Source organism: Kaistella sp. SH40-3, from assembly GCF_030686865.1.
Classification (GTDB): Bacteria; Bacteroidota; Bacteroidia; order Flavobacteriales; family Weeksellaceae; genus Kaistella.
Genome location: NZ_JAQYUS010000004.1, coordinates 115,344 through 230,686, shown reverse-complemented (window position 1 = coordinate 230,686; position 115,343 = coordinate 115,344). Strand labels below are relative to the sequence as shown.

The following is a 115,343-nucleotide window of genomic DNA, read 5'->3' as shown; positions in this document are numbered from 1 at the left end:
ATCTATATCGACGGTGCTTCCAAATGTTTTGCTGCTACGGGAATTCGTGTTGGCTGGAGTTTCGGACCATCTGTAATTATCGAAAAGATGAAAGCACTGCTTGGGCATATCGGTGCTTGGGCTCCAAAACCAGAGCAGGAAGCAGTTGCGGTTTTATTGAATCATCCAGAAAAAGTAGATGAATTCGTCAATCATTTTAAAGGAGAAATCGCTGCCAGTTTGACTGTTCTTCATAACGGAATTCAGGAACTTAAAAATAAAGGATTCGCCGTAGAAAGCATTCAACCGATGGGAGCACTTTATTTAACCGTAGAACTGAATTACGTAGGCAAAACAAAACCAGACGGAAAGGTAATTGTCGATTCTTCAGATCTTGTTTTCTATTTAATTGAAGAAGCAGGAATTGCTTTAGTTCCATTTTCAGCATTTGGAAATTCTCGCGAAATGCCTTGGTTCCGAGCTTCTGCAGGTGGAGTTTCTTTAGATGAAATAAAAAATATGTTGCCAAGACTTGAATCAGCGTTAAGCAAACTGTCTTAATTCATTATTAAAGAAAATGAAAATTATCGCCGTTATTCCTGCTCGATATCAAGCCAGTCGGTTTCCCGGAAAACTGATGCAGATTTTGGGTGAAAAAACCGTCATTGCTACAACTTATCAAAATGTGGTTGAAACCAAATTGTTCCATGATGTTTTCGTTGCAACTGATTCTGAAATTATTTTTAATGAAATCCAGAATATCGGTGGAAATGCTGTAATGACGGGCGAACATGAAACAGGAAGTGACCGAATTGCAGAGGCAGTAGAAAATATCGATTGCGATATTGTAGTGAATGTTCAGGGCGACGAGCCATTTCTGAAATCCGAACCTCTGACTAAATTAATCTCAGTTTTTAATACTGATCACAATCAGGAAATTTCCTTGGCATCTTTAAAAATTAAATTAAATGAAATTGAGGAAATAGAAAACCCCAATAACGTAAAGGTAATTACTGATAATCAGGATTTTGCATTGTATTTTAGCCGCTCGGTAATTCCATATCCGCGTGAGACTTCGGTAAAAGCAGAATATTTTAAACACATTGGCGTTTATGCTTTTAGAAAAAATGCCTTGCTGAATTTTGCAAAATTAAAAATGCAGCCTTTAGAAATTGCAGAAAAAATTGAATGCATTCGATATCTGGAATACGGCATGAAAATCAAAATGATCGAAACAGATTTCGTAGGCGTTGGAATCGATGTGCCTGAAGATTTAGAAAAAGCACGGCTGATTTTAAAAAATAGTGAGAATTCTTAAAAGATATCTCAAAATTTAATAGGTGTAGCATTCTTAAAATTGGTTAAATAATCAATACCATAATTAAAGTCATTCGCTTTTCATTTCAAAAAGTATATATTTGAAAACTGTTCATATAGAACAGTATTTTTGGTAACAGATAATCTTATAAAAACGCTTTCGGAGCGTAATTTTATTATATGAAAAAAATATTTTTAGTTTTATTATTAGCAATAGGATCTATAATTTCAGCGCAGACGGCGAAGGAAATTATCGACAAAAACATTGAATTATCGGGTGGATTAACCAATTGGAAATTACTCAACTCCGTTTTATTACAAGGTAAAGTTACTTTAGGAATCAATGATGAATATCCGATTAAGATTTACCAGCAAAGACCAAATCTTACCAAAACAGCCATTACCATTGGTAAAAAAGAAACAGCGGTAGAAGGTTATGATGGTACAAAAGGGTACGCAATGAATTACGCCGCGAATAAGATTCAGGAATATCCGAATTATATTGCAGAAAGTTTTGATAACGATTTTATCGACTGGGAAAACAAGGGTTTTGAAGCGAAATATCTTGGCAAAGAAAAAGTAGATGAAATCTACTGCCATAAAGTGGAGTTGACAAAAAATGTGAATAAAACAATTTATTATTTTGACACCAAAACTTACATGCTTTTGAAAGAAATTAAAAAAGATGAAACTTTGGGATATTCAGACTATAGAATGGTTGGAAATTTGATGATGCCTTACAGAATCGAATCTACGTCGCCAAAGAAAGACAGTGACTATGTTATGATTTTGAACAAAATCGAAACCAATAAAGTCTTCCCAGCGAATACTTTTAAATTTTAAAATTCATGAAAAAATTATTAGTTCTATTATTAGCTTCAGGTGTGTTTTTACACAGTTGCAAAAACCAAAAAAACGAAATTTCACAATCTAAAACGACTGAAAATAACATGAATAAAACAATTTACGATTATAAGGTAGAAAGTTTAGATGGAAAAGAAATTAACTTTGCTGATTTTAAAGGCAAGAAAATTTTGGTAGTAAACACTGCTTCCGAATGTGGTTTTACGCCCCAGTATGCGGATTTAGAAAAGTTGTCTAAAGATTATCCAGATAAATTAGTGGTGGTTGGTTTTCCTGCCAATAATTTTGGCGGACAAGAACCAGGAACAAATACCGAAATCGGTGCTTTTTGCGAGAAAAATTTTGGAGTAACTTTTCCAATGGCTGCTAAAGTTTCCGTGAAAGGAGATGATAAAGCACCCATTTTTCAATATTTAACGGAGAAGGATTTAAACGGAGTAAAAAACACAGCGATTCTGTGGAACTTTACCAAGTTTTTAATTGATGAAAACGGACATTTAATCGATTCCTACATCAGTACAACCAAACCGACAAGCGAGTCTATTACGAAATATTTAAAATAATTAGGACTAAAAATAGAGTACTTACTATTATAAAAATCGCCATTTACTATAAAAAGTTTATTGATTTAAGTCGATAAACTTTTTTTGTTTTAAACTGGAAAAAGTGATTTTATTATCTGTTTTAAAATATTGTAATTGTTTAGGTTGGAATATTAAAATGGATTTTATTACTTAATTAATTGAAGAAAACGGAATCAAGTATTATCGATAAATTCTATAATAAATTTTATAAAAAAAATCAATCAATCGTTTGATTGTTTTGTCTTTTTATTTACATTTGCACCCTAAAAAAATCTTCTACCTATGATTACCAAAGAAGAACACATTTTATTACATGCTGAAAAACTATTTGCTGAAAAGGGTTTTGAAGGAAGTTCAACCAGAGAAATTTCGGAAAAAGCAAAAGTAAATGTGTCTATGATATCTTATTATTTCGGCTCAAAAGAAAAACTTTTTGTAAAAATATTTGAGGTAAGAATGAATGAAAGTTTAAAATTTAGCGAAGATGTTTTGGCTAACCAAAATTTAAATGAGTGGGAAAAACTGGTGATTATTATTAATCGTTATGCAGATCGCGTAAAAAATTTAAAAACTTTTTATCGCATTTTACAACGGGAACAATTGAATAGTAAAAATCCAGTAATCGCGGAGTTTTTAAAAAAATCTAAAAAAGGATTTCTGGCCATTTACACTGAACTATTTGAGAAAGGATTTGAGAAAAAAATATTTCATAAAAAACCAAGGATAGAATTTGTGCATTCTACAGTTTCCGGGACTATTTTCACGGCGCTCAATACGCTTCCTATTTACAAAGAGTTTTTTCAGGCAGATGAAAATTATGAAGATCTATATTTCGATGAAATTAAAATACATGTTCAAAACATATTAAAACACCTTCTGGGTTATGAAGAAAATATATAGTTCAATAGTAGTGCTTGGTTTTTCCGCGATAGGAATAACAGCGCAAGCGCAGGCAAAAATATTGCTTACACTAGATGAAGCAGTACGTTTAGGAATTCAGAATTCTAAAAATCTAAAGATCGACCAGGCAAAAATAGAAGAAGCAACGGCTAATTATCTGGAGGCGAAAAACAACAGACTTCCGAGTTTGAAGGTTTCTGGAAGTGCACTTGCTTTGGGCAATGCAAATGTTGACCTTAAGGTTTTGAAACCTTCTGAAAATGGAGGGAGCGCAGCACCAAAAGCAAATTCTGCATTTTACGGAAATGTTTCCGCTTCGTTACCGCTTTACACAGGTGGTAAAATTAAGTACGGAATTCAGTCTGCAGAATACCTCATTGAAGCCTCTAAATTAAGTACTGAAAACGACAAATTGGCTATTGCTTATACCATTTCTCAAGCGTATAATAATTTGTTTAAGGCTAGCCAACAGATTAAAGTTTTAGAAGATAATCTAACGGCTTCTCAAAAAAGAGATGAATCTTTTCAGAAATTAGAGAACAATGGAATAATCGCAAGAAACGATAAGTTAAAAGCGAATCTACAAACTTCAAATATTGAACTTCAACTTTTAGAAGCGAACAATAATTTTAATATCGCCAATATCAATATGGATATATTATTGGGATTGCCAGATGCGACTGAAATAGAAATTGATCCCAATTACATTTCAGAACTTACAGAAAATCAGCCAGTTTCTTTTTATTTAAATCAAGCTGTTTCTCAGCGAAAAGATGTTCAGGCCTTGGATTATCAAAGAAGAGCGGCGGAACTTGGCACCAAAGCAGCAAAAGCAGAAAGTTTACCGACTATTGCTTTAACTGGTGGATATGTCGCAGCAGAAATTCCGAAAATTCTGACCATTACAAATGCTGCAAATATTGGCTTGGGAATTCAATATAACATTGATAATCTGTGGAAAAAGAACTCTTCATTAATGCGTGCTACCGCCACAGAAAAACAACTTTCTGCAAGCAATGAACTGTTAACAGATCAAATTAAATTAGAAATCAACAGAGATTATCAGAATTCTGAATTTGCAAAAAGAAAAATTACCGTTTACGAAAAAGCGGCTGCCCAAGCGAATGAGAATTTCCGTGTAACTAAAAATAAATTCGATAACGGTTTAGCAACCATCACCGAACTTTTAGATGCGGATACTGCGCAGATTTCAGCCAACGTAAATGTGGTGAATGCAAAAGCAGACGCAGCCTTAGCCTATCGAAAACTATTACAGACCACTGGAACTTTGACTTTGAATTAATAGAATTTATACTGAGAATTAAACTTAAATATTTTTTAAATAAATGGAAGATAACAATACACAACCAGAACTTTTCCCAGAAATCAAAAAGAAAAAATCACTTACTTTTCCGATTATCTTGGCTGTTGTTTTAATCGTCGGTGGAATCATCGGGTATAGAACTTATTCTTATGGTTTAGGACACGAAGTGACCGATGATGCGCAGATTGCCTCCAACATGAGTCCTGTAATTTCTAAAATTTCAGGTTATGTGTCTGAAGTGAAAGTCAGCGATAATCAGTTTGTAAAACAAGGAGATACGTTAATTGTCATTGACAATCGTGATCAGAAAATGATTCTTGAGCAAGCGATTGCTGCTTTGGGAACTGCAAAAAGTAATGTGCAAAATGCAATTGCTGCAACGCATGCTGCTTCACAAAATATTAATTCTACAAATGCCGCCATTACGACTGCAACTGCCCAGATTGAAGCAGCAAAAGTAAATGTCTGGAAAACGACTCAGGATTTAAATCGATATGCAAATTTGGTAAAAGATCATACCATTACCCAACAGCAATATGAAACTGTTTTAGCAGCAAAACAATCTGCTGACCGACAGTTACAGGTTTTGATTGATCAAAAAAATCAAGTTTCTCAGCAAACCGGAATCGTAACCTCACAAACTGCAGCAAGTTCTGAACAGATTGGTGTAGCAAATTCAATAGCGAAACAAAGAGAAGTAGATGTTGAAAATGCAAAACTCAATCTTTCTTATACTGTAATTGTTGCTTCAGAAGATGGCTTCGTTGCTAAAGTTCCTATTCAAAAAGGGCAGTTTGTACAAGCTGGAGCGCAACTTTTCAGTTTGGTGAGAGATAATAATGTTTGGGTGATTGCCAACTTTAAAGAAACTCAACTTTCAAAAATGGTAGAAGGACAAACCGTTGATATTGAAATCGATGCTTTTCCTAAAGAAAAATTTGAGGGTAAAGTGACTTCATTTTCGCCAGCAACAGGATCTTCATTCTCTATACTTCCTCCAGATAATGCGAGTGGGAACTTTGTGAAAGTGGTGCAGAGACTTCCGGTAAGAATAGATTTTGTAAATCTTAAACCACAAATTGCTAAAAAACTTCGTGCGGGAATGAACGTGAAAACGACCGTAAATTTAAAATAATTGTAAAGAAGAAATTGGGCAAATGTTACATTTAGTCCCAATCGATTTGATATTAAATATCCAGCAATAAAAATGCAAGATGATTTAGTTGAATACGGCGCACGACGCGTCATCATAACCATAACCGCCATTCTGTGTGCACTTCTGGAGATTGTAGATTCTACAATAGTAAACGTGGCTTTGAATGATATGAAAGGAAACCTAGGTGCAACACTTTCTGAAGTGGGTTGGGTAATTACGGCCTATGCAATCGGTAATGTAATTATTGTTCCTATGACCAGTTGGCTTTCTGCGCAATTTGGAAGACGAAATTATTTCGCCGCTTCAATTATTATTTTTACCATCTTCTCATTTCTCTGTGGTAATGCAACCAGCATTTGGGAATTGGTATTTTTCAGATTAATGCAGGGAATCGGTGGGGGAGCGTTACTCGTAACTTCGCAAACCATTATTACAGAATCGTATCCGCTTGCAAAACGAAGTATGGCGCAGGCAATTTATGGTTTAGGAGTAATTATCGGTCCAACTTTAGGTCCACCTTTAGGAGGTTACATTGTTGATAATTTCACTTGGCCGTATATTTTTTATATTAATATTCCTATTGGATTTGCTGCTACTTTAATGACTTTACAATTTGTTCGAAGTCCGAAATTTGCAGAGAAAAGAAAAGCAAAAGATGTCGACTGGTTGGGAATTGGACTATTGGCAGCCTTTGTTGGCTCCCTACAATACATATTAGAGAAAGGTCATGAGGATGACTGGTTCGACAGCAAAGTAATTATCACCCTAACTGCAGTTGCAATAATCGGATTTATTCTTTTCCTTTGGCGAGAACTTACTTTCAGATATCCAATTGTGGAATTAAGAGTTTTGAAAAACGGGAATTTAAGAATTGGTACCATCATGTCCTTTATTCTCGGATTCGGTTTATATGGTTCTACCTTTATTGTACCACTTTATACCCAAAGTGTCATGGGATGGACTGCGCTGGAATCCGGCGCACTGATGATTCCCGCAGCATTAACCACTGCAGTCATGATGCCAATTATAGGGCGGTTACTGACGCGTGGAGTAAAACAGCAAATTCTGGTTTCGCTCGGTTTACTGCTTTTCTTTGTCTATAGTTTTTGGGGCTACAATATTATTACCCCAGACACGGGGAAAGATGCATTCTTCTGGATGTTGATTGTAAGGGGAGCCGGACTTGGTCTGCTATTTATTCCAATTACATCACTGGCATTAAGTACTTTAAAAGGTCAGGAAATTGGTCAGGGTGCTTCATTCACGGGAATGATGCGTCAGTTAGGAGGTTCTTTTGGAATTGCAGCGATTACTACTTTTATCTCTAATCAAACATCTATTCACAGAGCGGCTTTAGTAAGCCACTTGGATGCAAATGATTTCGATGTTCAACAAAGAATTGCAGGGATGAAAGCGATGTTTCAAGCCAAAGGATTCACTCCCGATGTCGCCTTACAATCTGCTTATAAATTACTGGATTTATCCGTATTGAAACAAGCAACAGTTCTTTCTTATATGGATGTGTTCCTTTATTTAGGACTTCTGTTTTTGGTTTGTATTCCTTTTGTATTATTCGTGAAGGAGCGAAAAGGAAAAGGCAAAGCAAACATCGATTTGGGCGATCTGCATTAATGAACATCAATCTGGTATAGTTCCCTTTATTTTTCAAAAAAGGCAAGGGAACTTCCGATCCAGATGGCATCTTTTTTATTAAAGTCTACGTTAGCCATTGCGACCTTAGTCATTCTCGCTAAATTATCCATTAACAAAGGATTTTCTTCGTTTTCTTTCCAAAGGTAAAGCATACGGATTTCTGATTTAGAAAATTCACCGTTAATGTCTTCAAACAATGGTTCGTAGAAAACCTTTCTTTGCATAATGAAGTTTTCTTTGTCTGAAATAGCCTCAATATCTGATGGAGTAGGATCAAGATTTACGCCACTTCCCGCGAATGAAAATAATGGTTTTAATACAAAATTTTCTAATTTTTCAGAAGCTGGAAATTCAGAGAGAAAATAACTTTTTGGAACATAAGCATGTTCTAATTTTGGCAAGATATATTTGGATACTTTGAAAAACCAATTCGGGTGCGTAACCCAAGTAACATCAACTTCTTCGCGAAAATCAAATTCTGTTTTCAGATTGGGAATATGATCCAGTTCATCAAAAATAACCCGGTTGTATATTCGGTGAATAGGAATTAATCTTCCATCATTTTCATAGAAAAGTTTCTTGCCTTTTTTCTTTACTTTGGTTAAACAAACTGTTTTAATTCCCAAATACTTTTCTGTTAAAGCAAAATCAATACTGGTTTTTTGTTTCTCCGGAAAAATTTCCATCAAGACTACATTCTCTGGATTTTCATCTGCAACAATTACTTCTTTTAAATATTGAATATATTCAGGTTTCGGAAGTGAAGTTCTTAAATCCTTTAAAAAAGGAAAGAGCTCAGAAACTACTTCTTCATATTCTTCCTGAAAAGCATAAAGCGTGGGGAATGCTTGAAGTTCAATTAATTGAGGTTCGATTTCTCCTGTTTCCTGGTTTTTACAAATCCCAAAATCAATGGCTAAAAAATGAGGTTTGTGATGATCATTCGGAACCCTACAATTATCAGGCACCGCTTGATCTAATTCCTCGGGAGACATTTTTTTGATCTGAGAAATAATGCTGTTACAAGCATCATCGATTTTATTTTTAAAGTCTTTCGTTAAAAAAATAGGACTTTCTGAAACCCGGAAAAGCGCTTCTGTTCCTGCTCTTTTTGCAAGTTCATCTTTTAAAGCATTGTATTTTTCGGTCGTATATTCCTGGTTGAATTGTTGTCTGTATTTTGGTATCATGAAATTCTTTTTTTTAAATCAATCGTAAAAATCTTCTTTTGAAAAGAGATATATCTTAATTATCTTAGAATAGTTTTATTGCAAGTCGATTGAATTTTCAATAAAAAACTAACTAATGAATAGTTAGCATTTTTAGTGTTGTTGAGAATTTCTTTTGATTCATTAAAAAGATAAGAAATCAATTACGCCATCATCAAACTCTTCATGACTTGTTCTGTTGCATATTGTAAAAACCTCGGTAAAATCTGAGATTGTGTTAATACTATTTTATCTGGATCATCCATTCTATCAACGGTTTCAAGGTATTTCTCTACGCCGTAATTTTCAATCATCGCTAATCGATTTTTATCAATTTTTAGATTTTCGAGCATTCCTTTTGAATCAGCTTCCGGGTGAAATTGTGTTCCAAAGATTTCGTCTGAAAAGCGAATCGCCATCACCGCGCGCTCCAAATGAATATGCGGACGAACTTTTTCTAAAGCCACGACTTTCATTCCCATTTCATTCAGCCTTTCATAATTAGGTTCAATAAATTGATATGCTCTGGAATCAACTGCATAGAAAGGTTCCGGTAGATTCTTTAATAAAAAATCATCTTTGCCTTCTGCAGTTTTATGTATAGGCATTACTCCAAAAGAGTAGGATTTTCTTTTACAGATATTTCCTAAGTTCCAGTGAATAGAGGCGACTTGAAATGAATGACAAATTAAAAAAGCAAATTTTTTCTGCTCAGAATGTTTGTTATGTTCCCAAAGACCATCTAAAAAATCATCGAATCTTTGTTCCCAAGCATAACCTTCTTTATGAGGAGTTCCCGGACCGCCAGAAGAAATGAATATATCAAATTCCTGAAAATCAGGCATCTCATCTTTAAATCTTACATCAAACACCGTGATGGAAACATCTTCATCTGAATGTTCCTTAAATGTTTGTGAAATCTCTTTAATATTGCGCATACCCTGATTAACATGGTTGTTATTCATATCAAGCAAGGCAATTTTTATGTTTTTCATTCTAATTTATTACGGGTCAAATTTACAATAATTTGATTTATTCGTAAGTAATTCCAAATTCGGTTTCAGCAATCATGTAATCGACCACTGCTTTAAGATCACCAGTTTCTTCATATATTTTTAACTGTCGATCGGCGCCGGTTCCATTTTTCATGATTTCCCAGGCGTATTCAACTTCTTTTCTGCAATCTAAATCATCAACAACATCGTCGATAAACTCTAATAATTCCTTTAATAAATCTACAAAAGGTACACTGGTTTCTTTTCCAAAATCTATTAAATGAGAGTGAATACCATCTTTAGAGGCACGCCATTTATTTTCATTTAACATTAATCTTCTATAACTTCTGAAACTCATATTTTGCTGATGAAGTTTATAAATTTTAGCAACCAAACATTGCATAATAGCAGCCAGACAAACGGTTTCATCGGTTCTTAAAGGCATATCGCAAATACGAAATTCAATAGTAGGATAGAAGGGATGCACGCGAAGATCCCACCAAATTTTCTTGGCATTATCAATGGTTCCCGTTTTAATCATTAAATCAATATACGCATCAAACTCAGCGACCGAATTAAAATAACTCGGAATACCCGTTCTCGGAAATTTCGCAAATATTTCGTGACGATAAGATTTGAATCCTGTTTTACTACCGACCCAAAACGGAGAATTGGTCGAAAGTGCATAAATATGCGGAAGAAAATAACGCATGACATTCTGAATCCGAATTCCTTCTTCCCGATTCGGAATACCGATATGAACATGAAGTCCAAAAATTAAATTAGACCGCGCAACATCTCCCAAATCACTCACGATTTTATCGTAACGGTCATCTTTTGTAATCTGATTATTTTTCCAGTGAGAGAAAGGATGCGTGCCACCACCTGAAACCCGGAGATTATTTTCATGGGCAACTTTAATTAATCTTTTTCGCAGATCAGTTAATTCTGCTCTGATTCCTGAAATATTCTGGCAAATACCCGTTTCCATTTCAATAACGGATTCGTGCATTTCGTGCTTTAAATTTTCTTTTAAAGTTGCTTTTCCTCCTTCAATTATTTTAGAAACATGAGAAACTAAATCGCGGCTTTCTGCATCAATAATTTGATATTCTTCTTCAACGCCTATTGTGAACCTATGCATCTTGTGTTTTTTTTAGAATTATAATATTTTCAAAATTTAAATAGTGCAATCAATATGTGCAATTGCACTATTTATCCTTTGAATAAGAGTTTATTTAATAGAATCTTTCACAAATTTCCCCCAAGAAATATTTGGTTTTCCAGGAACATATTCTTTTGCTTTTTCAATAGCAAGTTTTGCGGAGTGTTCTACAATCCACGCAAAGTTTTCTTCACCTACCGAATTTCGATCCGCATCAGGTGCAGGATTACAGAAATCGATGGCATACGGAATTCCGTCTTTTACCGCAAATTCTACGGTATTAAAATCATAACCTAGCGCTTCATTCATTTTAATAGTATAGTCGTGAATCGTTTTCAATAATTGTTCACGTGCTTTTCCTTCTGTTTTGTGAGTCGTGGCATATCTTAGATGGTGTTCATTTCTTGGTTCATATGGCATAATATGAACGTACTTTTTACCTAAACAATAAACACGATAGTAATCCTCAAAGAAAATTTCTTCCTGAAGCATCATCACCAACTGTCCTGTTTCTCCCAGTTTGGTCCACATATCTTCGGCATCCTCAACGCGGTAAACATTTCGCCAACCTCCACCATCATGTGGTTTCATATAAGCCGGGAAACCGATGTAATTGAAAATATAATCCCAGTCATGCGGGAATTTTAAATTTCTAAAAGAAGTTTCTGTCGTGTTGGTCGGTCGGTCGTTTGAAGGAAGTAAAACCGTTTTAGGAAGTGGAATTCCCAATTGTAGCATCAATGCATTATTAAAAAACTTTTCATCTGCGCTCCACCAAAATGGATTGTTAATAACATAAGTTCCGCTTAATGCAGCATTTTTTAAATAGGCACGGTAAAAAGGGACATCTTGCGAAATACGGTCGATAATCACGGCGTAACCATAATCACCACCTTGTTCCAGTTTATCAATCATTACGGGCTCAGCAATGATTTCTCCTTTACCCAGTTCATTTACTTTATCGATAAAAGCCCACGGAAAAGTATCTTCCATACCGAATAAAATTCCTACTTTCTTTGCCATAATATTTTTATTTTTTTTAATTAATGTTGGTTATAATAAATTTTGTAATTATTAAAATTAAGAAAAAAATCGACTAATAAAGATTGGGAAAACCATTCGCCAAAGTGGCCAGTCATGGTTGATCCATTTTTGTTCATCATACCAGTGATTGATTCCTTTTGAACCTAATATTCCCGCCATTTCCCGCGTTTGATCCAAACAGATATCCTGATCAGAAGTACTTAAAACAATGTGCATATGTTTGAATTTAAATGCTTCATCATTTTTCACAAACTCTCTCGGACAATTGAAATAAACCTGATCGTTGCTAAATCCATCCATAAAATTTCTGATTGAAAAAGCACCGGAAAGACAGAATAAGTGAGATACCACATCTGGAAAACGGAAGGCGAAATTAGAAGCGTGATAACCTCCAAAACTTGCTCCGGCAACCGCCACACGATGTACAGAATGTAAACTTTGAATATAAGGGATAAACTCCTGAATCAGGAATTGTACATACAGTTCATAATTGCTAATTCTTTCTGCTGGTGAAATATTCTTATCATAAAAACTAACATTATCAATGGTTTCTATATTATACAATTTAACTTTTCCTGAATCGACAAAATGACTGATACTTTCGTTCAGTTTAAAATCGTTATTTTGGGTATATTGTCCTTGCGAAGTAGGAAACATAATAATCGGATGACCGTAATGTCCTGTAACTTCTAGTTTTAAACTTATTCCTAAAATATGTGAATAATAATCGGTATGCTCAATTCTCGCCATAATTAATTGTAGATTTTAGAGGATGAAATTTTCATGAATGGTCTTTCGTTGAGTTAGGAAGTAGGTTTACTTTTGGGTGGCATGATGCTGATGTGATGGTCATATATTTTTAAAGCGGCTTCCTCTAAAAGTTCTTGAATTCTATCGCCATCATTCGATTGATAGACCAATCCTACATGGTAATCCATCTGTAAAAATTTATAAACTTCAGGTTGTTCGAATTCCTTAAAATCAGGGTGTTTATCTCTGGATAAACAAATGATTAATCCACCAAAAAGTTCTTTTGGTTTTGCTAATTGGTAAGGCGTATTTTTGAGCCAGGCATTTTCGATTCTTGCCCATTCCCGCCAAAGATTAATCCCAGTTGAAGCTTCGACCAAATCGGGAATATGTGCACCGCCAACTCGGGAAGAGGTCTCCAGGAAATACCATTTTCCGTCTTCTTTTCCGCGAATGAATTCAGTGTGTGTTGCGCCATTTTTTAAACCGAAACTTTTTAAAACTTTTTGATTTACAATTTGTAATGCTTTAAATTCAGGAGCGTTTTTTCCTAAGGTTTTAGACCGAAAAATTCCACCATCATGGGAAACTTCCATTGGTGGAGAAAGATATTGTGATGCCGAAACGAAAACGATTTCACTGTTATAAACTAAACTATCAACGTGGAAAACATCGCCTGGTTTAAAACTTTCTAAAAGGAAATGGTGTCTCTTTTCTCCTAAATTAGAAATTGCAGTTATCAGTTCGTCTTTCGATTTAATTTTAATAATTCCCGTTGCAGATGCTTCCGACCGAGGTTTCAAAACCCAAGGTGGCGATACCATTTCTACAAATTCGTCGATGGTTTCATCATTAAAAATAGAGCAGAATTCGGGAACATCAATTTCAGAATCTTTGGCCATTTGCCGCATGGCCAGTTTATCGCGAAAGTAACGTTGCGTTGTTTGTCCCATTCCTGGAATCCGAAAAGATTCGCGGATTAGAGCCGCTTTTTCCACATCATAATCATCTAATGCAATAACGACATCAATCTTTGTACTTTTCATTAAATGAGAAAATCCCTGAACCAAATGGTCCAGATTCCAGACGGATGGTTCAATTTCTGACATATAGTAAACCTCATCGATTGCATGCCAGGGCCAGTTTTTTTCTTTCGTGCTTTCAGATGCAATCAGGATGATTTTATTGCCGAGCTTTTTCATCTCATCCATAAAATCATAGCCTTTATAATAGCAGGAAATACAAACGATTGTTTTCTCCTTCATATAATGAAATTTAATAATTATTGAATTATCAAAAATATAAACACTTTTTTATTAAGTAATTAATACCAATTATTAACTAATGTTCAATATTTGAGAATCCTATTTCAATTATACAGAGAAAATTTCTAATATGCTAATTATTTGTTAATATTTTTGTAAAAAGTCAAGCAATAACTGCATACCATAACCAGTTGCTCCTTTTTCTTTCATATACCGCACATTTCCAAACGCAACTCCCGCAATATCAAGATGTGCCCAGTTCGGATGTTCCATAATAAATTGCTCCAGAAATTTACCAGCAACGATACAATCTCCGAAAGGTTTAGATGATATATTTTTGAAATCTGCAACATCTGATTTGAAGTCGTCTTTCCAAATATCCCAAAGTGGAAGATTCCATAATCTTTGGTTGGTTTCATCTGCAGATTGTTCTAAAGATTTTTTCAAATCATTGTTGTTTGAAAAATATGCTGCACAAGTAGAACCGAACATTCTCACGGCACTTCCTGTTAAAGTTGCCAGATCGATTAAAGCATCGGTTTTATAATTTTTTGCGAGATAGGAGAGTCCGTCGGCAAGAGTCATTCTTCCTTCAGCATCGGTGTCTAGAACTTCGATTGTTTTCCCATTATAAGCGGTAACAACATCGCTTGGAATGTAAGAAGTATTTGAAACCGCATTATCAGTAATCGGTAAAATCACCACTAAATTTACGGTAAGTTGTAAAGTCGCTGCAGCAATTAAAGTTCCCATTATCGCAGTTGCACCGCCCATGTCTGATTTCATATAATGAAGGTTTTCTGAACCTTTAATTGAAATTCCACCCGTATCGAAAAGGACGCATTTTCCCACCAATCCTACCGTTTTTGCATTTGGGTGTTCAGAATGATATTCTAAAATGGTGAATGCTGCTTCTTGCGAACTTCCCTGATTTACAGAAAGGAAAGCGCCTAATCCTAATTCCTCCGATTTTTTGCGATCGAACACCGTTTGTTTTAAATTATATTTCTCTGAAATCTCATTTAAAAATCCAGAAATATGCGGAACTTTTTTGAAATTTTGAGGTTTGTTGAGCCATTCCATGCAGGCAAATTGTCCTTCGCAAATCGCGAAAGTTTTGAGTTGTAATTCTTTTAAATCTTCCTCTGAAAAAGAATTAATTTGTAACTGAAAACCAGGTTTAAATAGAGGATGTTCGCTTTTGAACGGATATTCATAAGTTCCTAAAAACAAACCTTTTACTAAACTTTCAATATGATCAGTATTAAAGTTTTCGGTATTGATAAAAGTGCTTTCTGATTTTATTTTTTTTCTACAATCGTAAGAGAATTTTTCCGCACTTGACTGAATACTGAAATTTTTGGGATTTGCTCCTAAGCCGATTAAAAAATGAACGGTGCCATTTTCTAGGAGGATAAAAGTTTCGTCTTTCTTTGCCGAAAATAAACCGTCGAAATTTTGGCTGAAGTTTGCTTTTTCTGTTTGCCAGTTTTCTTCGGTAAAAAAAGTAAACTTTTGAGTTGTTTCGATTGATGAGGTATTGGTAAGATTGATTTTCATTTTAGGTTTGTAAGAATTATTAATTTGAATTCATTTAAAATTAAGGTTTTTTAAAGTTCCAAGGAATTTAATTTAGATTATTTTTAATAAAAAAGCCGGAAGAGTAATTCTCCCGACTTTGACCGAAGCCGATATTTGAAGCAAATCAAATTTATTTTTTGATTACTTTATGACTGGAAGTTTTTCCGTCTTGAGTAATCTTCATAATATAAATTCCGGTTGGCAAATTTTGAACGTTGACTGCGTTTTCAGATTGATTGCCATCTTTAACAATTTTTCCATCTATGGAAATTAATTGATAATTATAGTCACCTTTTGCATTAATATTCAAAATATCTTTCACTGGATTTGGATAAATATTGATTGTATCTGCGTTTGTGTTTACTAACGTTGTTACTGTTCCTGCAGCTTTAATGTTTAAGGTGTAATCTTCAACCTGTCCATAAGAGAACGTTTCGCAGGAAGTTGGAATTCCATTGTATTTCATAGAAACTCTCATTCTGGTATTTCCGTTAAGAGCAGTTGCAGGAATTGTAATTGATCCTGAAACTGGAGTTGTTTTAGAAGCGGCTTTCGTGAAAACAGTTTCTCCTGCATCAGCAAAATCTCCATCTTGATTATAATCAATGAAAACGGCGTAACCTTCATTGTAGGAAGTGGAAGTCCATTTCGGAGTAATGGTAATCGTGTAAGCACTTCCTTTATTTACATTGGTAGAAAGTGAAGTAAAGTTCTCGTAACCTGCAGTTCCTGTAGAAGTATTGCTTATAGTTCCGAATACTACTTTATTGATTTTTTCATCAGAAGTAGAATTTCCTTTTGATGTGCAATAAGCAACTGGTGGAGTGGTGGTCGTACCTGTTTTTACGGATAAAACATTGCTTGAAGCAGAGGTATTTCCAGCCGCATCTTTTGCTTTTACAGAGAAAGTATACGTTGTAGAAGCGGTTAAGCCAGTAATTGCAGCAGATGTGCTCGCGGTATTTCCCAACAAAGTAGCGCCACTGTAGACATCATAACCTGTTACAGCTACATTATCGGTAGAGGCGGTCCAGCTTAAATTGGTTGTTACAGCAGTTGTATCACTTGCAGTTAGATTTGTTGGAGCGGAAGGTGCTGTTGTGTCACCACCACCTGTTCCAGTAGAATAAGCAGTTCCTAATCCTACTGCATATAAAGCGTTTTGAGTGGCAATTGCTTCAGGTGAATCTGCGCCATATAAATCTTTTGCTGATTGAATTGCATAAGTTAATACGTTAGCATAAGTGGAATTGGATGAAAGATAAGAAGTCTCCATTCTATAAATAATTTTCGCAGATTTCGCAAAACCTATTCCTGTAACTGAATACGCGTTTCCTTTATCATTCGTTCCGGTTTTTCCCTGGGTTAAAATATAGAAGAAATGATTTAAAACTCCGCTGTTGTAGTGTACTCCGCATTGGTCATTTGCTGAAGTTGGCGTACAACTGCTGGTTGCAGCTTTCCAATTGGTTCCAAGATAAGTATCTGGTTGAGGGCTTAAGCCCGACTTCGGATTGCTCATCGATCTTAAATAATAGGGCGACACCTTTGTGATATCTTCTCCAATTAAGAAATTCTGTTTTGTAGGTGCAAAAGCATTTTCTACGACCGATCCCCAAATATCAGAAAGGCCTTCATTGATCGCTCCAGATTCTCTACTGTAAACTAAGTTGGCAGAATATTCGCAAATCCCGTGTCCTAATTCATGAGCAGTAACATCCAGAGAAGTTAATGGTGCAAAAGTAGAAGCACCGTCTCCATAAACCATTTCAGATCCTGACCAGTAAGCGTTTTCATAGGCAGAACTATAATGAACGTAACTCTTTAAAACAGCGCCGGCGTTATTATAACTGTTTCTATTAAAAGTACTTTTAAAATAATCATAGGTACTGGAAACGCCCCAATGTGCATCTAAAGCAGCATTGTCAAAGGCGGTATTGTTAAATTCGGCAGCAGTCCAGTTATTGTCTGCATCTGTAAAATCAGTGGTTTTAAGAGCGGTTCCTTTTTTAAGGTTGTATGTAAAAACGCCACTTCCGCGAGATGAATCGCGCAGAGTGTAGCTTGATCCAACCAAAGTAGTAGAAATTACTTGAGATCCACTGTATCTTGTGGCGGCATTTCCGTTAACTAAAGCTAGTTTACTTAATGGGCTATTAGAATTTTCCGTTGAGTCGTGATGATGACCGCCAGAAATATCTCCATAAAAATTAGTGGCATGTTTGATAATTGCGTCGGTTAATAAAATTTTACCATCGAGTGCATCAACATACACATATTCTCTGCTTAAAGGCTGTGTTGCATAAATATCAAACTTGTAGGCTAATAACAATTTGAAGGAACCATCGTTCTGCTCTATAGGAACTAAAACAAGTTCACCTTGTGGTTTTTTATAAGAGTTTTCTTTAACGTATTCCGCATCGTCCCACATGTATTTTTGAGCATTAGTATGTTTTATGGCAGTATTTAATGCAGTTCCAGCATTTAGCGAAGGTTTGATTGTTACATCACTAATCGGAAAAATATCTCCTGATAAACTTTGCATTTTTCCATCTTGGGAATGTAGCGTGTAAACCACATACTGAACTTTAATTCCATCATAAAAGAGTTGGAATTTTTCGTCGGATAAAGAACTTAAGGGATCTAGTTCAGTTTTGATACTTTGCAAAGTTGCCCGAGAATCTAGTTGTAGACTTTGTTTCAGAATGCTTTCGGTGTTTATTCCTTTTAAACTTAAACCGCTGTTAAAAGTGATCAAATCGACTCTGCCATTGCTGTTAATGTTTCTTTTGCTCACAAAATCTTGGGCTGAAATCTGACCCGCAACTAGGAACATTATTAATCCTGCAGAAAATACATGTTTTTTCATATGGTAATATTTTTTTATAATTTACCAAATGTAGAAAAAAATAGCAATACAAAAATTAAATCAATAAAATATTTATGAAAACCTATTAATAGTCGTTCTTTTAGAGTATATTCATAATTAAAACATATTTTATTGATGTTTTTTGTAAATTATTTAAATTGAAGAAAAACCAATGTTACACTATTAGTATTAAGGTTTGCTAATCATTTTTAATGTATTATTGAAATAATTGTAATCCTATTTTTAATAATAATTCAAACAAACATTTAATTATGAAATGAGATCCAAAAATTGCTGTTCATCAAGAATTTCTATCGTTCCAATGTCTTGGGCTTTTTTAAGTTTGCTGCCAGCCTTTTCACCAACCACTAAATAGTTGAGGTTTTTAGAAACTGCAGAAATATTTTTTCCACCATGTTTTTCAACCATTTCTTCGGCGGCTTCCCGGGTAAAAAGAGAAAGTTTTCCGGTAAAGAGAAAAGTCTTATTTTCTAAAACCGTGCTTATAACTTCATTCGTATTTTCTCCTTTTTCCAATTGAACGCCGTAAGATTTCAAACGTTCAATCATCAATAAGTTTTCTGGATCTTTAAAGAAATTGACAATACTTTCAGCGATTTTTCCACCGATGTCTTCAACCTGAATTAATTCTTCTGCAGTAGCATTTTTCAAATCATCAATCGAGTTGAAATTTTTCGCTATTTTTTTAGCAACCGTTTCTCCTACGTGTTTTATACCAATTCCAAACAATACTTTTTCGAAGGGAATTTGTTTTGATTTTTCAACGCCATCGATAATATTCTGTGCTGATTTTTCTGCCATTCTTTCTAATGGAAGGATTTGCTCTTTTGTTAAAGTATAGAAATCTGCAGGATTTTCAATCAATTTTTCACGATATAACTGTTCAATCGTTTCAGCGCCTAAACCTTCGATGTCAAGGGCTTTTCGGGAAACATAATGAATCATTCGTCCTACAACCTGCGGCGGACAATGCAAATCATTCGGGCAAAAATGAATCGCCTGATCCTCAATCCTGACTAATTCAGTTCCACACTCCGGACAGTTCGTGATGTATTCAATTTCCTTAGAATCCGATTTTCTTTTCTCTTCATTAATGCCAACAATTTTTGGAATAATCTCACCCCCTTTTTCTACATATACAAAATCATTTTCGTGCAAACCGAGTTTTTTAATGATGTCTTCATTGTGTAAACTTGCTCTTTTAACGATTGTTCCGGCAAGTAAAACAGGTTTCAAATTAGCAACAGGCGTAATCGCTCCGGTTCTTCCAACTTGATAAGTCACGGTCAATAATTCGGTTTCTACCTTTTCGGCTTTGAATTTATACGCCATTGCCCAACGCGGAGATTTCGCTGTATAACCCAATTGTGCCTGTTGTTTTATAGAATTTACTTTCAAAACAATTCCATCGATTTCAAAAGGAAGTTCATGTCGATGCTCGTCCCAATACATAATAAAGGCTTTTATCTCGTCTAAGTTTTTACATAATTTTGCCTGATCCGAAACTTTGAAACCCCATTTTCTGGAGTTCTGCAATAATTCCCAATGGGTGTCTGCCGGAATTTCAGAAGAAATAAATTGATAAAGTACGGCCGAAAGTTTTCGCTTACTTACTTCGCCGGAATCCTGCATTTTTAAACTTCCCGAAGCCGTATTTCTTGGATTCATGAACAAGTCCAATCCTTCTTCTTCACGTCGTGCATTTATTTTGTCAAAGTTTTTGCGGGTTAAATAAATTTCACCCCGCATAAAAAACTGATTTGGAAAATCTCCTTTTAAAGTTAAAGGAATATCTGAAATCGTTTTTACATTCGCTGTGATTTCGTCGCCTTGAAAACCGTCACCACGAGTGACGGCTTGTTTCAGTTTTCCGTTTTCATATAAAATAGAAATCGAAGCGCCATCGTATTTTAGTTCGGCGACAAATTCTACCGGATCTTCAATGGTTTTTATGATGCGTTTTTCCCAGTCTTCCAGATCATCGAAATCGTAAGAATTATCCAGAGAATACATTCGGAATTGATGTTGAATCGTCGGGAAGTTTTTTGTTATTTCGCCTCCAACACGCAAAGTAGGAGAGTTCGGATCTGAAAATTCGGGATAATTTTTTTCGAGTTCCTGAAGTTCTTTTAATTTTAAATCGAATTCAAAATCTGAAATGGTGGCTTCGTCTAAAATATAATAATTGTAATTATGTTGGTGAAGTTCTGAACGCAGATCTTCTATTTTTTGCTGAATATCTTGGGACATTTTGAGTAGAGGTTTCTACAAAAATACTAAAACCTTCCAGACTTTACGGCAAAAAATTTCCTGGAAGATTGAATTGAAATTATTAAATATTGTTAAAACAACATCTTAAAGATTTTGCAGATCGAACGGTTTTTTGTGATATGAACTTTGTCAAAGTTTTAGATCTTTGACAAAGTTTTCTTTGTGTTGAAAATCTATTCGGATTCACAATCTAATTATTATAAATGTGTTGCGCCCCGGATAGAAATGGAAATCCTTTTTTTTTTTTTCACTCAAAGACTTTTCAAAAAGAAAGAATCTAAAAAAAAGATTGTAATGGATAGCCGGAAATGTGCGCCCAAAATAATAAATTGTTGATAATGCTTTTCTTACTGCAGTTAGTGATTAAGAATCTCATTTATCTTTTTGGTGAGTTTTTCTGCATTCGGTAACATTTCTTTTTCTAAAACCAAATTAATCGGAACGGCGGGTAAATTGAGTGAACCCATGGCTTCAACTGGAGCATCTAAAAACCGGAAACATTCTTTGGAAATACGATGAGCAAAGGCTTCAGCAAAAGAGTTTTGAATTTGTTCTTCGGTTAAAACCAAACATTTACCATGCAATTTCGCACGTTCGAAAACCAATTTTTCATCCAGAGGAATCAAGGTTCTCAAATCAATAATTTCAACTCGACCTGTGAAATTTTTAGCGGCTTCTTTTGCCCAGTAAACGCCCATTCCATAAGTAACGATGAGCATAGTTCTGCCTTTTTCGGTTTCAGTTTTGTCGGCTTCTAAAATGATATTTCCTTTACCAAAAGGTAAGATATAATCTTCAGCCGGCTCTATGGTTTTTGCATCTTCAGTTCCCGGAACTTTGCTCCAGTACAAACCTTTATGCTCCAACATAACGACAGGATTTGGATCATAGAAAGCGGCTTTTAATAATCCTTTAAAATCTGCTGCGTTGCTTGGATAAGCGATTTTTATACCTTTAATATTGGCTAAAATACTTTCGACACTTCCGCTGTGATATGGTCCGCCACCGCCGTAAGCACCGATTGGTACACGAATAATATTACTCACCGGAAATTTTCCGTTGCTTAAATAATTGGATTTAGAAACCTCGGTAATCAACTGATTGATTCCCGGATAAATATAATCGGCGAACTGAACTTCGACAATTGGTTTTAATCCAACTGCACTCATTCCAACGGTTGAACCAATAATATAGGCTTCCTGAATGGGCGTATTGAAAACTCTTTTATTCCCGAATTTTTTTCCTAAAGTCACCGTTTCTCTGAAGACACCACCAATTCTTTCACCAACGTCTTGTCCATAAAGTAAGGCTTCCGGATGTTTCCACATGATTTCCTGAATGGCATGAATCGCGGCATCAACCATCACTATTTTTTCCGGATTTTCTCCTTCTCTTTGTCCAACTTCTTCCGTAATTGGAGAAGGAGCGAAGACGTGATCTTCTACCGTTTCAGGTTTTGGATCTTCAGCATCGATGGCTTTTTGAAATGCCTGTTCAACTTCTAGTCTGGCTTTCTTTTCTATTTGTTTTAAAAGGTCTTCGTCAACACCTTCTTCCAGTAGTCGTTTTCTCAAAAGAACGCCTGGATCTTTGGCTCTGTGTTTTTCTAAATCTTCTTCGTCTCTATAAAATTCTCGTCGAACTCCGGAAGTATGATGACCAATAAGAACTGTGCTTGCGCAAACTAGCATTGGTTTTCTTTCTGCACGGACAAAATCAACGGCTTTTTTCATGCATTCGAAACTGGCTTCGAAATCGGTTCCGTCAACTTTCATTCTGTTTAGACCAACAAAACCTGCGGCGAAATCGTAAGCATCAGAAGTTCTGGCTTCTTCTTTAGTTACAGAAATTCCCCACTCATTATCCTGAACTAAAAAAATGATGGGTAATTGATGAAGTGCAGCAAACTGAAATGCTTCTGAAACTTCGCCTTCTGTAATTGAGTTATCTCCGAAACTGCAAACTACCACAGGGTTATTTTCGAATTCCTTTAATTTAAATTCTTGGATATATTTGATTCCCTGCGCAACTCCGGTGGTTGGAATTGCCTGCATTCCCGTTGCGGAACTTTGGTGAATTATTTTCGGTAAACTTTCTTCCCGGCTTGATGGATGCGAGTAATAAGAACGTCCACCGGAAAAAGGATCATCTGCTTTCGCCAATAACTGAAGCATTAACTGATAAGGTTCGAAACCCATTCCCAACAGTAAACTTTCATCGCGATAATATGGTGAGACCCAATCTTCTTTGGTCAACTGATAAGCGGTGGCGAGTTGAATCGCTTCGTGGCCGCGGGAAGTAGAGTGAACGTATTTACAAATATTTCGGTTTTCTTCATAAACATCTGCAGTTGCTTTTGCAATCATCATGTGACCAAATGCTTTGAGCAAGATCTCTTGAGAAACGGTTCTTTTATTAATAATTTCCATATTTAACAAAGATAAAAATTTTAATGAAAGTTTGGAAATGTCAAATTTTTCCAATTCTTCCAATTTAATGTATTTAAAAGTGAAGTAATAATCTATTGAAATGATACAATTTTCTTTCAGAATAAAAAATAAATCCCAAAACTAAAATGGTTTTGGGATTTATTTTTTTTATTCATTATCTGTTTCTGTATTATAAGAAATCGTATCGTACAAATCTTTTCGGCGATCGCTCATTGTCCGTACGGCGCCGTAATGGTGAAGTTCTTTCAGTAAATTGAGATCGACATCTACGATTAAAGTCATCTCCGTATTTGGTGTTGCTTCCCCTTTAATTGCATTTGATGGGAAGGCAAAATCAGATGGTGTGAAAACCGCGGCTTGTCCGTATTGAATATCCATGTTATTTACTCCAGGTAAATTCCCGACACAACCTGCGATGGCTACATAACATTCATTTTCAATCGCTCTTGCAGAGGCACAATTTCGAACGCGCATATAAGCATTTTGAGTATCTGTCAAATAAGGGACAAATAAAATCTTCATTCCTTGATCGGCTAAAATACGTGGTAATTCTGGGAATTCTACATCATAACAAATCACCAAACCAACTTTTCCGCAATCGGTATCAATCACTTTTATTTGATCGCCACCTTTCATTCCGTAGAATTTTTTCTCATTCGGCGTGATGTGAATTTTTCTGTGTTCATCGATTTTTCCGTCACGATGAAGGAGATAACTGACATTATACAATTCTTCGTTTTCCACCAAAGGCATACTTCCGCCGATGATGTTGATGTTATAACCGATTGCCAATTGAGAGAGTTTATTCTTAATTTCTTCGGTCAGTTCAGCCAGTTTAAACATACTGTCTCTTTCACTTAAATCATTGAAAGGAGCGAGGAGAGGAGTATTGAAAAACTCTGGGAACATAATGAAATCTGATTTATAATCGGCCATTACATTCACGAAAAATTCAACCTGTTCAAAGAATGCATCGATGTCTTTGAAATGACGCATTTGCCATTGCACCAAGCCTAAACGAATTACAGCATCCTGCATCGTATTTGGTTTTTTGCTGTAATAAATATTATTCCATTGCAACAAAACCGCGTTTTCTGCTGATTGTAAATCTTCGGGTAAATAGTTTTTTAAAACCCGAACTGGCAGAAAATTATTGGCTAATTGAAAACTTAAAACAGGATCGTAAATTTCTTTTTTTCGAACTTGCTGAATATATTGTCTCGGTGAAAGTTCATGACTGTGCAAATGATAATTCGGAATACGACCACCAACGATAATCGATTTCAAATTGAGTTTCTCACACAATTCTTTTCGAGCATCATATAATCTTCTCGCCAAACGCAATTCTCTAAATTCAGGATCTACAAAAACTTCAATTCCGTACAATACATTTCCGGTGTCAGAGTGGGTGTTGAAGGTGTAATTACCTGTGATTTCTTTATAAGTATGATCATCGCCATACAATTCATATTGCACGATGAGAGACAGACAAACGGCTGCAATCTTATCATCAACAGTGATACAGATTTGACCATCAGGAAAAATTTTGATCAGTTTTTTAATGCTTGCTTTTGACCAAATACTTTCCGACATTGCAGGATATGCTTTTTGCATCGTCTCTTTGAGTTCGTCGTAATCATCTAATTTTAAAGGTCTAATATCTATTTGCATCTACATTTTATTTTTTTTATTAATACTATTTAAACGAGAATTCCAGAACAATGATTGTCGGAACTTCCGGTTGCTGAGGACATAACATTATTTTCATTCTTCATTCTTAAAACTCCCATAAAGGCAAAAATCAATGCTTCTTTAAAATCAATTAATTCCTTTTCTGGAATAATAATTTCTGTTTGAGTTTTACTTTTTATCCTTTCAACTAGATAAGAATTATAAGTTCCGCCACCAGTAAATAAAACTTTTTTTATTTGATAATGATTAAAAATGTCGGCGATTTGAATTGCAGCATGTTCTGTAAAAGTGGCTATAATCGTTGCTGGATTTTCATTTTTAAATTCTGGTAAAATATGTTTCGAAACCCATTCCATTCCTAATGATTTTGGCGGATTTTGATGATAATATTCAATTGAATTTAAGGCTGATAAAATGGTATCATTAATTATTCCATTTCTTGCAAAATCACCGTTTTCGTCGTATTCTTTTCCTAATTGTTTGGCAAAATGATTAAGGACAATATTCACTGGACAAATATCAAAAGCAATTCTTTTTCCATTTTCTTTAAAGGAAATATTAGAAAATCCACCGATATTTAAACACGCATCAAATTCAGAAAAAAGTAGCTCATCGCCTATGGGAACTAAAGGTGCGCCGTTTCCGCCCATTAAAACATCCTGACTTCTAAAGTCATAAATCACGGGAATGTGAGTGAGCAATTTAATTGCACGACCATCTCCAATTTGAACCGTAAACTTTTTCTGTGGTTGATGAAAAACGGTGTGTCCGTGAGAAGCGATAAAAGTGATGTTTTCTAAAGAATATTTCTCGATGAATTCCTGTGCTTTTTGACCCAAATAAAATCCGTATTCAGAATTGAGTTCGAAGAGTTCTTCCGCAGATAAATGAATAGCATTTCGAAGTTTGTTTTCCCAAGTTTCGGAATAGGGAAAAGTGGAGGCATGTAGAATCTTAAAGTTCCATTTTCCGACTTCATTTTTTTCAAAAAATGCATGACAAATATCCAATCCATCGAGACTGGTGCCAGACATTAAACCCAAAGCGTGGAAATTCATAAGATAAAAGTTTCTTAAATGTATGAATTATTGTTGAAAAATAAGAGCGTTTGTCAGAAAGAATAGATCGAATTATCTGGATTTTTCCGGAATTTTCTGAGCATTGATATCACCTGAATTATTGTAGAACGTATATTCAGAGAAGTCATCTTTGGCGGTCATTCCATTAGCGCCAACTAGAGTAGAACCATCTTTATCAGTAACATAAACGGTGTCTTTTGTGTAAATAACTTTGTTTACCTGATCCCAATAAACAGACTGCATCGCAAACATTTGATTCTCATTGCTGATTATTTTCACGTTTCCTTTGGCTTCGTAGAATTTCTTTTTCTCGTTGAACTTTGCGTATTTCGCTGAGATTTTTCCAGGAGCATCGGGTTTCTTTTTATCATAAAAAAGAATGTTGATTCCTTTTCTGGCAACGATATAAGGCGAATCGATATATTCGTATTTCTCGATCAGTGGAGCAGTAGCACGCAATTTAATCATGCCCGAATCCCGCTGTAAAATATTGGCGTTGTTAATGATCTGCGACGGGAAATTGGTATTTCTGTTTTTATTAATTTTAGCAAGATCTTCATCACAGGAAACTAAAGCAAAAAATATAGCACAACTCAAAAAGCCGGCTATATTTTTATAGAATATTTCTTTGATGAAATTCATTTTTTAATCATAAAGTCGTTTGTTAAACCACTTGTCTGCAAAATTAATTCCTATTTTCAAGTTAACAAAGTTTTGACGAATCAAATTATTATCCAGTGTTCCTCTTTTTCCTAGTTCAATACCAACATCGATTCCACTCATTCTGCTTGCACTTTTGTTTTCAAAAGGCAACGTCATTCCACCCGTAATCGCAAATTGATTAACATTTGTTCCGTTAAATGATAAGTTTCCTTTTTCGTAATATGCACCATATCGGTAGGTTACACGAGAAAAGTAATTTCTAAAGTTATTGTAGTTTGGCAAATACCATCCTCCGGCAGAAATTTTATAAGCGTCGTTATTTACAAAAGGTTTTCCTAAGAATTGAATCGTTTCTCCTTTTTTATAATCCAACTGCGTTCCTACAAACCATTTCGCATCTTTACCGTAACCTGCCCCCAAAGAGAACTCCATTGGAATCAAGTTTTTATCTTCGCTGTATTTTTCGTCGATAATACTTTCATTATTCTTGGTTTCTCCAGCCGTGTAGAAATAAGTGCTGTTAATATATCGGGTTTCCATTTGACCGGTATTCCCGAAGGTATAAGTTGCACCTAAAGTTAACTTTCTATCTTTTTGTAATTTTTTCTGATAAGCAGTTCCCAAAGTAAAATTGAAAGTTTTTACTTTATTTTTGGTTTCATAACCGTTGATTAATTCAGCATCAGAAAAAGTCAATTCATTAATATCGTACAAGTTTCCAAAGTAGAAATTAGATCGTAGACCTAAGGCAAATTCTGGTGTAAACTGATAAGATATACCAGCTTGTACGGTATTTACATTTCCGTCTCCGCGGTTCAGGCTCGCTTGAGTATTACCACCTTCCACAACCTCTTTTGTCAAAACACTGTATTTTTTTGAACTGTAAGGTTGGTAACCCAGTCCAAATTTAACCTTGTTTGAAAGTGGGAAAGCAATCGAAATATTAGATAAATAAGAGGAATGCTTAGTTACACTCATATTATCGTAATTCGATTTAAAGAAATTGTTTTCGTTACTTACCTCAACTTTTACAGTTGTCAACTCTAAATTCTTATTGGCTGCCGGGTTATTGAAATTAAAATTGTTGTTAAAGTCCCAGATGTATGCAGTAGAAACGCCACCCATTGAACTGATATCAGTTGTATTATCGTACTTAACATCACCGATTCCAAAGGCAGCATATGGAGAATTACCAATTGTTTGTGCGTTCAGGAAAAAACCTGCGGCAATCATTGGTAATACAAAAAATCTTTTCATTCTCTATTTTTAAAAATAATGCGCAAATATCTTAAATAATACTGAACTATGAAAGTAACTTTGGTTAAAGTTTGTTAAGCTTATCAAACGAATATTTTTCGTCAAATTTTATTAAAATTATATTTAAAACTGTTTATCTGTATTAAATAATTTATAAAATTAGTGTTCTGCCGTTTATTTAATAATCATTATTTTTTCAATAGAAATTCAACTGCATCATCGCTCAAAAATATTTATCTTTGAAACATGAATTGGGAACAAATTGTAGGACACGAGGAACTGAAAAATCTGCTTAAAGATAGTATTAAAAGCAATCGTGTAAGTCATGCACAGTTATTTGTGGGGAAAGACGGTTACGGAACACTTCCTTTGGCGATGGCATTTGCAAAGGAGATTTTACGAAAGGAAAATGAACATTCTTCCGCTAAAGTTGATAGTCTTAATCACCTCGATTTGCATTTTAGTTTTCCCGTTTTTAAAGTTAATCGAACTGCATTAAGTTCGCTTTTCTTCGACGAATTCCGCACGATGATGTTGGAGAATCCTTATTCAAATAACGAAGATTGGAGCGCAATTCTAGAATCAGAAAATAAACAACTCAGCATTTATGTTGAAGAAATCGATGAAATCAACAAAAAATTTGCATTAAAAAGTTTTGAAGGCGGCAGTAAAATCCTCATCGTTTGGCAAGCAGATAAAATGAATTCCGATGCTGCCAACAAGTTTCTAAAATTTTTAGAAGAGCCACCAAAAAACACGTACATCATTCTTACCGCTTCCAATATCGATTTCATGCTTCCTACGATTCTTTCCCGAACACAAATCGTAGAAATACCCAGAATTAAAGAAGATGATTTGTCTCAATTCTTAATGAATAATAAGCAAATCAGTTCTGATAATCAAAATAAAATTATTTTTCAAGCCCAGGGAAATTGGAATACTGCAAAGAAATTACTGCAATCTGAAAATATGGATTCTGAATTTGAAGAGCAGTTTATCATGTGGGTTCGGGAGGCTTTCCAAGTAAAGAAGAAACCGGAATTTCTAAAGAATATCGTTCTTTGGGGAAGAAGAATTGCAACTTGGAACAAAGAAAAGCAGTTGAATTTTTTAGAATATTGCGCAGAAATGTTTCGTCTGGCTTTGCTTCAAAATTATGGGAACGAAAGTTTGGTTTATAAAAAGATAGAATCAGGCAGTTTTAAATGGGATAGTTTTTCTAAATTTATTCATGGTGCCAATATAGAAGCGATTTTAGAAGAAATTTCAAATGCTGATTATCATTTAGAACGAAACGGAAATACGAAAATTATCTGGACGGATTTGGGAATTAAACTTTCACGATACCTTCACAAAAAGCCGTAGATTGATTAGTTTTTTATTCAATGATCTGAGCAGTTTTATCAAATGCAAAAGGATGGAAAAAACCATCCTTTAATTTTTAAATAATATTGAAAACCTGATTATCGGTATCGTTCGTGTTCTTTGTTTTTTGAAAACAAATTAATCAGCGGTTTAAACATAGATTTGTATTTTTCTATATCGAAGAGTTGCGAATCCGTTAATGCTTTATACGTTAACCAAACACCGAACGGGAATAGAATAATATTGGGCAACCAAGCCGCCAAATAAGGATCCATATTTCCCGCCCACGCAATATTTTCTGCTGTAAGATTTAAAACATAGAAGAGAATGAAAACCACAATTGCAATTACAACGGGTAAACCCAAACCTCCTTTCCTGATAATCGATCCTAAACTTGAGCCAATTAAAAAGAAAATAATGCAGGTCACAGAATAAGAAAATATTCTTTGCTGATGCATTACGACCCGTGCAAAATAAGCATGCATATCTTTAATTTGTGCATTTTTCCCAAGCGTAGATTGTTTGATGTTTTCTAATTTATTATATGCGGAAAACAGCATATCCTGCTTCTTTTCTATTTTAACCGTATCTATTTTTGCAGGTGCAACAACCTTCGATTTTGCTTTTGACTGATCGACATAAGTAACGTAACTGTTGGTTTGGCTCACCAATTCGTAGGTCACATTCTTCATAATATCATTGTTGCTCTTTTTCGTATCCTTGATGGTTGAATTGAGTTCTATCACATTTTGAAAAGAGTAATCATCGGTAATTTTTTCTGCTTCAATGGCTTTATCAATAATTTCTGAGATATTAAAATGAGAAACCAAAGTATCAAATTTAATCGCCTGATCAGGTTGTTTTAAACGCACGTTGTAATCAACATTATTCAACTGATCTTCATAAATATGACCATTAAATAAAACCAGTTTTAAATAATTCGGATTAGCCGCTGGAACGAATTTCCCTTTTTCTGCAACAATAGATTGTTGATCTTCAAAGGAAGTAGCCATTTTATGAATGAAAACTCCCGTTAAATTCTCTCCATTTTCGCCTGTAATCTTATCAAATTTCACACTATATCCGGGCAATTGCTGAATAAATTGTCCGGGTGTAAAGTTAAGTGCGGGTTTCGTTGCTGCGATATTGTAGAGCATATTCTTCGCCTTCCGCTGAAAATCTGGGACGACATTATTGGAAAAAACAAACAAGAAAGCCGAGAAGAATAGGGTAGTAACAAATAACGGCAGCATGATTCTGGTAAGCGAAATCCCGGCGGCTTTCATGGCAGCCAGTTCGTAGCGTTCCCCAAAATCACCAAAAGTCATGATTGCGGAAAGTAAAATCGTCAACGGTAAAACCAATTGTACTACGATCGCAGAAAGATAAGAGAGTAATTTCAAAATCTCCCAATAACTCAAACCTTTCCCAGTAAACTGCGCCAATCTAATCCAAATGATGTTCACCACAAAAATGAAAAACAACACACTGAATATGAAAAGAAACGGGCCGAAAAAAGTTTTAATGACGTAACCGTCGAGTTTTTTTATCATGGTTCAAATTTACCAAAAAAGTCACAAAAGAATAATTTTCCTTTGTGACTTATTTATCGTGAATTATTGAGTTCTAAAGTTCGGTAACAAAATAGTTTTTATATTGGTCTTTATCGAAGGTGAACATGGTGCTGCTCAACTTCTGATTCTCCTTATAATCATTGATTGCAATCACAGAAACAGCATTGTCATTTGAAAACTGTTCAATTTTTACAATCTGTTTTTTCGCTGCATTTACAAAAAGATTCACTTCTTTAATGCCATTATTCTTAACAGGAGTTAATTTTATATAATCAGAATTGACTCCATTTACATTCAACTTTCCGACATATTTTACGTTATATCCTTTTTTGTATTGCTCAATATAAGTAAGAGGAGAGAACATTTGTTCGCTTCCAGTTGGTTTTGCAACGGTAATTTCCTGGTCTTCTGCAGAAATATTGTAAATTTTATTTCCGTCGAAGATTTGCTCTGTACCCATTATTTTTAATTTATAAAGGTCTTTCGCAGAATAAAAAATTCCAGGTTCGGTCTTGGTTACCTTTTTACCTGTTCCAGTTCCGTAGACAAATTTAAAATAAACGTTGTCTTTACTTTTATAATTGGTTGCAACGGCATCTAATATGGTCTTTGCCTTCGCATCGATTTTCTGGGCAGAAAAACTTGCAGTAGTCGCAACAACCATCATTCCTAAGGAGATTTTTTTCAATATCGCTATCATTCTTTTTTAATTTTTTGGATGAATAATTTAATTTAAAGTTAAACTGATGTTTAAATTCAAATTACTTTCGCAATTCTTCCAAAAACTGTTCCAAAGAATTTAAGTCACTGATCAATACTTCTCTCGCTTTTGCTCCATTGAAGCCGCCTACAACGCCACTGGCTTCTAACTGATCCATAATTCTGCCGGCACGGTTATATCCTAATTTCAATTGTCTTTGTAACATTGAGGTTGAACCTTGTTGCGTGGAAACTAATATTCTCGCTGCATCTTCGAAAAGAACATCTTTTTCGTTCGGATCAAAAGCACCAACTGTAGAAGTGTTTTCTTCGGTAGAATACTCAGGAAGCATGTAAGCGCTTGCATATCCTTTTTGTTCACCAATGTATTCCGCCACTTTTTCTACTTCTGGAGTGTCAACAAAAGCACATTGCAAACGCATAATTTCATTTCCATTAAAGTAAAGCATATCACCTTTTCCAATTAGTTGATCCGCTCCTGGAGAATCTAAAATTGTACGGGAATCTACACTTGAAATTACACGGAAGGCTGCTCTTGCCGGGAAGTTTGCTTTAATCATACCCGTAATTACATTTACTGAAGGTCTTTGTGTTGCAACGATTAAGTGAATACCTACTGCTCTGGCTAACTGTGCTAATCTGGCGATCGGAAGTTCAACTTCTTTTCCTGCCGTCATAATTAAATCGGCGAACTCATCGACCACCAAAACGATGTAAGGTAAATAACGGTGTCCGTTTTCTGGATTTAATTTACGTTCAGAGAATTTCTTGTTGTATTCTTTAATGTTTTTACAGAACGCATTTTTCAAAAGGTCATAACGCTGATCCATTTCGATACAAAGCGAGTTCAACGTATTAATTACTTTGTGCGTATCTGTAATAATCGCATCTTCACCATCCGGAAGTTTTGCTAAATAGTGTCTTTCAATTTTTGAATAAAGTGAAAGTTCAACTTTTTTCGGATCAACCATCACGAATTTCAATTCGCTCGGATGTTTTTTATAAAGGAGTGAAGTTAAAATTGCATTAATCCCAACAGATTTTCCTTGACCGGTTGCACCTGCCATCAATAAGTGAGGCATTTTTGCTAAATCGGCCATGAAGATTTCATTGGAAATTGTTTTACCAAAAACAACTGGTAAATCCATATCTGAATTTTGGAACTTCTGAGAAGCAATAACGCTTCTCATCGAAACCATCGACGGGTTTTTTCTTGGAACTTCAATTCCAATCGTTCCTTTGCCGGGCATTGGAGCGATAATTCTAATTCCTAAAGCAGAAAGATTCAGAGCAATGTCATCCTGTAATTTCTTAATCGAAGCAACACGAATTCCCGCTTCGGGAACGATTTCGTATAAAGTAACAGTTGGTCCAATGGTCGCTTTAATTTCGGAAATACCGACATTAAAGTTTTTTAATAAACCTACAATTTTATTTTTGTTTTCTTCTAATTCATCTTTATTAATGGAGATTTCCTCATTACCGTAATCACGCAATAAATCGATAGGCGGCATTTGAAATTTACCGAGTTCTAATTTATGATCGTAATATCCGTGCTTATCAACTAATTCCTGAGATTTACGATCGCTTTCATCAACAATGTCAATGGTTTTTGCAACTTCAACTTTAAAATCAATATCATCATTTTTCGGCAAAATTGGGGTCTCCTCAACAGAAGTAATAGGACTTAAGTTTACTGTTGTTTTTTGTTCGTCTTGATTAAATGAAGTTTGATTCGGAGTTTTAATGGGTTCAATGTCAGTATTAATGACAACTTCTTTTGGCTTTTGCTGCACTGTATTTACTTCAGTAACCGTAATGTTTTGCTCATTTTCATTAATAATTTCTTCCAGTTCTTCATCTGCTTCGAAATTTTCTTCTGAACGCGGCATCATGCCTTTAACACGACCAATCGTATTATCATTTAAATCGCTCAGTTTTGATTTAATGCTGCTTGGACGAAGATTAAATTCCAAAATAAAATAAAGACCAATACTAACTAAAATCACCATCCAAAGTCCAGCAGTTCCAATAACAGAATTTAAAAAATCCATAATTTGAAAACCGTAAACACCACTCAAAACACCTTGGCCTTGGGTTACCGCGCCCATTAAAATCGGCAACCAGCATATGAAAAATAAAGAATGCCCGATGGTTTTCCAAGGTTTGAAATAATTTTTTTTCAGAATCATCATTCCCAAAACGAAAAAGAGAAAAGCAACAAGAAACGCCGCAATTCCAATACTTTCAAAAATGAAAATATTCCCCAACCAATCACCAATTTTCCCAAAGATATTTGATGATTGAATCGTTTTATCGAGCATGGTTCCTGCTTGGCTTTGATCTGCTTTCCAATTCATTAAATAGGAAATGAATGAAAGGGTTGCAACTAGCGAAAATACTAGAAATAAAATTCCGAAAAATATGCGCGGTTTAGAAAGTGTTCTATTTTGTTCAGCCGTTTTAGGCGTGGTTTTTTTAACGTTTTTTTCCATAATATCAATCGAGGCAAATTTAATAATAATAATTAAGAAATTTTTCTGAATTGTTAAGAATTATTTTTGTTTTTAAAAGATAAGAAATGGGAAATTATGATAATTTTTTTAGGTCTGAATAACTTCTAATTCATAAAAATAAATCAGGTTTTTCGGAATAATTTTTGAAGCAACTTCTCCAATAACCTTTTAATTAAAGTATCATGAATAATAAAACTAATACTCCAAAGGGAAACGACGAATTGTCTTTGGATAATAAGAAAGAAGAGATTATTAATCTGGAGAATCATTCAGTTGAAGAAAAATTAATTAGCAATAGTCATCCTAAAAAGCACGCGGAAAATGCAGTTCCACCGGAAGCGTGGAAAAATCAAGAAAAGGCATATGAAGATGAATGGGAAAATAATAAAAACAGAATGCTTGATGACGATTTATAAAAATAGTTAATGGCTCAAAACTTAAATTGAGCCTCCGAGGTTTTGATAGACATGACCATTCTTGAATTTTTAAAAAATCATAAAAAAAGCCGTTTCACTAATTTATGAGACGGCTTCTAATTTATAGTTCTTTGATCGTTTCTTCTCTTTCAAATATTTTAATTGGTTTTTTATCAGCGCCAATCGCAACCAAAGTAAAATCACCGGCGACTGCTTTTTCTCTTATTTCATCGTACATCTGTTCAACATAAACTTCTACACTCACTTTTAAACTGGAGTTTCCGACATATTTTACCCGACCAATTAATTCAACCAATGTATCTGCAGGAATAGGTTTTTTGAAATCAATACGGTCACAACTTACGGTCACAAATGATTTTCTGGCAAACCTCGTCGCAGTCATAAAAGCGACTTCATCCATCATTTCCATCACGGTTCCACCAAACATTGTATTATGATGATTGGTAATATTCGGGAAAACGACTTTGAAAACGTGGGTTTCTGAATTTTTGATTTTTTCTTCGTAGTTCATTGTTATTGAATTAAAACATTAATAATTGAAATGAACAGAAAAATTAACAGCATTGTCAATTGAATTTTCTGCTTCAGATCGCGAAAGCATTTTAGAATTTCAATAGAGGGATCTGACTTTCCTGGAGTGGATTACAGTTGCGCGACAGTTCGTGATTTGCACACGATTCACCTTTATTATTGAAATTATAACTGCAAATATAGATTTTTCTATCTGAATTGAAAGATGGTTATGTCTAAATTAAATGCGTATTAAGGTATCTTGGAATCATTTTTGACACTATTAGAATACATTAAAACCTTATATTATGACACCACAAGATAATACACACGAGCAAAAAGAGAATTTAGAAGAAATGAACTACAGTTCTGAAAATGATATTTTTAATCAGGAAGAACATATTTCATTAGACGGAGATGGAAATCCGATTGAGAATGAGCAGCAGGAAATCGAAAAAGTTGGTGATGATTTGGATGTTCCCGGTTCAAGTGCTGATGATGAAATGGAAGAAATCGGCTCTGAGGACGAAGAAAATAATTTCTACAGTCTGAGTGATAATGAAGATAATCATGAAGAAGAAAATGAAGATTTATTATCATAATAATTCAACCTTACTTTATTAGAGTAAGGTTTTTTAATGTTTGAAATCTAGAGGAGGGGAATTTTTCCCTGTTTTCTTTGCTTTGTATTTTCTAATTTGAATATCTTTAAAACTTCGAATAGTATCAACTCACAACTTTGAAATATAATGACTTTTCAAGAACAGATTCAACAGGGAATTCCAAATGAACTTCCTGCTCTTAAACCATACAATCCACAAATTAACCACGCTCCAAAGCGGAAAGAAATTCTTACTAACGAAGAAAAGAAACTGGCACTAAAAAACGCACTTCGTTATTTCGAGCCTAAATTTCATGCAGAATTGTTGCCTGAATTTAGAGAAGAATTGGAGAAATACGGGAGAATTTATATGTATCGTTTTCGTCCGGATTATGAAATGAAAGCAAGATCCATTTCCGACTATCCAGGAAACTCTCAACAGGCGAAATCAATTATGCTGATGATTCAAAATAACTTGGATTATGCTGTGGCCCAACATCCACACGAATTAATTACTTACGGTGGAAACGGAGCGGTTTTCCAGAACTGGGCACAATATCTTTTGACCATGAAATATCTGTCGGAAATGACAGACAACCAAACTTTGACCATGTATTCCGGGCATCCGATGGGATTATTTCCGAGTCATAAAGACGCGCCTAGAGTTGTTGTAGCGAATGGAATGGTGATTCCAAATTATTCAAAACCTGATGATTGGGAAAAATTTAATGCGTTGGGAGTTTCACAATATGGACAAATGACCGCTGGAAGTTACATGTACATTGGTCCACAAGGAATTGTTCATGGAACGACGATTACGGTTTTGAATGCTTTCAGAAAAATTAAAAAAGAACCCAAAGGCGGATTATTCATCACTTCAGGATTAGGCGGAATGTCTGGTGCGCAACCAAAAGCCGGAAATATCGCTGGATGTATAACGGTTTGTGCAGAAGTAAATCCTAAAATTACCAAGATTCGTCACGAGCAAAAATGGATTGATGAAATTCATGAAAATCTTGATGAACTGGTGGTAAGAGTTAAAAAAGCGCAGGAAAATAAAGAAACAGTTTCTTTGGCATATCTCGGAAATGTTGTTGAAGTATGGGAAAAATTCGACCAAGAAAATTTGCATATCGATATTGGTTCAGATCAGACTTCTCTTCATAATCCTTGGGCAGGAGGATATTATCCGGTCGGAATTTCTTTTGAAGAAGCCAATAAAATGATGGCCGAAAATCCTGATTTATTTAAAGAAAAAGTTCAGGAAAGTTTGCGAAGATACGCAGCCGCAATCAACAAACATACAGAAAAAGGAACTTATTTCTTCGATTACGGAAATGCATTTTTATTAGAAGCGAGTAGAGCCGGAGCCGATGTAATGTCAGAAAATCCAACGCTTGGAAGAGAATTTAAATATCCAAGTTATGTGCAGGATATTATGGGACCGATGTGTTTCGATTTTGGTTTCGGACCTTTTCGTTGGGTTTGTGCCAGTGGAAAACCTGAAGATCTTCAGAAGACTGACGAAATCGCCTGTGCAGTTTTAGAAGAAATCATGAAAAATTCGCCAACAGAAATTCAGCAGCAAATGCAAGATAATATTACCTGGATTAAAGAGGCACAACAAAACAAACTAGTTGTTGGATCCCAAGCCAGAATTCTCTATGCTGATGCAGAAGGAAGAATGAAAATCGCAGAAGCCTTTAACAAAGCCATTAAAAATGGAGAAATTGGGCCAGTTGTTTTAGGAAGAGATCACCACGATGTTTCGGGAACAGATTCTCCTTATCGCGAAACTTCTAATATATATGATGGTTCTCGATTCACTGCAGATATGGCGATTCAGAATGTGATTGGCGACAGTTTCCGCGGAGCGACTTGGGTTTCTATTCATAATGGCGGCGGCGTTGGATGGGGCGAAGTTATTAATGGTGGTTTCGGAATGTTACTCGATGGAAGTGATGATGCAGACCGAAGATTAAAATCAATGCTTTTCTGGGATGTGAACAATGGAATTTCCCGCAGAAGTTGGGCAAGAAATGAAGGTGCTATTTTCGCCATTAAACGTGCCATGGATATAGAACCGAATTTGAAGGTAACCTTACCAAATATAGTAGACGAAAATTTATTTTAATATAATTAATTTATTTTTAATTAAAAGACCTCGCAAATTGTGCGAGGTCTCTTTGTTTATTGGGTATTAGGCTAATATAGATTCTATAAATAAAACTTATTAGTATTAAATAATACTAATATATTTAAATAAGTAAAAAAACATCCTATATTTGATTAATAAAAAAAATATTATTATGAAAAACATTTTTAAAGTCCTTTCAGTATTATTTGCTGTAGGATTCGCAACAGTAAGTTGCAGCAACAATGACGATGAACCTGTAATGAGTCAAACCATTTACGCAATTGCATCGCGAGATTCTGATTTATCATCCTTAAAAGCGGCAATCGACAAAGCAGGTCTTGCTGCAACTTTAGATGGAACGGGAACTTTTACCGTTTTCGCACCCTCAAATTCGGCATTTACTTCTTTCTTGACTGCAAATGGATTTGCAAGTTTAAATGATGTTCCAGCAGCTGCCTTAAAAGAAATTTTATTAAATCACGTTCTAGCAGCGAAAGTAACTTCAAGCCAAATTACTACGGGTTACGTTTCTACTTTAGCAAAAGGAGGGGCTTCTACAACGAGAAATTTGAGCATGTTTATCAACAATGCTTCTGGAGTGAAAATTAACGGAATTTCAAATGTTACCAAAGCCGATATTATGGCTACAAATGGCGTAATCCACAAAGTTGATGCTGTAATTGGTTTACCAACAATCGTTACTCACGCTTTGGCTAATCCTAATTTCACTTCTTTAGTTGCAGCGCTTACGAGATCAGATATGCCAAACTTTGTAGGGATTTTAAGTCGAACAGCAAGTTCTCCATTTACGGTGTTTGCACCTACTAATGCTGCATTTAGTTCATTGTTAACTGAAATTGGTGCACCTAATTTAGCAGCAATTCCACAGGCAACTTTAGAAAATGTATTGAAATATCACGTTGTTGCAGGAGCAAATGTGGCTTCAACAGATTTAACGAATAACATGTCAGTAACAACTTTCCAAGGTGGAATGTTTACAATCACAACCATTGGTGGTGCAAAAATTAAAGACGCGAATAACAGAACTGCAAACATCATCTTGACAGATGTTCAGTGTTCTAATGGTATTGTTCACGCCATAGACAAAGTTTTATTACCATAGTAGTTTTTTTTTTACCCTGATAAGCGTCCCAATATTGGGGCGCTTATTGTAATTTAGCCCAAAATTTTTTTAATGAAATTTAAAGTCTCTTTTTTCCTACTTGTACTTTCTATTTTTATTTCTGCTCAAAGTGGTAGTATCAACGTTAATGTGTTTGATGATTTCACCAAAAAACCGCTTCCAGCCAAAGTCACGGTTGTAAAAAATCAACAGGAGTTTTCCGGTGTAGGAAATATTATTATTTCTGCACTACCTTCTGGAAACTATAATTTGGAGATTGATTCAGATGGTTATGAAACAGGATTTTTAAATGATATTAATATTGTTCCGAATCAAAATCTTAGTTTTTCTATTGGTTTAAATAGAATTGCGAAAAATATTGATGAAATTATTTTCACCAAAAAGCAATATAAAACGACCGCAGAAAGTCCGTTATCATTAAGAAATATCACCAGTGAAGAAGTGCAGAAAAATGCTGGTTCAACTCGTGATGTTTCTAAAGCGATTTTAAGTTTTCCTGGCGTTGGAAGTACGGCAACTTTTAGAAATGACTTATTTATCCGTGGTGGAAGTTCTGCCGAAAATAAATTTTATATTGATGGAATCGAAGTTCCCGTAATCAATCACTTTCAAACCCAAGGTGCTTCTGGTGGACCTCGAGGAATTATTACGATTGATTTTGTAAAAGATGTATATTTTTATAGTGGCGCTTTTCCAGCTGGTAGAAATGGCGCTTTGTCTTCTTTATTTGAATTTAATTTAAAGCAGGCAAGAAAAGATAAACTCGGTTACAAAGCAGTTATCGGTTTAGATGATATGCAGTTGATGGCTGATGGTCCGCTTTCCAAAGATCAATCCTGGACAGGACTTTTCAGTGTTCGTAAATCGAATTTGCAGTTGTTATTTAAAGCAATTGGTTTGCCTTTTTTACCCAGTTATTATGACGCCACTTTTAAAGTTTCTAAAAAATACCAATCAGGTGATGAATTATTTTTTCTCGGTTTAGGTGCCAAAGACAGTTTTAAATTTAATGATGATGCAGAAAAGACCTTAACTAATTTAACTTTAATCGATCAACTTCCAGTTTCTCCCCAATGGAATTACACCATTGGTGCAGGATATCGCCACTTGGCTGAAAATGGAAACTGGCTTTTGACTGCAAGTAGAAATATGCTCGATAATCAGGCTTTAAAATATTATCGAAACATTGAAACTCCGGATAATTTACTTTACAATTACAAATCGCAGGAAAGTGAAAATAAAGTAAGATTCGACCGAAATTTTACGTGGGCAGATTATCAGTTCAGTGCTGGAGCCAATATCAATTTTTCAAAATATTACAATAATTCAACGGTAAAAAATGTAACTCAAAATGCGGTGAATTTTGATGATATTTTATCTGAAATTAACGTGTTCCAATATGGAATGTATGTTCAAACGGCCTCAAAGTTTTTTGATGATCAACTTCAAGTTTCTGCTGGTGCTCGTTTCGATGCGAGTAATTATAATGAAAAAACAAGCAATCCTTTAGAACAATTTTCTCCACGAATTTCTTTGAGTTATAAATTGAATCCAGAATTTGCTTTGAATTTTAATACTGGAATCTATTATCAACTTCCGGCTTATACGGCGCTTGGCTTTATGGAGAATGGGAACTTTACCAATGAAAATTCTTTAAAATATATTCGGAATTCGCACATCGTTGGTGGAGTAGAATACAATGGGAAAAACAATCTGCGACTAACTGTTGAAGGTTTCTATAAGAAATATAAAAATTATCCTTTCTCGCTTCGAAACCAAATTTCGTTAGCGAATGTCGGCGCCAATTTTGGCGTTGTTGGAAATGAACCTTTGGATTCAAGAGGTTTTGGTGAAACTTATGGTATTGAATTTTTGGCTCAAAAAAGAACCGTCAATAATTTTTATGGAATTATGGCTTACACTTTTGGCTATTCAAAATTCTCCAATGCTGCTGGAAATTTATTGCCTTCAAGTTGGGATTCGCGACATATTCTTGCAATTACTGCCGGAAAATATTTGAACAGAAACTGGAATTTAGGAGCAAGATTTAGAATGCAATCTGGTTTGCCAGAAACGCCGTATGATTTGCAGAGAAGTGCTTTGGTCAACATCTGGAATATTGCCAACGGACCACTTCAGGATTTTTCTTTATTAAATTCAGCCCGCGGTAATCTTTCTCATCAATTAGATTTAAGAGCAGAAAAAAAATGGGTTTTCAAAAAATGGCAGTTAACGGCTTATATGGATGTTGTAAATGCTTACGGATCGAAAAGCCCAAGCAATTTGCCAATAGTAAATCTTCAGCGTGATGCCAACAATAATGGAATTATAGCGAATCCAAATGATTCACAGAATCAACAGTATTATTTACTTGAAACTGGAGAAAGCGACCGTTCAACACCCATTCCTTATTTCGGATTTATATTTGAATTTTAGTAGTTAAATTTTAAACATATTATTAGAAACTTATTTTAAAAGTATTCAAGTCTGTTCTGCAGATAAAAAGAAAACCTGCATTATTGCAGGTTTTTATGTTTTGTCAATTTTTGAAAATTGAAAATTTACATCTTCACCGCTTTAATTGCTGCCTCATAATTCGGTTCATGCGAAATATCATCAACCTGTTCTTCATAAATAATTTTTCCAGAAGGATCAATCACAACAACCGCTCTACTCAAAAGACCTTTCATGGCAGAATCTGTAATCTCTACTCCATAAGTTTTTCCGAAATCGGAACGGAAATCTGAAAGCATTACTACATTTTTAATTCCTTCAGCACCACAAAATCTTTTCTGTGCGAAAGGTAAATCCTTAGAAATACAAAGAACTACGGTATTCGGAATGTTTGCTGCATCTTCATTGAAATGACGAACTGATGCCGAACAAACTCCTGTATCAACACTTGGGAAAATGTTGAGAATTAAATATTTTCCTTTGTAAGAGTCAAGATTTTGATCTTTCATGTCAACACCCGTTAAAGTAAATTTTGGCGCTTGCTTATTTACTGCCGGTAATTTCGAATAGGTGTGAACTGGCTTTCCACCCACTAAAACGGTATTGCTTGTTTTAGAATTCTGAGCAAATAGAAATGCGGAGAAAAATAGTAACGTACTGAACATTAATTTTGAAAACATATTTTTAATTTTAAACAAAATTATTCTTTTTTATCAGGATAAATGCCTTTCGGAAAAAATGTTTTGAACTTGGTTTTTTTGATTAGAAGTAGTTAACAAAGGTTAAGAGTTTGGAATTGTCTTATCTTTTCCCTATATTCGTGAGATATGGATGCAAACACTACACTTATCAAATTTTTTTCAGGGAATTTATTCTTTGAAGGAAAGTGGTTGGTTTTTTCTTATTTGCATGATGATATATTCCTCAAAGATTCTAAAGAGTTCATCTAATACACCCTGTCAAGATTCAGAGACAGGGTAGTTTATAATCACTAAATACTCATATCAATTTCGAATACTTTTACAGAATACAATCACCTACTTTGTGATTGCAATTTCTTTCTGAATCCTAGTTAAGTATTCCACAACAACTTTAAAAAATCATTATGTCAGAAAATATAGTTTTAACAACCGGAGTTTACGATTTAATCAAAGATCATTTACGCAGAAAAAGAACAACACAGGAAGAAGAACAAATTCTCCTGGATCAACTTAAAACCGCAAAACAAGTTCTTAGAAAAGAACTGCCAGAGGATGTTGTAACGGTTAATTGTGAAATAAAAATAAAAAATATTTCTACCAATGAAGAAGAGAAATATTTGTTTGTACAAACAGACAGACAGAAAATCAAGAAAGGAAAATATTCTATTCTTTCACCAATCGGCTTAGCCACAGTCGGAAATAAAGTTGGTGATGTAATTAACTGGCCGTTTGAAGGAGGCGAAAAGCAATTTGAAATCGTAGGAGTAGAACGTTTTAACTAGTTCTAGACTCTTATTATACAAAAGACTCTCAATTTTTGAGAGTCTTTTGTATTTTAGTAATGTAGGCCTATCAATATTTAATTTTTGATGAATGCGGTTTTTTGCATTTTAGAATTTTATCAGTGAAATCAATATTATTTTTGACAATTTTTCAAAGAATATTTATAGTTTTATATTTATTATTTTTATTTTTATAAAATATAATGGCATAATGAAACAATTAGAATTTTCGATTGAGATTAATGCATCCAAAGAAAAAGTCTGGAATATTCTTTGGAATGAGCAAAGTTACCGAGATTGGACCGCCAGTTTTATCCCGGGCTCTTACTATGAAGGAGAACTTAAAGAAGGCAATGATATTCGTTTTTTGTCGCCGGGAGAACATGGCCTTTTTGCAAAGGTGGAAAAAGTAATTCCATTTCAATCGATGCACTTTGTACATTTCGGTTTGGTACTCGATGGCGTATCTCAGCAGAAAACTTTTGAAGAAGGTGCGATTGAGCACTATGACCTCTATGAAATTGAGTTTGGAACAAAGTTAATCGTAACAATAAAGACGGAAGAAGAGTATATTACTTATTTTAGTAACAGTTTTCCCAAAGCGCTCAATACAGTTAAGCAACTTTGCGAAGTTTAATTATAGGGCAACTTTTTGCTTTTTTATCTCTTCCATAACCCACTCTAATTGAACATCCTTTTTCTGTAAAATCTGCTGTAGAGTAGGAATGATTTCTAGATCTGGGAGAACTCCTTTTTTTGTTTCTGTAAATTTGATATTCGGTTGAATCAGCATTAATCCAATCGGTAATTTGAGTTTCGAATAGGGTAATTTCTCGGTTGAATATCTACCAGCAACCGTTCCATCATTGGCACCACCCGTTTCTTCACCCACAAGAAATGCTCTTTTATCTCCTTTTAATTTTGAGGAAATAATTGATGAAGCAGAAAAACTACTGCCATTAATTAAAACGTAAATTTTTCCGTTGAAATGGTTCTTCTTCGGTTTTTTCACGGGGAAAATATCATTGTTTTTTAAATAAAACTTATCCTGCTTTTTTTTCACAGAAAATGCTGTTCCAATCAAATATATTGGATAAGTAATTGCCGCAATCGGTTTGGCTAAAACTGGAACATCATTAAAATAATTGGCATAAAACATCGATGTACGCGAAGTTAGTTCAATATCATTAATGAATTTAAACTCTTCGGAAACCAAATAGGAATAAAGGTTATTGATCTCTGAAAGTGACCCACCAAGATTATCCCGAACATCTAAAATGAGATACCTTGCAGGCGATTTTTTAAGGGTTGCAAAACTTTGTTTATAAAATTTGCGAGAATAGGTTCCAGAAAATGTTTTGATTTTTAGGTAAGCAACCGTAGAATCTTTGGTAGGAAATTGCAGATCGCGGTTGAAACTTTTAGTAATAATATTATAATCTTTGGTTTTTCCGGTTTCACTTTTGGTTTGTTTTTTATTTTCCTGCTTGGTTTTTTTCTTTTCTTCTTTGGTGATTTTTTCCCGATGAATATAAAAGGTCTTTATTTCATTTTGATATTTTGCTTCTATTTTCACAGAGTCCAAAATTCCATATTCTGCCGTAAAAATAGATGGCCATCTTCTCGCCATCGAATATTTTTGAAAAGTAGTATTCTCACCATCACTGTTAATGAGTGGCTTATATTTTTGAAGTAGATCTTTTACCAAAATATCTTTTATGGCAACTATTTCGGTTCCAACATACATATTCGGTATTTTATCAACGTTATCTTTTACGAAGATTCTGTCGTTATCGATTACAAAATTATAACGGTTTAGTAATCCTTTCTGATTTTTGAGATGTTTGATTTCTTTTTTTGTCAATCGCTTATCATAAGCGTTAAGCCGTAAATGTCCTTCTTTTATATTGGCAATAATAGGAGCGAGTTTTTGGTAAAATTCGTTTGGCTTTAAAGGTTTGTTTATTGTCGTTTTTAAACTGTCAAATTGATGATTCAAATCTTCTTTAGAAATGTACCAATATAATTTGGGATGAAGTTTTTCTAATTTCTGGTGAGCAAAATCAATATCTTTTTTTAAGTGCTCCACAGAAATAGGAATCTCTAATTTTTCATTGTGTTTTTTTACAGAAACGCAGGAAGAGATGATGAATAGCAAGCAGAATAAAATGAACTTTTTCAAAGTAAATATTTTGTTAAAAATAAAATATTAATATTAAATCAACAAAGAAAAAAACTCCCCATTAAAAATGAAGAGTTTCGGTATTCTTAAATCAAAAATTTTATCCTAAAATAGTTACAGTATTTTGCAGCATTTCATAAATCGCATTTTTTGCGTTATCGGGTTTTGCGTTTACTGCACGGGTTCCATTAAAATGCAAACAAGTTACGTAACCCAATTTGGCAGCATCTAAACAGGTATATTTCACGCAATAATCCAAGGCTAAACCAACAATCTCCAGCAATTGAATATCGTGGTATTTCAAGAAATCATCCAGACCGGTTTTTACAAAATGGTTATTATCCTGAAATCCGCTATAACTGTCGAAATCTACATTGGTTCCTTTTTGAATGATATGGGTAACTTTGTCTCTATTTAAATCTTTGTGGAATTCTGCCCCAAAAGTTCCTTGAACACAATGATCTGGCCACATATGTTGTGGGATTCCGTTCAGGATAATATTGTCACCAACTTTTTTACCGTTATTAGTAGCGAAACTTTTATGATTTGCGGGATGCCAATCTTGGGTTAAGATAATTTGATCATATTCATTATCCTGCATCAGCAAGTTGATATAAGGAATAACCTCATTGGCTCCAGGAACTGCAAGTGCGCCACCTTCGCAAAAATCATTTTGCATATCGACTATAATTAGGGCTTTTTTCATATTCTTAAATTTTTACGTTGCATTGAACACAACTTATTTTGTAGTAAATTTACAAAGTAAAACGCAAAATTTCAGCCAAATGAAACGATGCGCCAAATCGTCAAAAAATCTTTTTAAAATGGACAATTTAGATCACAAAAAATATCCGATTGGAAAATTTCAGGAGCCTAAAAAGATTTCTGATCAAGATATTGATAGGCATACTCAGACCTTGAAAGATTTCCCAAGTAAGTTAAAACACTTGGTCGAACATTGGAATAATGATCAACTTGATACGCAATACAGGGAAGGTGGCTGGACGGTTAGGCAGTTGGTCAATCACTTGGCAGACAGTCATATGAATAGTTTTATTCGGTTCAAATTGGCTTTAACAGAAGATAATCCAACCGTAAAACCTTGGGATGAAAAACAATGGGCAGAATTGCAGGATTCTTTTAATATGGATATTAAACCGGCTTTGCAAATTCTAAAAGGTTTGCACAAAAGATGGGTTTTCGAATTAAAATCCTTAACCAATCGGGAATTCGAAAGCACTTTTCATCATCCCGCACAACACCGAAATATTACCTTGTTGGAAAGTCTGGCCTTTTATGCCTGGCATTGTGACCATCATTTTGCGCACATCGAAAATTTAAAGACAGAAAATAACTGGTAAGAAAATTGTTACTTTTTTTACCAACCTTAAAATAGTTAAAGTATGAGTTTTTTTAATAAAATATTTGGCAGTGATGAACCTCAAAATTCATCAATTTCTTTTTGGAATAAGATTGAATCTGAAGAAGATTTAGAAAAAGCCGTAGAGAAATCATTTGAAAAAAAAATAGTGATTTTTAAACATTCAACAAGATGTCATATTAGTAAAATGGTGCTGAAAAACTTTGAAAATGAAGTTGCTAATTCTGATAAAGATGTAGTGTATTATTTTCTTGATTTAATTGCACACCGACCGATTTCAAATAAAATTGCAGAAGATTTTGGCGTTACCCATCAAAGTCCACAACTGATTGTTTTAGAAAACGGAAAAGCAGTGAAAGATGCTTCCCACCAAAGTATTTCTGTAAATCTTATCTAAATATTAAATATGGATTCGCTTCAAAATATTACCAGTTATTTATCAGAGATTTTCGAAATTCCGAAAGAGGCAGTTGAAACTTGCAGTAATTTCTGTATGTTGAAAAAAGTAGTTAAAAATGAATTCTTGTTGCAAGAAGGCGAGATTTGTACAGATACTTTTTTTGTGGAAAAAGGTTTGCTCAGAATGTATTCTCTCGATAGAAATGGCAAAGAACATATTATACAATTCGCGCCAGAAAACTGGCTGATTTCAGATCGCAGTTCTCTTAATTTTAATCAAAAATCAAAATATTATATTGAAGCGGTTGAAGATTCGGAGGTATTCATTTTGAGTAAAGATTTTTTCATCAATATGATTGAGAAATTCCCGCAAACTGCAGAAAACAACGATTTGCTTTTGCAGAAACATATTCGAAATTTACAAAATCGGGTGAATTCTCTTTTGGCAGATACCGCGGAAGAGCGCTACATGAGTTTCATTAAAATGTATCCCGATATTTTACTGCGTGTCCCACAATGGATGGTTGCTTCTTATCTCGGCATTACTCCGGAAAGTTTAAGCAGAGTTCGAAAAGAATTGGCAAGGAAAAATTTTGAAACATCATAAAAAAAGGAACTCGAGTTGAGTTCCTTTTTTATTATTTCTTAAAATATTATTTACCTAAATACGATTTCAGAATTTTACTTCTCGTATTATGCTTCAATCTTTTAATTGCTTTTTCTTTAATCTGACGAACTCTTTCTCTTGTTAGATCAAAAGTCTCACCGATTTCTTCCAAAGTCATTGGGTGTTTTCCATTCAAACCGAAATACAAACGAACCAAATCTGCCTCCCGCGGAGTCAAAGTTTGTAGTGCTCTTTCGATTTCAATTTGTAGTGATTCCAACATCAAATCCTTGTCTGGACTTGGTGATTCACCAGAACGCAAAACGTCGTACAAGTTAGAATCTTCCCCTTCAACCAACGGCGCATCCATCGACAAGTGTCTTCCAGAGTTTTTCATTGATTCTTTAATGTCAGATTCACTCATATCCAAAACTTCTGCTAATTCTTCTGGAGACGGAGGTCTTTCGTTTTCCTGCTCCAAATGCGCATAGGCTTTATTGATCTTGTTAATTGATCCAATTTTATTCAATGGCAATCTTACAATTCTAGACTGTTCTGCCAATGCCTGTAGAATCGACTGACGAATCCACCAAACGGCGTAAGAGATAAATTTAAAACCTCTGGTTTCATCATATCTTTTCGCTGCTTTCATTAAACCTAAATTCCCTTCATTAATTAAATCGGGAAGTGAAAGTCCCTGATTCTGGTATTGTTTAGAAACAGATACCACAAATCGGAGGTTGGCTTTAATCAATTTTTCCAACGCCACTCGGTCTCCGGCGCGGATTTTTTGTGCCAATTCAACTTCTTCGTCGGCGGTAATCAAATCAACTTTCCCAATCTCTTGCAAATACTTGTCGAGAGAGGCGGTTTCTCTGTTGGTAACCTGTTTGGTAATTTTTAATTGTCTCATGTAGTAAATTAAGGTCCACTTTAGGACTGCATTATATTATACGTTACCAAGTATCAAAAGGTTACAATAGTTTTAAAATAATTGTTATATTGTTTTTTTATGGCGAACAATTCCGCCTTCCGTTCCCACTTTTTTGTTCCACTTCGTTCCACAAAAAGAGTTCCACTCAAGTCGGGTCGCAGATTCCGCATTAATTGTATTTAAGTTATCAAAACAAAAAACTCATTCTGCACCAAAACAGAATGAGTTTAAAATTTGTGAAATAAATATTTTATTTAATAATCAATTTGGTCGATTGTCTTTGACCTTCTGCCTGATAAACCATGAAGTATATACCAGAACCTGACTTTACAGAAATCGTATTTTTCCCTTTCACCACATTTCCAGAATAAACGACTTTCCCAGAAATATCAGTAATAAGTATATTTCCTGTTTTTTCCGAATTCAAATTAAATGTCCCATTGCTCGGATTCGGGTAAATATTGACCTGTAAATTTTTAGTCTCCAACGAAGCGAGTGGAAGAGCGCACAAATACGGTTTGAAATTTACTGTTCCTAAAGCAGCATCGTCGACTTTGTGAGAAATTACTGCTTCTAACATGGCGTCATCAGAAAGTTCATCTTCTCTCCAGCAATTGTTCGTTGCATTTACAGGATTCGCGGTATTATTGAAAACTGCGTATAATTGACCTCCGTTTCCATTGTCCTTAAATACGTTTTCACCAACACTACCTAAAGGTCCACCACCTAAGTCAGCACTCATTGTCCCGATAATAGTAATTCCCCAAAGATGACCACGGATTTGATTTTTTTCGATTTTAATTCCCGCACCTAAAGAACCAGTTCCGTTAATCGAAATTCCGCTTCCACCATTAGAAGGAATATTTTCAGCGTTATTGTTCGTTAAAATATTATTAGAAATTGATCCAGTAGATGCGTTTCCTGCCACCGTAATTCCATATCGGTTATCAGTCACGGTATTGCCTTCGATCTGTACTTTGTTTTGAACTCCCAAAAGCGACGACACCGAAATACCACCAACTTTAGTTAACGTGCGGTTTCCTATGATGGTATTATTTAAAACCTTTGTAGTCCCTGATCCACTTGGTCCCATATTTATTTGCGGACGGTTAGAGTTTAATTTTGTATTTCCAGACAAATAGTTGTTTGTAAATTCAAGAGCCACAGACACGTTTGCGCCCGATCCAACTGCCGGTAAATCATTATCGATAAACTTAGAGTTTGTTACCACAGGATTTCCTCGGGAGAAATTGATCGCCGCACCAGTTACTAAACCAGATTTAAAATATCTTACGGTACAGTTGTCCATTAAAAATGTTTCGGTTAGAACTTGTAGACCTCCACCGTATTCTAAAATGGTGTTTTTAAATGTGGCTTCTGAACCTTCTTCAAGCCTAATTCCTTTGAATATTGCTGCTGGATTAGTTGCCGTAATTAAAAAATTAGTTGCCGTGGTATTATAAATACCGCCTATGGTCAATTGTATACCGGCATCAATTTTCAACTTGGCGTCGTTTTCATCCATTAATAAAGTGTCGCCAGGTGCAATCGTAATATTAGCAGTCATTTGATAAACGGTTCCCGTTTTTACCAAAACTGTTGGAGCAACTGCAGACAGTGAATTCAGATTGTAAGATATCCCAGTTCCTGGACTTGTAAATTGTGAAAATAAAAGTAGGGAGGTCAGAGATAAAAATAGAGTAGAAAGTTTTTTCATAGTTAAATATTTAAATCAAAGTTATTAAAATATGTGGATAATAATCATTTATATGTTGAAAGTGGGTTTTGAATTTTATTTTTGAGTAAACTAAACCCCACATTTTTTACGATGATACTTTATATTAATGATTTCAAAAAAGTCTTCAGCCGATGAGCTCGTTGGTAATGGGAAATTTTTCTTCCAAAAAATCAAAATCAAAATGAAAGAATGGAAAATACAAATTAAAATTTCAACAAAATATTATGTATAAAAGTCGAATTTTTATGGTCGTTTATTTTAAAACATTTTGTATGAATAATGTCTTTCATAGGGACTTCTCATACAGAAAGTATTGTAAAATTGAAAAAAGGGTGAGGTATAAAATTGAACCACGAGGATTGTTTTATACTTTTGAAAGGAGGTAAAGGCAACGAAGTTTTGTGAAATATTTGTTAAAAAACTTGCATATTTGATTTATAATTGTAACTTGCACCCGTTTTTATATCCGAAATCAATCATTGTTCATCGCATTATTGACTTTCATTTATAATTTCAACAGTATTAATTTATAATTTTTTTTAAGATGAACATTTTTGTTTCAAACATTAACTATGCAACTCAAGAACAGTCGTTGCAAGATTTATTTTCAGAATTTGGTGACGTATCGTCTGCTAAAATCATTACCGACAGAGAAACTGGGAGATCGAGAGGTTTCGGTTTCGTTGAAATGAGCGACGAAGATGGCAAGAACGCTATCGAAGCTCTTAACGGTAAAGAATTAGACGGTAAAGAACTTAACATTTCTGAAGCTAAGCCAAGAGAAGACAAACCAAGAAGAAACTTTGACAACAACCGTGGAGGCGGTGGTGGTTACGGAGGTGGAAATCGTGGTGGTGGAAGCGGTTACAGCGGCGGAGGTCGTAGTGGCGGTTCTAACTGGTAAGATTTTACCTAAATAATTATAGCGACTTTTTTAAAGGTCGCTTTTTTTATGCCTTACTGTTACGAGAAATGATCACTCCTTCTTGATAAGAATTAAAACGGATTCCGAATTAATCATATACTCATCACTTTTATTAGGTGAAGAAATCCGATTGATAGAATCAAACAAAATCTTTATTTCAAAGTCTCCAATTTTTTGGATGATGAATAAATGATCTTCGCTTTGCTCCCCAGTGCGAGGTGCGTTTATAAAAAGTTCTTTAATTTTAGGAAATAAATTAATTTCTTGATCATTGAAGAGTAGAGTGAATTTAGTTTTGAGAGGATTTCTAGTTGATTCTAATTCGAACTTATTATTTTGAAATTCAAAGTTTGTATTTTCATAACCGTTTGCTTTAACAAGAAGTTGGTATTCTGAAATATCAACACTTTTATTTTTCGAAATTAATCTTGTATTTCGATTATCTTCTATATCCTTATTAGTGTATTTAACAGCAGTAAATTTACTCCGAATATTGCTGAAAGCATATGATTTCCCGTCGTGAATGTCTTTTTCAAATATTTTCTTTGATTCTAAGGGAAGTAAGTTTAGTAGGAATTCATTTTCATTTCTTTTTGATAGAAAATTAAATTTATTTGTGATTTCATCTGCAACTTCTCCAGAAATTTTCTTATTAAAGTCAATCATTCCATTTTCTAAAATGTTTTTTTGATTTAAAGTTGTCAGCAATTCATTTTTCTGACTTCTTTTCGCAACTGAAAAAGTGTTTAAATAAGGAAAGGTCAAAGAAAATAATCCAAAAACAAATAAACTCATCGGTACAAATTTGATGGTTTGCTTTCGAATAAAAATATAATAAAGAACAACGCTCGTTAACCAAAGAGCCAACAACAAAACGAAATATCTAGGTTCTGTATAGCCGTATTCTAAAATTCGGGTAAAGATTGCAACAAATAAAAGGATTATTAATGGTGCAAGAGTATAATAAAAAATTTTAGAAAAAATCCGAACCCATGATTTTGTAGAATCCTCTTTTAACGGATGAACCAAAAGAATCGCCAGAATTCCGACCACAGAATAAGCAAGGATCAAATAGGAAACCCAACCGCGTGGAAGTTCCCAGTTGATCAGGATTTTCGCTGAATAGAAATAAAGAATCACCGCATAAATAAGAAGGAGCGGAACTAAAACATATTGCGTGAAAAACTTTAGAATTACAGGATAATCTCCATTCTTTTCTAAATAGGCTAAACCTTTTTCATTAAAAAGAAGAAATATAAAACAACTGCCGAAAATCGATAAAGAACTAAAAGTATTAGAATAATATCGGCTGTTAAAATGAAAGTCAAATAAGTGGTCAACGGCTGAAATTGCGAGCATAATTCCACCAGTTAAAACTCCGGTGAACACTCCGGTCAAGAAAATATTAATGAATAAGTTTTTATTGTACTGCCAAAAATTTAGTTCCTGATCCCGTCCAATAAAAGGAATGAACGAAACCAACAAGTGAGAAAGTATAAACGTAGGAATTAAAAGAAAAGCGTAAACCTCCGTAAACCGGTCTTCTTTTGCCGGAAGTAGAAAGTAGAAAAATACAAGAAAAATGATTCCGAATAATTGCAAGAGAATTTCTTTGCCAACTCTTTGCGATAAAGTCTTCAATGCGTACATCACTGAAATCCCTAAAGAAGTTACCAAACCAAATTTCAAATAAAAAAAGGAATAGTCTCGACTGTTAGAATCGTAGTTAATATAACAGATTGCAGAAAAAGCAGTTAGAAATGCCATAACCAAAATCATCGGATACTCGCGGATTACGGCACCGGCTTTGCCAAAAATTTCATTGAATTTTTTTATCATTTAAACTAAAATTTAACATTAAAAACGAATTTTTTCTGTAAACAGTAATCGTAAACTATTTATCTTTCTTTTTGTGTTTCTTCTTTTCGCTCTTTTCTTTTTTCTTTTTCTTCTTTTTGGGAGCGGTAATATCATTAAGAAAATCACTTAAGTCAGATTCCTCTTCTTTTGGGTGAACCGTTATTGCGGTTTCTTCCATATTCAAAAGATTCTCCATGGTTTCGTCTTTTAAAAGATTCTCCTGAATTAATAATTTTACCAGACTTAGGGCGGAATCATTAAAATAATCTTCAAGAAATAACTTCAACAAATATTTTCGGTAATCCTCAAAAGGGATTGCGACAGAATATTTAAAAACCCTGCCTTCTTTTTCAGTTGTTAGAAATTCTTTTTCAACCAATATTTTTAAAAAAGTAGAAATGGTGTTGGGATGTGGTTTCGGTTCTGGATATTGCTCAACGATATCTCGCATATAAGCCGTATCAAGCTGCCACAATACCTTCATTAAAATTTCTTCACCTGGAGTCAAATGACTTATTTTCATAATTTTTATTGAATTTGAATATGAGTATAAAGATAAATAAAAGAAACGATTCCCGCGATAACTGCGCCACTAAAGACTTCTGCAGGAGTATGCCTTTTCAAAATAATTCGGCTGATTCCAACCAAGATTGAAAGCAAAAGCCAAATCAATCCATAAGTAGGAGTCAACGTGAAGAGTAACGTTGCAACAAATATATTAATAGCAGTATGCATCGAACTTTTAATGAAATAATTGCTGATCTGCATTACGATCAGTAAAATCAACAGGAATAGTAAAGCCATGTCGATTCTTTCGTATTTCAAATAAACAAAAAATAAGTACACAATCATTGCCCCTTCAATAAAGAAATAAAGACTTTTCCTTTGTTTGCGATCAGAAACATCCAAGTTGGTATATTTTTTTGTTCTTACATTGTAAATAATCCACGAAGAAATAGGAACAATTGTGATTAGGAAAATAGGTAAAAAATTTTGCGTTGCTTCTGAAATGGTAAAATTTCTTACACTAAAAATAATGAAATAGATCACTAAAGAATTCATTGGATTTAAGAAACCCGAGATGAAATTTGAAACTTTCAACACCGCAGGAGATGGAGTTTTTTGCATAAATTGATTTATAGTTTCAAAAGTAATATTTTTAAATGATTAAAATCAGAACTTTGTTTTCTTATGCTACCAATAAAGACAAAGATTTTTGTTATTTTTGCTAAATATTTCCAACAAACATAAAATCGAGGGATTATATGTTGTTTCAAAAAAATAGCAAAAGTTAGCACATGAAAGAATTTTCGCAAGAGGTCTACCTGAAGTGGTACGAAGAAATGACAATGTGGAGAAGGTTTGAAGACAAATGCCGTTCTCTTTATCTTAAACAAAAAATCAGAGGATTTTTACATTTATATAACGGTCAGGAAGCAATTCCTGCAGGTTTTACACATGCTATGGATTTATCCAAAGACAGTATGATTACAGCCTATCGTTGTCACATTCATCCAATGGCGATGGGTGTAGATCCGAAAAGAATTTTGGCAGAACTTTGTGGAAAAGCTACAGGAACTTCTGGCGGAATGGGTGGTTCTATGCACATATTCAGTAAAGAGCACCGTTTTTATGGTGGTCACGGAATTGTTGGAGGGCAAATTCCTTTGGGCGCAGGTATCGCTTTTGGTGATAAATACTTCGACAGAAAAGCAGTGAATATTTGTTTCTTCGGAGATGGTGCTGCTAGACAAGGATCTCTTCATGAAACTTTCAATATGGCAATGAACTGGAAACTTCCGGTAGTTTTTGTCGTAGAGAACAATGGATATGCAATGGGAACTTCTGTAAAAAGAACAGCCAACCATGAAGATATTTATAAATTAGGATTGGGTTATGAAATGCCTTGTCTAGCGGTAGATGCGATGGATCCAGAGAAAGTTGCAGAAGCTGCTTTTGAAGCTATCGAAAGAGCAAGAAGAGGAGATGGACCAACTTTCATTGAAGCAAGAACATACCGTTTCAGAGGACACTCCATGTCTGATGCAGAACCTTATAGAAGCAAAGAAGAAGTTGCTGAGTACAAAAAAGAAGATCCTATTGAAATCGTTAAGAAAAGAATTCTTGATAATAAATGGGCAACTGAAGACGAATTAACAGCGTTGGATGAAAAGTCGAAAGAGTTCGTAGAAGAATGTGTTGACTTTATGGAAAACTCTCCATACCCAGATTTAGATAAAGTTTATGACTATGTCTATGCTCAGGAGGATTATCCTTTCGTTAATAAATTAGAAAATAACTAAAAACAATTCATTTGAAATCTGATTTTTCTTTAAGTCAGATTTCATTTATTGAATCTAAAAATAAGAGAAAATTATGGCAGAAGTAATAACAATGCCCCGTCTTTCTGATACGATGACGGACGGTAAGGTGGCTAAATGGCACAAGAAAGTAGGAGATGCAGTAAAAGAAGGAGATATCTTGGCCGAAATTGAAACTGATAAAGCCGTACAGGATTTTGAATCAGAATTTAATGGTACTTTATTATATGTTGGCACAGAAGAAGGTGGTTCATCACCAGTTGATTCTGTTTTGGCAATTATCGGAAATCAAGGTGAAGATATTTCGGCTCTAATTGGAGGAAATGCTGAGAGCGCAGTTTCTGAGAAAACAGAAGAAAAGAAAACGGAAGAACAACCAGCAGCAGAAACTCAATCTGCGACTGCTACAGAAATCCCTGCGGGAGTTGAAGTAATTACAATGCCTCGACTTTCTGATACGATGACCGAAGGTAAAGTAGCAAAATGGCATTTCAAAGTTGGAGATGCCGTAAAAGAAGGAGACGTTTTAGCCGAAATAGAAACTGATAAAGCAGTTCAGGATTTTGAATCAGAAGTAAATGGAACTTTACTTTACACCAGTGTTGGCGAAGGTGAAGCGAGTCCAGTTGATACGGTTTTAGCAATCATTGGACCTGCAGGAACAGATGTTTCTGGTCTTACTTCTGGTGGAGCAAAAAAAGCAGACTCGAAACCTGCTGCTGAAAAACCTTCAGAGAATGTTTCCGCTTCAGAAAATACTCCAGGACAAACTGTTGCTTATTCTTCTACCGAAAGATTGGCAATTTCTCCTTTAGCTAAAAAAATGGCCGAAGAGAAAGGAATTGATGTTTACTCTTTAAAAGGAAGTGGAGAAAATGGTAGAATTGTAAAGAAAGATATTGAGAATTATCAGCCAAGTGCAGCTTCTGCACAGGCGAAACAAGAAGTTTCATCGTCTACTGCAGCTTCTGCTCCAGCACAAGTTGCTATGAATTTCGTTCAGGGTCAAGATTCTGAAACACCAAATTCACAAGTAAGAAACATTATTGCAAAACGACTTTCTGAAAGTAAATTTACCGCACCTCATTATTACTTAATCGTTGAAATCAACATGGATAAAGCGATAGAGGCAAGAAAAGAAATCAACTCTTTACCAGATACTAAGATTTCATTTAATGATATGATTATTAAAGCAACAGCGATGGCTTTAAGAAAACATCCACAAGTGAATTCTACCTGGAAAGAAGATAAGATTATTCACCACGGAAATATCAACGTAGGTGTTGCCGTAGCAATTCCTGATGGGTTGGTAGTTCCTGTACTGAAAAATGCAGATCAAATGAATTACAATCAAATTTCTGCAAGCGTAAAAGATATGGCAGGAAGAGCGAAATCTAAAGGACTAAAAGCCAACGAAATGGAAGGTTCTACTTTTTCTGTTTCTAACTTAGGAATGTTTGGGATTGAAACTTTTACCTCAATTATCAACCAACCGAACTCTGCGATTCTTTCTGTAGGAGCGATTGTTGAAAAACCAATTGTAAAAGACGGACAAATCGTTGTTGGAAATACCATGAAACTTTCTTTGGCATGTGACCATAGAGTAGTTGATGGTGCTACTGGAGCGCAATTCTTACAAACACTGAGAACGTATTTAGAACAACCTTTAAGTTTATTGCTCTAAATATTCTACTCTAAATATTTTTAATCCTTCCAATTCATTTTGGAGGGATTTTTATTTGGGCGCAACCCTCGCCAATGCTTTTCCCAAACCTCGGGTCGGTCTGCGTGCAGTCGTTCTTTTTATCTTTTTTCAAAAAACAAAAAGGAACTCCAACAATGCACTGCGCCCTTGCGCAAAAACTCGCAAAAATTCACTATTTTTGAAACCATGATTAAAGCGAGTAATATTCATAAATCCTACGGCGATTTAGAAGTGTTAAAAGGAGTTGATGTACACATAAAAGAAGGAGAAGTGGTCTCTATTGTTGGTGAATCAGGTGCCGGGAAATCTACATTGTTGCAAATTTTGGGAACACTTGATAAACCTACTAATCCCAAGAAATATAATACAGTACTCGAGTTGGCAGGACAATCATTCGTGCATATGTCCGACCGACAATTGTCGAAGTTTAGAAATGAAAATATCGGATTTGTATTTCAGTATCATCAACTTTTACCGGAGTTTTCTGCTTTAGAAAATGTTTTATTGCCGACAAAAATTGCAGGGAAAAACGAGAAAGAATCAATTGACAAAGCCTATTCTCTTTTTGAAGATTTACATATTGCGCACAGAATTCATCACAAACCGAATCAAATGTCGGGTGGGGAAGCGCAAAGAACTGCCGTTGCAAGAGCATTGATTAATTCTCCCAAAATTATTTTCGCCGATGAACCAACTGGGAATTTAGATTCCAAAAACGCTGATGATTTGCACCAACTCTTTTTCGATTTACGCGATAAATACCATCAGACTTTTGTGATTGTTACCCATAATATTCATCTCGCAGATACTACAGATCGTAAACTGGTTATGAAAGATGGCCAAATTATACATGGTTTGTAATTTTAATTGAAGGTACATCACGTAATTTTCTTAAATTTATAAGTTAATTCTGATAATCAATTAAAATGTCCATTAAATTTCTTGCTGAAGACGATCGACCGAGAGAGAAGTTTTTATTGAAAGGTAAGAATTCACTTTCAGATGCAGAATTGTTGGCAATCATTATGGGAAGTGGAAACAGAGAAGATTCAGCCGTAGAGTTAGCCCGGAAAATTTTGAATTCTGTTGGCAATAACTGGCATAATTTATCTCTTTTGCAAATTTCAGATTTAATGAAATTTAAAGGAATAGGTGAGGCAAAAGCAATTTCGATTGCTGCTGCCCTAGAAATCGGCAGAAGAAGAGCCGCACAGGAAGTTCCAGAAAAAGTACAAATTACTAGCAGTCAAGAATCCTATAAAGTTTTGCTTCCGTATTTATCAGATTTGCAAACAGAGGAGTTCTGGGCGATTTATCTGAATCAAAATAACCGAATTTTAGGAAAAGGCAAACTGTCTTCGGGTGGAATTAATCAATCGGTTGTTGATGTACGGATTCTTTTTAAAACCGCTTTAGAGCATTTCGCAACCGGAATTGTCATTGCCCACAACCATCCCTCCGGAAATTTGAAGCCAAGTAATGAAGATTTAAAAATCACCAAACAAATTACAGAAGCCGGAAAAATTTTAAATATCCAGTTACTGGATCACCTGATTATTGCTCAAAACTCTTATTTGAGTTTTGCAGACGAAAATTTATTATGATTAAAAAAGTTAAGTACCACGAAATTGATTTCGCAAAATATTCCAAATGTTTAGAGAATGCCTGCCAAAATACTGACTATGCCGATAAACAATTTTTAGATATCGTTTCAGATCGGCAATGGTTTCTTTTGGTTTATGGCGATTATGATGCAGTAATGCCCGTTTCCTATGTTCGCAAATTGGGTTTAACTTTTATTCTTATGCCGAAAATCTGTCAGCAGTTAGGCGTTTTTTCTAAAGAAGACCAACCGGACATTAACAAACTATTTTATGATTTTTTAGACCAGAATTTTTTGGTTCTGATTTATGCTTTTAATGGTGATAATCAATTTGATTTCGAAACAAAAAAGAAGACTTCTTATTTATTAAAAAAAGAAAATTACGCCAATACTAAAAAGAATTACAGCAGTCACCGCCGCCGAAATGTGAGGATTATTGGGGATTTAATCGGAAATATTAAATTTAAAAACAATTATCAGGAAGAAGATAAAGATTTTTTCTTAAAGAATACAAAAGGAACAACCAACGAAAAAGACAGCCATGATTATTTTAATATATTTCAGAAACTGGTAGAAAAAAAGATTGGTAAATTAATTATTCTGGAGTTTAAAAATAAAATACAATCCTTCGTTTATTTATATGAAGGAAGCCGAAGTCGTTATCTGAGTCTCTTTATTAATGGATATCCGCTACAAAATCCAAACCTTCCTTCCATCATGATTGATCATTGTCTGCAAGAATTTATTGGAGATAAAAATTTTGATTTTATGGGAAGTGAAGTAGAAAATGTGGCCAAGTTTAACGAAAGATTTGGTGCTATTTCTTATCGATATGCAATTTTGACCAATTCTAAATCTACTTTATTGAAAAATTTAATGAAGAGATACAGAATTATCACTAATTTTGCACCGTAGAAAAAACCAATGATAGAATCGCCTTTGTTTCCATATGCCTTTGCATTAGTTATTGCTATTCCATTCTTGATATATACCAGGCAGTTTGTGTACAGTTATATCAGATTTAAAAAACAAGAACTTAATTTCATGACTGTGAAAGGTCAGTCGGAACAAAGGATTCATGCTTATGAAAGAATAACGCTTTTCTTAGAAAGAATTAAACCGGCGAATTTAGTAACCAAATTTGATGAAAATTTAGCGGCGCACGAATATTTATTTTTGATCGAAAAAACGATTAATGAAGAGTTTGATTATAATGCGTCACAGCAACTTTATCTCACCAAAAACTCTTGGAATAAAGTCGTAAACTGTAAAAATAATATTCTTCATTTACTTCATAAGACCTACGAAAATTTGAGCAATGAAAGTACTTTGCAAGATTTAAAAACGGTTTTTTTAATGAATTATATGAATGAGCAAGATTATATTTCAGCGTGTATTGAAGACTTAAGAAAAGAAAACTTAATTATAAATTAAAATAAAATAATGATACCGAATTTTAAAGCCCATCCATGGCACGGGATTCCTGTGGGAGATGAAGCACCGAATGTTGTAAACGTCTTTGTGGAAATTGTACCGAGTGATACTATTAAATACGAAATCGACAAACAGAGCGGTTATTTAAAAGTGGATCGACCACAGCAATTCTCCAATATTATTCCTGCATTATACGGATTTATTCCAAGAACGTATTGTCATGACGAAGTCCTGAAATTAGCCGTAGAAAGTGGTGCAGAAAATGTTTCTACTGGTGATTTAGATCCATTAGATATTTGTGTATTGAGTTCTCATAACATTCACTCTGGTGGAATGTTGATGGAAGCATTGCCAATCGGTGGTTTTAAAATGATTGATAAAGGGGAAGCAGATGATAAAATTGTTGCAGTAATGAAAGGCGACCATGCTTTTGGACATTTCAGAGATATCACCGAATTGCCACAGGCAGAAGTGAAAAGGTTAATGCACTATTTCCTAACCTATAAAAATCTTCCAGATGAGCCAGCAAAATGTACCATCCACGAAGTTTACGGAGCAGAACATGCGAAGAAAGTGATCAAGGCATCACAAATTGATTATGCAAATAAATTTGGCGGATAAATTCCCACTTCAATAATAATTTTTAATAGACAAATGTTTTCATTTGTCTATTTTTATTTTCGTTAAAAGTTGTTAAAATCCGAAAATAATTGTGTATTTTCGGTAATCGTTTTAGTTAACAAATATTTAACATTAACAAAATTAACTTCAAAAAGTAATTTATGGATTTATTATTTTATCTCGTACCAGTATTTGGTATTATTGCTTTAATCTACACTTTTGTTCAAAGCTCTTGGGTGAGTAAACAAAATGCAGGTAATGACCGCATGAAAGAAATTGCTGGTTATATTTCAGATGGTGCTATGGCTTTCTTAAAAGCGGAATACAAAGTGATGGCGTACTTCGTAGTCGTTGTTGCAATTTTGTTGGCTGTAATGGGTGGGTCGAGTGCTAATTCTCACTGGAGTATCGGTATTTCATTCGTTTTAGGAGCAATCCTCTCTGCTTTGGCAGGATTTATCGGAATGAAGATTGCGACCAAATCTAACGTACGAACAGCAGAAGCCGCAAAAACTTCTTTGTCGAAAGCATTGAAAGTTTCCTTCACCGGAGGTTCCGTAATGGGAATGGGTGTTGCCGGTTTAGCAGTTTTAGGGTTAGGTGGTTTATATATTATTATTAAACAGATTTTTGCTCCAGGTGCGGGTGTTGATTCTCATGAGATGGAAAGAACTATCGAGATTCTTACCGGATTCTCTTTAGGTGCTGAATCTATTGCACTTTTTGCGAGAGTTGGTGGTGGTATTTATACCAAAGCAGCCGATGTTGGTGCTGACTTAGTGGGGAAAGTAGAAGCAGGAATTCCTGAAGATGATCCAAGAAACCCAGCAACAATTGCTGATAATGTTGGAGATAATGTTGGAGACGTTGCAGGAATGGGAGCCGATTTATTTGGATCTTACGTAGCAACAGTTTTAGCAACCATGGTATTGGGTAGAGAAACTTTATCTGTTGATGCTTTTGGAGGTTTTGCCCCAATTCTTTTACCAATGTTAATTGCAGGAACAGGAATTATCTATTCAATAATTGGAACTTTATTTGTGAAAATTGGCGAAACCACCAGTTTAGATATTGCTCCGGTTCAAAATGCTTTAAACCTTGGAAACTGGGGAAGTATTGTTTTAACAGCAATATCTTCTTATTTCTTGGTGAATTATCTAATGCCTGAAACAATGACTTTAAGAGGTCATGAGTTTACAAAAATGGGAGTTTTTGGAGCAATCATCGTAGGATTAGTGGTAGGTACTTTAATGAGTATCATCACTGAATACTATACAGCGATGGGAAAAAAACCAGTGAGCAGTATTATCAAACAATCCTCTACCGGTCACGCAACCAACATTATTGGTGGACTTGCAGTTGGGATGGAATCTACGATGTTACCAATTCTTGTTTTAGCAGGTGGAATTTATGGATCTTATTTTTGTGCAGGTCTTTACGGTGTTGCAATTGCAGCAGCTGGAATGATGGCCACTACAGCAATGCAACTTGCAATTGATGCTTTCGGACCGATTGCTGATAACGCTGGTGGAATTGCTGAAATGAGTGAATTACCAAAAGAAGTTCGTGAAAGAACAGATGTTCTTGATGCAGTTGGAAATACGACCGCAGCAACCGGAAAAGGTTTTGCAATCGCTTCTGCAGCGTTAACTGCTTTAGCATTATTTGCAGCCTTCGTGGGAATTGCGGGTATTGATGGTATTGATATTTACAGAGCCGACGTATTAGCAGGTCTATTTGTTGGAGCCATGATTCCATTTATCTTCTCTTCTTTAGCGATTAGAGCGGTAGGTACTGCAGCCATGGCGATGGTAGAAGAAGTTCGTCGTCAGTTCCGGGAGATTCCTGGCATCTTAGAAGGAAAAGCAATTCCTGAATATGAAAAATGTGTAGCGATCTCTACCGATGCTTCCCTTAAAAAAATGATGCTTCCGGGAGCAATTGCTTTGGTCTCGCCTTTAATTATGGGATTCATTTTCGGACCAGAAGTATTAGGAGGGTTTTTAGCGGGTGCTACTGTTTCTGGAGTGTTGATGGGAATTTTCCAAAACAACGCAGGAGGTGCTTGGGACAATGCTAAAAAATCTTTTGAACAAGGAGTTGAAATCAATGGTGAAAAGCATTACAAAGGTTCTGAGGCCCACAAAGCATCAGTTACCGGAGATACTGTGGGTGATCCATTTAAAGACACTTCAGGACCATCAATGAATATTTTAATTAAATTAATGTCAATCATTTCCTTAGTAATTGCGCCAACTTTAGCCGTTTTACACAAAGATAAAATCGATATAAATCGAAAAGAAAAGTTAGAAACTCTACAACAAATGGTTGGAATGACAGCACCAACCACTGTAGGAGTGGATGTTGAATATATTGCTCCTATTGCAATTGTTAAAGGAGCACTTAATGATGAAGGTGATTTTGTTTATGATACCGGAGATATTCAGGAAATCAAATTAACGAACAAATCAATTGGTCTTGGTAAAAACAGCCAGTTGTTAGCTTTCTATAAGGGTCTTGAATCAAAAGATCAGAAAGTATTAGAAAATACAAAATGGTTTACCCTAGAAAATCTTTACTTTCAAACAGGAAGCAGCGATTTAAAGCCAGGTTCTGAACAACAACTTACCAACTTGGCCGAGATCTTAAATAATTATCCGACAGCGAAAGTAAGATTAGGTGGTTATACCGATAATACCGGAAGCGAAGAAGGTAATCTTAGATTATCAAACTTACGTGCTCAGGCAGCAAAACTGAAATTATTAGAAATGGGAATCTCTGCAGATCGAGTAGATGCAGAAGGTTACGGTTCTCAACATCCAGTTTGTCCAGCAAATGATACGGAGGAGTGCAAAGCACAAAACAGAAGAATTGATGTTCGTATTTTGAATTTTTAAATCGAATAAGTTCTTTTAAAAAGTAAATCCCAACTGAAAAGTTGGGATTTTTTTTGTATAAAAAATAAGTATTTTATTTACGCACAGTCTTTTGATTTAAGAATTATTATTTATCATCTATTGTCTAAAAGCGAAGCGGTCTACATCAATTACCAACCCTTTTTCCGAACATAAAAAAAAGTGATGACCGTAATAGTAGCCATTAATCCAAGAGTTATGTAATACCCATATTTCAAATTAAGCTCTGGCATAAAAACGAAGTTCATTCCATAAATTCCTGCGATAAAAGTAATCGGGAAAAAATACATGGAATAAATTGCGAGCACTTTCATTACCTGATTCGCCTTCTGATCACTCATCGCCAAAAACATCGAAATTAAACTGGCAACCTGCGCATTCAAATGTTCAAAATCGGCGATTACATCTTTGTGTTTGTCCTTTAAATCTGTTACTGCTGTATCATCCAGTTGTAGCATTTTAAACTTATCAACCCAAACCGTAGAGATATTTAAGATTCTCGTGTTTAGTCCCGACTTTCTTTTTAAACGATAAAGTCTTCGGATATGATTAGAATGATTGGTGGTTTTAAGGAAAATTTCACTTTCGATTTGATCCATTGTTTCTAATAGATTTTTGGATTCATCATCGTAAGATTTCATTACTTTTAAAGCCAGATTCAAAGCGATTTGGTCGCGGGAAATTGATTCGTTTTGTGGCAGTAAAATTTCTTTTCTGAATTCGTAAATACTTCTGTTCTTTAATCGATGAATCGTGATGATCACTTTGTCTAATAAAAAAACACCGAGTTTGGTAGAAATATCGCTGATTGTATTTAGATTTGATCGTTCCAGTTGCGTATTTTCCCGCATAAGGAAAAAATTCACATCGCCATCTTGCTCAAATTTTGGTAAATGATTGGCATCTACGGTATCTTCCAAAAGAAGAGAATTGATATTGTAGCGGTTGTGCAAAAACTCCAGATCTTCTTCGGTGGGACTTTCTACATCGATCCATTCACAATGTTCATTTTTATAAATAATTTCAATAGGCATAGGACAAATTTAAGTTAAAATTAACATTTAAATCCACAAAATATAAACAAACACTTTAAATTTATGATGTTGATCCCAGACACTAATTCCCGAATTAATTCTTTAAATCATTTTTATTTTATTCAATATTAAAAGTTCTACATCGTTCAATTAAAATTGATGAGATTACTTAAACAGAATAATACATTTAAAATATATTTGTGAATTCGTGGCAAAAAAAGTTAGTGCATTTCTGCTAACTTAAAAATTACTTATGTGTCAAATAAAAATTATCTTTGTTTAAATTACAAATTACATGCTTAAAAGTTATATAAAAGGAGTCGGCCATTACGTACCAGAAAATGTAGTGACCAACGATGATTTAGCCAAGTTGATGACCACCAATGATGAATGGATTACCGAGCGAACCGGCATCAAAGAACGTCATCACCGAAAAAATAGAAATGATTCCGAAGAAACCACCGCATATCTTGGGTTTAGAGCCGCAGAATCTGCATTGAAAATGGCAGGAATGACTGGAAAAGATATCGACTATATTGTTTTCGCAACGCTTTCTCCGGATTATTTTTTCCCAGGGTGTGGAGTCTTATTACAGGAAATGCTGGGCTGCGAAACCGTTGGTGCTTTAGATGTAAGAAACCAATGTTCAGGATTTGTGTATGCAATGAGTGTTGCCAATGCTTTTATAAAATCTGGACAGTATAAAAATATTTTAGTCGTCGGAGCAGAAGTTCACTCTTTCGGCTTGGATTTCTCTGATGCCGGGCGTGGCGTTTCCGTTATTTTCGGAGATGGAGCAGGAGCGCTAATTTTATCTGCAACTGAAGATGAAAATGCGGGCGATATTCTGGCAACAAATATGCATTCTGAAGGAAAACACGCCGAAGAATTATGCACCAAATTCCCAGGTTCTAAATTCGGTTGGAGCGACAGAATGCGTTTGGAACCAGAAAATGTTACCGATGAAGAAATCTACCCAGTCATGAATGGCAATTTTGTATTCAAACATGCGGTAACCAGATTCCCAGAAACCATGATGGAAGCTTTAGATAAAGCCGGAAAAACGCCAGAAGATTTAGATATGTTTATTCCACATCAGGCGAATTTAAGAATTGCCCAATTCGTTCAAAAACGTTTCGGTTTGCCTGATGAGAAAGTCTATAACAACATTCAGCGATTTGGGAATACAACTGCCGCTTCAATTCCTTTAGCCTTAAGTGAAGCCATTGAAAATGGTAAAATTAATCGCGGAGACTTGGTGCTACTTGCTGCGTTTGGTAGTGGATTTACTTGGGGTTCGGTTTTGTTTAATTATTAGAGAATATTACCAATTATACTTTTAGTTCCCTAATTATATTTCGATGAAACCAAATTTATTACTATTTGTATTTCTTACCAGTTTTTTCTACGCGCAAAATTCAGCTTTATTTATAAATTAAATTATAAGTTGAATTCAGATAGTATAAAAACGGAAAATATAGTATTTTTTTTAGATATTAAAGATGGCGAGTCTTTATTCCGTTCAGAGAAATTTCGTAATTCTGATTCTTTAAGAATTGCGAGAGGTTTTCCCGATGGATTTGATATGGAATACAATAACAATCAATTGTATGTTTTTAAAAATTATAATCAAAACGAAAGCGTAAAATTTGTCTTTGTTCCACTATTGTCTTCAGTGTATTCTATAAAAATTAAAGATGAACTAAAGTGGAATATTGTAAACGAAAAAAGAACAATTGGAAAATACACCTGCCAAAAAGCGGAAGTAAATTATGGTGATAGAAAATGGACCGCTTGGTTTACTACTGACATTCCAATTCAAGATGGACCTTATATTTTTAAAGGATTACCTGGTTTAATTGTAATGCTTTCAGATGAACGATTAGATTATAAATTTACATTGGGAGAAATACAGAATTTTTCATGGAAAGAACTATATCCAGAGAAATCGCAAAAAGAAATTTCTTGGGAAGATTTTAAAAAACTTCAAAAAAGCTTTTACAGCAATCCTTTTGCGCAGATTAATAAATCAGATGTAACAAGTTATGACGATGCCGGAAATATTGTAAAACCTAACTTCAAGGAAATGATAGAATCTGTACAAAAAAAATCAAAAATAAAAATAACCCAATTGAGTTAACACAAAAAATTGAATATTAATGGGAGTTCCTACATAATGTCGATTTACCTAGGAATCGGTTTTATTCAATTATTAAAAATAAAAATGCGTCAATCGACGCATTTTTTTATGCTTTTATGATATTAATCAAATCTGATTTTTATCATTTTAACCTTTAATATCTAAGTTTTGCAGAGTTGTAACTTTACATAGAATCAAATGGTTAAATTATAATCAATCCTAAAATAATCCTATGGCAACTCAAACAAAACAAGAGCAAAAGAACGTGTACTTCTTCGGTGGAGGAAAAGCCGACGGTAATGAATCCATGAAAAATTTACTGGGTGGTAAAGGAGCAAACCTGGCAGAAATGGCAGGTCATCCTGATTTGAAATTACCCGTTCCACCTGGTTTTACAATTACGACAGAAGTCTGTACTTATTTTTATAAAAACAAAAGAAAATATCCGAAAACTTTAAACTCCGAAATAAAAGAATCCATTAAAAAAATTGAAAAATTAATGGGTAAGAAATTCGGTGATGTGAAAGATCCTTTGCTTCTTTCCGTACGTTCTGGTGCCAGAAGATCAATGCCGGGAATGATGGATACCGTTCTTAATATTGGTTTAAATGACGATACCGTAAAAGGTTTGATTAAAGTTACTGGTGACGAAAGATTTGCTTACGATGCTTACCGCAGATTGGTGATGATGTATGCTGATGTAGTGATTGAAAAAGCGGGCGGTATGGAACCTGCAAAAGGAATCGGAATCCGCCGTATTATGGATGAAAAACTTTCTGAACTTAAAAAAGAGAAAGGCGTAGAACTCGATACCGAGATTGAAGCGAAAGATTTGAAAAAATTGGTAAAGGAATTTAAAGCCCTAACCAAAAAACATTTGAAACAAGAATTCCCGGAAGATCCTTGGGATCAATTAATGGGCGGTGTTGGTGCCGTGTTCGCTTCCTGGAATGGAAAACGTGCCATTGAATATCGAAAAATTGAAAGAATCCCTGAAGAGTGGGGAACTGCAGTAAATGTTCAGGCCATGGTTTTCGGTAATATGGGCGACACTTCCTGTACTGGTGTTGCTTTTACCAGAAATCCAGGGAATGGTGATCATCATTTTTATGGTGAATATTTAGTGAATGCACAAGGTGAAGATGTGGTGGCAGGAATTAGAACTCCAGCGCCGATTAATAATTCTTCTAAGAATGATCACAGTAAAAAATTAGTAACCTTAGAAAAGTTAATGCCTGCACAATATAAAGAATTAGATGAATTTCAGAAACGTTTAGAGAGCCACTACAAAGACATGCAGGATATAGAATTCACCATCGAGAGAGGAACTTTGTACATGTTGCAATGTAGAGTTGGAAAACGAAATGGTGTTGCTGCCGTGAAAATGGCCACCGATATGTATAAAGAAAAACTCATTGATGCTGATACCGCAATTATGAGAGTGGGTCCAAATCAACTGGTAGAATTATTACTACCGATGTTTGACCATGTTGAAGAACTAAAAAATAAACCGATCGCAAAAGGGCTTCCTGCAGGACCGGGCGCTGCAGTTGGAAGATTGGTTTTTGAATCTGCAGATGCCGTTGAATGGGCTTCAAGAGGAGAGAAAGTTATTTTGGTAAGAGAAGAAACTTCACCAGAAGATGTAGATGGAATGCACAAATCTCAGGCAATCATTACTTCCAAAGGAGGAATGACTTCCCACGCTGCTTTAGTTGCCAGAGGTTGGGGAAAATGCTGTATCGTAGGTTGTAGCGAAATAGAAATTCGCGAACATGAAAAAATGCTCATCACCAAAGAAGGAAAAAAATTCCATGAAGGAGATTGGGTAAGTTTAAATGGAACTTCAGGTTTAATGTATGAAGGCGTTCTTGAATTAATAGCAACAGACCTGAACAAAAATAAATCCTATCAATCATTAATGAAGTTGGTGGAAAAAGCAAAGGTTTTAGGAGTTAGAACAAATGCTGATAATCCGAAAGATGCTTTACAAGCCGCTTATTTTGGCGCAGAAGGAATCGGATTGTTTAGAACGGAACATATGTTCTACGGTGAAGGAAGTGAGAAACCACTTTTCTTACTCAGAAAAATGATCATGAGCGATACTTTGAAAGAAAGAAAATCTGCTCTTGATGAATTATTCAAATTTGTAAAAAAAGACATTAAAGCGACTTTAGAAGTAATGGATGGTAAACCTGTAACCATACGACTTCTGGATCCACCTTTACATGAATTCGTTCCACACGATAAAGAAAAATTAATGGCTTTAAGCAAAGAGTTGGGAGTAAGCATGAGTATTTTAAATAGAAGAATTCTTGCCTTACACGAAAACAATCCAATGCTTGGTCACCGCGGTGTTCGTCTCGGAGTTTCTTATCCGGAAATTACAGAAATGCAGGTGAGAGCAATTTTAGAAGCGGCGGGTGAATTAATAAAAGATGGTAAACACGCAATGCCAGAAATAATGGTGCCCGTAACCATGGGCAAGCATGAATTACTGCATCAGAAAGCGATTGTAGATCGAGTGTATCAAGAGACCTTGAAAAAACTGAAACTTAAAAAGATTGCTTACCTCTACGGAACAATGATTGAAATCCCAAGAGCTGCTTTAAAAGCAGACTCTATGGCAGAAGTAGCAGATTTCTTTAGTTTCGGAACCAATGATTTAACGCAAATGTCCTTCGGTTTCTCCAGAGATGATATCGGTGGATTCTTGCCGCAATACTTAGATTTAAAATTATTACCAGACGATCCATTCGTGACCATTGATCAAAGTGGAGTTGGAGAATTAATTAAAATCGGTGTAGAAAGAGGGCGAAGCACAAAACCAAAATTAAAAGTAGGTATTTGTGGGGAACACGGCGGCGATGCAGAATCAGTAAAATATTGTCACCGACTCGGAATGAACTATGTAAGCTGTTCTCCGTACCGAGTGCCAATTGCAAGACTGGCTGCGGCACAAGCTGCGATTGAAGATAAAATGGTTTAATAATGTATTTTCTTAAATGAAAAAACTGCCTCAAATTGGGGCAGTTTTTATTTTATAAATTGAGCTCATTATTTAAAATATTTAAATTCGAAGTCTTTTTTGAACTTGATTAACCTCTATTTTTCACTTTAAAAATGATAAAATTGTTGTGATTTTTTGTGGTTGAAAAATTTTAATTTTATTTATTCAAAAACTACAAAATCATCTCCATCGTAACTGGCAAAAACCATCGTTGGATAAGAATCTTGATGAGCGATATTTCCTTTATAGTCAATGGCAATTGCTCCCGCAAAACCATCAATTTTTTTTAATTCAGTAAATGTTTTTTCGACCGCGTCATTTAGTGAAAAACCATCGGTAACTCGGGTTACAATTTTTGCTGCAGTTGCGTTGCTTACGATATCTTCACCAACTCCAGTACAACTTACTGCACAACATTCATTAGCGAAATTCCCGGCAACAGTGGCAGAATCAGAAATTCTTCCGACCAGTTCAAAACCTTTTCCACCCGTAGAAGTTGCGGCTGCGAGTCTGCCTTCTTTATCGAGAGCCACACAACCCACTGTTCCTTTTCCGCCGTTTTTTAATTTTGCTTCATATTCTTTTCTACGTTGTGGTATCTCGGTGGAGAAATCTTCGAAACCATTTTCGGTGGCGTATATTTTCGCGCCGTTTCCGCCAAGAACGCGGTCGTCTTCTTTCATTAAAACTTGAGCAACTTCAATCGGATTTTTTACATTTTCAATATTAATGACTCCAGAAAATTTTTGAGTTGCTCCGTTCATTAATGAAGCACTCATTCTAATTTTTCCGTCGCTTTGGATTTGAGAACCCATCCCAGCATTATAAAGTAAATCATCTTCCAATAATTTTACGGCATGAACAACGGTTTCTTCTGAAGAATGAGTCTTTAAAAACTCAAAAGAAGTTTTGGCAATTTCTTTTAATGAATTTTGCTTGGCAATCTTCACTTCATGACTTTGGTCGCTTTCGGAAAAAAAACCACCGTGAACAATTATTTTCATTTTCTTTAGTGCTAAATTGTATTTACTTATCCTGAGGAACCGCGTTGTATTGCGAATTTACGATGGTTAAATCCTTCGATTTTAAATCATAAAAATCATTTTGGGATAAAACGTGAACGATTAAATTGTCTATAGAAATAGGCTGACCAAGTTGTATATTGGTCAAATTCGTATCTTTAATGAAACGACCATCAACCAAAATGACCAGTCCAGATCCAATCGCTGTCATAATATCTTTATCAATGAAAAGACCTGTATCTTCACCCAAACCAATTCCTAAAGTTCTGGGATTATTAACAACGGCCTGAAACAATCTTCCGATTCTTCCGCGCTGTACAAAATGGGTGTCTACAATTACGTTTTCTATAAAGCCTAAACCTTGTGTGGTTTTAATCTCGCCTTTCAATAATGCTTCACTGCTTGAACCTTGATAGATCATATTTTCTGATGCCGCCGCCGCACCTGCTGAGGTTCCTGCGTAAATAAAATCTTCTTCCTGGTATTTTTGCAAAATGATATCGTGAAATCTTGTTCCACCTAAAATTGAAGTTAATCTAAGTTGATCACCACCAGTAAACATTACCACATCTGCTGCAGTTGCGCGCGCCGAAATGGTATCACTGTTGGCTTGATCACGATTGGTGATATCAAGAATATTTACATTTTTTGCCCCTAAAAACTCAAACGCTTTTTTGTATTCTGGTCCCACAATTTGTGGAATCTGAGAAGCGGTGGTAATGATTTCAATAACCGAATTCTCTTTTAAGCGCGATTCGCTGATGATCTTTCGGAGAATTCCTCTTTCAAAAAAATTTAGATTTTTTTCGATATTTTGATCGTAATCGGTTTCGGAGAAACTCCCTTTGTTAACGGCGCCACCAATGATCATTAATTTTCCAACTGCTTTCATAGGATGCAAATTTAAAAAAATATTCTTTGCAAGGTCAATAATAAGTGAGGAGATTGATTATGGACTCGCTACATTAATTAAGTTATCCTTAAAAAAATGATTCTATTTTTTATTATTTTTTTCCTAACTATTAAGGTTTTCGTTTATCTTTGATTTTCAAATAAAATTTACCGATTAAAAAAAGACAGCAATCACCTATGAAAATTGATAAGATACAAGTTTTACGTGGACCCAATATTTGGAGCATCAGAAGAAAAAAACTCATTCAGATGCGTTTGGATCTGGAAGAGATGGAAAATTTCCCCACCAATAAAATCGATGGATTTAGAGATCGTTTACAATTACTAATGCCCAGCCTAATTTCTCACCGTTGTTCGGAAGGAGTGGAAGGAGGATTTTACTTAAGGGTAGAAATGGGAACTTGGATGGGGCATGTTATCGAACATATCGCTTTGGAAATTCAAACCCTAGCGGGAATGGATACGGGATTTGGTAGAACCCGAGAAACCAAAACTCCAGGTGTTTATAATGTGGTGTTTAGTTATTTAGAAGAAAATTCTGGCGTTTACGCGGCTGAACAATCGGTAGAAATTGCAAGATGTTTAATTGAAAATCGGGATTACAATTTAGAAGAATGCATTAGAAATTTAAAGGAAATCCGCGAGAGAGAAAGACTGGGACCTTCAACAGGAAGTATCGTAGAGGAAGCGGTTGCCAGAAATATTCCGTGGATTAGATTGGGTCGCAATTCTTTGGTTCAGTTAGGTTATGGCGTTAATCAAACAAGATTTCAGGCCACGATTACGGGAAACACAAGTTCTATTGCTGTTGATATTGCCTGTAATAAAGAACTGACGAAAAAAATGCTCGATGAGGCTGCGATTCCTGTACCAACCGGTGATTTGGTTCATGATGAAGAAGGCTTGGAAAGGGTGATTAATAAAATCGGTTATCCAATTGTTCTAAAACCATTAGATGGGAACCACGGTAAAGGTTCTTCCATTAATGTTAATGATTTTGAAACGGCAAAAGTCGGTTTAGAACATGCACAGAACTATGGTAAAAAAGTGATTGTTGAAAGGTATATTACAGGTTATGATTTCAGAATCTTAGTCATTAATCATAAAATGGTTGCTGCTGCAAGACGTGTTCCTGCCCATGTAATTGGTGATGGCGATTTAAATATTCAGCAATTAATTGATAAAGAAAATCTAGATCCAAGAAGAGGCTACGGGCATGAAAATGTTTTAACCGAAATCCTGGTTGATAAAGATACCAATGAACTTTTAGAAAAATTAAATTATACTTTAGAAACCGTTCCGAAAAACGGCGAGATCGTTTATTTAAAATCTACTGCAAATCTTTCGACGGGTGGAACTTCAATTGATGTGACCGACATGGTTCACCCGGAGAATATAGTTATGGCAGAACGCGTTTCCCGCATTATCGGTTTAGATGTGGCTGGAATTGATATCATGGCAGAAAACCTTACCCAACCTTTAAAGGAAAGTGGTGGTGCTATTTTAGAAGTGAATGCCGCACCAGGATTTAGAATGCACCTTGCGCCAAGTGAAGGTTTACCTAGAAACGTTGCCGCTCCTGTGGTCGATATGTTGTATCCACCAGGGAAACCCGTTCGTATTCCGATTATTGCGGTGACAGGTACGAATGGTAAAACCACCACAACAAGATTGATTTCTCACATCGTTAAAAATAATGGATATAGAGTAGGATTCACAACGTCAGACGGTATTTATATTCAGAATACCATGTTGACGAAAGGCGATACAACCGGTCCAATTTCAGCAGAATTTATATTGAAAGATCCCACCGTTGAATTTGCAGTTTTAGAAACCGCGAGAGGTGGAATTCTCCGTTCTGGTTTAGGATTCAGTTCCTGTGATATTGGTGTTTTAACCAATATAAAAGAAGATCATCTTGGAATGAATGACATTCACAATTTGAAAGATTTAACCAAAGTTAAAAGAGTCGTAATGGATTCTGTGCGAAAAGATGGTTGGAGCGTTTTAAATGCAGATGATGAATATTCAATGCGTTTAATGCCGGATTTAGATTCTAAAGTGGCTATTTTTAGTTTAGATGAAAATAATCCTCACATTAAGAAATTTGCCAAAGAAGGAAAAGTAACTTGTGTTTACGAAGAAGGTTTCGTGACCATTAAAAAAGGAGACTGGAAAATTCGTATTGCGAAAGCGCAAAGTATTCCAATAACCATGGAAGGTAAGGCCAAATTTATGATTTCTAATGTGTTAGCGGCAAGTTTGGCAACTTATTTATATGGTTTCGAAATTGAAGATATTGCGAATTCGCTCCGTACCTTTATACCAAGTCCCATGTTGATGCCAGGAAGATTAAATGTTTTTAAATTTAAAAAATTCCAGGTTTTAATCGACTTCGCACACAATCCAGCTGGATATGAAGCGATAGAAGATTTTCTGAAAAATGTAGATGCTACCAAAAAAATCGGAATCATATCCGGAGTGGGTGACCGTCGAGATGAAGACATTAAAGAATGTGGTAAAATTGCGGGCAGAATGTTCGATTATATCATCATTAGAAATGAAAAACATCTGCGCGGCAGAACCGAAGAAGAAATCAATGAACTGATTATTTCTGGAATTCAGGAGTCAGACAGTACGGTAAGTTACGAATGCATTCCGAAAGAAATAGAAGCCCTGAAACACGCCATGAGCATGGCAGAAGAAGGAACATTCATCACTGCTTTAAGTGATGTGGTAACCAACGCCATCGAATTGGTGCAGGAATACCAAGCCCGAGAAATACTGGAAGAAGGAAAAATGATTTAAGATCATTTCAATATTTAAAAACTCTCAAAATGAAAATTTTTGAGAGTTTTTTATTTTAAAGAATAGAAGTTTTTGAACAATGAAATTTTAAAATAAGAATTTCCCGCTTCTATTTTATTTTCTCAATTATTTCCCTATTTTTGACCAATGGAAAATTTCGTGGTTTCTGCAAGAAAATACCGTCCGCAAGAGTTTGATACTGTTGTTGGGCAAGGTCATATTACAGAAACGCTGGAGCATGCGATTGAAGAAAATCAGTTAGCTCAGGCATTACTTTTTTGTGGACCAAGAGGAGTTGGGAAAACGACCTGTGCAAGAATTCTTGCGCGGAAAATCAATGAGAGAGACGGTTCTACCTCAGAAGATGGTTTCGCTTACAATATTTTCGAACTCGATGCGGCTTCTAATAACTCTGTTAATGATATTCGTGAACTCACCGATCAAGTGCGATTTGCACCTCAAGTCGGTAAGTATAAAATTTATATTATTGATGAGGTTCACATGTTGTCTCAAGCAGCTTTCAATGCCTTTTTGAAAACTTTAGAAGAACCACCCGCACACGCTATTTTTATTTTGGCAACGACCGAGAAACATAAAATCATCCCCACGATTTTATCCCGTTGTCAGATTTATGATTTCAAAAGAATCACCATTGAAGATATTCAACTTCACTTAAAGAAAATCGCCGATAAAGAAGGAATTCAATATGAAGATGACGCTCTTTATTTAATTGCTCAAAAAGCAGATGGAGCACTTCGTGACGCACTTTCTATCTTTGACCGACTTTCTACTTTTTCCCAGAAAAATATTACTTTGGCAAAAGCAGCCGAAGTTTTAAATGTTCTGGATTATGAACAATATCTGACCATTGTAGATTTAGCGCAGGAGAATAAAATCTCTGAAACTTTATTTGCCTTAAATGAAATTATAAAAAAAGGTTTTGATTCGCATATTTTTATTGCAGGTTTAGGAAGTCATTTCCGTGATTTAATGATGGCTCAAAATCCGCAAACCGTGAGTTTAATTGAAGTTGGTGAAAAAACAAAAATCAAGTTTTTAGAACAAAGTAAAAAGTGGAATGCTCAACAATTGGTTGATGCGATTGAAATTTGTAATCACGCAGACATTAATTATAAGAATTCCAAAAACCCACGATTGACCGTAGAAATTGCACTGATGCAACTTTCTTCGTTATCAGCAAATATACCAGATTCTAAAAAAAAAAGTATCTGATTTTAGCGCCGTTTCTTAGTTCTCAAGTAATGGTAACTCCCGCAGTTACTAAACAGGCACCGAAAGAAGTCTCCAACGAAATTCCCGAAGAAATTAAAAAAGTAGTTCTTAAAACTACTGCACCGATTGGTATTGTAAAAAAACCTTCACCATTCAGCATCAGTGCGGCTTTAGAAAAAACAGAGGAAGAACAGGAGAAAGTGATTGACGGCACTAAGAAAGATTTGCCAAGTCAGCATTTCAGCGAAACTGATTTACAGAGCGAGTGGCATAAATACTTAAAGGAACTTCAGCAGAAAGATATTATAATTTATAATGCCATCAACTCCTTTAAACTGCAGAAGAAAAATGAAGATATTGTCGAAATCACTTACCCATCAGAGTCAGCGAAAGTTGAGTTCGATAAAATAAGATCAGATTTCTTCAATCATTTTATGCACATAGTCAATAATTACAATATTAACATAGAATATCGGGCAGATCTTTCGATGAAAAAAGAAATCATCACCAAACGAAAGATTTTCGATAAATTTGCCGAAATAAATCCGGTCCTTAAAGAACTCGATGATCTCTTTAAACTGGATTTTAATTAAAATTAAATTTTCTCACCTACTATAATGAACTTACAGAATTTAGAAAACAATTGGATTAAAGAATTTTCCAATCCTTTAATTATTGCCGGACCTTGCAGTGCTGAAAGCGAAGCACAAATGCTAGAAACCGCAAAAAGAATAAAAGAATCAAACGCCGATGTCCCAATTTTCCGTGCAGGAATTTGGAAGCCACGAACCAAACCTAACGGTTTTGAAGGAGTAGGTGTAATCGGTTTAAACTGGTTGAAAAAAGTAAAAGAAGAGTATGGATTTAAAACGGCTACCGAAGTTGCAAATGCACATCATGTTGCGGCTGCTTTAGAAGCAGATGTTGATATCTTATGGATTGGTGCTCGTTCGACTGTGAATCCTTTTACAGTACAAGAAATTGCAGAAGCCCTAAAAGGAACTGATAAACCAGTATTGGTAAAAAATCCAGTAAATCCAGATTTGGCTTTGTGGATCGGTGCTTTAGAAAGATTACTAGGACAAGATGTGAAAAATTTAGGAGTTCTTCACAGAGGTTTTTCAACCTATCAAAAAACAAAATATAGAAATATTCCAAACTGGCAGATTGCTTTGGATTTTAAAAATCAATATCCAAATATTCCGATGTTGGTAGATCCTTCTCATATTTGTGGGAACAGAACTGGCTTGGCAGGAATTGCGCAGGAAGCGTTGAATGTTGGTTATGAAGGAATGATGATTGAAACCCATTGTTCACCGGATGATGCGTGGAGCGATGCTGCACAACAAATTACGCCAGAAACTTTGGCTGATTTATTACAAAATCTACAGGTTAGAAATTCTGATATTTCTGCTTTTGACGGAGAAATGGGCAGACACCGAACTTTAATTTCTGATCTGGATTTTCAGTTAATCGAGTTATTATCTCAAAGAATGAAAATTTCTGAGAAAATCGGAAGTTTGAAAAAAGACAATAATATCGCAATTTTCCAACCAGAAAGATGGAAAGTGATTACCGAATACGCTATTCAAAAAGCTGATGAATCTGGAATGTCTGCGGAGTTTATAGAAAAAGTTTTCAAGGCAATTCACGAAGAATCAATTGAAGTTCAGAACAGTATTTAATGTGTATTTTTAAAATTAATTTTCCTCAATAATAATTCGTGAAAGGACTCATTACAAAATCCACCGGAAGTTGGTACCAGGTTTTAGAACATGAAACCGGAAGATTTTTCGAGGCGAGAATTCGGGGTAAATTCAAACTGATAAAAACAAGATTAACCAATCCACTTGCCGTAGGGGATTTGGTTGAGTTCTCATTGGAACAGGACGACGTTGCCTGGATTACTAAAATCGAACCGCGTAGAAATTACCTCATTAGAAAAGCGGTTAATCTTTCGAAAGAAGCGCATATCATCGCTGCAAATATCGATGTTGCGTGTTTTATTTTTACCTTAAAACATCCAGAAACTTCTTATGGTTTTCTCGATCGATTTTTGGCATGTTGTGAAGCATACAATATTAAACCATTAATTTTATTTAATAAAATGGATGTGCTTTCGGAAGAGGAAAAAGAATTTACCGCAGAAATAGAAGCACTTTATCAAAACATAGGATATGAAACTTTAGAGATTTCTTCTTACTCAAAATTGAATCTAGAAGTTTTAAAAAATAGAATTAAAGATAAAGTCTCGGTATTCTTCGGACATTCTGGATCTGGAAAATCTACCTTGGTGAATGCCATGCAGCCTGAATTGAATTTAAGAACGTCTGAAATTTCTGAAACGCATTTAAAAGGAAAACACACCACGACTTTTGCACAAATGCATTTTTGGCACTTTGGTGGAAGCGTAATCGATACTCCGGGTGTTCGGGAATTTGCAATGATTGATGTGCAGAAAGAAGAGATTCAACATTACTTTCCAGAAATTTTCAAAACGGGTAGAAGTTGTAAATTTCATAACTGTATGCATATCAACGAACCGAAATGTGCGGTTTTAGACGCCATTGAAAAAGGAGAAATTGAGGAAACACGCTATGTTACTTACTTAAAAATCATGGAGGAAGCAGAGGAGAATTCTGCGATATAAAAAAACCCAGCCGAAACTGGGTAAAAACTAATAACCATGAAAACTCAAATTAAACATGAGAATCGGAAATAAATTTACAATTTCCATGCCAAATTAATTCGGCTAGTCTCTGTAAGAATTTTCATTACAAATATAGGAAAGTTTTTTGTATTTTTGTGCCACAATAAAACAAGATTTATGTCAGGTAACATTACATTCACCATGATCAAACCAGATGCAGTAGCAGACGGTCATATTGGTGCTATTTTAGGAAAAATTTCAGAAGCAGGATTTAAAGTGAAAGCTTTAAAATTGACTCAGCTTACAAATGAAGATGCGAAAAAATTCTATGAAGTTCATGCGGAGAGACCTTTCTACGGAGAGTTGGTAGAATTTATGAGTTCAGGACCAATCGTTGCAGCAGTTTTAGAAAAAGACAATGCAGTAAATGATTTCCGTACTTTAATTGGTGCAACCAATCCAGCAGATGCTGCAGAAGGAACTATTAGAAAAATGTTTGCAAGAAGCGTAGGCGAGAATGCTGTACACGGTTCAGATTCAGACGAGAATGCTTTAATCGAAGCACAATTTCACTTCTCAGGAAGAGAAATTTTCTAAATAATTAGATACTTTGTATCAAACTGTTTCACCATTGGTGAAACAGTTTTTTTGTGCCTATTTTCCAAAGAAAAAAATCCAGAATAGTTCTGGATTTTTTTTTGGTGAATACGAAATTTAGAATAATGATTTATTTCTTCAATGAATGTTCTGCAATATTCATGATTATGGTTTTTCTGCAAAACTTTGTTTTTGAAAAAATCTTTATTAAAATTTCTTAGCCTCATAATCACTTTCATTTCCTAATCGATCGACTGATTTTATCGCAACATAATTTAACTTTTTACCATTCTTAGATAAAGGCAGATTATGAGAATTAATATCTTTTTCTAAAATTTCAGTTTCCCAGGTTTCTCCGTATTTTACAAATAAAATCCACTGAAAAACTTTTTGATTATCTAAAGTGTTCCATTTTACATTCACTGAATTACCTGTGGCTTCAGCAAAAAGAATTGGTTTTTCTAAAGCAGATGTTTTAATCCAGGGTGATTTTGGAATTAAGGCTTTTGTTTTGTAAGAATTTTTAACCGCATTCAACATTGCGGGGCTTTTAGAAAGACCATCAACACTGTAATGAATTTCTCCCGCTCCGTTTTTCAGAATAGCGCGGGTTGCATTAATTTGACTTACAATTTCTGCAGGCCGATCGGCAACATCGCGGAGTCCTATGGTATTGAGTCCCGGCCAAAGATGGCGCTTTTCGGTGTTTTCGCTTTCCCACCATTTCAGCAAAGAAGTAAAACTTTGTGGACCCTCATTTTTCCAGTAGAGTTGTGGGGAAAAGTAATCCAGCCAACCTTCGTTCAGCCATAATTTGGCATCGGCAAAAAGTTCATCATATTGTGAGGTTCCTTTAATTCCCTCCGGATAACCAGGTTTCCAAATTCCAAATGGACTGATTCCGAATTTCACGTAACTTTTTTCGGCTTTGATTTCATCGTGAATTCTTTTGATGAATTTATTCACATTGGCTCTTCTAAAATCTGCTCTGGATAAGTTTCCGCCGCGTTTTTGGTAGTCATTCCAGGTTCTGTTATCCGGGAAATCTTTTCCTCCATTATATTCCCGGTACGGATAAAAATAATCATCAATATGAATAGCATCGATATCATATCTTTTCACCAAGTCCTTAATTACTTTTGCCGTGTGATCCTGCACTTTCTCATCAGATGGATCCATCCAATACATTCCGTTGCGAAGTTTGATGATTTGATCCGGCATTTTCTTTACGATAGATTCAGTGGTAATTGGTCCGCCAGTGGTGTGATGCGCACGGTAAGGATTCAGCCAGACATGCAGTTCCATTCCACGTTTGTGGGATTCTTCAATCCAAAATTCTAAGGGGTCATAAAATGGAGTGGGTGCTTTGCCAATAGCGCCAGTCAAGAAATACGACCAAGGCTCTAAATCACTTTTGTACATCGCATCAGCAGACGGACGAGCCTGAAAAATCACCGCATTGAAATTGGCATCTTGCAGCATATCCAAAATTTTGATGGCTTCGTCTTTTTGTTGCTGTGTTGAAAGATTATTTTTTGTTGGCCAGTTAATATTGGCCACGGTTGCAATCCAGGCGGCTCGGAATTCACGATTTACTTCCGGCAGATTCAATTTCGTTTCAGGCTTTTGAACAATTGTTTTCGGCGGAGTTGGTTTTGTCGTTACAGGTGGTTTCTTAGTCGTTTTTGCGACTGGCTTTTTCGTCGCACAAGAAGTAATGAAAAGGGAAAGAATTAAAAATAATATCGTGGTTGCTTTTGCAAAGGAATATTTCATAAATAAATTTTAAAGGGAAAATAAATAACGGTTTACTCTTATTAAAATTGCTTATTTCAAATGCTGAAATTCAATTTAATAGTGTTAAAAATGATTGTCGCAAATATATAAAAAGGAATGTGATTAATGCTTGGGATTTAAATACAAAAAACTTTAAAGAAGATTTTACTTTAAAGTTTTTGTTTAATTTTATTGAAGACTAGAAATTCTTTTTTCTTCTAATTTTTAATCGGATAATTTGTAATTAAAAGAGAAGCAGATAGATTTAGTTTTTCTTGTAAGTTTCTAATCATATCAAGTGTCAATCTTTTCTTACGGTTCAAAACTTCTGACGTTTTACTTTTAGATCCAATTATTTCTATCATATCTTTCTGTTTCAAATCCATTTCCTCCATACGTATTCTGATGGCTTCGGTAGGATCCGGCAATTCGATTGCATAGTTTTCGTTCTCAAAATTATCAATGAGTAAAGACAAAATTTCTGCTTCATCACCATCTGGCGTATTTTCCTTAGCATCAAAAATTTGTTCTAATCTTTCTAATGCTTCTAAATATTGTTGTTCTGTTTTTATTGGTTTTATAATCATATAGGATTGAATGTTTACAATCTTCCACTTAAATCTCTCGCTCCATGATGCACCAGCAGAATATGGATTTCGGTATTAGAAATAATTCTATAAATTATTCTATAATCCCCTTCGATAAGTTCCCGTACGTTTTCATGATTAATTTCAAGGACTTTTTTTCCAACAAGATTTCCTTGCTTTAAAATTTCTGTTTTCTTTTGAATTTTCTCGACTTGAAATCGAGCATATCTTTTAGAATCCAGTGCAATGAATTCATAAATTTCTTTCAAATCTAATTCAGCATATTTCAACCATTTTATTCGAACCATGTTGCCATTTCATTTTTCAGATCTTCTTCAGAAATGGTTTCATTATTATCAGATTCTTTAATTCTAGTTTCTAATTTTTCAATGATAATTAATCGTTCTATAACTTCATCGATACTAATTTCGTCGGGGAAAGTTTCAATCTGCTTTATTAATCGCTCTTTTGTAATTGTCATGACGTGATTTTTAATACTGCTAAATTAGATAATAAAAAACAAAGAGTCCCAAATAAATTTGGAACTCTTTTGTCAATTTGGCAAATGCCAATATAATTAAATCGGATCTAAGGATTACCCTTTTGCACCTCTTTCAATTCTTTTTCTTTCGTTTTCTGAAAGTATTTTTTTACGCATTCTGATGAAGTTTGGTGTAACCTCGATTGCTTCATCACCTTGGATGTATTCCATACATTCCTCCAGTGAGAATAATTGTTTTGGAGCAATGTTACCGTCTTTATCTTTTCCAGATGCACGCATGTTGTTCAACTGTTTTGCTTCAACGATGTTTACCACTAAATCTCCTGGTTTGTTTTGCTCACCAATGATCATTCCTTCGTAAATTTCTTCACCCGGATCAACAAAGAATTTACCTCTGTCCTGTAATTTTGCGATAGAATATTCAGTTGCCGGTCCTTGACCTTTGCTGATTAATACCCCAACTGATCTTCCTGGAATTGAACCTTTGAAAGGTTTGTAGTCTGTGAAACGGTGAGCCATAATTGCTTCACCAGCAGTCGCAGTCAACATTTGAGAACGCAATCCGATTAATCCTCTTGAAGGAATTTCGAATTCCATATGTTGCATTTCACCTTTAGTTTCCATGATATGCAAATCACCTTTACGCTGCGTGGCTAAGTCGATTACTTTAGATGCATATTCATCCGGTACATCAACAACCATTGATTCATAAGGCTCACATTTAACACCATCGATTTCTCTGATGATTACCTGAGGCTGACCAATCGTCATTTCATAACCTTCTCTTCTCATGGTTTCGATCAAAACAGAAAGGTGAAGAATACCACGACCGAATACCAAGAAAGTGTTGGCATCATCTGTTGGTTCAACTTTTAATGCTAAGTTTTTCTCTAACTCCTTGTACAACCTTTCTTTCAGGTGGTTTGAAGTTACATATTTACCATCTTTTCCGAAGAAAGGAGAGTTGTTAATCGAGAACGTCATGTTCAAAGTCGGTTCATCGATTGCAGTTCTTGGCAATGGTTCCGGGTTTTCAAGATCCACAAATGAATCTCCAATCTGGAATTTATCAAAACCTACGATTGCACAGATATCTCCGGCTTTTACTTCCTGAACTTTCTTTTTTCCAAGACCTTCAAAGACGTATAATTCTTTTACTTTACCTCTAATTACTTTACCATCTTCCTGAGCAAGACCAATTGTCTGACCTTCTTTGATAGAGTTTCTTCTGATTTTTCCGATTGCAATACGACCTAAGAAAGAAGAGAAGTCTAATGAAGTAATCTGCATTTGCAAACTTCCTTCAAAAGTTTCCGGCTCCGGAACATATTGAATAATACCATCTAATAAAGGAGTAATATCATCTGCAGGCTCTAAACTCGTGTTGAACCAACCTTGTTTTGATGAACCATAGAATGTTGGGAAATCTAATTGCTCTTCAGTTGCTTCTAAGTTAAAGAATAAATCAAATACCTTGTCGTGAACTTCTTCCGGACGACAGTTTGGTTTGTCTACTTTATTAATAACCACGATTGGTTTAAGACCTAATTCTAATGCTTTGTGCAATACGAAACGAGTCTGTGGCATTGGTCCTTCAAAAGCATCTACTAAAAGTAAAACTCCGTCAGCCATTTTCAAAACTCTTTCTACCTCACCACCGAAATCGGCGTGACCCGGAGTATCGATTACATTAATCTTGTAATCTTTATACTGTACCGAAATATTTTTAGACAAAATGGTAATTCCTCTTTCACGCTCCAAATCATTGTTGTCCATGATTAGGTCTCCTGTCTCTGCCTGGTTTTCGCGGGCGATAGTGGTTGCGTGGATGATTTTGTCAACCAAAGTCGTTTTACCGTGGTCAACGTGCGCAATAATTGCGATATTTCTAATGTTTTGCATATTCGTTTTTTGACGCTGCAAAAGTAATCTTTTTTCGTGAAATACTTTTACAACTTTTTGAATTTAATAAAATTTTATGTTAAAATGTACAGAAAATTTAATTTAAAAAAGATTCGCTCTGACAATCAGATGCTTAAAACATCAGTAGAATAGGGAAGTCCTATTCAATCAGGCAGTTATTTCTTCTTAATTTTTCTTATTTAGTACGATTCTAAATATTTTCTAAGATTTGCGTGATTATCATTTATAAATAGTGATTCATCAACTCTATCTTCATTAATGTAAAAAGAAAGTCCAACGATCAATTCAATCGGTTGGACTTTCAAAAAACAGAAAATAAGGATTTTTCTAAATAACAGCGCCTGCTGCATCTTCAATTTCTTGTAATTGTGTTCTTTCCAGTTTCGCTTTATGTTTTCTTCTTTCTGAAGTTATTTTAAATCCGCGGTAAGCTTTATGTCGGTCTACGCCGAAGTCGTACGCTAAAATATAGGCGAGTACTCCAACTCCTGCGATGCAGATGTACCCCAGCAGTCTTTTGTTAGCCGCGAGGATTGCATTAAACTGAATGGCTTTCATATTTCCCATGACTTGGTTCAAACTAAAGGAATTACCATCCATATAAATGGCCAGATTACCCACGGCTTCTATTTGAAACTGATATTGCAACCAAGAAAAAAGAGCAGAAAATATTGCGACAGAAAAGAAGGTTCTCCATACCAGAACTAAACCGGTGGCTGCCATCATTTGAGTCATTTCTAATTTATCTAAGGCGTAATACCAAACTGCGATAAAGAGCGCCCCCATTCCAAATCCTTTTAATAACATCGGAAGAATCCATCTTTCGAAATTGAATTGCAAAGCCATAGAAAAATACATGATAACGGTATAAGCCAACATTGCAGAAAATCCTAAAAAGATAAACATCTTCAACTCTCGACCTTTTTTAAACCAGTAAGCCATATAAACTCCTGCAGCCACAATTCCAGGAACCATTAATAAATTCAATTTTGCATTGAGAACAGAATCATATCCTAAAATTCCGACAGTAAATATATTTTGAATGGAACCCGTACTCAGAAACATTCCTGTAAACAGCAACATGATCAAACCATGAATTACATTGTTCTTTCTAAATATTTTAAAAGAGATGTATTGATGTTTTAAGGTGTATTGTCGCACAACCAATAATATTAAACTTACGAAAGATGCAATGCTGGCACTAATAATTTTAGGCGAATGTATCCAGTATAATTGCTTTCCAAAAGAGAGAACATACGCACCAAACATAAATACAGCAACGAATAATAAAATACTCAACCAGTCAATATAATATAAAGGCATTTTGAATCCGAAATATTTATCATGCATAAATACCCACGCCACTAAAGCCAGAGCCAAACTCACAACCGCACTCAAGATATGAACGAATTGCCAGTTATGGTCAAAAGCGAGTAGGGCTAAAAAATACCCGGCAATCTGCGAAATGATAATGGAGAAAGGATAGAAAACAGAATAAAATTTCCCACGGTTTCCATCTTTACTAATCATAAACATAATTGGAATAATAAACTCCAACATGACAATCATTTTTAGAAAACCCATGATCACCGAATTGGCGACTATGAGCAAAGGTCGGTCTGTGGTTCCACTAACATAACTTAAGATCGCCATCAGAATAAAAATAACGGTCACCTTATCGCGAATTTTGTATCGCCATTTCATTCTTAAAATGATAGGCATCGCAGCGCCCATTCCGATTGTACTTCCGTAACTGGCCCACACAAAATATTCCGAGGGCATTCCTGTGCTGCCAACCATTGCAGAAACATTACCAATATAAACGCCGTTAATCGGTATAATTACGCTGATGAAGATAATGATCAGCAGCAGTTGAACCAGTTTTGGAACCCAACTGTTAAATAATCCCTGGTTATACATCGGTTACTTTTATTGTTCTGAAATAACTCATTTTATTTAGATTTGGTTTCCTTTTTAGTTGGAGTTATTGTAACGTTCATATTCATACCGGCGCGTAATTTTGCGATATCTTCTTTTTTATTATTGTTGGTGAATTCGATTCTTACTGGAATTCTCTGCTGAACTTTTACAAAATTCCCTGTCGAATTATCGGTCGCAACATTAGAATACTGGGAACCTGTTGCGGCAGAAATAGCGGTCACTGTTCCTTCAAATTCTTTTCCGCCCAAAGCATCGGCTTTCATTAATATTTTTTTACCAATTTCTATTTCCGGCATTTGACTTTCCAGGAAGTTTGCAGTTACCCATTTTTCACCGTCCAGCACAATGGTTGCAATCTGCTGACCACCTTGAATTAATTGTCCGTCGGCGATTAATCTTCTGCCCATCACGCCGTCATACGGTGCGGTGATTATCGCATAACTCAAATTAATTCGCGCCATATCCAAAGCGGCTTTGGCTCTTTTAATTTCGGCATCATTAATTCCAATTCTGGTTTTTACTTCTGAAGTTGAAAGTTGTGCTGAATTCCGTTGGTTCAGTAATGTCTGGTACGAGGCTTTAGTAGCGTCATATTCCGTTTTTACCTGATCGTACTGTTGTCTGGTTACGGCTTCTGAGTTTAAAAGGTTTTGATATCTTTTTAAGTTCTGTTCTGCGTTCCAAAGTCTCGCTTTTTGTCCGGCAATATTACTCTCCAAAACCGAAATATTACTGGAAACGGTATTGATAGAAGAGTTGGTCGCATTTCTTTGTGCCAATGTATTTTGATAAGCGGCTTCGGCTTGTGCTAATTGGGTTTCAATTTCGCGGTCATCTAAAATTACAAGCGTATCCCCTTTTTTAACAGCCTGGTGTTCTTTGAATTTAATTTCTTTAATGTAACCTGCAACCCTCGAATTAATAGGGTTTATGAATTCCTGAACTTGAGCAGATTCGGTATAGTTTTCCTTACCTACATTAAAATATTCTTTGATCAACCAATAAAATCCGAAAGCCACGACGATAAAAACTACGGCGTTTGCAATCGTATTTTGTAGTTTATTTGATTTGTTTTTGCTTACTTTTTTTTCTGTTACAGGATTCGCTACTTTTGTTGGAGCGGTCGCCTTGTGACTTTCTGATTCTGTATTTTCTGAAACTGGTGTATTTTCCTTATTTTCCATTGTATAATTTCTTAGTCGTTATTAGTTTTTATTAAAGTGTTCCTGTCGCTTTCAATAGGTTGTAGTATTGATAAAGCAAATCGATTTCTGCATTTACATAATCCAGTTCTGCCTGAATTTTTTGGTTTTGAGCATCCGTCATTTCTGCCTGAACTGCCAGTTGATTCAAATATTTCGCTTCCGTAATTTTGTAGTTTTCGTTCGCTAATACTTGTGCTTCTTTTAAAATAACCAGGTTTTCCATAGCATTTTGATGTTTGATATAGGCGGCATTTACCTGCATATTTATATTCTGCTCAACAAGATTGTACGTTTTCTCAACCTGTTCTTTTTGAAGTTGACCCAATTGTAACTTCTCTTTCGTTTTAAAAAGATTATCGATATTATAACTCAATGAAACCCCAACCTGATAACCACCGGAATACATATCAATTACCGGTGAAGTGCTGGTTATGGGTCTGTTCAAAACATAGCCACCAAAACCGGCGATTGTCGGCATTTTTTCAGTATTAATAATTTCAAGATTTTTATCAGCGATTTCGATGCTTCTTTTTACATATTTTTGACTTGGATTATTCTCCTGAGCCAGATTGATGTAATAACTCAAATCATTTAAAGGCTGTTCTTTTTCAATATTTTCAATCGGGATGATCTCCGTACTTTCCGGTAAACCCAGCGCATTATTTAAATTGTAATTCAACACTTTGCGGTTGTTATTTAAAACCAAAATTCCCTGATCAATATTCTTGATGGAGAGTTCACCACGAATGACTTCATTTCGGGTAATCATTCCCTGTTCGTAGAATTTTTTAATATTCTTTAATCGTTCTTCCGCTAAGTTTTTGTTATTGAGATAAACCGCTTTTTGATTAATGTTTTTAAAAATATCCAGATAGTTAGACATTACCAGAAACTTCACATCTTGCTGATCTTTTTCATAATCGAGTTCAGACAGTTGTTCCTGCAAAGCAGAAATTTCAATTGATTTATTAATTAGACCTCCTTTAAAAATCAGTTGGCTTGCCTGAACGCCGTATGAACTGCCATAATGAGGCAATTGAACCGACATCGAATTTGAAAAATCTTTATCAATAATTAAAGAATTCCCCAAATAAAACTGACTGGTAGAAGCCGTAATAGAAGGAAGTTTCTGCAGTTTTGAAACCTCGGTATTTTGTCTGGAGATTTCAATCTTTTTAGCAGAGACCGCTAATTGCGGATGGTTTTGTAAAGCCAGTGTTGTTGCTTCACTGATGGTCAATTCTTTAACTTCTTGCGCCTGGAAATTTTCGGCCCACAAAAAAGTAATCAGAAAACTGGCGATTGTAATATGTTTATTCATTTGTCCTTATTTTTATGCAAAATTAGAGGACACAGCATTTTCATACAATGATTAAAACAAGTAAGAAAATGTTCAAATGTAGGATTTTACTGATCAGATTCTAGCCGATATTGGATTGGACTAATCCCTTCATGTTTTTTAAAGAAATGAGAAAACGAATATGGATCAGAAAACTTCAGTACTTCAGCAATTTCATGGATGGCGTCTTTTCTGGTACTCAACAAAATTTTCGCCTCGTTCATCACAAACTCCGAAATAATCTGGTTCGCCGTTTTTTGGGTAACACTTTTAACTACAGAACTAAGATGGCGTATGGTTAATTTCTGTTGATCTGCATAAAACTGCAGTGTTTTTTCAGTCCGGAAATTTTCAAAAACATTTTTAATAAACTCAAACGTAATCTCTTCCTGACGCGTCATCATATTCGATTTTAACTTCTCCTGTTTTAAAAGCGAACTCGAAAGCGAATAAATAAAAGCGGAAAATAAATGCTCAATTACATCTTCATTATAGGTTAACGGAACTTGGTTATTTAAAATTTCAGTCATTAAATTCAACTGGCTCCAAAGTAATTGGAATTCATCTTTAGGTAAATGAGCGGATTCGTTGATGTGGGTTTTAAAATGTTTAAATACTTTTAACTTATTCAGTTTCAATCCTAATTTCTCCACAAATTCATTGGTGTAAGTAATTGCCCGTACTTCAAAATCATCGCTTAGAGAGTGGATTTTAAAAACCGATTTGGTTTCAGACAATACCACCGAATTTTCGCTGAGTTCTATTTTATTGATTTGAACGGTAATAAGTCCTTTTCCTTTTTTTACAAATAAAATGGCAGGCCGATCCTGTTGGTAAAGTTTTTCTAATTGAATTTTGGAACTGATAAAGATTTCGTTGAAAATCCGAATTGGTAGTTTCTCCATATTTAAAAAGGGAATGAGAACAATTTGAACTAAAAATAAGATGAAATGTAAAAGTAATTATTCTTTGAAATAAAAACGTTAAAAAATAAATGATTTAAATAGAAAACATGAAGATTTCGAAAATTAGAATAACAAAAAAAAGCGACCGTTGAAGCCGCTCTTAAAAGTATTCTGTGAAAAGATCAATTTAATTCTGATGAAGGTAAGAGTACAAATCATCTTTTAGATGAACTCTTTTTTTACGCAAATCGGTCAAGTGCTCATCGGTAGTGTGGTTTTGTTCACCTTCTTCATAATGCTGAATAAGAGCGTTTACTTCTTCATAATTCACATACATTTTTTTAAAAACGTCGTCTTTTAATTTAAGTTCATTTATTTTGGTTTCTAATTCAGGGAATTCGTGGGTAAGGTTGTGATTTTCCATGATTTTAAATATTTAATTTTTTAATAGAATAAAGTTAAGAAAATTTGTGGTGGTTTAATAATGATAATAATCCCGAATTTAACTGATTTATTTCAGCAAATCGACTTCGAGAATATTATTGCCTTTCAAATTGTTTTCCTCTTGCTGTTTTTCACGATCACGAATAAATTCATTAATATCAGTCATCTTACCGCCTATATTAACCTTGACCATTTCTAAGTGTCATCAAAAAAGTTTTGAAATCAGGCGATTCTTTAATGATTACGTGTCTAAACAATCCTTTTCTCATATCCGATTTTACATTCATTGATCCGGTTGCTGTAATTTCTTTTTCTAAAATTGCCTTTGAGACATAACTGAACCTTTGATTTTGAGCATTTCCGAGACAGAAAGTAAAGAGTGAAAGAAAAAGTAGTTTGTTCAAATATGAAGAATTAGAAATTAATGTAAAGAATTAGTTATTTTTTAAGTTTGATGTGAATTTGTCCTCTTTTCTTTCCATCAAAATCTTTCTTCGTCACGACAACCGATTCTATTTTCTTTGGATTCAGTATTTGCATTTCTTCTCTCGTAGCAGATTTGCCATTTATGAAAATGTCTGTTTCGTCAGTAAATTTTATTCCTGAATTGGGTTTGTAAGTCGATGGTTCGATTGCTATTATTTCTGCACCTTCTACATTTTGTTTGAATTCGGCGTACTTTAATTTTTGTTCCGATCTTGCCGCGCTCTTTTCAGCATCTTCAATTCTTTTTTTAAATTCTGGAGAATTGACTAATTTTTCTGCTTCGGCTGCTCTTTTCTCTGCATTTGCAATTCTCTTCTTAAATTCTGGAGAATTCACTAAACGATCAGCTTCCGTCGCTCTTTTTTCAGCATCTTCTATTCTCTTTTTAAATTCGGGAGAATTTACCAATCGGTCAGCTTCTGCCGCTCTTTTTTCAGCCTCTTTAATTCTCTTCTTTAATTGAGGCGAATTCATTTTTTGCTCTGCTTTTTTAGCCAATTTTTCAGCCTCAGCGATTCTCTTTTTGAATTCAGCAGATTCGCTAACGTCATCTACTATGATCGTGTCATTCTCGCTGAAAAGTTTAGGATGTTCTTGGTCCAGTTTTGTTCCATCAGCTCCGATCGCGACATCGTTCTGACTGATCGATTTGGTTTCGTTTTTCGGTTTAATCGTATCCGATTTCAATTGAGATACGACGTTTTCGATTTCAAGATTCGTATTGATAATTTCTTTATTCTTCGCATTGATTAGGTAGAGAAACGAAAGGATAAATAAAAGTGGCAACGCTAAGATTCGTCGCGCATAACTGAATTTTGTTTTTGATTTTTTAAGCATTGTTAATCTTTTTTTGAGGTTAGAACTAAGGAACGGACTCGTTGCAGGTAACTGTTTTCCGGAAAAGTGAGTTGCCAAAAGCATCTGCGCAAATGCTTTGGTGTCCGAGTTTTTAACGGCTTTATTATCAGCAAGATATTCGTGTATTAAATTGATTTCTTTTTTGATCAAATAAAAGAAAGGATTAAACCAAAATAGGGAAGTGATGATTTCGAGGAAAATTTTGTCCCAGGAATGTTTCTGTTCGATATGAACCATTTCGTGCTTCAGAATTTGACGGCCTAAATCGGATTGAAGTTCAATAGAATTTTTCCAGAATAAATTTTTGAAAAATGAAAATGGTGCTTCCGCCAAATCGGTCTGATAAAAACTGATTTCTTCGAAATTTTCTTTGCTAAACTTCTTTTTTAAGATCTGAATTTTAACCAGTCCGAAAATTAATTTCGTTAGAAAAGAGACAGCAACCAATCCAGTAAAAAAAGCGCCAATTTTAAAATAATTGAAATCATTATTTGAATTATTAGTTGAACTTAAATTTTGTAAGCTGTTAATTAATAAATACATATTGCTGTTTACTTCAAGGGTAAAATAACTCACTTGCAGTAAAGGCAATGTTAAACTTGTTAAGACAGCCGCTAACAAATAGAAGCGATTATAATGATGAAAAGTCTTGTCTTTAAGAAACAACTTGTAATACAAAAACATTACACCCGACGTAAAAATAACTTTCCCGAAGTATAAAAATAGTGCTTCCATCAGTCTTTATTTTTAAGTTCATTTAAGAGCATTTCAAGATCTTCAACGCTCATTTCGTTTTTTTCGACCAGAAAAGAAACAGCGTTTTTATAAGAGCCTTCAAAATAATTTTTCACCAAACTTTTCATCGATTTTCCACTGTATTTTTCTTTCGAAACTAAAGGAAAATATTGATGCTGTCTGCCGAAGACTTCATAATCAACAAAGTCCTTTTCTTTTAAAACTTTCAAAATTGTTGAAACCGTATTCGTATGCGGTTTAGGTTCTGGGAACTGTTCTAGAATATCTTTTAGGAAAGCTTTTTTTAAGTCCCAGAGATAGTGCATCACCTGTTCTTCCGCTTTTGTTAATTGAGAGATTTTCATATCACTATTTGTTTAGTGATACAAATGTAGAATTAAATTTTAATTGTACAACTATTTTTGTAGTGATACAATTAAATATTTATATATTGAATTGATTATCAATGTGATTAATTTTGTAATTAAAATAAAAATTATTATTATTTCAATTTTGAATTAAAAGTTCTACCTATTATTTGTTAAAGAATCCTTAAAATAAAATAAGAATTGTACAAAGGAATTATTCTTGCTCTTAAAAATTAAATCATTAAAAAAATAAATTATGGATACGAAAAGAATTTCATCAACGTTGGAACAGGCATTAAGCACCCAAATGAATGTCGAATTATTTCAATCACATACTTATTATCTTATGGAATTTGGGCAACTGATAAAGGATATGACGGCATCGGAAATTTCCTTTTCAGACACTCCTTAGAAGAAAGAAATCATTCGATAAAATTCATGGAATATATCTTGAATAGAGGTGGAAAACCTACGGTGACGGCTTTGAAACCTGCTGACAAAGATCCTAAAAACATGAGCGATTGTTTCAATCAGGTTTTTAAACATGAGGTTGATAATACCGAAAAGATTTATAATCTCGTAAACATGGCACTTGAAGAAAAAGACTGGGCAACCTGGAATTTCTTGCAATGGTTTGTAAAAGAACAGATTGAGGAAGAAACGTTAGCCATGGATCTCATCGACAAATTGAAAATTGCTGGCGGAGAAAAAGCGACCGATGAATCACTCTTCAATTTAGATAAAGAATTAGGCAGCGCACCCGATGATGCCGACTTGGCAAGAGATGCAACTTCTGAAAATCCTTAATACTTCTCAAATTATATTTAAATCTGCTTCGTTTAAAGGCAGATTTTTTTTATTCCATAACTCACTCAAAATCTTTATCTTTGCCAACTCTCAATTTAATGGGTTTAAGGACGACTTTAAACCTTGATTTATAAACTTTGAACTAAAGATATGAAATGTGGAATCGTAGGTTTACCCAATGTAGGTAAATCAACCCTTTTTAACTGTTTAAGCAATGCCAAAGCGCAATCTGCCAACTATCCTTTCTGTACCATCGAACCTAATATCGGAACAGTTTCTGTACCGGACGAGCGTTTGTTTGAACTTGAAAAATTAGTAAAACCGGAAAGAGTTTTACCGGCCGTCGTAGAAATCGTGGATATTGCAGGTTTGGTAAAAGGTGCAAGTAAAGGGGAAGGTTTAGGAAATAAATTCCTGGCAAACATTAGAGAATGTGAAGCAATTATTCATGTTTTAAGATGTTTCGAAAATGGAAATATCGTTCACGTTGAAGGTTCGGTAGATCCAATGCGTGATAAAGATATTATCGATATCGAACTTCAGTTGAAAGATATTGAAACTTTAACCAAAGCAGTGGAGAAGGCGAAAAAATTCATCAAGTCTGGTAAAAAAGATGATGTGATGACTTACGAAACCCTTCTTAATTTACAGAAATTTGTAGAAGAAGGAAACAACGCACGAGAATTCCCGAAGGATGATTTTGCGGAATCCATTATTTCAGATGTTCAGTTATTGACCAATAAACCAGTTCTTTATGTTTGTAATGTTGATGAAAATTCAATTAAAAACGGGAACGAATGGATTGCAAAAATTGAAGAAATGGCTGCAAAAGAAAACGCTGAAGTCGTAGTTCTTGCCGCTCAAATCGAAGCAGATATCAATGAATTAGAAACTTTCGAAGAAAGAGAAATGTTCTTAGAAGAATTGGGTTTAAAAGAACCTGGTGTAAACCGATTGATTAGAAAAGCCTACGATTTATTAAAATTGCAAACTTATTTCACAGCGGGTGTTAAAGAAGTTCGTGCTTGGACGATTGGTCGTGGTTGGACTGCACCACAGGCTGCAGGAGTAATTCACACTGATTTCGAAAAAGGATTTATCCGTGCCGAAGTAATTAAGTATGAGGACTTTATAAAATTTGGATCAGAAGCCAAAGTAAAAGAAGCCGGAAAACTTGCTGTAGAAGGAAAAGAATATATTGTTCAGGATGGCGATATGATGAACTTTAGATTTAATGTATAATTAAACTGATTTACTTTCATCCAAAAAAGGTTTACTGAATTATTAGTAAACCTTTTTTTTATATATTGTCAACTCAAAAATTAAATTAATTATGATTAAAAAATTACTTTTGGCTTCGGCATTAGGTTTAGGAGCATTTTATTTCGGGCAAACCGTTGTTTTCAAAGAAGACTTTAACCAAGATTCCACCAGAAGTCTGTGGACCATCGGAGATAGAGATGGTGATGAGGATACGTGGGAATTTGTAAACGCTGCAGAAGCGGAGGCGCCTTCTTTTACAGGTGATTTTGCCTGGTCTTGGTCTTGGTTTTTTGGTGCAATGACACCTGACAATACCATAACGAGCCCAAAAATTTCGATCCCTGCCACGGGAAATTTAGAGTTGAGTTTTAAAGTTTCTGCTGCCGATGATGAAGAAGGATTTTTCGAAGAACATTATGCCGTCTATGTTATCCCTTTTGATTCAGAATTTACCGGTTCAGAAACACCTGTCTTTGAAGAAACTTTAGATGGTGGATATTTTCAGACCGCTAAATTGGTAAAAGTCGATATTTCATCTTTTGCGGGACAAGATGTTAAACTGGTATTCAGACATTATGATTGTACAGACATTCTTTATCTTGGTTTGGATGATGTTGAAATTACTCAAACTTTATTAGCGGTTTCCGATTCTCAGAAATCTCAGGTTTCAATCTATCCAAATCCTACTTCAGATTTCATTAAAATTCAAAATATAAAAGATTTACAAAAGGTTCGTATTTTCGATATGACTGGTAAAAAAGTGATTGAAACTACTTCTTCAGACATTGATGTTTTAAACCTTTCTGCCGGACAATATATCTTAAACATTTATAGCGGGAATGAAGTAATTTCAAGAAAGTTTATTAAAAAATAATCAAACTAAATGTATTTTAAACAGTGAAGGATTTTCTTTCGCTGTTTTTTTTATATAAATATTTGTTAAATAGGCTGTTAATAACGTTTTTAATGAAGAGTATCTGTATCTTTAATTCAAATTAAAATGATGGAAAAGAAAATCTCAGTTTTGGTCGGCAGTTTAAGAAAAGAATCTTTCAACAGAAAAATAGCCAACGAATTGATTCGCCTCGCTCCCAAAACTTTAAAAATGGAAATCGTAGAAATTGGTAATTTACCGCTTTATAATGAAGATATAGATACCAATTCACCCAAAGAATGGACTGATTTTCGGGATAAAATTAAAAATTCAGATGCCATTCTTTTTGTTTCTCCGGAATATAACCGAACCATTCCAGGTGCTTTAAAAAACGCTATCGATGTTGGCTCGCGACCTGCAGGAAAAAGTGTGTGGAAAGGGAAATCGGGTGCGGTAGTTACTGTTTCACCAGGTGCGCCGGGCGGTTTGGCTTCTAACCATAATATCCGCCAAGCCGTAGTTTTCTTGGATGTTCCAATAATGCAGCAACCAGAAGCCTATATCGGGAGAGTTAATGAATTGTTACTGGAAGACGGTAAAACAGTCAATGAAAAAACAGAGAAATTTCTGACAGATTACATGCTGGCTTTTGAAAAATGGATTAATCATTTTTAAAGAAACTGATGTTAAAATTATAAAATAGAAGTCCTAATTTCATTAATGATAGAAAGTTATCGAAAACTTTTCCACAAAATTTTAGAAATCAGTTTGCTTTCGCTATTTTTGTGAGTTACTGATTTTATAAAGCAGTTTCTATCAAAATATGAGCGACAACACTACTGTTAATTATTCCGAAGATAATATTAGAACCCTCGATTGGCAAGAGCACATCCGGATTAGACCCGGAATGTATATTGGTAAATTGGGTGATGGTTCATCGGCGGACGACGGAATTTATATTTTGCTCAAAGAAATCATCGACAATTCAATTGATGAATTCGTGATGAAATCCGGGAAAAGAATTGAAATAAAAATCGACGATGGTAAAGCGATTATTCGTGATTACGGTCGTGGGATTCCTTTAGGTAAAGTAGTTGACGCTGTTTCTAAAATGAATACCGGTGGAAAGTACGATTCGAAAGCCTTTAAAAAATCAGTCGGTTTAAATGGAGTCGGAACAAAAGCAGTAAATGCTCTTTCAGAATTCTTCAAAGTAAAATCCATCCGTGACGGCAAAATGAAAATTGCCGAATTTTCGAAAGGATTAATTACGGAAGATTTTGAAGAAACGGAATCTACAGACAGAAATGGAACCGAAATTACCTTCATTCCAGACACTACGATTTTTACGCATTTCAAGTTTAGAAAAGAGTACATCGAGAAAATGCTCAAAAATTATTGCTACCTGAATCCAGGTTTGAAAATAGTTTTTAACGGCGAAACCTTTTTCTCTGAAAATGGACTGAAAGATTTGCTTGATGAAGAAATAGAAGGTGAAATTATTTATCCGATTGTTCACTTAAAAGATGAGGATATTGAAGTTGCGATCACGCATTCAGATAAATCACAGTCTGAAACGTATTTCTCTTTCGTGAACGGACAAAACACCACGCAAGGTGGAACGCACCTTAATGCTTTTCGGGAAGCGTATGTAAAAACTATTCGGGAATTTTTCGGAAAAAACTTTGAGGCAGCAGATATTCGAAAATCGATTATTGCCGCCATTGCCATAAAAGTAATTGAACCCGTTTTTGAATCTCAAACAAAAACGAAATTAGGTTCCAATGAAATAGAGCCGGGCAAAGAAACGGTAAGAACTTTCATTACCAATTTCTTGAAAAATAAACTCGATAATTTCCTTCATCAAAATCAAGAGATTGCAGAAGCGATTCACCGTAAAATCATTATTTCTGAAAGAGAACGAAAAGAACTTTCGGGGATTCAGAAATTGGCGAGAGAAAGAGCCAAGAAAGTTTCTCTTCACAATAAAAAACTTCGCGATTGCCGCCAGCATTATAATGACCAGAAAGCGGTAAGAAAAGGAGAAACAATGATTTTCATTACCGAAGGAGATTCTGCTTCCGGGTCGATTACCAAATCCAGAGATGTAGAAACTCAGGCCGTATTTTCATTAAAAGGAAAACCGCTAAACTGCTATGGTTTAACCAAAAGAGTGGTGTATGAAAATGAAGAATTCAACTATTTACAGGCGGCTTTAAACATTGAAGATTCTTTAGAAGACTTGCGCTACAATCACGTCATTATCGCAACTGATGCCGATGTTGATGGAATGCACATTCGTTTATTGATGATCACCTTCTTCCTGCAATTTTTCCCGGATTTAATAAAAAATGGACATTTGTATATTTTGCAAACACCATTATTTAGAGTTCGGAATAAGAAAGAAACCAGATATTGCTATTCTGAGACAGAACGCGTAAAAGCGATGCAGGAATTAGGAAAAAATCCTGAAATCACCCGATTTAAAGGGCTTGGAGAAATTTCACCGGATGAGTTCAAACATTTTATTGGAAAAGATATTCGCTTAGAACCGGTCGTAATCGGCAAAGATCAAACGATAGAGCAGTTATTGGAATTTTATATGGGTAAAAATACGCTGGACCGGCAACTGTTCATTTTGGAGAATTTGGTGATTGAAGATCCCGATATCGATAAAAAAGAAGTCATATTAGAAACGGAGTCTTAGCATCGAAAATCTTTAGAAATAAAAAACATAATTCATGAGACTTAGTAACAGAAACAAAGCAAATTACTTTAATTTCCTGGGAACCTTGGTGATTATGGTATTTGTTTTTGGCGTCGCAGCCTTTTTGCTGGAGTATTTTGTCTATGATTATATGGATTGGACCCAATGGCTTTTGCTTCTTTTTCCTACTGTGTTGCTCATGTTGTTTTATTTTAGAGGAAGACAGATTTTCGAATATGACAGCGATGGTGAAGCACTGAATTTTAAAAATAGAAATGTATTTGCCTTTTTAGATAAGAGTTTAAGTGATGAGTTCCCAAAGTATAAGTTACTCAGTTATGAAGTCATCAATGTTGGAATTCTAAAAAGATTATACACTACTATTTCAAGTAAAAAGAACAGTAAACTTACGTTACGATATGACGTTTCGTATCTTACAAACAAAGAGTTAAATGACCTGAAGTTTTCTCTCAGCAAAGTCATTAAAGGTAATAAAGAACAAACGAGAGAGTAGAATAGTTAATGGAAGAGCAAGAAAATCACCAGGAAGAATCCCTGAAAAAAGTCTCCGGTCTCTATAAAGACTGGTTTTTAGATTACGCATCTTATGTAATTTTGGATCGGGCAATTCCTTCTATTTTTGATGGGTTTAAACCTGTACAAAGAAGAATTATGCACTCCATGCGGGAGTTGGAAGATGGCCGATATAACAAAGTTGCCAATGTAGTCGGGAATACCATGAAGTACCATCCACACGGTGATGCCTCGATTACCGATGCTATGGTGCAGATTGGTCAAAAAGAATTATTAATCGATACGCAGGGAAACTGGGGGAATATTTTCACCGGAGATTCTGCGGCTGCTGCAAGATATATTGAAGCGCGATTAACGCCGTTCGCTTTAGAAGTGGTCTTTAATCCAAAGACAACAGAATGGGCAAAATCTTACGACGGTAGAAATAATGAGCCCATCGACTTACCAGTAAAGTTTCCTTTGCTTTTAGCCTCGGGTGTGGAGGGAATTGGAGTAGGGCTTTCTACCAAGATTATGCCTCACAATTTCAATGAATTAATTGATGCTTCTATTGCTCATTTGAAGGGCAAGAAATTTCAGATTTTCCCAGATTTTATTACGGGTGGAATGCTCGATGTTTCTAATTATAATGACGGCGAACGTGGCGGAAGAATCCGTGCCAGAGCCAGAATTATTCAGAAAGATAAAAATACACTTTGTATTACCGAACTTCCTTTTGGGAAAAACACCAGTGATTTAATTGACTCCATCATTAAAGCCAATGAGAAAGGGAAGATTAAAATCAAGAAAATTGAAGACAATACTTCCGATGAAGTAGAAATCAATATTTTCTTAACCAATGATGTTTCGCCCGATAAAACCATCGATGCTTTATATGCTTTTACCGATTGTGAAATTCCGATTTCACCGAATGCGTGTGTGATTGTAGGGGATAAGCCTATGTTCCTGACCGTGTCGGAAATCCTGAGACAGAACACCGAGCACACCGTTTCTTTGCTTAAAAAAGAATTGCAAATCGAATTGCATGAACTGCAGGAAAACTGGCATTTTTCTTCTCTGGAAAGAATTTTTATCGAGAACAGAATTTATCACGATATCGAGGAAGTTAAATCTTGGGACGAAGTCATTGCAACCATTGGTAAAGGCTTAAAACCGCATACCAAACATTTACTAAGAGCCGTAACCGAAGAGGATATTTTAAGATTAACAGAAATTCGAATCAAGAGAATTTCACGTTTTGACCTGGATAAATTCAAAGAAAATATTCTTGCTCTCGAAGGAAAAATAGAGCAGGTTAAATATAATCTGGAACATTTGATTCCGTACGCGATTGACTATTACGTGAATATTCAAAAAAAATACGGAAAAGGAAAAGAACGTAGAACAGAACTAAGGATTTTCGACACTATTGATGCTTCCAAAGTTGCGGTAGCAAACGAAAAATTCTATGTGAATTGGGACGAAGGTTTCATTGGAACTTCGCTGAAAAAAGACGAATATTTATTTGACTGTTCCGATATCGACGACATTATCACCTTTCAAAAAGATGGTACCATGAAGGTGGTGAAAGTGGAACCAAAAACGTTTATCGGGAAAAATATCGTGCACGTTGCCATTTGGAAGAAGAATGATAAACGCACGGTTTACAATATGATTTACCGCGAAGGAAAAGACGGACCTAATTATATGAAACGTTTTTCGGTAACCGGAGTAACGCGTAATACAGACTACAAATTAGCGTCTGATAAGAAAGGTTCTGAGATGTTATATTTCTCTGCAAATCCGAATGGTGAAGCCGAAAAGGTTACTGTTTTATTGAAACCAAATGCGCGCGTTCGAAAAAATAAAATAGATATCGATTTCTCAGACTTAGCGATTAAAGGCCGTGATTCCAAAGGAAATATGGTGACCAAATATATCGTTAAGAAAGTAGATCTTAAAGAAGAAGGTCATTCGACTTTGGCACCGAGAAAAATTTGGTTTGATGATACCGTTCGTCGATTAAATGCTGATGCACGCGGAACTTTGCTCGGAACTTTCAAAGGTGATGATAAAATCCTGACCATCAACGCTCAGGGAGAAGCCAAACTGGTGAGTTTTGAATTAAGTAACCGTTTCGATGATGAGTATTTGATCCTGGAAAAATGGAATCCAGACCAACCGATTACCTGTATTTATTTTGATGGTGAAAAGCAGATTTATTTTATAAAAAGATTCCTGCTGGAGAACACTACGAATGTTCAGCATTTTATGCCGTCTGAACATCCCAAATCCTTTGTAGAAAATGTTTTAGTCGCCAATAATGCGACGGCTGAAATTGTTTTTGCCAAAGTAAAAGGCGTAGAAAAAGATCCTGAAATCATTAATATTGATGAGTTCATTGCGGTTAAAGGAATCAAAGCCATCGGAAACCAATTCATTAAAGAAAAAGTAAAAGCCATCAATATCAACATTCCAGAGCCGGAAGAAGAAATTATTGAAATACCTGATCCACAAGATCAATCGGAAAATGAGGAGGAGGAGGAAATCCCGGAAGAAGGAACAATTGGTGATTTGTTTGAGTTTCCGGAAGAATAGAAACTTTAGTTCATTATACAAAAACCACATGAAATGATTCGTTCATAACTGGTGAAGAATATAAGTACTATAGATTTTAAAAAGACAATAGAAAGACGCTTTATTGAGCGTCTTTTTTGTTGTCTTTCTTTTTATTACAAGAAAGACGTGAATTTTTCCCTCCAAATTACTTTCAGGTCTTTTAACCCTTTTTATTAGGTGTTTTTCATGGGTTGGCTTCTAATCTTATAATTATCTTTATCCCATTAACCAATTAAAAAATAAAACTATGCCGCTCATTAATTTAAGAAGTGTACATCTTACACCAGCCGAAATCACCACCATCAAACAAGCGATGGTCGATTTAGAAACGACCTTGCAAAATATAAATGTTCCCCTGACCCCGGAAGATCGCAGCCGCTACGGCAGCATCAATGAACAAAACAAATTATTGGTAAACAAGGTAAAAGACTTTTATGTGAACAGTCCCGAACTTTCTGTAACCGATGTAGATTGGGTAGAGTTTGACCGCGATTATGAAAGCCGTGGTCATTATGAAAGTTTGATCGCACGTTTAGAGTCTCTGGCGCTCAACTTGCGCAATGCCAAAATCCTGCATGATTACGATAATTACCAAACGGCGCTATCAGATTACGCCTACACCTCGTACCGTGCTGGTTCTGGAACACCAGGTTATGAGACGAAAATGACTGAGCTTAAACAATTCTTTGCGAAGAATCCAAAACAAAAAGGAGCTCCAATTGTAGAGTAGCATCTCTAATTTAAAGAAAAGTAAACCTGCACCATGATTGATGCAGGTTTTTTTGTGTTATAAAAAACGAGTATTGTTTCATAAAGTTGGTTGTAATATACCTAATACCCCTAATTATACGCTCTGTCCCCATCATTTGTGGTTCCGAACGTATAATTATACGTAGGGTAACGTATAATTTGCGGTTCCGAAGGTATAATTATACGTTGGTGAGGGTATAATTATACGTCCCGAACGTATCGGGAGCGGTTGCGAACGTATAATTATGGGTAAACAACCGTAATTGATGATTTTTTTTGGGTGATGAGATGGCGTCTTGCAAGGATTTGCTTATTTCTAGAGCCTAACAATTTTAGTAAAAAAAGAAAATTATAATTATTTGTGATGATTAATCGAAATTATTTGTGTGGAAGGGGGGATAATTTAGAAATATATTATAAATTGGTATGATTAATAAAGATGATGGTTAAGAGACCTATCTATACCAAAAGGGAGGGATAGGTTTAACTGGGTTTCATCTATAAATAAGTTAGCAGTAATTTTATGAAAACAGATATCAAATTGGAAATCAACAATAAAACCGAATTTCATGCTTTACAAGATTTAATAATTGTTACCGTAATATTCTTCTTTTTGGGTTTGACAGTTTTATTTTATGCTGAACTTCCGTTTTTATCTCTAATTCTATTAGCATTTTACTTGATACTTTACCTTGCACCAGTAATTATCCTTCATTCTAATTATGAAAAATATAATAAGAACAAGAATCTAACTTTACAAAGTGATAAACTTCAATTTGGAAATGACGTAATCAATTATGAAAATATTGAAAAAATAACAGTATTTGGAACCTATCAATCAATAAATAAAACTTCCTTATCAAATCTTCCTTATCAATGTTCATACTTCTATATTGAAATAGAACATAAAAACATGAGTAAAATATATTTAACTAATCTTTATTCGAAAGATTTAATAGAAATAATTTCAAACAAAATTCCAAGTCAAATTATTAAACAAAAATTAACCAGCTTTCCGTTAATTAAAAACTCCTGCTAACATATTCTATGACAAAAAGCAAGCAAAAACTGAAAAAACTAAGCAGCAAATTTTTGTAGGTTGACAAAGTTTGATTCTCGTTGGATCACGGCAAATATTCTGTACACAATTTTACATTTTATGTTGTTTAAAACCAACATCGTATGCTTTCCTTCCGCTTTTTTTCGGGTGTAATAATCTCTCAGTTCAGGATCGTATTTAATTGCAGTGAGCGAAACCATATGTAGAAGCGATTTCATCTTTTTATCCGCCAGATGACTGACCCTGGTTTTTCCTTTAATGCTAGTTCCAGAGGTATGTTCGAAAGGTGCAACTCCCGAATAACACGCAAATTTTCTTCCGTTTGTGAATGCAGTAAAGCCTTTGGTCACCATTAAAAGGTAGTCGGAAGTGATCTCACCAATTCCGGGAATGCTTTTTAGAAGTTGCTGCTGTTTGTTCAGAACTTCATCTTCGCGAATCAGTTTTTTAATCTTCTCATCCAGCATTGCAAACTGTTTTTTTAGGTGTTTCACCGTTTGACGATTGATGGCTTTTACGCTGCCGAAAACTTCTTTCCTGAGGAACATTTCGTTTTCCATGGTTCTTTCAAAAACTTTAATGGCAGCAATGGTTTTCTCGCGTTCAGCAAATACGATTTTTAGTTGCTGCAGATTCAATTCCGGAAGTACGGAAAGCATGATTTTATCGGTGTTTCGTTTGGCGTAAAATGCAATTTATTTGGCGTCTACTTTATCACTTTTGCCACGTGTAATTCCCAGAGATCGTTTTATTTCCAGGGCTGGAACCTGCGCATAGTGAAGTTCACTTTCGCTTAAAACCATCGATAGCAGAGAGGAATAAATGCCTGTGTTTTCAAATACGAAAAGTATTTCCTTTAAATCGTGTCCGCCTTTTTTGAGGTCTTTTAAAAATAAGTTCAAGGATTTTTGGGTGTTGAGAATTTGTCCTCTTTCCAGCTGGTGATCTTCTGTTACCAGGCAATAATCGAGGGTTAATTTAGCCACATCAATTCCGAGATAAATTCTGTAATTTTTCATAATTTAGTAGGGTATTAAATTAATGTTGAAATTCTTTAAAATCTTTATTAGATCTGGGTAATCTGGTATTCTATCTAAAGCTGTTTCAACCTTTTAAAACAAGGCAGAGGACTGATATGTTATTTGAGACTTCTAATCTCTAACGGTATTTCTAGTTCACCTCTGTCTTGTTTATTTAAAGGTATTAATTTTATGAATGTAAAGTAAAGAAGGTATTTCTATTAGCGGGGTTGAAGTTTACATCATAAAATTTTTCGCTAGTTGTGCTTTTCGTTATATTTACAAAGACTTGTTATAAAAAGTCCCCGCCAACAGAAATACCCAAACGTTGGTGGCAATTTCATAAAAACCGTCTAAAATAAAAATAATTAATCTTAATTATTTGGGTACTTACCAATTTTTGGTAACTTTACAGAAAGATTTTGAAATGAAAAACACCTCAGTATCCCTCGGAAATTATTTTGACCAATTCGTTAGTAGCCAAGTTTCGGTCGGACGATATAAAAATGTTAGCGAAGTTATTCGTGCAGGACTTAGGCTCTTGGAAAATGAAGAAAGTAAAGTTATTGCTTTAAAAAGTGCTATCCAGCAAGGTTTGAATAGTCCAAGAGTTGAAAACTTTGATTTTGATAAACATTTAGCAGAATTAAAATCTGAAAAAAGAAAAAATGACTAAAGTTATATTTAGGCAAGAAGCAATAAATGATTTAACTGACATTTGGAATTATACTTTTCAAGAATGGTCTGAAAAACAAGCCGATAAATATTATGATGCAATTAAAGAGGCATGCGAATTTATCGTTGAAAATCCTAATCTTGGAAAAATTTATACTGAAATTAGCAAAAATTTGTTTGGTTTTAAATCTGGGAAGCACATCATCTTTTTCCATCAAATTTCTGAAAATGAAATAGAAGTAATTAGAATACTACATGAAAGAATGGATTTAAAAACTAACCTAATTGAATAAAGAAACTGCCACCTATAACTAAACTTTCGTTTTGTCTGAAAGACAAGAAATGAATTAACAGTCCCACGCTGCCGCACGAATCCTTTCGTGTGGTTTTTTTATAAATGCTTCTAGTAAATAGTAAACCCTAAAACTTCACCTTCAAAATAACTTCCTTGCCATCACGCAAAACCGTAACCGGAAGTTCGTCGCCTGAATTGACTTTGGCCAGACATTCCATATAAGAATAGACTTCTTTAATTTCGCATTTACCGATCTTGGTTAAAACATCGCCTGCCATCATTCCGGCATTTGCTCCCGGACGGTTATCGGTAACACCATCGATGTGAAGGCCATCTGTGGTATCGGCGTAACTAGGCATAATTCCCAACGTTACTTTGTATTTCGGAACCGATTTGCTTGCTGACATTTTGGTTTTGGTGAAAGGGATTTTTTCAGTTTCCGACAAAGCATTTGCTAAACCGAAAACGTAATTGGTAACCATTCTGACGCCATTAAAATTAATCTTATCCGTATCGTCACTCGGTTTATGATAATCGCTGTGCGTGCCGGTGAACATAAATAAAACCGGAATATCTTTTAAATAAAAACTGGTATGATCAGAAGGTCCAACACCTGAACTGTCAATTGCCAGGTTGATTCCCGCAGGTTTGAAGCGATGAATATAATCAGGAAATAGAGGAGAAGTTCCCACGCCACCAACAGATAAATCTTTGTCTTTATTGAGACGGCCCACCATATCCAAATTAATCATTAAATCGATTTTTGTTCCTTTCGGTAAATGGTCTGCCATATATTTGGAACCCATTAAACCATCTTCTTCCCCGGATAAAAGAGCGAAAATATAATTGGCTTTTTCTTGAGATTTATTTTGAGAAAACATTCGGGCTAATTCTAAAACTGCAGAAACTCCAGATGCGTTATCATCTGCACCGTTGTGAATTTGGCCGTCCGAATTCATTAAAGTAGAGTTGTGGTGCTCGTTTAAACCAAGATGGTCGTAATGCGCTCCGATCAATATTGTTTTGCTGGCTTTATTATCTAAATAGCCAATCACATTTCTGGCATTTACTTCTACTGAAGAACCATCTTCATGCGGATTTAGTTTTACCGAATATTCAAAAGGCTGGATATAATCTTTACCAATAAATGGTTTCAACTTTAGTTTTGTAAATTCTTTTGCAATATACTCTGAGGCTTTCTTTTCGCCCAGACTTCCGGCCAATCTTCCTTGCAAATCATCGGAAGCGAGGTAGGTAATATGGTTTTTTAAATTTTGTTCTGAGACATTTTCTGCTGTATCTGTATCAACCCAGTCTGCGATAAAAACGTTGGTTTCATTTGCTTTGTCCCCATTTCGATTACTGGAGAAAACGAGTTTCTTACCATCAGGTGAAAACATTGGAAACGCATTAAACATACTTTCGTAAGTGACTTGTGTTAAATTATTTCCATCGAGATCCACCGAGTAAATCTGGAAATCATATCCTCTGGTAGAATGATGATTTGAGGAGAATAAAATCTTTTTATCAGATGGATGAAAGTACGGCGACCAGTTCGCTTTTCCTAAATGAGTGACTTGTTTTAAATCGCTTCCATCAATATTCATGGTATAGATTTCCATTTCTGTGGGAGCAACGAGATGCTGAGCCAACAAATCTTTATAGTCTTTAATTGCTTCGGGCGTTGTAGGTCGCGAAGAACGGAAGACCAGTTTTTTGGAATCGTGAGAAAAGAAAGCGCCGCCATCATAACCTAATCCAGAAGTTAATTGCTTTAAATTTTTACCATTAATATCCATTCGCCATAATTCGAGATCACCTGTTCGGTCGGAAGTGAAAACAATATATTTTCCATCCGGAGAGACTACGGCTTCCGCATCATAACCTGGAGAATCGGTGAGTTTTTTAATTATTTTTCCGTTAAGGTCGGCAACGTAAATATCAAATTCTGCATAAACGGGCCAAAGGTATTTACCATCAGAACGAGGTGCAGGTTTTGCGGGACATTCTTTATTGGCTTTAAAAGTAGAGGCGTAGAGAATGTGTTTTCCATCGGGCATAAAAAAGGAACAGGTTGTTCTGCCCTCGCCATTAGAAACCATTTTCAAATCTTTGGTTCCGATGTTTTTTTTGGTTAGATCTAAAAGATAAATCTGATCACAGTGCGCCCCAATTAAAGGATTGGTAACCTGCATCGTCAGTTTTTTTCCATCAGGGGAAAAATAGGCTTCCGCATTATCACCACCGAAAGTGAGTTTCTGAATATTCTGCAGATTTTTTTCCTGAGAAGAAATAAAAATGGAGAGGCTTAAAAAAGCAATGTGGATAAATGGTTTCGCTAGATTCATATTTTTGTTTTGGTATTATCAAAGATAATAAAAATATGCCGGTGATTTTCCGGCATATTACTTATAAAAGTGATAAAAACTTACATTTATCTTAAAACAAATCTTTGAGAAACTCTCCTTAGAAAGGATATCCAAATGCAAAATTCAAGACTGGTTTCAGCGGTTGCCATTTGCTGATCACCCAGCGGTCGCCGGTTGGTTTATTTGGATCATAAACTTTGTAGGCAGCGTCTAACCTTAACGTGATATAAGCGACATTAATTCTGACTCCCAGACCAGTTCCAACTCCCATTTGCGAGAGGAATTTATTAAACTTAAACTGATCCCCGAAACCACTGTCTTTTAAACTCCAGATATTTCCGGCATCTATAAAAGCGGCGCCTTCAAACATATCGGTAAACGGCATTCGGTATTCTATATTAGTGGTTAGTTTTACATTATCCATCACATAGGAACGAACTTTCTCATCGAGTTGGGAATCTGCCGGACCAAGACCGCCGAATACACGCCAAGCACGAATATCATTAGATCCACCATTAAAATAAGACCGTACAAAGGGCATGGTAGAAGAATTGCCATAAGGAATTCCGATTCCGATGAACTGTCTTAAAGCCAGCGTTTGTTTTTCGTTATTAAAGGTGAAATATTTTCTGACATCGAAATCAAATTTTACAAACTGAGAATAGGGAATACTAAAAATAGTTCTGGATGGTCCGGAAACAATTCCATCTTCTCTTCTTCTGCTGTTGAATACGCTGAAAACATTTCCAGCCATTTCAAACTTTCCATTAAAATAGAAAGGGTTTGGTCGGTCTTTTTTACCGATTTCATTATAAACAAAATTATAGATCATGGAGGAAATAAGAATGTCCTGCGTTTGTCTGTCTTTGTTAATCAATGATTGCAGAAACGTATTCAGATCTGAAAGTTGTTCACCTGCCAAAGATTGCTGAAAGGGAATATCGTTTACAATTTGAGAAGAGAAAGCATCTGACGTGATCAAATTATTTTGAAAATCTTGCCACAAAGTCGGTGAATAAGTCTGGAATATTTTGTCGCGAATGCTTGCATCCTGGGGGAAAAAGTCATAGTAACGATCTTTGTTTTGCGTTAAACTTAACTGCGTATTGAAGACCGAAAGTCGGTGAGAAACGATATCATTAGCGTTAGCAAAGTAATTGAGTCCAGCATTAAAGCCTATTCTACCTAAGCCAATATTATCTTGAACCGTAGTTCCTAAAATAATAGAGGAAGTAGGCGAGTACCTTTTCGGAACGATTTTCCAAGTTTTAAAAGGAAGGAGTAATCTTGGAAAATTCAATGAGGCCTGTGCAGAAATTTCATACGCCAAAGTACGCTTGTCAGTATTTTTGGAACTAATCACGGAACCGAATGTTCCCGAAAGACTGGTGGTTAAGTTTTCTGCTCCGCCAAAAATATTTCGGCTCGTAAGATCGACTGAAGGCGAAACCCCGAAATTTAAAATCTGAGAATAGTTAAGATCGGTTGCAACTTTTAAATCGTATTTTGGAAGGGGCGCGAGATAATAACTCACATCTAAAATACTGTCACTTGATTTGCGAAGAATTTCATCATATTTTATAAGACTGAAATTATTCATTGCAGCAATATTTCTCTTTGTTAAATCGAGATTTCTCTGGTCATAAACTTCTCCCGGACGCAGAATAATTGGTCTCCACAATGCCAATGTTTTATATTGGTCATCGAGTTTGTAGAAGTTAATTCTTAAGAGTGAATCTTTTACTGTATCAACAGAATCGCTGAGTTTTTCTAGAAGATGAACTTTAACTTTACCAATAGTGGTAAGTTTATAAGGAGAATCCACAGAATCTTTGTGAATATCCATGGTCAAAGGAACATTTTTTCTACTTTGCAAAGTATCTGCGGTAAAATAAATTTCTTCATTAGAATTATTAAATTTATAGTACCCATTGTCTTTCATCAATTCGCCGATTCTTTTTACTTCTTTTTCTAAAACCTCCTGATCCAGAACTTTTTTACCGCGAACTAAACTTTTAGAAAGATTTTGCTCATAAATACTTTTGATCGAAGAATCTGGGATATTATAATAATAATCGCTGATATACGTGGGATCTTTATGGGTAATTAAATAATTTACCTGCGCCTTTTTAGCAGCAGAATCCAAATCTTGGCTAAATTTTACATCAGAATCCCAGTAACCTTTATAGACTAAATATTTGCGGATAGCGTTTGCACTTGCTTCCGTTTTACCTTGATCAAGAATAACTGGCGATTGCCCGATATTTTGTAAGAAACGTTCTGTAAAAAGACTTTTGCCTACATATTCCGGATGTTTATATTTAATAAAGAGAGAATCCCGAAGTTTCTGGTCGCGCATCTCATTCGGATACGTCATGTATTCTGCCAGAATAGAATCGTATTTTGGATTGGTTGCATTATACATCCACAATCCAAGGGGAAAAAGAAAAAGTTGTTTTTTATTCGGTTTTTGACTTACATAATCGGGGATTTCGTCTTCATGTACTTTTCCATCTTCATATCTGAAATTATTTTTGGTCAAAAGATATTCACCATCAGGAACTTTTTTCGTTGTACTACAAGCGTACAAAAAGATAATAGTGATTGCAGATGAAAAAAATAAGTAATACTTTTGAAAATATTTTGAAAAATGCTTACCGCTCATAAAATAAAAATTTTACAGTCTCTTGATAAAAAGAAGTTCAGACAAAAATACAATTTGTTTTTGGTTGAAGGTAATAAAACGATTAAAGAAATACCAACTTCTGATTACAGAATCAATGAGGTTTTTTCGGTTAATCCTGCAGATTCATCACTGGGAAACCTTACTGCAACAGAAATTACTCCGAACGATTTAAAGAAAATAAGTTTTCTTCAACATCCGAAAGATTCGGTAGCAGTATGCGAATTGAAAGAAGAATTGTTGCTGGAAGAAAGTGGTGTGCAGCTAATTTTAGATGGGATTCAGGATCCAGGGAATTTAGGAACAATTATACGTTTGGCAGATTGGTTCGGCATTTCTCAAATCATCTGTAGTGAAGATACCGCAGACTTTTACAATCCAAAAGTGATTCAGGCAAGTATGGGATCTTTTCTTCGGGTAAATATTGTATATCAGAATTTAGAAAATTATTTGACCAAAAATACCCAACCGATTATCGGAACCGATATGAATGGAAGCAGTTTTTATGATTATAAATTTCCTGAAAAATTCAATTTGGTTCTTGGTAATGAAGGAAACGGAATTCGTCCTGAGATTGAAAAATTATTGACCGATAAAGTCACGATTCCCCGTTTTGGGAAATCTCAAACTACAGAAAGTTTGAATGTTGCGATGTCTGCTGGAATTATTTTAGGTCAGATTTTTGGCAGAAAATAAGTCGAATAAATTCGACTTTGTTTTTTTTAGATCAATTGCTCAAAACTTGAAGTGGTTTTGCTTTTTTGATAAAGATCGATTTTTTTACGGATGAATCGTAAAGCATAAGGTGCTAAATAAATTAAAGCCAAACCGATTAATTTCTTCTTCCAACTTTTATTATTTAAATTTTTTCTTGCATAATTCCCTACAAAAGAAACAGCGCCAATTTTAAGTGCATTTTCTACAACACTCATTCCGGCATCACTTTTCACAAAACCATACACTGAACTTCTGCTCAGCAGTGAATCTTTAATATTGCCAGAAATTTCTTTAACAATAGAAGTTGTATTTAAAGATATTTTAGATTCTCCGTCTACAGTTGTATTTTCCTGTAAATATTTATCTGTAAATCCATTGGTTAAAGCGCTCAAACTTTCTTTTGCATTATCAAAAGTCAAAAGATCTTCTAATTCCGCCACTTCTTTTTTAAGCAATGCTTTTTTGCGTCTCAGTTCCTCCAAATTGTTATATTTCGTGCTCATCTTTAGGAATTTATAAATGTTATAATTTTATTTGCTACCTTAATTTTAATGAAGTTTCGGGCTGCAAAAGTGATTAAGATAATCAATAAATAAAACCCAGCCATGATTAAAATTCCGTAGGCGTAATTACCTAACCAGGAGCCAATCAATAAACCCAAACCAATATTAAAAAGGATGATGAAAAACAACGCCGCGATTGCTGCAAGTAAAAGATAGGTTAGTGTTCCTACTGTGATAGAGGACTTTTCAGTCACTTCCATTTTGAGCAGATCTATTTTTTTTGAGGCGAATTCTTTTACAATGTCAACCATAATATTTTTTTTAAATTTACAAAAAAAGGAACTTAAATAAAGTTCCTTTTTATTTTTTAGGAATTAATGGTTGGGAGAATTAAGATCTCAAACCGTCTAATTCATTCTCGACGTCTTCTACAACTTCTTTGGTTTTAGCAACCGCCTGATCTTTGTATTTATCATAACCATCTTTCACAGAAGTTACTACTTTATCAGCAGTTTCTTTAAGTTGAGTGGAGATATTTCCGTATTGGTCTTTTACTTTTCCAGATACGTCTTCGAACTGCTCTTTTGCTTTTTCAGAAACTTTACCATATTGATCAACTGCTTGATCTTTTAAATCATTTGCTTTGCTCTTGATTTTTTTTCTTGTTTCTGCACCTTCTTCTGGAGCATAAAGCATTCCAAGAACAACACCTGCTGCTGCTCCTGCTAATAAACCTGCTAATACACTCGCTGCGTTATTATTACCTTTTTTCGACATTTTAGTTAATTTTAATAGTTAATAAATTTTACCTCGATGGGATTTTCCATCTATTCTAAAGTTACAATTAATATACCAAATAAAAAAGAGGTAGTCTTAAAATATGTTAAATATCATTCAGATAGGATAAAATTAAATCAACAGTTTCGTTTTTTGTAAAATTCGAATTATCAATAACAATAGCATCTTCCGCTTTTTTCAACGGAGCGACTTCTCTTTCGCTGTCTGTTTTATCTCTCGACAGTAAGTTTTCTCTCACCGTGGTTTCATCAGTTTCTATTCCTAATCCCTTTAATTCTAAAAAGCGCCTTTTTGTCCGTTCTTCTACACTTGCTGTCAAAAAGAATTTAAAATCTGCATTGGGCAAAATTACAGTTCCAATATCGCGACCATCCATAATAACGCCGCCTTTTTCTGCCATACTTCTTTGAGCATCCAAAAGGAAATCACGAACTTCTTTTTGCAAAGCGATTAAACTAACTTTTTCAGAAATCTCGTTGGTTCTTATTTCAGTAGAAATATCTTTCCCATTCAGGAACATCACGAGTTCGGTATCGATGGGTTTAAATTCCAAATCGATTTTATTAAACCTGCTAAAGAGCTCAGGTAAGTTTATTTGACCATCAGGACCCAAACAATTTTTCAAGGCAAAATAGGTAATCCCACGATAGAGCGCACCGGTATCTAAATGAACCAAGCCCAGTTTTTGTGCGATAATTTTCGAAATCGAACTTTTACCAGTAGAAGAGTAGCCGTCGATAGCAATTACAGGTTTTCTCATAAGGCAAATTTCCTGATTTTTTTTGGAGGGAACAAATTAATTGCGGAACTTTAGTAGATATCTTCTTGATTGATTTTTTAAGCAATTGACTATTTTTTCAAACCTTTTCGTATCATAACTTATTAACTTAAGGTAACAAGAGATGGCTTGTTTGATCTACTTAGCGGAAATCCGATTTAGACATTGGTTGAAGGTAAAAATGAATTTTTGTGGAAAAATTTTATCTTCTATTGCCAGATACTTCAATTAAATCTAAAGTAATCCCGAACATATTAATATTTGAAGCGTTGTGATATCTCACATGAGCATAATCAAACCGAAAACTGGAAATTTTGATTCCAAAACCTGCGGATAATCCGGCGAAACTTCTTTGATCGATCACGGCAAGTTCATTTCCGCGTCTTACATTATATCCAAAACGAATGTTGAAGGCTTGCTCAGGGAATAATTCGGCGCCTAGAGAAAAGTGATCGGCAACTTTTCGGCTCCAATTAATTTTTTGTCCGTTATTATCTAAATCCTGGGAGATATTAAGTTTTTGTAAATCGTGTGCAGTAATTGTAAATGCTAACGGGAATTCATCTAAAATTCGGGTATATCCTAAATCAACACGAAAAGCAACATTTTCCCGTGTGCCATTAAATGATTTAAACTGATATCCAAAATTACGGAAAACCAAAGCCAAAGTTTCCTGACTTTGTTTATTATGATAGGTAACTCCAGCCGTCCCGACCACTGCCATCGATGTATAATTATCAATTTTTGAGGTCACGAAATTAGCACCACCTGCAATTGTAAAATCTTCATCAAACTGGTAAGCGTAGGAAAGCCCGAGAGATGCATCCATGGCACCAAAATCTCCGCTAATCTGAGCACTTTCGTCGGTTCGTGGCATTTTACCGTAATCCATATATCGAGCATTGAAGCCGATTAAATGACCCTCTTCTAAATCTTTTACAAAACTAATCGTTCCATATTGCGAATCGGCCAGGTAAGAAGCGTAGTTCACAGAAACCATTTGATCCTGATCCAAATTCATTAAACCTGGATTTACACCAGCAAAACTCACATCGAAATCACGAATTGAAACAGCGTCACCACCCAAAGCTGCTTGCCGTGCAGACACAGGAATATTCAGAAAAGGATATACATTCGTCCCTACCTGAGCAGAAAATAAGCCCGCAAATAATGAAGCAAAAGTGATGGTGATTTTTCTCAAAAGTGTTGTTTAAAGATGCAAAAATAATTTATTTAAGTACTTTTCAAAATTAATTTCGGTGTAAATATAATTCTATTAACGAAATTATCTGTGTTTCCTTATATTTGCATCGTAAAAATGTAAAAATAAGTAAAAATGAAATACGAACGAATTCTTCTAAAATTGAGTGGCGAAGCATTAATGGGAAACCGCCAATACGGAATCGACAACGACCGATTGAAAGAATATGCTGCAGAAATTAAAAAGTTAGTTGATATTGGTTGTCAGGTAGCGATCGTAATTGGTGGCGGAAATATCTTTAGAGGTCTTGCTGGTGCCGCTACAGGGATGGATAGAGTTCAGGGTGATTATATGGGAATGCTGGCCACCGTAATTAATGGTATGGCATTGCAAGGTGCTTTGGAAGATGCGGGAATTTATACGCGTTTGCAAAGTGCAATTGAAATGGATAAAGTGGCTGAACCTTTCATTAAAAGAAAAGCAGTTCGTCATTTAGAAAAAGGCAGAGTCGTAATTTTCGGAGCAGGTACAGGAAATCCTTATTTTACCACCGATACTGCAGCGACTTTGCGTGCTATTGAAATCGATGCAAACGTTATTTTAAAAGGAACAAGAGTCGATGGAATTTATGATTCTGATCCAGAAAAAAATGCAGATGCGGTGAAATATAATTCTTTAACTTTTCAGGAAGTTTTTGAAAAAGGCTTGAAAGTAATGGATATGACGGCTTTCACCTTGAGTAGAGAAAACAATTTACCAATTATTGTTTTTGATATGAATAAAGAAGGAAACCTTCTGAAAGTAGTTCAAGGCGAATCGGTAGGAACTTTAGTGAATTTATAAAAAAATAGTCCTATTTTTGAATGCTTCATTTTAATTAATAAAACAGAAATTTAGATATAATGGAAGAATTAGAACTTATTGTAGGAATGGTTAAGCAGGAAATGGATGCTGCCATCAAACATTTGGAACATGCTTTTCAGAAAATTAGAGCCGGACGTGCTTCTACAACAATGGTACAAGACGTTATGGTAGAGTATTACGGAGCACCAACGCCACTGAGCCAAGTTGCTAATGTGATGATTCCGGATGCGATGACTATTTCGATTCAACCTTGGGATCGAACTGCAATTGGGCCCATCGAAAAAGCGATTATCAATTCAAACCTTGGTTTTGCACCGTCAAATAATGGGGATAATATTATTTTGAATGTTCCACCATTAACGGAAGAAAGACGACGGGAGTTGGCAAAACAAGCGAAATCTGAAGCAGAATCTACGAAGATTGTCGTAAGAAATGCACGTCAGGATGGAATGAAAGAACTTCGCAAATTAGAAGGAGTTTCTGAAGATTTAATTAAAGATGAAGAAGCAAAAATTCAAGTGATTACCGATAAATACATCAAATTGTGCGACGATCATTTTAAAGTGAAAGAAGCCGAGATCATGAAAGTATAATCTTTCTAGATATTAAAATTAAAAGCCGTTTCAGTAATGTTGAAACGGCTTTTTTATTTGAAATTGCTCCGAATGCACGAATTGTTAAACTAAAAAAACTTTGTGACTTTATGGTTTAAATTGTTGA

General features: G+C 35.0%; 102 protein-coding genes and 1 riboswitch (1 of these 103 only partly in view). Of the genes, 51 read left to right on the top strand and 51 right to left on the bottom strand.

Annotated elements, in window-relative coordinates:
* The 8 genes from PUH65_RS08635 to PUH65_RS08600 form a co-directional block, all read left to right on the top strand.
* Positions 1–540, top strand: the end of a protein-coding gene (locus tag PUH65_RS08635; protein ID WP_305519566.1) for a pyridoxal phosphate-dependent aminotransferase. The gene continues 714 nt to the left of window position 1, outside the view; only the last 540 of its 1,254 coding nucleotides appear in the window; its start codon lies beyond the left edge, outside the window; it ends in the stop codon at positions 538–540.
* 16 nt (positions 541–556) lie between these two features.
* A complete protein-coding gene (gene kdsB / locus PUH65_RS08630; RefSeq protein WP_305519564.1) occupies positions 557–1,297 on the top strand; it encodes a 3-deoxy-manno-octulosonate cytidylyltransferase in 741 nt (246 codons plus the stop codon).
* Positions 1,298–1,476: 179 nt separating this feature from the next.
* Positions 1,477–2,139 (top strand): histidine kinase, encoded by a 663-nt coding sequence (locus PUH65_RS08625; RefSeq protein WP_305519562.1) that lies wholly within the window; start codon positions 1,477–1,479, stop codon positions 2,137–2,139.
* Between the two features lie 5 nt (positions 2,140–2,144).
* Positions 2,145–2,723: a glutathione peroxidase gene (locus PUH65_RS08620; protein ID WP_305519560.1), complete on the top strand. Its 579-nt coding sequence runs from the start codon at positions 2,145–2,147 to the stop codon at positions 2,721–2,723.
* Positions 2,724–3,026: 303 nt separating this feature from the next.
* Positions 3,027–3,644: a TetR/AcrR family transcriptional regulator gene (locus tag PUH65_RS08615; RefSeq protein ID WP_305519558.1), complete on the top strand. Its 618-nt coding sequence runs from the start codon at positions 3,027–3,029 to the stop codon at positions 3,642–3,644.
* A complete protein-coding gene (locus PUH65_RS08610) occupies positions 3,628–4,947 on the top strand; it encodes a TolC family protein (protein WP_305519556.1) in 1,320 nt (439 codons plus the stop codon). The genes PUH65_RS08615 and PUH65_RS08610 overlap by 17 nt, the downstream gene beginning before the upstream one ends.
* Positions 4,948–4,990: 43 nt before the next feature.
* Positions 4,991–6,103: an HlyD family secretion protein gene (locus PUH65_RS08605; protein ID WP_305519555.1), complete on the top strand. Its 1,113-nt coding sequence runs from the start codon at positions 4,991–4,993 to the stop codon at positions 6,101–6,103.
* A 72-nt stretch (positions 6,104–6,175) separates the two neighbouring features.
* Positions 6,176–7,756: a DHA2 family efflux MFS transporter permease subunit gene (locus PUH65_RS08600; protein ID WP_305519554.1), complete on the top strand. Its 1,581-nt coding sequence runs from the start codon at positions 6,176–6,178 to the stop codon at positions 7,754–7,756.
* 26 nt (positions 7,757–7,782) lie between these two features.
* On the opposite strand, the gene PUH65_RS08595 is transcribed toward PUH65_RS08600, so the two are convergent.
* From PUH65_RS08595 to PUH65_RS08530, 14 genes are all read right to left on the bottom strand, one after another.
* Positions 7,783–8,967, bottom strand: coding sequence for a hypothetical protein (locus PUH65_RS08595; protein WP_305519553.1), 1,185 nt, complete (start codon positions 8,965–8,967; stop codon positions 7,783–7,785).
* A gap of 182 nt (positions 8,968–9,149) precedes the next feature.
* The gene (locus tag PUH65_RS08590; RefSeq protein WP_305519552.1) at positions 9,150–9,980 is read right to left on the bottom strand and encodes a type 1 glutamine amidotransferase; all 831 of its coding nucleotides are present in this window, start codon (positions 9,978–9,980) and stop codon (positions 9,150–9,152) included.
* Positions 9,981–10,017: 37 nt separating this feature from the next.
* Positions 10,018–11,124 (bottom strand): carboxylate-amine ligase, encoded by a 1,107-nt coding sequence (locus PUH65_RS08585; protein ID WP_305519551.1) that lies wholly within the window; start codon positions 11,122–11,124, stop codon positions 10,018–10,020.
* A gap of 90 nt (positions 11,125–11,214) precedes the next feature.
* Positions 11,215–12,168 (bottom strand): RimK family alpha-L-glutamate ligase, encoded by a 954-nt coding sequence (locus PUH65_RS08580; RefSeq protein ID WP_305519550.1) that lies wholly within the window; start codon positions 12,166–12,168, stop codon positions 11,215–11,217.
* A 57-nt stretch (positions 12,169–12,225) separates the two neighbouring features.
* A complete protein-coding gene (locus tag PUH65_RS08575) occupies positions 12,226–12,939 on the bottom strand; it encodes an alpha/beta hydrolase-fold protein (protein WP_305519549.1) in 714 nt (237 codons plus the stop codon).
* A 53-nt stretch (positions 12,940–12,992) separates the two neighbouring features.
* Entirely contained in the window at positions 12,993–14,204 is a 1,212-nt protein-coding gene (locus PUH65_RS08570) for an acetyl-CoA carboxylase biotin carboxylase subunit family protein (RefSeq protein ID WP_305519546.1), read from the bottom strand.
* A gap of 144 nt (positions 14,205–14,348) precedes the next feature.
* On the bottom strand, positions 14,349–15,764 hold the full coding sequence (locus PUH65_RS08565) for a M17 family metallopeptidase (RefSeq protein ID WP_305519545.1): 1,416 nt from the start codon (positions 15,762–15,764) through the stop codon (positions 14,349–14,351).
* Positions 15,765–15,915: 151 nt separating this feature from the next.
* Positions 15,916–18,654 (bottom strand): M4 family metallopeptidase, encoded by a 2,739-nt coding sequence (locus PUH65_RS08560; protein ID WP_305519544.1) that lies wholly within the window; start codon positions 18,652–18,654, stop codon positions 15,916–15,918.
* A 270-nt stretch (positions 18,655–18,924) separates the two neighbouring features.
* The gene (gene ligA / locus PUH65_RS08555; protein WP_305519543.1) at positions 18,925–20,925 is read right to left on the bottom strand and encodes an NAD-dependent DNA ligase LigA; all 2,001 of its coding nucleotides are present in this window, start codon (positions 20,923–20,925) and stop codon (positions 18,925–18,927) included.
* A gap of 377 nt (positions 20,926–21,302) precedes the next feature.
* Positions 21,303–23,375, bottom strand: a complete 2,073-nt coding sequence (locus PUH65_RS08550; RefSeq protein ID WP_305519542.1) for a thiamine pyrophosphate-dependent enzyme — start codon at positions 23,373–23,375, stop codon at positions 21,303–21,305.
* A 168-nt stretch (positions 23,376–23,543) separates the two neighbouring features.
* Complete coding sequence (locus PUH65_RS08545) at positions 23,544–25,067, bottom strand: carbon-nitrogen hydrolase family protein (protein WP_305519541.1); 1,524 nt, start codon at positions 25,065–25,067, stop codon at positions 23,544–23,546.
* Between the two features lie 29 nt (positions 25,068–25,096).
* Entirely contained in the window at positions 25,097–26,146 is a 1,050-nt protein-coding gene (locus tag PUH65_RS08540; protein ID WP_305519540.1) for an anhydro-N-acetylmuramic acid kinase, read from the bottom strand.
* Between the two features lie 72 nt (positions 26,147–26,218).
* Positions 26,219–26,809, bottom strand: coding sequence for an LPS export ABC transporter periplasmic protein LptC (gene lptC / locus PUH65_RS08535; RefSeq protein WP_305519538.1), 591 nt, complete (start codon positions 26,807–26,809; stop codon positions 26,219–26,221).
* 3 nt (positions 26,810–26,812) lie between these two features.
* Positions 26,813–28,087, bottom strand: coding sequence for a hypothetical protein (locus tag PUH65_RS08530; protein WP_305519536.1), 1,275 nt, complete (start codon positions 28,085–28,087; stop codon positions 26,813–26,815).
* 246 nt (positions 28,088–28,333) lie between these two features.
* On the opposite strand from PUH65_RS08530, the gene PUH65_RS08525 reads away from it, so the two are divergent.
* Entirely contained in the window at positions 28,334–29,452 is a 1,119-nt protein-coding gene (locus PUH65_RS08525; protein WP_305519535.1) for an ATP-binding protein, read from the top strand.
* 98 nt (positions 29,453–29,550) lie between these two features.
* On the opposite strand, the gene PUH65_RS08520 is transcribed toward PUH65_RS08525, so the two are convergent.
* The 3 genes from PUH65_RS08520 to PUH65_RS08510 form a co-directional block, all read right to left on the bottom strand.
* On the bottom strand, positions 29,551–31,005 hold the full coding sequence (locus tag PUH65_RS08520) for an LptF/LptG family permease (protein WP_305519534.1): 1,455 nt from the start codon (positions 31,003–31,005) through the stop codon (positions 29,551–29,553).
* A 73-nt stretch (positions 31,006–31,078) separates the two neighbouring features.
* Positions 31,079–31,726 carry an outer membrane lipoprotein carrier protein LolA gene (locus tag PUH65_RS08515; protein WP_305519533.1) on the bottom strand — a complete coding sequence of 216 codons (648 nt, stop codon included), beginning with the start codon at positions 31,724–31,726 and terminating at the stop codon, positions 31,079–31,081.
* 61 nt (positions 31,727–31,787) lie between these two features.
* Positions 31,788–34,241: a DNA translocase FtsK gene (locus tag PUH65_RS08510; protein WP_305519532.1), complete on the bottom strand. Its 2,454-nt coding sequence runs from the start codon at positions 34,239–34,241 to the stop codon at positions 31,788–31,790.
* Positions 34,242–34,444: 203 nt separating this feature from the next.
* Here PUH65_RS08510 and PUH65_RS08505 point away from each other — a divergent pair, with 203 nt between their 5' ends.
* Positions 34,445–34,678 carry a hypothetical protein gene (locus PUH65_RS08505; protein WP_305519531.1) on the top strand — a complete coding sequence of 78 codons (234 nt, stop codon included), beginning with the start codon at positions 34,445–34,447 and terminating at the stop codon, positions 34,676–34,678.
* Positions 34,679–34,799: 121 nt separating this feature from the next.
* Here the strand turns inward: PUH65_RS08505 and PUH65_RS08500 are convergent, their stop codons facing one another.
* Complete coding sequence (locus PUH65_RS08500; RefSeq protein WP_305519530.1) at positions 34,800–35,210, bottom strand: acyl-CoA thioesterase; 411 nt, start codon at positions 35,208–35,210, stop codon at positions 34,800–34,802.
* An 87-nt stretch (positions 35,211–35,297) separates the two neighbouring features.
* Positions 35,298–35,422, bottom strand: a riboswitch (cobalamin riboswitch).
* A 95-nt stretch (positions 35,423–35,517) separates the two neighbouring features.
* Here PUH65_RS08500 and PUH65_RS08495 point away from each other — a divergent pair.
* The 4 genes from PUH65_RS08495 (at position 35,518) to PUH65_RS08480 (ending at position 41,527) form a co-directional block, all read left to right on the top strand.
* A complete protein-coding gene (locus tag PUH65_RS08495; RefSeq protein ID WP_305519529.1) occupies positions 35,518–35,811 on the top strand; it encodes a hypothetical protein in 294 nt (97 codons plus the stop codon).
* A 147-nt stretch (positions 35,812–35,958) separates the two neighbouring features.
* The gene (locus PUH65_RS08490; RefSeq protein ID WP_305519528.1) at positions 35,959–37,944 is read left to right on the top strand and encodes a urocanate hydratase; all 1,986 of its coding nucleotides are present in this window, start codon (positions 35,959–35,961) and stop codon (positions 37,942–37,944) included.
* Between the two features lie 175 nt (positions 37,945–38,119).
* A complete protein-coding gene (locus tag PUH65_RS08485; RefSeq protein WP_305519527.1) occupies positions 38,120–39,070 on the top strand; it encodes a fasciclin domain-containing protein in 951 nt (316 codons plus the stop codon).
* A 72-nt stretch (positions 39,071–39,142) separates the two neighbouring features.
* Complete coding sequence (locus PUH65_RS08480) at positions 39,143–41,527, top strand: TonB-dependent receptor (protein ID WP_305519526.1); 2,385 nt, start codon at positions 39,143–39,145, stop codon at positions 41,525–41,527.
* Between the two features lie 125 nt (positions 41,528–41,652).
* Here PUH65_RS08480 and tpx read toward each other — a convergent pair whose 3' ends face one another.
* Entirely contained in the window at positions 41,653–42,225 is a 573-nt protein-coding gene (gene tpx / locus PUH65_RS08475; RefSeq protein ID WP_305519525.1) for a thiol peroxidase, read from the bottom strand.
* Positions 42,226–42,650: 425 nt separating this feature from the next.
* Between tpx and PUH65_RS08470 the strand changes: the two genes are divergently transcribed.
* Positions 42,651–43,028, top strand: a complete 378-nt coding sequence (locus PUH65_RS08470) for a GreA/GreB family elongation factor (RefSeq protein ID WP_305519524.1) — start codon at positions 42,651–42,653, stop codon at positions 43,026–43,028.
* A gap of 211 nt (positions 43,029–43,239) precedes the next feature.
* On the top strand, positions 43,240–43,665 hold the full coding sequence (locus PUH65_RS08465) for an SRPBCC domain-containing protein (protein ID WP_305519523.1): 426 nt from the start codon (positions 43,240–43,242) through the stop codon (positions 43,663–43,665).
* Here the strand turns inward: PUH65_RS08465 and PUH65_RS08460 are convergent, their stop codons facing one another.
* The gene (locus PUH65_RS08460; RefSeq protein WP_305519522.1) at positions 43,666–45,210 is read right to left on the bottom strand and encodes a S41 family peptidase; all 1,545 of its coding nucleotides are present in this window, start codon (positions 45,208–45,210) and stop codon (positions 43,666–43,668) included.
* A gap of 100 nt (positions 45,211–45,310) precedes the next feature.
* Entirely contained in the window at positions 45,311–45,916 is a 606-nt protein-coding gene (gene pncA / locus PUH65_RS08455) for a bifunctional nicotinamidase/pyrazinamidase (protein ID WP_305519521.1), read from the bottom strand.
* A 118-nt stretch (positions 45,917–46,034) separates the two neighbouring features.
* Between pncA and PUH65_RS08450 the strand changes: the two genes are divergently transcribed.
* The 3 genes from PUH65_RS08450 to PUH65_RS08440 are packed head-to-tail and all read left to right on the top strand — an operon-like array spanning position 46,035 to position 47,597.
* The gene (locus PUH65_RS08450; protein WP_305519520.1) at positions 46,035–46,571 is read left to right on the top strand and encodes a YfiT family bacillithiol transferase; all 537 of its coding nucleotides are present in this window, start codon (positions 46,035–46,037) and stop codon (positions 46,569–46,571) included.
* 42 nt (positions 46,572–46,613) lie between these two features.
* Positions 46,614–46,988 (top strand): bacillithiol system redox-active protein YtxJ, encoded by a 375-nt coding sequence (gene ytxJ / locus PUH65_RS08445; RefSeq protein ID WP_305519519.1) that lies wholly within the window; start codon positions 46,614–46,616, stop codon positions 46,986–46,988.
* Between the two features lie 9 nt (positions 46,989–46,997).
* The gene (locus PUH65_RS08440; RefSeq protein ID WP_305519518.1) at positions 46,998–47,597 is read left to right on the top strand and encodes a Crp/Fnr family transcriptional regulator; all 600 of its coding nucleotides are present in this window, start codon (positions 46,998–47,000) and stop codon (positions 47,595–47,597) included.
* A 46-nt stretch (positions 47,598–47,643) separates the two neighbouring features.
* Here PUH65_RS08440 and PUH65_RS08435 read toward each other — a convergent pair whose 3' ends face one another.
* Together PUH65_RS08435 and PUH65_RS08430 are read right to left on the bottom strand one after the other, a co-directional pair.
* The gene (locus PUH65_RS08435) at positions 47,644–48,510 is read right to left on the bottom strand and encodes an RNA polymerase sigma factor RpoD/SigA (RefSeq protein ID WP_125022266.1); all 867 of its coding nucleotides are present in this window, start codon (positions 48,508–48,510) and stop codon (positions 47,644–47,646) included.
* Positions 48,511–48,781: 271 nt separating this feature from the next.
* Positions 48,782–50,248 (bottom strand): T9SS type A sorting domain-containing protein, encoded by a 1,467-nt coding sequence (locus tag PUH65_RS08430; protein ID WP_305519514.1) that lies wholly within the window; start codon positions 50,246–50,248, stop codon positions 48,782–48,784.
* 565 nt (positions 50,249–50,813) lie between these two features.
* Here PUH65_RS08430 and PUH65_RS08425 point away from each other — a divergent pair.
* Entirely contained in the window at positions 50,814–51,173 is a 360-nt protein-coding gene (locus tag PUH65_RS08425; protein ID WP_305519513.1) for an RNA-binding protein, read from the top strand.
* A gap of 72 nt (positions 51,174–51,245) precedes the next feature.
* Here PUH65_RS08425 and PUH65_RS08420 read toward each other — a convergent pair whose 3' ends face one another.
* The 3 genes from PUH65_RS08420 to PUH65_RS08410 are packed head-to-tail and all read right to left on the bottom strand — an operon-like array spanning position 51,246 to position 54,182.
* The gene (locus PUH65_RS08420; RefSeq protein WP_305519512.1) at positions 51,246–53,033 is read right to left on the bottom strand and encodes a DUF4153 domain-containing protein; all 1,788 of its coding nucleotides are present in this window, start codon (positions 53,031–53,033) and stop codon (positions 51,246–51,248) included.
* Between the two features lie 55 nt (positions 53,034–53,088).
* Positions 53,089–53,577, bottom strand: coding sequence for a BlaI/MecI/CopY family transcriptional regulator (locus tag PUH65_RS08415; RefSeq protein ID WP_305519511.1), 489 nt, complete (start codon positions 53,575–53,577; stop codon positions 53,089–53,091).
* 5 nt (positions 53,578–53,582) lie between these two features.
* On the bottom strand, positions 53,583–54,182 hold the full coding sequence (locus tag PUH65_RS08410; protein WP_305519510.1) for a phosphatase PAP2 family protein: 600 nt from the start codon (positions 54,180–54,182) through the stop codon (positions 53,583–53,585).
* Between the two features lie 170 nt (positions 54,183–54,352).
* Between PUH65_RS08410 and pdhA the strand changes: the two genes are divergently transcribed.
* From pdhA to PUH65_RS08370, 8 genes are all read left to right on the top strand, one after another.
* Positions 54,353–55,357 carry a pyruvate dehydrogenase (acetyl-transferring) E1 component subunit alpha gene (gene pdhA / locus PUH65_RS08405; protein WP_305519508.1) on the top strand — a complete coding sequence of 335 codons (1,005 nt, stop codon included), beginning with the start codon at positions 54,353–54,355 and terminating at the stop codon, positions 55,355–55,357.
* Between the two features lie 73 nt (positions 55,358–55,430).
* Positions 55,431–57,059, top strand: a complete 1,629-nt coding sequence (locus PUH65_RS08400; RefSeq protein WP_305519506.1) for a pyruvate dehydrogenase complex dihydrolipoamide acetyltransferase — start codon at positions 55,431–55,433, stop codon at positions 57,057–57,059.
* 207 nt (positions 57,060–57,266) lie between these two features.
* On the top strand, positions 57,267–57,941 hold the full coding sequence (locus PUH65_RS08395; RefSeq protein ID WP_305519505.1) for an ABC transporter ATP-binding protein: 675 nt from the start codon (positions 57,267–57,269) through the stop codon (positions 57,939–57,941).
* A gap of 65 nt (positions 57,942–58,006) precedes the next feature.
* The gene (gene radC / locus PUH65_RS08390) at positions 58,007–58,684 is read left to right on the top strand and encodes a DNA repair protein RadC (RefSeq protein ID WP_305519504.1); all 678 of its coding nucleotides are present in this window, start codon (positions 58,007–58,009) and stop codon (positions 58,682–58,684) included.
* Entirely contained in the window at positions 58,681–59,598 is a 918-nt protein-coding gene (locus PUH65_RS08385) for a hypothetical protein (protein ID WP_305519502.1), read from the top strand. The genes radC and PUH65_RS08385 overlap by 4 nt, the downstream gene beginning before the upstream one ends.
* Before the next feature lie 9 nt (positions 59,599–59,607).
* The gene (locus tag PUH65_RS08380) at positions 59,608–60,117 is read left to right on the top strand and encodes a hypothetical protein (protein WP_305519500.1); all 510 of its coding nucleotides are present in this window, start codon (positions 59,608–59,610) and stop codon (positions 60,115–60,117) included.
* A gap of 9 nt (positions 60,118–60,126) precedes the next feature.
* Complete coding sequence (locus PUH65_RS08375) at positions 60,127–60,738, top strand: inorganic pyrophosphatase (RefSeq protein WP_305519498.1); 612 nt, start codon at positions 60,127–60,129, stop codon at positions 60,736–60,738.
* A gap of 161 nt (positions 60,739–60,899) precedes the next feature.
* The gene (locus PUH65_RS08370; protein ID WP_305519495.1) at positions 60,900–63,635 is read left to right on the top strand and encodes a sodium-translocating pyrophosphatase; all 2,736 of its coding nucleotides are present in this window, start codon (positions 60,900–60,902) and stop codon (positions 63,633–63,635) included.
* Positions 63,636–63,784: 149 nt separating this feature from the next.
* On the opposite strand, the gene PUH65_RS08365 is transcribed toward PUH65_RS08370, so the two are convergent.
* A complete protein-coding gene (locus PUH65_RS08365; RefSeq protein ID WP_305519493.1) occupies positions 63,785–64,687 on the bottom strand; it encodes a CorA family divalent cation transporter in 903 nt (300 codons plus the stop codon).
* Between the two features lie 295 nt (positions 64,688–64,982).
* Here PUH65_RS08365 and PUH65_RS08360 point away from each other — a divergent pair, with 295 nt between their 5' ends.
* The 3 genes from PUH65_RS08360 to ppdK all read left to right on the top strand — a co-directional run bounded on the left by PUH65_RS08360 (position 64,983) and on the right by ppdK (position 69,816).
* Positions 64,983–66,005 (top strand): 3-oxoacyl-ACP synthase III family protein, encoded by a 1,023-nt coding sequence (locus PUH65_RS08360; protein ID WP_305519491.1) that lies wholly within the window; start codon positions 64,983–64,985, stop codon positions 66,003–66,005.
* Between the two features lie 57 nt (positions 66,006–66,062).
* The gene (locus PUH65_RS08355; protein WP_370692032.1) at positions 66,063–66,827 is read left to right on the top strand and encodes a GLPGLI family protein; all 765 of its coding nucleotides are present in this window, start codon (positions 66,063–66,065) and stop codon (positions 66,825–66,827) included.
* 232 nt (positions 66,828–67,059) lie between these two features.
* Positions 67,060–69,816, top strand: a complete 2,757-nt coding sequence (gene ppdK, locus PUH65_RS08350; protein ID WP_305519489.1) for a pyruvate, phosphate dikinase — start codon at positions 67,060–67,062, stop codon at positions 69,814–69,816.
* Positions 69,817–69,998: 182 nt separating this feature from the next.
* Here the strand turns inward: ppdK and PUH65_RS08345 are convergent, their stop codons facing one another.
* Positions 69,999–70,841 carry an isoaspartyl peptidase/L-asparaginase gene (locus tag PUH65_RS08345; RefSeq protein ID WP_305519488.1) on the bottom strand — a complete coding sequence of 281 codons (843 nt, stop codon included), beginning with the start codon at positions 70,839–70,841 and terminating at the stop codon, positions 69,999–70,001.
* 22 nt (positions 70,842–70,863) lie between these two features.
* Entirely contained in the window at positions 70,864–71,751 is an 888-nt protein-coding gene (locus PUH65_RS08340; protein WP_305519487.1) for a cyanophycinase, read from the bottom strand.
* A 197-nt stretch (positions 71,752–71,948) separates the two neighbouring features.
* Between PUH65_RS08340 and cphA the strand changes: the two genes are divergently transcribed.
* The 6 genes from cphA to PUH65_RS08310 all read left to right on the top strand — a co-directional run bounded on the left by cphA (position 71,949) and on the right by PUH65_RS08310 (position 79,059).
* Positions 71,949–74,579, top strand: a complete 2,631-nt coding sequence (gene cphA / locus PUH65_RS08335) for a cyanophycin synthetase (protein ID WP_305519486.1) — start codon at positions 71,949–71,951, stop codon at positions 74,577–74,579.
* A 147-nt stretch (positions 74,580–74,726) separates the two neighbouring features.
* Positions 74,727–75,812: a DNA polymerase III subunit gamma/tau gene (gene dnaX / locus PUH65_RS08330; protein WP_305519485.1), complete on the top strand. Its 1,086-nt coding sequence runs from the start codon at positions 74,727–74,729 to the stop codon at positions 75,810–75,812.
* 29 nt (positions 75,813–75,841) lie between these two features.
* Positions 75,842–76,405, top strand: coding sequence for a hypothetical protein (locus PUH65_RS08325; RefSeq protein ID WP_305519484.1), 564 nt, complete (start codon positions 75,842–75,844; stop codon positions 76,403–76,405).
* A 24-nt stretch (positions 76,406–76,429) separates the two neighbouring features.
* Positions 76,430–77,497 (top strand): chorismate mutase, encoded by a 1,068-nt coding sequence (locus PUH65_RS08320; protein WP_305519483.1) that lies wholly within the window; start codon positions 76,430–76,432, stop codon positions 77,495–77,497.
* A 38-nt stretch (positions 77,498–77,535) separates the two neighbouring features.
* Positions 77,536–78,462, top strand: a complete 927-nt coding sequence (gene rsgA, locus PUH65_RS08315; RefSeq protein WP_305519482.1) for a ribosome small subunit-dependent GTPase A — start codon at positions 77,536–77,538, stop codon at positions 78,460–78,462.
* Between the two features lie 177 nt (positions 78,463–78,639).
* Positions 78,640–79,059 carry a nucleoside-diphosphate kinase gene (locus PUH65_RS08310; RefSeq protein ID WP_305519481.1) on the top strand — a complete coding sequence of 140 codons (420 nt, stop codon included), beginning with the start codon at positions 78,640–78,642 and terminating at the stop codon, positions 79,057–79,059.
* Between the two features lie 207 nt (positions 79,060–79,266).
* Here the strand turns inward: PUH65_RS08310 and PUH65_RS08305 are convergent, their stop codons facing one another.
* The 13 genes from PUH65_RS08305 to PUH65_RS08245 all read right to left on the bottom strand — a co-directional run bounded on the left by PUH65_RS08305 (position 79,267) and on the right by PUH65_RS08245 (position 92,125).
* The gene (locus PUH65_RS08305; RefSeq protein ID WP_305519480.1) at positions 79,267–80,835 is read right to left on the bottom strand and encodes a glycoside hydrolase family 10 protein; all 1,569 of its coding nucleotides are present in this window, start codon (positions 80,833–80,835) and stop codon (positions 79,267–79,269) included.
* 218 nt (positions 80,836–81,053) lie between these two features.
* A complete protein-coding gene (locus PUH65_RS08300) occupies positions 81,054–81,422 on the bottom strand; it encodes a type II toxin-antitoxin system HigA family antitoxin (protein ID WP_305519479.1) in 369 nt (122 codons plus the stop codon).
* A gap of 14 nt (positions 81,423–81,436) precedes the next feature.
* Positions 81,437–81,730 (bottom strand): type II toxin-antitoxin system RelE/ParE family toxin, encoded by a 294-nt coding sequence (locus PUH65_RS08295; RefSeq protein ID WP_305519478.1) that lies wholly within the window; start codon positions 81,728–81,730, stop codon positions 81,437–81,439.
* Positions 81,718–81,903, bottom strand: a complete 186-nt coding sequence (locus PUH65_RS08290; RefSeq protein WP_305519474.1) for a hypothetical protein — start codon at positions 81,901–81,903, stop codon at positions 81,718–81,720. Before PUH65_RS08290 ends, PUH65_RS08295 begins: the two co-directional genes overlap by 13 nt.
* Positions 81,904–82,017: 114 nt before the next feature.
* Positions 82,018–83,826 (bottom strand): translational GTPase TypA, encoded by a 1,809-nt coding sequence (gene typA / locus PUH65_RS08285; protein WP_305519473.1) that lies wholly within the window; start codon positions 83,824–83,826, stop codon positions 82,018–82,020.
* 348 nt (positions 83,827–84,174) lie between these two features.
* Complete coding sequence (locus tag PUH65_RS08280; protein ID WP_305519472.1) at positions 84,175–85,767, bottom strand: MFS transporter; 1,593 nt, start codon at positions 85,765–85,767, stop codon at positions 84,175–84,177.
* Between the two features lie 32 nt (positions 85,768–85,799).
* Positions 85,800–86,972 (bottom strand): HlyD family secretion protein, encoded by a 1,173-nt coding sequence (locus PUH65_RS08275; protein ID WP_305519471.1) that lies wholly within the window; start codon positions 86,970–86,972, stop codon positions 85,800–85,802.
* A gap of 31 nt (positions 86,973–87,003) precedes the next feature.
* A complete protein-coding gene (locus PUH65_RS08270) occupies positions 87,004–88,314 on the bottom strand; it encodes a TolC family protein (RefSeq protein WP_305519470.1) in 1,311 nt (436 codons plus the stop codon).
* Between the two features lie 86 nt (positions 88,315–88,400).
* Complete coding sequence (locus PUH65_RS08265) at positions 88,401–89,237, bottom strand: AraC family transcriptional regulator (protein ID WP_305519469.1); 837 nt, start codon at positions 89,235–89,237, stop codon at positions 88,401–88,403.
* A gap of 187 nt (positions 89,238–89,424) precedes the next feature.
* Complete coding sequence (locus PUH65_RS08260; protein WP_305519468.1) at positions 89,425–89,661, bottom strand: YdcH family protein; 237 nt, start codon at positions 89,659–89,661, stop codon at positions 89,425–89,427.
* Between the two features lie 87 nt (positions 89,662–89,748).
* The gene (locus PUH65_RS08255; protein ID WP_305532410.1) at positions 89,749–89,874 is read right to left on the bottom strand and encodes a hypothetical protein; all 126 of its coding nucleotides are present in this window, start codon (positions 89,872–89,874) and stop codon (positions 89,749–89,751) included.
* A gap of 245 nt (positions 89,875–90,119) precedes the next feature.
* Positions 90,120–91,760: a M56 family metallopeptidase gene (locus PUH65_RS08250; RefSeq protein WP_305519465.1), complete on the bottom strand. Its 1,641-nt coding sequence runs from the start codon at positions 91,758–91,760 to the stop codon at positions 90,120–90,122.
* The gene (locus PUH65_RS08245) at positions 91,760–92,125 is read right to left on the bottom strand and encodes a BlaI/MecI/CopY family transcriptional regulator (protein WP_305519464.1); all 366 of its coding nucleotides are present in this window, start codon (positions 92,123–92,125) and stop codon (positions 91,760–91,762) included. The genes PUH65_RS08250 and PUH65_RS08245 overlap by 1 nt, the downstream gene beginning before the upstream one ends.
* 240 nt (positions 92,126–92,365) lie before the next feature.
* On the opposite strand from PUH65_RS08245, the gene PUH65_RS08240 reads away from it, so the two are divergent.
* The 9 genes from PUH65_RS08240 (at position 92,366) to PUH65_RS08200 (ending at position 102,700) form a co-directional block, all read left to right on the top strand.
* A complete protein-coding gene (locus PUH65_RS08240; RefSeq protein WP_370692031.1) occupies positions 92,366–92,935 on the top strand; it encodes a ferritin in 570 nt (189 codons plus the stop codon).
* Between the two features lie 150 nt (positions 92,936–93,085).
* On the top strand, positions 93,086–94,177 hold the full coding sequence (gene ychF / locus PUH65_RS08235) for a redox-regulated ATPase YchF (RefSeq protein WP_305519463.1): 1,092 nt from the start codon (positions 93,086–93,088) through the stop codon (positions 94,175–94,177).
* A 91-nt stretch (positions 94,178–94,268) separates the two neighbouring features.
* A complete protein-coding gene (locus tag PUH65_RS08230; protein WP_305519462.1) occupies positions 94,269–95,072 on the top strand; it encodes a T9SS-dependent choice-of-anchor J family protein in 804 nt (267 codons plus the stop codon).
* A 129-nt stretch (positions 95,073–95,201) separates the two neighbouring features.
* On the top strand, positions 95,202–95,747 hold the full coding sequence (locus PUH65_RS08225) for an NADPH-dependent FMN reductase (protein WP_305519461.1): 546 nt from the start codon (positions 95,202–95,204) through the stop codon (positions 95,745–95,747).
* A gap of 148 nt (positions 95,748–95,895) precedes the next feature.
* Positions 95,896–97,779, top strand: a complete 1,884-nt coding sequence (locus PUH65_RS08220; protein ID WP_305519460.1) for a DNA topoisomerase IV subunit B — start codon at positions 95,896–95,898, stop codon at positions 97,777–97,779.
* 34 nt (positions 97,780–97,813) lie between these two features.
* Entirely contained in the window at positions 97,814–98,293 is a 480-nt protein-coding gene (locus tag PUH65_RS08215; protein ID WP_305519458.1) for a hypothetical protein, read from the top strand.
* Between the two features lie 8 nt (positions 98,294–98,301).
* On the top strand, positions 98,302–100,890 hold the full coding sequence (locus PUH65_RS08210; protein WP_305519456.1) for a DNA gyrase/topoisomerase IV subunit A: 2,589 nt from the start codon (positions 98,302–98,304) through the stop codon (positions 100,888–100,890).
* Positions 100,891–101,158: 268 nt separating this feature from the next.
* The gene (locus tag PUH65_RS08205) at positions 101,159–101,641 is read left to right on the top strand and encodes a hypothetical protein (RefSeq protein WP_305519454.1); all 483 of its coding nucleotides are present in this window, start codon (positions 101,159–101,161) and stop codon (positions 101,639–101,641) included.
* 543 nt (positions 101,642–102,184) lie between these two features.
* Positions 102,185–102,700, top strand: coding sequence for a hypothetical protein (locus tag PUH65_RS08200; RefSeq protein ID WP_305519452.1), 516 nt, complete (start codon positions 102,185–102,187; stop codon positions 102,698–102,700).
* Positions 102,701–102,738: 38 nt separating this feature from the next.
* On the opposite strand, the gene PUH65_RS08195 is transcribed toward PUH65_RS08200, so the two are convergent.
* Together PUH65_RS08195 and PUH65_RS08190 are read right to left on the bottom strand one after the other, a co-directional pair.
* Positions 102,739–103,380: an IS110 family transposase gene (locus PUH65_RS08195; protein WP_305519451.1), complete on the bottom strand. Its 642-nt coding sequence runs from the start codon at positions 103,378–103,380 to the stop codon at positions 102,739–102,741.
* Positions 103,381–103,416: 36 nt separating this feature from the next.
* Positions 103,417–103,740 (bottom strand): transposase, encoded by a 324-nt coding sequence (locus tag PUH65_RS08190; RefSeq protein ID WP_305519450.1) that lies wholly within the window; start codon positions 103,738–103,740, stop codon positions 103,417–103,419.
* A 427-nt stretch (positions 103,741–104,167) separates the two neighbouring features.
* Here PUH65_RS08190 and PUH65_RS08185 point away from each other — a divergent pair, with 427 nt between their 5' ends.
* Positions 104,168–104,416, top strand: coding sequence for a type II toxin-antitoxin system ParD family antitoxin (locus PUH65_RS08185; RefSeq protein ID WP_305519449.1), 249 nt, complete (start codon positions 104,168–104,170; stop codon positions 104,414–104,416).
* Positions 104,409–104,708, top strand: a complete 300-nt coding sequence (locus PUH65_RS08180) for a type II toxin-antitoxin system RelE/ParE family toxin (protein WP_305519448.1) — start codon at positions 104,409–104,411, stop codon at positions 104,706–104,708. Before PUH65_RS08185 ends, PUH65_RS08180 begins: the two co-directional genes overlap by 8 nt.
* A 127-nt stretch (positions 104,709–104,835) precedes the next feature.
* Here PUH65_RS08180 and PUH65_RS08175 read toward each other — a convergent pair whose 3' ends face one another.
* Both PUH65_RS08175 and PUH65_RS08170 read right to left on the bottom strand, forming a co-directional pair.
* Positions 104,836–107,058, bottom strand: a complete 2,223-nt coding sequence (locus tag PUH65_RS08175) for a M20/M25/M40 family metallo-hydrolase (protein WP_305519447.1) — start codon at positions 107,056–107,058, stop codon at positions 104,836–104,838.
* A 118-nt stretch (positions 107,059–107,176) separates the two neighbouring features.
* Entirely contained in the window at positions 107,177–109,744 is a 2,568-nt protein-coding gene (locus tag PUH65_RS08170) for a BamA/TamA family outer membrane protein (protein ID WP_305519446.1), read from the bottom strand.
* Between PUH65_RS08170 and PUH65_RS08165 the strand changes: the two genes are divergently transcribed.
* Positions 109,730–110,458: an RNA methyltransferase gene (locus tag PUH65_RS08165; protein ID WP_305519445.1), complete on the top strand. Its 729-nt coding sequence runs from the start codon at positions 109,730–109,732 to the stop codon at positions 110,456–110,458. The two genes, PUH65_RS08170 and PUH65_RS08165, sit on opposite strands and share 15 nt — an antisense overlap.
* Before the next feature lie 26 nt (positions 110,459–110,484).
* Here PUH65_RS08165 and PUH65_RS08160 read toward each other — a convergent pair whose 3' ends face one another.
* From PUH65_RS08160 to porQ, 5 genes are all read right to left on the bottom strand, one after another.
* Positions 110,485–110,982 (bottom strand): phosphoribosyl-ATP pyrophosphatase, encoded by a 498-nt coding sequence (locus tag PUH65_RS08160; protein WP_305519444.1) that lies wholly within the window; start codon positions 110,980–110,982, stop codon positions 110,485–110,487.
* Between the two features lie 2 nt (positions 110,983–110,984).
* A complete protein-coding gene (locus PUH65_RS08155; RefSeq protein WP_305519443.1) occupies positions 110,985–111,293 on the bottom strand; it encodes a hypothetical protein in 309 nt (102 codons plus the stop codon).
* 79 nt (positions 111,294–111,372) lie between these two features.
* Positions 111,373–111,759: a YtxH domain-containing protein gene (locus tag PUH65_RS08150; protein WP_305519442.1), complete on the bottom strand. Its 387-nt coding sequence runs from the start codon at positions 111,757–111,759 to the stop codon at positions 111,373–111,375.
* A 106-nt stretch (positions 111,760–111,865) separates the two neighbouring features.
* The gene (gene cmk, locus PUH65_RS08145; RefSeq protein WP_305519441.1) at positions 111,866–112,540 is read right to left on the bottom strand and encodes a (d)CMP kinase; all 675 of its coding nucleotides are present in this window, start codon (positions 112,538–112,540) and stop codon (positions 111,866–111,868) included.
* Positions 112,541–112,760: 220 nt separating this feature from the next.
* Entirely contained in the window at positions 112,761–113,759 is a 999-nt protein-coding gene (gene porQ / locus PUH65_RS08140; RefSeq protein WP_305519439.1) for a type IX secretion system protein PorQ, read from the bottom strand.
* 135 nt (positions 113,760–113,894) lie between these two features.
* Here porQ and pyrH point away from each other — a divergent pair, with 135 nt between their 5' ends.
* Both pyrH and frr read left to right on the top strand, forming a co-directional pair.
* Entirely contained in the window at positions 113,895–114,602 is a 708-nt protein-coding gene (pyrH, locus tag PUH65_RS08135) for a UMP kinase (RefSeq protein WP_305519438.1), read from the top strand.
* A 59-nt stretch (positions 114,603–114,661) separates the two neighbouring features.
* Positions 114,662–115,216: a ribosome recycling factor gene (frr, locus tag PUH65_RS08130; protein WP_305519436.1), complete on the top strand. Its 555-nt coding sequence runs from the start codon at positions 114,662–114,664 to the stop codon at positions 115,214–115,216.
* The last annotated feature ends 127 nt before the right edge of the window (positions 115,217–115,343 follow it).

Bases quoted from the DNA above. Each gene is read 5' to 3' on its own strand.
- PUH65_RS08565 (WP_305519545.1), bottom strand. From the start codon at position 15,764: ATGAAAATCAATCTTACCAATACCTCATCAATCGAAACAACTCAAAAG.
- PUH65_RS08605 (WP_305519555.1), top strand. From the start codon at position 4,991: ATGGAAGATAACAATACACAACCAGAACTTTTCCCAGAAATCAAAAAG.
- PUH65_RS08500 (WP_305519530.1), bottom strand. From the start codon at position 35,210: ATGAACTACGAAGAAAAAATCAAAAATTCAGAAACCCACGTTTTCAAA.
- PUH65_RS08220 (WP_305519460.1), top strand. From the start codon at position 95,896: ATGAGCGACAACACTACTGTTAATTATTCCGAAGATAATATTAGAACC.
- PUH65_RS08230 (WP_305519462.1), top strand. From the start codon at position 94,269: ATGATTAAAAAATTACTTTTGGCTTCGGCATTAGGTTTAGGAGCATTT.
- PUH65_RS08255 (WP_305532410.1), bottom strand. From the start codon at position 89,874: ATGGTCAAGGTTAATATAGGCGGTAAGATGACTGATATTAATGAATTT.
- PUH65_RS08570 (WP_305519546.1), bottom strand. From the start codon at position 14,204: ATGAAGGAGAAAACAATCGTTTGTATTTCCTGCTATTATAAAGGCTAT.
- PUH65_RS08590 (WP_305519552.1), bottom strand. From the start codon at position 9,980: ATGAAAAACATAAAAATTGCCTTGCTTGATATGAATAACAACCATGTT.
- PUH65_RS08515 (WP_305519533.1), bottom strand. From the start codon at position 31,726: ATGATAGCGATATTGAAAAAAATCTCCTTAGGAATGATGGTTGTTGCG.
- PUH65_RS08360 (WP_305519491.1), top strand. From the start codon at position 64,983: ATGCTTAAAAGTTATATAAAAGGAGTCGGCCATTACGTACCAGAAAAT.
- PUH65_RS08180 (WP_305519448.1), top strand. From the start codon at position 104,409: ATGACTAAAGTTATATTTAGGCAAGAAGCAATAAATGATTTAACTGAC.
- PUH65_RS08280 (WP_305519472.1), bottom strand. From the start codon at position 85,767: ATGTATAACCAGGGATTATTTAACAGTTGGGTTCCAAAACTGGTTCAA.
- ppdK (WP_305519489.1), top strand. From the start codon at position 67,060: ATGGCAACTCAAACAAAACAAGAGCAAAAGAACGTGTACTTCTTCGGT.
- PUH65_RS08300 (WP_305519479.1), bottom strand. From the start codon at position 81,422: ATGATTATAAAACCAATAAAAACAGAACAACAATATTTAGAAGCATTA.
- pncA (WP_305519521.1), bottom strand. From the start codon at position 45,916: ATGAAAAAAGCCCTAATTATAGTCGATATGCAAAATGATTTTTGCGAA.
- PUH65_RS08310 (WP_305519481.1), top strand. From the start codon at position 78,640: ATGTCAGGTAACATTACATTCACCATGATCAAACCAGATGCAGTAGCA.
- PUH65_RS08505 (WP_305519531.1), top strand. From the start codon at position 34,445: ATGAATAATAAAACTAATACTCCAAAGGGAAACGACGAATTGTCTTTG.
- PUH65_RS08185 (WP_305519449.1), top strand. From the start codon at position 104,168: ATGAAAAACACCTCAGTATCCCTCGGAAATTATTTTGACCAATTCGTT.
- PUH65_RS08435 (WP_125022266.1), bottom strand. From the start codon at position 48,510: ATGAGACAATTAAAAATTACCAAACAGGTTACCAACAGAGAAACCGCC.
- PUH65_RS08345 (WP_305519488.1), bottom strand. From the start codon at position 70,841: ATGAAAATAATTGTTCACGGTGGTTTTTTTTCCGAAAGCGACCAAAGT.
- pyrH (WP_305519438.1), top strand. From the start codon at position 113,895: ATGAAATACGAACGAATTCTTCTAAAATTGAGTGGCGAAGCATTAATG.
- PUH65_RS08425 (WP_305519513.1), top strand. From the start codon at position 50,814: ATGAACATTTTTGTTTCAAACATTAACTATGCAACTCAAGAACAGTCG.
- PUH65_RS08490 (WP_305519528.1), top strand. From the start codon at position 35,959: ATGACTTTTCAAGAACAGATTCAACAGGGAATTCCAAATGAACTTCCT.
- dnaX (WP_305519485.1), top strand. From the start codon at position 74,727: ATGGAAAATTTCGTGGTTTCTGCAAGAAAATACCGTCCGCAAGAGTTT.
- PUH65_RS08295 (WP_305519478.1), bottom strand. From the start codon at position 81,730: ATGGTTCGAATAAAATGGTTGAAATATGCTGAATTAGATTTGAAAGAA.
- cmk (WP_305519441.1), bottom strand. From the start codon at position 112,540: ATGAGAAAACCTGTAATTGCTATCGACGGCTACTCTTCTACTGGTAAA.
- radC (WP_305519504.1), top strand. From the start codon at position 58,007: ATGTCCATTAAATTTCTTGCTGAAGACGATCGACCGAGAGAGAAGTTT.
- PUH65_RS08400 (WP_305519506.1), top strand. From the start codon at position 55,431: ATGGCAGAAGTAATAACAATGCCCCGTCTTTCTGATACGATGACGGAC.
- PUH65_RS08465 (WP_305519523.1), top strand. From the start codon at position 43,240: ATGAAACAATTAGAATTTTCGATTGAGATTAATGCATCCAAAGAAAAA.
- PUH65_RS08580 (WP_305519550.1), bottom strand. From the start codon at position 12,168: ATGGCAAAGAAAGTAGGAATTTTATTCGGTATGGAAGATACTTTTCCG.
- PUH65_RS08375 (WP_305519498.1), top strand. From the start codon at position 60,127: ATGATACCGAATTTTAAAGCCCATCCATGGCACGGGATTCCTGTGGGA.
- PUH65_RS08305 (WP_305519480.1), bottom strand. From the start codon at position 80,835: ATGAAATATTCCTTTGCAAAAGCAACCACGATATTATTTTTAATTCTT.
- PUH65_RS08530 (WP_305519536.1), bottom strand. From the start codon at position 28,087: ATGAAAAGATTTTTTGTATTACCAATGATTGCCGCAGGTTTTTTCCTG.
- PUH65_RS08175 (WP_305519447.1), bottom strand. From the start codon at position 107,058: ATGAATCTAGCGAAACCATTTATCCACATTGCTTTTTTAAGCCTCTCC.
- PUH65_RS08395 (WP_305519505.1), top strand. From the start codon at position 57,267: ATGATTAAAGCGAGTAATATTCATAAATCCTACGGCGATTTAGAAGTG.
- PUH65_RS08265 (WP_305519469.1), bottom strand. From the start codon at position 89,237: ATGGAGAAACTACCAATTCGGATTTTCAACGAAATCTTTATCAGTTCC.
- PUH65_RS08325 (WP_305519484.1), top strand. From the start codon at position 75,842: ATGGTAACTCCCGCAGTTACTAAACAGGCACCGAAAGAAGTCTCCAAC.
- lptC (WP_305519538.1), bottom strand. From the start codon at position 26,809: ATGAATTTCATCAAAGAAATATTCTATAAAAATATAGCCGGCTTTTTG.
- PUH65_RS08415 (WP_305519511.1), bottom strand. From the start codon at position 53,577: ATGAAAATAAGTCATTTGACTCCAGGTGAAGAAATTTTAATGAAGGTA.
- PUH65_RS08370 (WP_305519495.1), top strand. From the start codon at position 60,900: ATGGATTTATTATTTTATCTCGTACCAGTATTTGGTATTATTGCTTTA.
- PUH65_RS08340 (WP_305519487.1), bottom strand. From the start codon at position 71,751: ATGAAAGCAGTTGGAAAATTAATGATCATTGGTGGCGCCGTTAACAAA.
- ytxJ (WP_305519519.1), top strand. From the start codon at position 46,614: ATGAGTTTTTTTAATAAAATATTTGGCAGTGATGAACCTCAAAATTCA.
- PUH65_RS08550 (WP_305519542.1), bottom strand. From the start codon at position 23,375: ATGGAAATTATTAATAAAAGAACCGTTTCTCAAGAGATCTTGCTCAAA.
- PUH65_RS08275 (WP_305519471.1), bottom strand. From the start codon at position 86,972: ATGGAAAATAAGGAAAATACACCAGTTTCAGAAAATACAGAATCAGAA.
- ligA (WP_305519543.1), bottom strand. From the start codon at position 20,925: ATGTCCCAAGATATTCAGCAAAAAATAGAAGATCTGCGTTCAGAACTT.
- kdsB (WP_305519564.1), top strand. From the start codon at position 557: ATGAAAATTATCGCCGTTATTCCTGCTCGATATCAAGCCAGTCGGTTT.
- PUH65_RS08600 (WP_305519554.1), top strand. From the start codon at position 6,176: ATGCAAGATGATTTAGTTGAATACGGCGCACGACGCGTCATCATAACC.
- PUH65_RS08575 (WP_305519549.1), bottom strand. From the start codon at position 12,939: ATGGCGAGAATTGAGCATACCGATTATTATTCACATATTTTAGGAATA.
- PUH65_RS08485 (WP_305519527.1), top strand. From the start codon at position 38,120: ATGAAAAACATTTTTAAAGTCCTTTCAGTATTATTTGCTGTAGGATTC.
- PUH65_RS08155 (WP_305519443.1), bottom strand. From the start codon at position 111,293: ATGGTTGACATTGTAAAAGAATTCGCCTCAAAAAAAATAGATCTGCTC.
- PUH65_RS08625 (WP_305519562.1), top strand. From the start codon at position 1,477: ATGAAAAAAATATTTTTAGTTTTATTATTAGCAATAGGATCTATAATT.
- PUH65_RS08420 (WP_305519512.1), bottom strand. From the start codon at position 53,033: ATGATAAAAAAATTCAATGAAATTTTTGGCAAAGCCGGTGCCGTAATC.
- pdhA (WP_305519508.1), top strand. From the start codon at position 54,353: ATGAAAGAATTTTCGCAAGAGGTCTACCTGAAGTGGTACGAAGAAATG.
- PUH65_RS08450 (WP_305519520.1), top strand. From the start codon at position 46,035: ATGGACAATTTAGATCACAAAAAATATCCGATTGGAAAATTTCAGGAG.
- PUH65_RS08270 (WP_305519470.1), bottom strand. From the start codon at position 88,314: ATGAATAAACATATTACAATCGCCAGTTTTCTGATTACTTTTTTGTGG.
- PUH65_RS08225 (WP_305519461.1), top strand. From the start codon at position 95,202: ATGGAAAAGAAAATCTCAGTTTTGGTCGGCAGTTTAAGAAAAGAATCT.
- PUH65_RS08540 (WP_305519540.1), bottom strand. From the start codon at position 26,146: ATGAATTTCCACGCTTTGGGTTTAATGTCTGGCACCAGTCTCGATGGA.
- PUH65_RS08290 (WP_305519474.1), bottom strand. From the start codon at position 81,903: ATGACAATTACAAAAGAGCGATTAATAAAGCAGATTGAAACTTTCCCC.
- PUH65_RS08430 (WP_305519514.1), bottom strand. From the start codon at position 50,248: ATGAAAAAACTTTCTACTCTATTTTTATCTCTGACCTCCCTACTTTTA.
- PUH65_RS08520 (WP_305519534.1), bottom strand. From the start codon at position 31,005: ATGATAAAAAAACTCGACGGTTACGTCATTAAAACTTTTTTCGGCCCG.
- PUH65_RS08440 (WP_305519518.1), top strand. From the start codon at position 46,998: ATGGATTCGCTTCAAAATATTACCAGTTATTTATCAGAGATTTTCGAA.
- PUH65_RS08320 (WP_305519483.1), top strand. From the start codon at position 76,430: ATGAACTTACAGAATTTAGAAAACAATTGGATTAAAGAATTTTCCAAT.
- PUH65_RS08150 (WP_305519442.1), bottom strand. From the start codon at position 111,759: ATGTCGAAAAAAGGTAATAATAACGCAGCGAGTGTATTAGCAGGTTTA.
- PUH65_RS08160 (WP_305519444.1), bottom strand. From the start codon at position 110,982: ATGAGCACGAAATATAACAATTTGGAGGAACTGAGACGCAAAAAAGCA.
- PUH65_RS08365 (WP_305519493.1), bottom strand. From the start codon at position 64,687: ATGCCTATTGAAATTATTTATAAAAATGAACATTGTGAATGGATCGAT.
- PUH65_RS08250 (WP_305519465.1), bottom strand. From the start codon at position 91,760: ATGGAAGCACTATTTTTATACTTCGGGAAAGTTATTTTTACGTCGGGT.
- PUH65_RS08585 (WP_305519551.1), bottom strand. From the start codon at position 11,124: ATGCATAGGTTCACAATAGGCGTTGAAGAAGAATATCAAATTATTGAT.
- tpx (WP_305519525.1), bottom strand. From the start codon at position 42,225: ATGTTTTCAAAATTAATGTTCAGTACGTTACTATTTTTCTCCGCATTT.
- PUH65_RS08210 (WP_305519456.1), top strand. From the start codon at position 98,302: ATGGAAGAGCAAGAAAATCACCAGGAAGAATCCCTGAAAAAAGTCTCC.
- PUH65_RS08170 (WP_305519446.1), bottom strand. From the start codon at position 109,744: ATGAGCGGTAAGCATTTTTCAAAATATTTTCAAAAGTATTACTTATTT.
- PUH65_RS08525 (WP_305519535.1), top strand. From the start codon at position 28,334: ATGAATTGGGAACAAATTGTAGGACACGAGGAACTGAAAAATCTGCTT.
- PUH65_RS08615 (WP_305519558.1), top strand. From the start codon at position 3,027: ATGATTACCAAAGAAGAACACATTTTATTACATGCTGAAAAACTATTT.
- PUH65_RS08385 (WP_305519502.1), top strand. From the start codon at position 58,681: ATGATTAAAAAAGTTAAGTACCACGAAATTGATTTCGCAAAATATTCC.
- PUH65_RS08620 (WP_305519560.1), top strand. From the start codon at position 2,145: ATGAAAAAATTATTAGTTCTATTATTAGCTTCAGGTGTGTTTTTACAC.
- PUH65_RS08410 (WP_305519510.1), bottom strand. From the start codon at position 54,182: ATGCAAAAAACTCCATCTCCTGCGGTGTTGAAAGTTTCAAATTTCATC.
- PUH65_RS08200 (WP_305519452.1), top strand. From the start codon at position 102,185: ATGAAAACAGATATCAAATTGGAAATCAACAATAAAACCGAATTTCAT.
- PUH65_RS08560 (WP_305519544.1), bottom strand. From the start codon at position 18,654: ATGAAAAAACATGTATTTTCTGCAGGATTAATAATGTTCCTAGTTGCG.
- PUH65_RS08545 (WP_305519541.1), bottom strand. From the start codon at position 25,067: ATGCAAATAGATATTAGACCTTTAAAATTAGATGATTACGACGAACTC.
- PUH65_RS08595 (WP_305519553.1), bottom strand. From the start codon at position 8,967: ATGATACCAAAATACAGACAACAATTCAACCAGGAATATACGACCGAA.
- typA (WP_305519473.1), bottom strand. From the start codon at position 83,826: ATGCAAAACATTAGAAATATCGCAATTATTGCGCACGTTGACCACGGT.
- PUH65_RS08470 (WP_305519524.1), top strand. From the start codon at position 42,651: ATGTCAGAAAATATAGTTTTAACAACCGGAGTTTACGATTTAATCAAA.
- cphA (WP_305519486.1), top strand. From the start codon at position 71,949: ATGAAAATTGATAAGATACAAGTTTTACGTGGACCCAATATTTGGAGC.
- PUH65_RS08480 (WP_305519526.1), top strand. From the start codon at position 39,143: ATGAAATTTAAAGTCTCTTTTTTCCTACTTGTACTTTCTATTTTTATT.
- PUH65_RS08205 (WP_305519454.1), top strand. From the start codon at position 101,159: ATGCCGCTCATTAATTTAAGAAGTGTACATCTTACACCAGCCGAAATC.
- PUH65_RS08195 (WP_305519451.1), bottom strand. From the start codon at position 103,380: ATGCTTTCCGTACTTCCGGAATTGAATCTGCAGCAACTAAAAATCGTA.
- ychF (WP_305519463.1), top strand. From the start codon at position 93,086: ATGAAATGTGGAATCGTAGGTTTACCCAATGTAGGTAAATCAACCCTT.
- PUH65_RS08165 (WP_305519445.1), top strand. From the start codon at position 109,730: ATGCTTACCGCTCATAAAATAAAAATTTTACAGTCTCTTGATAAAAAG.
- PUH65_RS08610 (WP_305519556.1), top strand. From the start codon at position 3,628: ATGAAGAAAATATATAGTTCAATAGTAGTGCTTGGTTTTTCCGCGATA.
- PUH65_RS08510 (WP_305519532.1), bottom strand. From the start codon at position 34,241: ATGGAAAAAAACGTTAAAAAAACCACGCCTAAAACGGCTGAACAAAAT.
- PUH65_RS08245 (WP_305519464.1), bottom strand. From the start codon at position 92,125: ATGAAAATCTCTCAATTAACAAAAGCGGAAGAACAGGTGATGCACTAT.
- frr (WP_305519436.1), top strand. From the start codon at position 114,662: ATGGAAGAATTAGAACTTATTGTAGGAATGGTTAAGCAGGAAATGGAT.
- PUH65_RS08190 (WP_305519450.1), bottom strand. From the start codon at position 103,740: ATGAAAAATTACAGAATTTATCTCGGAATTGATGTGGCTAAATTAACC.
- PUH65_RS08260 (WP_305519468.1), bottom strand. From the start codon at position 89,661: ATGGAAAATCACAACCTTACCCACGAATTCCCTGAATTAGAAACCAAA.
- PUH65_RS08215 (WP_305519458.1), top strand. From the start codon at position 97,814: ATGAGACTTAGTAACAGAAACAAAGCAAATTACTTTAATTTCCTGGGA.
- PUH65_RS08495 (WP_305519529.1), top strand. From the start codon at position 35,518: ATGACACCACAAGATAATACACACGAGCAAAAAGAGAATTTAGAAGAA.
- PUH65_RS08380 (WP_305519500.1), top strand. From the start codon at position 59,608: ATGATAGAATCGCCTTTGTTTCCATATGCCTTTGCATTAGTTATTGCT.